Origin of the sequence: Acinetobacter sp. AOR43_HL, from assembly GCF_027854635.1 — a bacterium.
GTDB lineage: Bacteria > Pseudomonadota > Gammaproteobacteria > Pseudomonadales > Moraxellaceae > Acinetobacter > Acinetobacter pittii.
In genome coordinates this window covers 1-93,961 of record NZ_JAKTHX010000010.1, presented here as the reverse complement: position 1 = coordinate 93,961, position 93,961 = coordinate 1, and the positions used below count along the sequence as shown (strand labels likewise).

90 protein-coding genes, 4 tRNA genes, 1 pseudogene and 1 riboswitch are annotated in these 93,961 nt (G+C 39.7%); of the genes and pseudogenes, 39 read left to right on the top strand and 56 right to left on the bottom strand.

All coding sequences use genetic code 11. From position 1 onward, the window contains the following. From tuf to MKL33_RS06135, 19 genes are all read right to left on the bottom strand, one after another. Window positions 1–1,191, bottom strand: a complete 1,191-nt coding sequence (tuf, locus tag MKL33_RS06225; RefSeq protein WP_005065785.1) for an elongation factor Tu — start codon at window positions 1,189–1,191, stop codon at window positions 1–3. A gap of 147 nt (window positions 1,192–1,338) precedes the next feature. Continuing rightward, window positions 1,339–1,413, bottom strand: a tRNA-Thr gene (locus MKL33_RS06220). Window positions 1,414–1,426: 13 nt separating this feature from the next. Further along, window positions 1,427–1,502, bottom strand: a tRNA-Gly gene (locus tag MKL33_RS06215). Window positions 1,503–1,539: 37 nt separating this feature from the next. Next, window positions 1,540–1,623: transfer RNA gene (locus MKL33_RS06210), tRNA-Tyr, on the bottom strand. A 54-nt stretch (window positions 1,624–1,677) separates the two neighbouring features. Further along, window positions 1,678–1,753, bottom strand: a tRNA-Thr gene (locus MKL33_RS06205). 98 nt (window positions 1,754–1,851) lie between these two features. Further along, the gene (gene trpE, locus MKL33_RS06200; protein ID WP_069036354.1) at window positions 1,852–3,345 is read right to left on the bottom strand and encodes an anthranilate synthase component I; all 1,494 of its coding nucleotides are present in this window, start codon (window positions 3,343–3,345) and stop codon (window positions 1,852–1,854) included. Window positions 3,346–3,453: 108 nt separating this feature from the next. After that, window positions 3,454–4,122 carry a phosphoglycolate phosphatase gene (locus MKL33_RS06195; protein ID WP_005079407.1) on the bottom strand — a complete coding sequence of 223 codons (669 nt, stop codon included), beginning with the start codon at window positions 4,120–4,122 and terminating at the stop codon, window positions 3,454–3,456. A 66-nt stretch (window positions 4,123–4,188) separates the two neighbouring features. Then, complete coding sequence (locus MKL33_RS06190) at window positions 4,189–4,815, bottom strand: FHA domain-containing protein (RefSeq protein WP_063097989.1); 627 nt, start codon at window positions 4,813–4,815, stop codon at window positions 4,189–4,191. Between the two features lie 40 nt (window positions 4,816–4,855). Beyond that, window positions 4,856–7,126, bottom strand: a complete 2,271-nt coding sequence (gene gspD, locus MKL33_RS06185; RefSeq protein ID WP_069036353.1) for a type II secretion system secretin GspD — start codon at window positions 7,124–7,126, stop codon at window positions 4,856–4,858. 41 nt (window positions 7,127–7,167) lie between these two features. Next, window positions 7,168–8,004: a type II secretion system protein N gene (locus MKL33_RS06180; protein WP_005079413.1), complete on the bottom strand. Its 837-nt coding sequence runs from the start codon at window positions 8,002–8,004 to the stop codon at window positions 7,168–7,170. Continuing rightward, a complete protein-coding gene (gspN, locus tag MKL33_RS06175) occupies window positions 8,004–8,747 on the bottom strand; it encodes a type II secretion system protein N (protein ID WP_204085767.1) in 744 nt (247 codons plus the stop codon). The genes MKL33_RS06180 and gspN overlap by 1 nt, the downstream gene beginning before the upstream one ends. 334 nt (window positions 8,748–9,081) lie before the next feature. Next, entirely contained in the window at window positions 9,082–9,408 is a 327-nt protein-coding gene (locus MKL33_RS06170) for an H-NS histone family protein (protein WP_000801427.1), read from the bottom strand. 194 nt (window positions 9,409–9,602) lie between these two features. After that, window positions 9,603–10,043, bottom strand: a complete 441-nt coding sequence (locus MKL33_RS06165) for an acyl-CoA thioesterase (RefSeq protein WP_017385884.1) — start codon at window positions 10,041–10,043, stop codon at window positions 9,603–9,605. Between the two features lie 7 nt (window positions 10,044–10,050). Then, on the bottom strand, window positions 10,051–11,244 hold the full coding sequence (locus tag MKL33_RS06160) for a membrane protein (protein ID WP_017385883.1): 1,194 nt from the start codon (window positions 11,242–11,244) through the stop codon (window positions 10,051–10,053). 9 nt (window positions 11,245–11,253) lie between these two features. Next, window positions 11,254–12,096 (bottom strand): hypothetical protein, encoded by an 843-nt coding sequence (locus MKL33_RS06155; RefSeq protein WP_046812213.1) that lies wholly within the window; start codon window positions 12,094–12,096, stop codon window positions 11,254–11,256. An 8-nt stretch (window positions 12,097–12,104) separates the two neighbouring features. Then, window positions 12,105–12,872 (bottom strand): uroporphyrinogen-III synthase, encoded by a 768-nt coding sequence (locus tag MKL33_RS06150; RefSeq protein WP_270906671.1) that lies wholly within the window; start codon window positions 12,870–12,872, stop codon window positions 12,105–12,107. Between the two features lie 3 nt (window positions 12,873–12,875). Then, entirely contained in the window at window positions 12,876–13,793 is a 918-nt protein-coding gene (gene hemC, locus MKL33_RS06145) for a hydroxymethylbilane synthase (RefSeq protein ID WP_270906670.1), read from the bottom strand. A gap of 100 nt (window positions 13,794–13,893) precedes the next feature. Then, entirely contained in the window at window positions 13,894–14,634 is a 741-nt protein-coding gene (locus MKL33_RS06140) for a LytR/AlgR family response regulator transcription factor (protein ID WP_044425059.1), read from the bottom strand. 60 nt (window positions 14,635–14,694) lie between these two features. Next, window positions 14,695–15,834: a sensor histidine kinase gene (locus MKL33_RS06135; RefSeq protein ID WP_270906669.1), complete on the bottom strand. Its 1,140-nt coding sequence runs from the start codon at window positions 15,832–15,834 to the stop codon at window positions 14,695–14,697. On the opposite strand from MKL33_RS06135, the gene argH reads away from it, so the two are divergent. Continuing rightward, window positions 15,825–17,258 carry an argininosuccinate lyase gene (gene argH / locus MKL33_RS06130; RefSeq protein ID WP_002121138.1) on the top strand — a complete coding sequence of 478 codons (1,434 nt, stop codon included), beginning with the start codon at window positions 15,825–15,827 and terminating at the stop codon, window positions 17,256–17,258. The genes MKL33_RS06135 and argH overlap by 10 nt on opposite strands. A 9-nt stretch (window positions 17,259–17,267) precedes the next feature. Further along, window positions 17,268–17,537 (top strand): oxidative damage protection protein, encoded by a 270-nt coding sequence (locus tag MKL33_RS06125; RefSeq protein ID WP_000089995.1) that lies wholly within the window; start codon window positions 17,268–17,270, stop codon window positions 17,535–17,537. Window positions 17,538–17,843: 306 nt separating this feature from the next. On the opposite strand, the gene phoU is transcribed toward MKL33_RS06125, so the two are convergent. The 4 genes from phoU to MKL33_RS06100 all read right to left on the bottom strand — a co-directional run bounded on the left by phoU (window position 17,844) and on the right by MKL33_RS06100 (window position 21,578). Further along, the gene (gene phoU, locus MKL33_RS06120; RefSeq protein WP_000075183.1) at window positions 17,844–18,566 is read right to left on the bottom strand and encodes a phosphate signaling complex protein PhoU; all 723 of its coding nucleotides are present in this window, start codon (window positions 18,564–18,566) and stop codon (window positions 17,844–17,846) included. Between the two features lie 105 nt (window positions 18,567–18,671). Further along, the gene (locus MKL33_RS06115) at window positions 18,672–20,003 is read right to left on the bottom strand and encodes a TolC family outer membrane protein (RefSeq protein WP_270906668.1); all 1,332 of its coding nucleotides are present in this window, start codon (window positions 20,001–20,003) and stop codon (window positions 18,672–18,674) included. A 95-nt stretch (window positions 20,004–20,098) separates the two neighbouring features. Next, window positions 20,099–21,004 (bottom strand): DMT family transporter, encoded by a 906-nt coding sequence (locus MKL33_RS06105; protein WP_270906667.1) that lies wholly within the window; start codon window positions 21,002–21,004, stop codon window positions 20,099–20,101. After that, on the bottom strand, window positions 20,997–21,578 hold the full coding sequence (locus tag MKL33_RS06100) for a TetR/AcrR family transcriptional regulator (RefSeq protein WP_270906666.1): 582 nt from the start codon (window positions 21,576–21,578) through the stop codon (window positions 20,997–20,999). The genes MKL33_RS06105 and MKL33_RS06100 overlap by 8 nt, the downstream gene beginning before the upstream one ends. 107 nt (window positions 21,579–21,685) lie before the next feature. Here MKL33_RS06100 and MKL33_RS06095 point away from each other — a divergent pair, with 107 nt between their 5' ends. The 6 genes from MKL33_RS06095 to gluQRS all read left to right on the top strand — a co-directional run bounded on the left by MKL33_RS06095 (window position 21,686) and on the right by gluQRS (window position 28,156). Next, the gene (locus MKL33_RS06095) at window positions 21,686–22,768 is read left to right on the top strand and encodes a hypothetical protein (RefSeq protein ID WP_270906665.1); all 1,083 of its coding nucleotides are present in this window, start codon (window positions 21,686–21,688) and stop codon (window positions 22,766–22,768) included. Window positions 22,769–22,802: 34 nt separating this feature from the next. After that, window positions 22,803–22,937: riboswitch (TPP riboswitch) on the top strand. Window positions 22,938–23,025: 88 nt separating this feature from the next. Then, window positions 23,026–24,903 carry a phosphomethylpyrimidine synthase ThiC gene (thiC, locus tag MKL33_RS06090; RefSeq protein WP_270906664.1) on the top strand — a complete coding sequence of 626 codons (1,878 nt, stop codon included), beginning with the start codon at window positions 23,026–23,028 and terminating at the stop codon, window positions 24,901–24,903. Between the two features lie 75 nt (window positions 24,904–24,978). Further along, complete coding sequence (locus MKL33_RS06085) at window positions 24,979–25,605, top strand: NUDIX domain-containing protein (RefSeq protein WP_075384037.1); 627 nt, start codon at window positions 24,979–24,981, stop codon at window positions 25,603–25,605. A gap of 4 nt (window positions 25,606–25,609) precedes the next feature. Next, entirely contained in the window at window positions 25,610–26,422 is an 813-nt protein-coding gene (gene cpdA / locus MKL33_RS06080) for a 3',5'-cyclic-AMP phosphodiesterase (protein ID WP_057076922.1), read from the top strand. 211 nt (window positions 26,423–26,633) lie between these two features. Then, window positions 26,634–27,170: an RNA polymerase-binding protein DksA gene (dksA, locus tag MKL33_RS06075; protein WP_002121205.1), complete on the top strand. Its 537-nt coding sequence runs from the start codon at window positions 26,634–26,636 to the stop codon at window positions 27,168–27,170. Window positions 27,171–27,172: 2 nt separating this feature from the next. Beyond that, a complete protein-coding gene (gluQRS, locus tag MKL33_RS06070) occupies window positions 27,173–28,156 on the top strand; it encodes a tRNA glutamyl-Q(34) synthetase GluQRS (protein ID WP_270906663.1) in 984 nt (327 codons plus the stop codon). Window positions 28,157–28,209: 53 nt separating this feature from the next. Here the strand turns inward: gluQRS and ftsW are convergent, their stop codons facing one another. The 5 genes from ftsW to MKL33_RS06045 form a co-directional block, all read right to left on the bottom strand. Beyond that, window positions 28,210–29,406 (bottom strand): putative lipid II flippase FtsW, encoded by a 1,197-nt coding sequence (ftsW, locus tag MKL33_RS06065; protein ID WP_005079447.1) that lies wholly within the window; start codon window positions 29,404–29,406, stop codon window positions 28,210–28,212. Window positions 29,407–29,430: 24 nt separating this feature from the next. Further along, on the bottom strand, window positions 29,431–30,777 hold the full coding sequence (gene murD / locus MKL33_RS06060; RefSeq protein WP_270906662.1) for a UDP-N-acetylmuramoyl-L-alanine--D-glutamate ligase: 1,347 nt from the start codon (window positions 30,775–30,777) through the stop codon (window positions 29,431–29,433). A gap of 160 nt (window positions 30,778–30,937) precedes the next feature. Continuing rightward, the gene (locus MKL33_RS06055) at window positions 30,938–31,189 is read right to left on the bottom strand and encodes a DUF6587 family protein (RefSeq protein WP_014208178.1); all 252 of its coding nucleotides are present in this window, start codon (window positions 31,187–31,189) and stop codon (window positions 30,938–30,940) included. Between the two features lie 20 nt (window positions 31,190–31,209). Continuing rightward, window positions 31,210–33,063 (bottom strand): ferrous iron transporter B, encoded by a 1,854-nt coding sequence (feoB, locus tag MKL33_RS06050; protein ID WP_002121211.1) that lies wholly within the window; start codon window positions 33,061–33,063, stop codon window positions 31,210–31,212. Beyond that, window positions 33,060–33,323: a FeoA family protein gene (locus MKL33_RS06045; RefSeq protein ID WP_002121198.1), complete on the bottom strand. Its 264-nt coding sequence runs from the start codon at window positions 33,321–33,323 to the stop codon at window positions 33,060–33,062. The genes feoB and MKL33_RS06045 overlap by 4 nt, the downstream gene beginning before the upstream one ends. Window positions 33,324–33,466: 143 nt before the next feature. On the opposite strand from MKL33_RS06045, the gene xerD reads away from it, so the two are divergent. The 4 genes from xerD (at window position 33,467) to thrC (ending at window position 38,088) form a co-directional block, all read left to right on the top strand. Then, the gene (gene xerD, locus MKL33_RS06040) at window positions 33,467–34,387 is read left to right on the top strand and encodes a site-specific tyrosine recombinase XerD (protein WP_032042381.1); all 921 of its coding nucleotides are present in this window, start codon (window positions 33,467–33,469) and stop codon (window positions 34,385–34,387) included. Between the two features lie 146 nt (window positions 34,388–34,533). Continuing rightward, window positions 34,534–35,349 carry a DsbC family protein gene (locus tag MKL33_RS06035; protein ID WP_002121175.1) on the top strand — a complete coding sequence of 272 codons (816 nt, stop codon included), beginning with the start codon at window positions 34,534–34,536 and terminating at the stop codon, window positions 35,347–35,349. A gap of 243 nt (window positions 35,350–35,592) precedes the next feature. After that, window positions 35,593–36,894, top strand: coding sequence for a homoserine dehydrogenase (locus tag MKL33_RS06030; RefSeq protein WP_002121263.1), 1,302 nt, complete (start codon window positions 35,593–35,595; stop codon window positions 36,892–36,894). Between the two features lie 54 nt (window positions 36,895–36,948). Continuing rightward, window positions 36,949–38,088 (top strand): threonine synthase, encoded by a 1,140-nt coding sequence (gene thrC, locus MKL33_RS06025; protein ID WP_002048893.1) that lies wholly within the window; start codon window positions 36,949–36,951, stop codon window positions 38,086–38,088. Between the two features lie 126 nt (window positions 38,089–38,214). Here thrC and pbpG read toward each other — a convergent pair whose 3' ends face one another. After that, on the bottom strand, window positions 38,215–39,261 hold the full coding sequence (pbpG, locus tag MKL33_RS06020; RefSeq protein WP_270906661.1) for a D-alanyl-D-alanine endopeptidase PBP7/8: 1,047 nt from the start codon (window positions 39,259–39,261) through the stop codon (window positions 38,215–38,217). Window positions 39,262–39,473: 212 nt separating this feature from the next. Between pbpG and gacA the strand changes: the two genes are divergently transcribed. Genes gacA through MKL33_RS06005 form a run of 3 tightly spaced genes read left to right on the top strand, consistent with a single transcriptional unit; the run spans window position 39,474 to window position 43,125 of the window. Further along, the gene (gene gacA, locus MKL33_RS06015) at window positions 39,474–40,109 is read left to right on the top strand and encodes a response regulator transcription factor GacA (RefSeq protein WP_002121174.1); all 636 of its coding nucleotides are present in this window, start codon (window positions 39,474–39,476) and stop codon (window positions 40,107–40,109) included. A 10-nt stretch (window positions 40,110–40,119) separates the two neighbouring features. Then, entirely contained in the window at window positions 40,120–41,688 is a 1,569-nt protein-coding gene (locus MKL33_RS06010; protein ID WP_270906660.1) for a sensor histidine kinase, read from the top strand. A 24-nt stretch (window positions 41,689–41,712) separates the two neighbouring features. Next, a complete protein-coding gene (locus MKL33_RS06005) occupies window positions 41,713–43,125 on the top strand; it encodes a sigma-54-dependent transcriptional regulator (RefSeq protein ID WP_270906659.1) in 1,413 nt (470 codons plus the stop codon). A 3-nt stretch (window positions 43,126–43,128) separates the two neighbouring features. Here the strand turns inward: MKL33_RS06005 and MKL33_RS06000 are convergent, their stop codons facing one another. The 4 genes from MKL33_RS06000 to lptF form a co-directional block, all read right to left on the bottom strand. Further along, window positions 43,129–44,313: a S41 family peptidase gene (locus MKL33_RS06000; protein WP_270906658.1), complete on the bottom strand. Its 1,185-nt coding sequence runs from the start codon at window positions 44,311–44,313 to the stop codon at window positions 43,129–43,131. A 15-nt stretch (window positions 44,314–44,328) separates the two neighbouring features. Next, window positions 44,329–45,876: a 2,3-bisphosphoglycerate-independent phosphoglycerate mutase gene (gene gpmI / locus MKL33_RS05995; protein WP_270906657.1), complete on the bottom strand. Its 1,548-nt coding sequence runs from the start codon at window positions 45,874–45,876 to the stop codon at window positions 44,329–44,331. Window positions 45,877–46,002: 126 nt separating this feature from the next. Beyond that, window positions 46,003–47,073: an LPS export ABC transporter permease LptG gene (gene lptG / locus MKL33_RS05990; RefSeq protein WP_270906656.1), complete on the bottom strand. Its 1,071-nt coding sequence runs from the start codon at window positions 47,071–47,073 to the stop codon at window positions 46,003–46,005. Then, on the bottom strand, window positions 47,073–48,173 hold the full coding sequence (lptF, locus tag MKL33_RS05985) for an LPS export ABC transporter permease LptF (RefSeq protein WP_002121169.1): 1,101 nt from the start codon (window positions 48,171–48,173) through the stop codon (window positions 47,073–47,075). The genes lptG and lptF overlap by 1 nt, the downstream gene beginning before the upstream one ends. A gap of 143 nt (window positions 48,174–48,316) precedes the next feature. Between lptF and MKL33_RS05980 the strand changes: the two genes are divergently transcribed. The 4 genes from MKL33_RS05980 to MKL33_RS05965 all read left to right on the top strand — a co-directional run bounded on the left by MKL33_RS05980 (window position 48,317) and on the right by MKL33_RS05965 (window position 51,193). Continuing rightward, window positions 48,317–49,765 (top strand): leucyl aminopeptidase, encoded by a 1,449-nt coding sequence (locus MKL33_RS05980; protein WP_002121215.1) that lies wholly within the window; start codon window positions 48,317–48,319, stop codon window positions 49,763–49,765. After that, entirely contained in the window at window positions 49,758–50,165 is a 408-nt protein-coding gene (locus MKL33_RS05975; RefSeq protein ID WP_270906655.1) for a DNA polymerase III subunit chi, read from the top strand. Before MKL33_RS05980 ends, MKL33_RS05975 begins: the two co-directional genes overlap by 8 nt. A 38-nt stretch (window positions 50,166–50,203) precedes the next feature. Further along, window positions 50,204–50,842 carry a cell division protein BlhA gene (gene blhA, locus MKL33_RS05970; RefSeq protein WP_081320294.1) on the top strand — a complete coding sequence of 213 codons (639 nt, stop codon included), beginning with the start codon at window positions 50,204–50,206 and terminating at the stop codon, window positions 50,840–50,842. A 132-nt stretch (window positions 50,843–50,974) separates the two neighbouring features. Then, window positions 50,975–51,193: a hypothetical protein gene (locus MKL33_RS05965; RefSeq protein ID WP_002121224.1), complete on the top strand. Its 219-nt coding sequence runs from the start codon at window positions 50,975–50,977 to the stop codon at window positions 51,191–51,193. 59 nt (window positions 51,194–51,252) lie between these two features. Here MKL33_RS05965 and MKL33_RS05960 read toward each other — a convergent pair whose 3' ends face one another. The 6 genes from MKL33_RS05960 to glnK form a co-directional block, all read right to left on the bottom strand. Beyond that, the gene (locus MKL33_RS05960; protein WP_002121149.1) at window positions 51,253–51,912 is read right to left on the bottom strand and encodes a riboflavin synthase; all 660 of its coding nucleotides are present in this window, start codon (window positions 51,910–51,912) and stop codon (window positions 51,253–51,255) included. A gap of 43 nt (window positions 51,913–51,955) precedes the next feature. Continuing rightward, window positions 51,956–53,248, bottom strand: a complete 1,293-nt coding sequence (locus MKL33_RS05955) for a DNA adenine methylase (RefSeq protein WP_002121221.1) — start codon at window positions 53,246–53,248, stop codon at window positions 51,956–51,958. After that, window positions 53,245–54,330, bottom strand: coding sequence for a bifunctional diaminohydroxyphosphoribosylaminopyrimidine deaminase/5-amino-6-(5-phosphoribosylamino)uracil reductase RibD (gene ribD, locus MKL33_RS05950; RefSeq protein WP_270906654.1), 1,086 nt, complete (start codon window positions 54,328–54,330; stop codon window positions 53,245–53,247). The genes MKL33_RS05955 and ribD overlap by 4 nt, the downstream gene beginning before the upstream one ends. Window positions 54,331–54,345: 15 nt before the next feature. Further along, window positions 54,346–54,804 carry a transcriptional regulator NrdR gene (nrdR, locus tag MKL33_RS05945; protein ID WP_000543541.1) on the bottom strand — a complete coding sequence of 153 codons (459 nt, stop codon included), beginning with the start codon at window positions 54,802–54,804 and terminating at the stop codon, window positions 54,346–54,348. A gap of 123 nt (window positions 54,805–54,927) precedes the next feature. Further along, window positions 54,928–56,325 (bottom strand): ammonium transporter, encoded by a 1,398-nt coding sequence (locus tag MKL33_RS05940; protein WP_060466392.1) that lies wholly within the window; start codon window positions 56,323–56,325, stop codon window positions 54,928–54,930. A gap of 57 nt (window positions 56,326–56,382) precedes the next feature. Then, on the bottom strand, window positions 56,383–56,721 hold the full coding sequence (gene glnK / locus MKL33_RS05935) for a P-II family nitrogen regulator (RefSeq protein ID WP_000780326.1): 339 nt from the start codon (window positions 56,719–56,721) through the stop codon (window positions 56,383–56,385). 278 nt (window positions 56,722–56,999) lie between these two features. Here glnK and MKL33_RS05930 point away from each other — a divergent pair, with 278 nt between their 5' ends. The 3 genes from MKL33_RS05930 to MKL33_RS05920 all read left to right on the top strand — a co-directional run bounded on the left by MKL33_RS05930 (window position 57,000) and on the right by MKL33_RS05920 (window position 59,429). Then, complete coding sequence (locus tag MKL33_RS05930; RefSeq protein WP_002121136.1) at window positions 57,000–57,227, top strand: accessory factor UbiK family protein; 228 nt, start codon at window positions 57,000–57,002, stop codon at window positions 57,225–57,227. A 65-nt stretch (window positions 57,228–57,292) separates the two neighbouring features. Next, window positions 57,293–58,780, top strand: a complete 1,488-nt coding sequence (locus MKL33_RS05925; protein ID WP_069036335.1) for a YifB family Mg chelatase-like AAA ATPase — start codon at window positions 57,293–57,295, stop codon at window positions 58,778–58,780. A gap of 103 nt (window positions 58,781–58,883) precedes the next feature. After that, on the top strand, window positions 58,884–59,429 hold the full coding sequence (locus MKL33_RS05920) for an NADPH-dependent FMN reductase (RefSeq protein WP_069036334.1): 546 nt from the start codon (window positions 58,884–58,886) through the stop codon (window positions 59,427–59,429). 24 nt (window positions 59,430–59,453) lie between these two features. On the opposite strand, the gene pdxR is transcribed toward MKL33_RS05920, so the two are convergent. After that, window positions 59,454–60,887 carry a MocR-like pyridoxine biosynthesis transcription factor PdxR gene (gene pdxR, locus MKL33_RS05915; RefSeq protein ID WP_270906653.1) on the bottom strand — a complete coding sequence of 478 codons (1,434 nt, stop codon included), beginning with the start codon at window positions 60,885–60,887 and terminating at the stop codon, window positions 59,454–59,456. A gap of 111 nt (window positions 60,888–60,998) precedes the next feature. On the opposite strand from pdxR, the gene MKL33_RS05910 reads away from it, so the two are divergent. Together MKL33_RS05910 and MKL33_RS05905 are read left to right on the top strand one after the other, a co-directional pair. Beyond that, entirely contained in the window at window positions 60,999–61,775 is a 777-nt protein-coding gene (locus tag MKL33_RS05910) for an aldolase (protein WP_069036332.1), read from the top strand. A 15-nt stretch (window positions 61,776–61,790) separates the two neighbouring features. Then, entirely contained in the window at window positions 61,791–62,669 is an 879-nt protein-coding gene (locus tag MKL33_RS05905; protein WP_069036331.1) for a dihydrodipicolinate synthase family protein, read from the top strand. A gap of 41 nt (window positions 62,670–62,710) precedes the next feature. On the opposite strand, the gene MKL33_RS05900 is transcribed toward MKL33_RS05905, so the two are convergent. After that, window positions 62,711–63,523: a TorF family putative porin gene (locus tag MKL33_RS05900; RefSeq protein WP_017385855.1), complete on the bottom strand. Its 813-nt coding sequence runs from the start codon at window positions 63,521–63,523 to the stop codon at window positions 62,711–62,713. A 38-nt stretch (window positions 63,524–63,561) separates the two neighbouring features. After that, window positions 63,562–63,750, bottom strand: coding sequence for a hypothetical protein (locus MKL33_RS05895; protein WP_270906652.1), 189 nt, complete (start codon window positions 63,748–63,750; stop codon window positions 63,562–63,564). Between the two features lie 737 nt (window positions 63,751–64,487). On the opposite strand from MKL33_RS05895, the gene MKL33_RS05890 reads away from it, so the two are divergent. Beyond that, complete coding sequence (locus tag MKL33_RS05890) at window positions 64,488–65,765, top strand: OprD family porin (protein ID WP_262468054.1); 1,278 nt, start codon at window positions 64,488–64,490, stop codon at window positions 65,763–65,765. A gap of 105 nt (window positions 65,766–65,870) precedes the next feature. On the opposite strand, the gene ppa is transcribed toward MKL33_RS05890, so the two are convergent. Both ppa and MKL33_RS05880 read right to left on the bottom strand, forming a co-directional pair. Next, window positions 65,871–66,395 carry an inorganic diphosphatase gene (gene ppa / locus MKL33_RS05885; protein WP_002121243.1) on the bottom strand — a complete coding sequence of 175 codons (525 nt, stop codon included), beginning with the start codon at window positions 66,393–66,395 and terminating at the stop codon, window positions 65,871–65,873. Window positions 66,396–66,522: 127 nt separating this feature from the next. Continuing rightward, window positions 66,523–66,921, bottom strand: coding sequence for an MAPEG family protein (locus MKL33_RS05880; RefSeq protein WP_069037021.1), 399 nt, complete (start codon window positions 66,919–66,921; stop codon window positions 66,523–66,525). A gap of 106 nt (window positions 66,922–67,027) precedes the next feature. On the opposite strand from MKL33_RS05880, the gene MKL33_RS05875 reads away from it, so the two are divergent. Further along, window positions 67,028–67,420, top strand: coding sequence for a hypothetical protein (locus tag MKL33_RS05875; protein ID WP_270906651.1), 393 nt, complete (start codon window positions 67,028–67,030; stop codon window positions 67,418–67,420). A 40-nt stretch (window positions 67,421–67,460) separates the two neighbouring features. Here the strand turns inward: MKL33_RS05875 and MKL33_RS05870 are convergent, their stop codons facing one another. The 6 genes from MKL33_RS05870 to MKL33_RS05845 all read right to left on the bottom strand — a co-directional run bounded on the left by MKL33_RS05870 (window position 67,461) and on the right by MKL33_RS05845 (window position 76,028). Next, a complete protein-coding gene (locus MKL33_RS05870; protein WP_044102657.1) occupies window positions 67,461–69,140 on the bottom strand; it encodes a long-chain-fatty-acid--CoA ligase in 1,680 nt (559 codons plus the stop codon). A gap of 297 nt (window positions 69,141–69,437) precedes the next feature. Then, a complete protein-coding gene (gene parC / locus MKL33_RS05865; protein ID WP_086398710.1) occupies window positions 69,438–71,657 on the bottom strand; it encodes a DNA topoisomerase IV subunit A in 2,220 nt (739 codons plus the stop codon). A gap of 151 nt (window positions 71,658–71,808) precedes the next feature. Continuing rightward, a complete protein-coding gene (gene niaP, locus MKL33_RS05860) occupies window positions 71,809–73,128 on the bottom strand; it encodes a niacin transporter NiaP (protein ID WP_068930527.1) in 1,320 nt (439 codons plus the stop codon). A gap of 80 nt (window positions 73,129–73,208) precedes the next feature. Beyond that, window positions 73,209–73,853 carry a trimeric intracellular cation channel family protein gene (locus tag MKL33_RS05855; RefSeq protein WP_002121256.1) on the bottom strand — a complete coding sequence of 215 codons (645 nt, stop codon included), beginning with the start codon at window positions 73,851–73,853 and terminating at the stop codon, window positions 73,209–73,211. Between the two features lie 45 nt (window positions 73,854–73,898). Continuing rightward, window positions 73,899–74,366, bottom strand: a complete 468-nt coding sequence (locus MKL33_RS05850; RefSeq protein WP_270906650.1) for a YchJ family protein — start codon at window positions 74,364–74,366, stop codon at window positions 73,899–73,901. Window positions 74,367–74,438: 72 nt separating this feature from the next. Continuing rightward, window positions 74,439–76,028: a TerC family protein gene (locus MKL33_RS05845; protein ID WP_002121643.1), complete on the bottom strand. Its 1,590-nt coding sequence runs from the start codon at window positions 76,026–76,028 to the stop codon at window positions 74,439–74,441. A 326-nt stretch (window positions 76,029–76,354) separates the two neighbouring features. On the opposite strand from MKL33_RS05845, the gene MKL33_RS05840 reads away from it, so the two are divergent. The 4 genes from MKL33_RS05840 (at window position 76,355) to dinB (ending at window position 80,433) form a co-directional block, all read left to right on the top strand. Then, on the top strand, window positions 76,355–76,978 hold the full coding sequence (locus MKL33_RS05840) for a TIGR00730 family Rossman fold protein (RefSeq protein ID WP_270906649.1): 624 nt from the start codon (window positions 76,355–76,357) through the stop codon (window positions 76,976–76,978). A gap of 171 nt (window positions 76,979–77,149) precedes the next feature. Next, complete coding sequence (gene mdtD, locus MKL33_RS05835) at window positions 77,150–78,541, top strand: multidrug transporter subunit MdtD (protein WP_069122032.1); 1,392 nt, start codon at window positions 77,150–77,152, stop codon at window positions 78,539–78,541. Window positions 78,542–78,617: 76 nt separating this feature from the next. Continuing rightward, window positions 78,618–79,376 (top strand): glycoside hydrolase family 25 protein, encoded by a 759-nt coding sequence (locus tag MKL33_RS05830; RefSeq protein WP_270906648.1) that lies wholly within the window; start codon window positions 78,618–78,620, stop codon window positions 79,374–79,376. Window position 79,377: 1 nt separating this feature from the next. Beyond that, the gene (gene dinB, locus MKL33_RS05825; protein ID WP_057070641.1) at window positions 79,378–80,433 is read left to right on the top strand and encodes a DNA polymerase IV; all 1,056 of its coding nucleotides are present in this window, start codon (window positions 79,378–79,380) and stop codon (window positions 80,431–80,433) included. Between the two features lie 4 nt (window positions 80,434–80,437). Here dinB and MKL33_RS05820 read toward each other — a convergent pair whose 3' ends face one another. Continuing rightward, on the bottom strand, window positions 80,438–80,554 hold the full coding sequence (locus MKL33_RS05820; protein ID WP_002121660.1) for a hypothetical protein: 117 nt from the start codon (window positions 80,552–80,554) through the stop codon (window positions 80,438–80,440). Window positions 80,555–80,731: 177 nt separating this feature from the next. Here MKL33_RS05820 and creB point away from each other — a divergent pair, with 177 nt between their 5' ends. The 5 genes from creB to MKL33_RS05795 all read left to right on the top strand — a co-directional run bounded on the left by creB (window position 80,732) and on the right by MKL33_RS05795 (window position 85,083). Further along, entirely contained in the window at window positions 80,732–81,454 is a 723-nt protein-coding gene (creB, locus tag MKL33_RS05815; RefSeq protein ID WP_270906647.1) for a two-component system response regulator CreB, read from the top strand. 3 nt (window positions 81,455–81,457) lie between these two features. Continuing rightward, window positions 81,458–82,924 carry a two-component system sensor histidine kinase CreC gene (gene creC, locus MKL33_RS05810; protein ID WP_069037027.1) on the top strand — a complete coding sequence of 489 codons (1,467 nt, stop codon included), beginning with the start codon at window positions 81,458–81,460 and terminating at the stop codon, window positions 82,922–82,924. Between the two features lie 75 nt (window positions 82,925–82,999). After that, complete coding sequence (gene creD / locus MKL33_RS05805) at window positions 83,000–84,403, top strand: cell envelope integrity protein CreD (RefSeq protein WP_014208146.1); 1,404 nt, start codon at window positions 83,000–83,002, stop codon at window positions 84,401–84,403. Between the two features lie 47 nt (window positions 84,404–84,450). Next, the gene (locus MKL33_RS05800) at window positions 84,451–84,654 is read left to right on the top strand and encodes a hypothetical protein (protein WP_014208145.1); all 204 of its coding nucleotides are present in this window, start codon (window positions 84,451–84,453) and stop codon (window positions 84,652–84,654) included. A gap of 75 nt (window positions 84,655–84,729) precedes the next feature. Further along, complete coding sequence (locus MKL33_RS05795) at window positions 84,730–85,083, top strand: RidA family protein (RefSeq protein WP_014208144.1); 354 nt, start codon at window positions 84,730–84,732, stop codon at window positions 85,081–85,083. 154 nt (window positions 85,084–85,237) lie between these two features. On the opposite strand, the gene MKL33_RS05790 is transcribed toward MKL33_RS05795, so the two are convergent. The 4 genes from MKL33_RS05790 to MKL33_RS05775 form a co-directional block, all read right to left on the bottom strand. Beyond that, window positions 85,238–85,738, bottom strand: a complete 501-nt coding sequence (locus MKL33_RS05790) for a DUF2726 domain-containing protein (RefSeq protein ID WP_014208143.1) — start codon at window positions 85,736–85,738, stop codon at window positions 85,238–85,240. 314 nt (window positions 85,739–86,052) lie between these two features. After that, window positions 86,053–88,431: a YgiQ family radical SAM protein gene (locus MKL33_RS05785; protein ID WP_270906646.1), complete on the bottom strand. Its 2,379-nt coding sequence runs from the start codon at window positions 88,429–88,431 to the stop codon at window positions 86,053–86,055. A gap of 212 nt (window positions 88,432–88,643) precedes the next feature. Continuing rightward, window positions 88,644–89,903, bottom strand: coding sequence for an esterase-like activity of phytase family protein (locus MKL33_RS05780; protein ID WP_161283097.1), 1,260 nt, complete (start codon window positions 89,901–89,903; stop codon window positions 88,644–88,646). Window positions 89,904–90,053: 150 nt separating this feature from the next. Next, on the bottom strand, window positions 90,054–90,458 hold the full coding sequence (locus tag MKL33_RS05775; protein WP_032005802.1) for a helix-turn-helix domain-containing protein: 405 nt from the start codon (window positions 90,456–90,458) through the stop codon (window positions 90,054–90,056). Between the two features lie 81 nt (window positions 90,459–90,539). On the opposite strand from MKL33_RS05775, the gene MKL33_RS05770 reads away from it, so the two are divergent. From MKL33_RS05770 to MKL33_RS05755, 4 genes and pseudogenes are all read left to right on the top strand, one after another. Next, window positions 90,540–91,025, top strand: a complete 486-nt coding sequence (locus MKL33_RS05770; RefSeq protein ID WP_119685525.1) for a DUF2938 domain-containing protein — start codon at window positions 90,540–90,542, stop codon at window positions 91,023–91,025. Window positions 91,026–91,041: 16 nt separating this feature from the next. After that, window positions 91,042–91,608 carry a flavodoxin family protein gene (locus tag MKL33_RS05765; RefSeq protein ID WP_270906645.1) on the top strand — a complete coding sequence of 189 codons (567 nt, stop codon included), beginning with the start codon at window positions 91,042–91,044 and terminating at the stop codon, window positions 91,606–91,608. Window positions 91,609–91,612: 4 nt separating this feature from the next. Continuing rightward, window positions 91,613–91,847, top strand: a pseudogene (locus MKL33_RS05760) (DUF2798 domain-containing protein). 280 nt (window positions 91,848–92,127) lie between these two features. After that, window positions 92,128–92,736, top strand: a complete 609-nt coding sequence (locus tag MKL33_RS05755) for a lytic transglycosylase domain-containing protein (RefSeq protein WP_199985841.1) — start codon at window positions 92,128–92,130, stop codon at window positions 92,734–92,736. 56 nt (window positions 92,737–92,792) lie between these two features. Here the strand turns inward: MKL33_RS05755 and cysK are convergent, their stop codons facing one another. Continuing rightward, window positions 92,793–93,791, bottom strand: a complete 999-nt coding sequence (gene cysK / locus MKL33_RS05750; RefSeq protein WP_270906644.1) for a cysteine synthase A — start codon at window positions 93,789–93,791, stop codon at window positions 92,793–92,795. Window positions 93,792–93,961: the final 170 nt, after the last annotated feature.

Here is a 93,961-nt window from a genome sequence, read left to right as displayed (position 1 = left end):
TTATGCAGTTACTTTCGCAACAACACCAGCACCTACAGTACGACCACCTTCACGGATCGCAAAACGTAGACCTGGGTCCATTGCGATTGGGTGGATTAATTCTACTGACATTTCAACGTTGTCGCCTGGCATAACCATTTCAACGCCGTCTTGTAATTGGATTGCACCAGTTACGTCAGTTGTACGGAAGTAGAACTGTGGACGGTAACCATTTAAGAATGGAGTGTGACGACCACCTTCTTCTTTAGAAAGTACGTATACTTCTGCGTCGAATTTAGTGTGCGGCTTGATTGTACCTGGTTTAGCAAGTACTTGACCACGTTGTACGTCTTCACGCTTAGTACCACGAAGTAAGATACCACAGTTCTCACCTGCACGGCCTTCGTCAAGAAGTTTACGGAACATTTCTACGCCAGTTACAGTTGTTTTAACTGTATCTTTAATACCAACGATCTCTACTTCTTCACCAACTTTAACGATACCAGCTTCTACACGGCCTGTTACTACAGTACCACGACCAGAAATTGAGAATACGTCTTCGATTGGCATTAAGAATGCTTTGTCGATAGCACGTTCTGGTTCTGGAATGTAAGAGTCAAGCGCTTCAACAAGAGCAAGAACTGAAGACTCACCATATTGACCAGCATCGCCTTCCAACGCTTTAAGCGCAGAACCACGGATAACTGGAGTGTCATCACCAGGGAAGTCATAAGTAGAAAGAAGTTCACGAACTTCCATTTCTACTAATTCAAGTAATTCTTCATCATCAACAAGGTCACACTTGTTCAAGAATACGATGATGTAAGGTACACCAACCTGACGAGAAAGAAGGATGTGTTCACGAGTTTGTGGCATTGGACCGTCAGTCGCAGCACACACAAGGATCGCGCCGTCCATCTGAGCAGCACCAGTAATCATGTTTTTAACGTAATCGGCGTGGCCCGGGCAGTCAACGTGCGCGTAGTGACGAATTGGAGAATCGTATTCTACGTGTGAAGTATTAATTGTAATACCACGTGCTTTTTCTTCAGGTGCTGAGTCGATTTGTGAGTAATCTTTCGCTTCACCGCCGTAAGTTTTTGCACAAATTGTTGCAATCGCAGCAGTTAAAGTTGTTTTACCATGGTCAACGTGACCGATTGTGCCCACGTTTACGTGTGGCTTATTACGTTCAAACTTAGCCTTAGCCATGTTTATAGTCCTCGTTTACGTCGAACACAATTCTGAGCAAAAACTCAGCATCGACATATCGCCTAAAAAATCAAACACCCAATACTTGAAAAGCAGACTAATAAGCCTGCTTTTTAAATCTTTGTAGAAAATCTACTAAACTGTATCTGGAGCTCTTATCGAGATTTGAACTCGAGACCTCTCCCTTACCAAGGGAGTGCTCTACCACTGAGCTATAAGAGCGATTATCCTTCGATGGAGCGGGAGACGAGGATCGAACTCGCGACATGCAGCTTGGAAGGCTGCCGCTCTACCAACTGAGCTACTCCCGCACTGTGTTGGTATATATACCACTTCAATCGAAGTTAATGGTGGTGAGAGAAGGATTCGAACCTTCGAAACTTTCGTAGCGGAGTTACAGTCCGCCCCCTTTGACCGCTCGGGAATCTCACCATATCACACTTATTTCAGTGTTGTTCTTTACTTCACAACTACACACCTTTAAGATGGTGCCGGCACACGGATTCGAACTGTGGACCTACTGATTACAAGTCAGTTGCTCTACCAACTGAGCTATGCCGGCTCTTCTTAGTGTTTCGTACGTTTCGTATCGGAACGGTGTGCAGTTTAGCAAAACTTCCAAACGATGCAAGCGGTTTTTTTAAAAAAACCGCTAAAAACTCATAAAATCAATCCGTTTGATGATAATTCAACCGCTTTGATCACTGCGCGAGCTTTTATTTGCGTTTCATTCCATTCAGATTCAGGATTTGAGTCCGCTACCAAGCCTGCTCCAGCCTGTACATAGACCTTTTTATTTCGAATAACACAAGTACGGATTGCAATCGACATATCCATTTCGCCGTGCCATCCTAAATATCCCACTGCCCCGCCAAAGATACCTCTTTTCACAGGCTCAACTTCATCAATAATTTCCATTGCACGGATTTTTGGTGCACCCGATAAAGTACCTGCAGGGAAAGTTGCTTTGAATACATCTAGTGCATCGATATCATCACGAACTTCACCTTGTACATTTGAGACAATGTGCATGACATGCGAATAGCGCTCAATCACCATTTGATCAGTCACTTGGACCTTACCAATTTTAGAAACTCGCCCAACGTCATTTCGACCAAGGTCAATCAACATTAAATGCTCTGCGATTTCTTTTTCATCAGAAAGTAAGTCTTTTTCTAAAGCAAGGTCTTCTTCTTTAGTTTTTCCACGTGGTCTGGTACCTGCAAGAGGACGCACTGTCGCAATGCCATTTTCTAAACGAGAAAGAATTTCTGGCGATGACCCTACAATATGGAATGGCTTTTTATCAGTAATCGTTTGCCCTTGTACCAAGAATAAATAAGGCGATGGGTTCAAATGACGTAAAGCACGATAAACCTGTAAAGCCTCCCCATCGAAATCAGAAACCATACGCTGTCCCGGAACAACCTGCATCACATCACCAGCACGTATATATTCTTTAACTTTTTCGACTGTCTCTAAGAATTTCGCTTTACCAGTAATTGATTCAAAATGTGGAGGTGTATGCGGCTTAGCTTGCAAACTAACTGGGGTAGCTAACAATTGCTCTAATTGATCTAATTTTTGTTGAGCGTCTTCATAAGCATTACTCTGCTCTGCATCCGCATGAACAATTAAAAATAAAGTATCTTTAAGGTTATCAAAGACAATGACTGTCTTGGATAGCATTAACCATAAATCCGGCAATGTAATTGGGTCAGCTGTAGGAACATTTTTTAAACGTGGTTCTATGTAACGAACAGCATCATAGCCTAAATAACCTACTAATCCACCCGTAAAACTCGGTAAGTTTGGCAAGAGCTCAGCAGATGGCACTTTAAATTGCTTCTGAAATTCACGAATATACTGAAATGGGTCTTGGCAATCTTCTTGTGTAATTGAACCATCAGCATGTTGTATAGACAGAACACCTGCATTACATGAGAAAACCGTCGACTCACCTAAACCAATCATAGAATAGCGCGCCCAATTTTCGCCACCTTCGACTGACTCAAATAAATAAGCTTGCGTGTGGTCTTTAAAACGAGCAAAAACAGATAAAGGAGTTTCTGTGTCTGCTAGGCGTTGGCGATAAACTGGAATCGTGTTGTAACCAGCAGCCTTAAGTTGCTCGAATTGCGCTAATGTTGTCATGAATTTTCTCTAATATGGTTTCGATTTAAAAGTGTGTTTTTCTAGATTCGGTTTAGACACGCCATCGAAAAACCATACGCTTATTCATTCTGATCTCCATTTCATTCATTAGATAATTAACTCAGCAAGACTATCAACAACTTGCTGAGGTTGGCAATCATAGATATTTTCTCCATGATTATAGCCATAGCTAACCACAATACAATCAATTCCAGCACGACGCGCAGCCTCAATATCATTACTTGAATCGCCAATCATTAATGATTGTGAAGCAGATATTTTTAGACTTTGCATGCAATGCAATAATGGCAACGGATGAGGCTTTCTCTCTGGTAAGCTATCCCCACCAAGTACGACCTGAAAATATGGAGAGAGCTGTAAAGCATCAAGCAAACCTTGAGCAAGTTGTACAGGCTTATTGGTAACGCATGCCATTTGTATGTTCAAAGTTTTACAATGTTTTAAAAACTCGGTTACACCAGGATAAATTTGAGTATTTACACAGAGTTCTACACTATATATATCAATAAATTTTTGTAATAAGACTTTGTGCTGTTCAGGATCTAATTTTCCAAAAATATGAAGCAGAACACTTTCACAGAGTTTTGAAGCTCCTTTACCCACCCATTCTCGTATTTGAACTTCTGTTACCAATGGCCAACTTAGCGCCTCTAAACTTAAATTCATAGACCGATACAAATCAGCAGCAGAATCAACCAACGTCCCATCTAGATCAAATAAAATTAAATCGCGCTTACTTAGTTGTGCAACAGACATCTTTTTTCTACTCAAAATTAAAAAGGCATGCGTTTAGCATGCCTTGATTGTAAAAGCAGCAACGGATTATTTAAAGAATAACCATGCCAATACAGCTAAAATTACTAAAATAATAATAGTGATTAAACCAACTGAGGCATTCTTTTGTTGCTCTTTTTCTTCTGCAACACGAGAAACTGGTTCATCAAAAGCGATAGGTGTTTGCTGTTGCGCATTAATATCTACACCCTCTGGAATAGGTGCAGGTTTTGGAATAGAAATATTCTGCGGCATACCATCGCGACGAACTTCTACTTCTGCGGCACGCTCTGCAAGGCTCGGCATTCCTTGATCGCTTAAATCTGGGGAGGATGTCGTATTTACAGGTTTGGCTTCAATTTCAGGTAATTCCGTGATTTTCTGTGCAGGAGCCAATACAGAAAATTTAAAACTAGCAAACTGAACAATATCACCATCATGCAACTGCTTTTCTTGCTCAATACGAATATCGTTTACAAATGTGCCATTCGATGAATTAAGGTCTTGCACCCATAGCGCTTGATCTTTTAGAAGCAATGCAGCATGGCGACGTGAAATTTCAGCAGCTTGTAACAATACATCGGCATCTTGATGACGCCCTACCAACATATCACGATCAACATTAATTTCTTGGCCAGTAATTTCACCAGTAATTGCTTGTAGTTTCCAAGTCATGCGTATGTCCTATTCATTTTTTATCAATCATAACATGCTACTACTGTGCTGTGCTTGGGCGCAGTGTCGTTGTTGTTACTGTATTTTTAGTACGATTAACTTCAGGATCAGGTAACTGTAAAGTTTGCTTTTGCACTGCTGGCTCTACGGCTACAGGTGTAGTTACCGTCGAGGTTTTTCCACCGGAAGGAACTTGTTGATAGTTTTTCGGCTGAGAGGCAATACTAGGTGGTGTCATCTTTTGATTGTAGACATCATCAACCTGCTCAGGCAGTTTTGCAAAATTGCCGTTTTTATCCATAGCCAATTGCAAGCTATAAAGCTGGCTATAGCGCTGCTGAGACAAACGGCGCACATCATTTGCATCACCCACAATTGTTGGGTGGATAAAAACAAGAAGGTTACGCTTCACATTACTTCGAGTATCCGAGCGGAATAATCTACCTAAGTATGGAATACTGCTTAACCCAGGAATACCTTGACGGTTAAATTCAACATCATCAGATACTAAGCCACCTAAGACTACTGTCTGTCCATGCTCAGCCAATACAGCTGTTTTTATAGCACGTTTGTTTGTAATCAAATCGGCAGCCTGCCCCTTACTCGCCTGAACATTTGAAACTTCTTGTTCAATTTCAAGTCGAACTGTGCCATTTTCACCTATGTGAGGTATAACTTTTAATGTCACCCCCACATCTTTACGCTCAACCGTGGTGTATGGGTTGATCCCCGTACTGTTTGTAGTGACCGATCCTGTTACAAATGGAACGTTTTGACCGACAACAATATAAGCTTCTTCATTGTCCATCGTTACAATAGAGGGGGTAGACAATAAATTAGAAGCTGTATTCTCTTTTAAAGCTTGAATTAAAGCTCCATAAAGCTGGCGAGAACCATCCGCACCCTCTTTATACTTCCCTAATGCAATTGAACTACCGGCTCCAATTGCACTTCCCAAACCAGAAGCACCGCCAGTTAAGTAACCTGCTGCCAATGAAGCCAGACTTGAACCTGCATTGGTAAAGTTAATTAGACCAATACCACTATTAATGTCACCAAGTGCCCATTGCACCCCTAATTGATCGGCATCTTTACCTGAAACCTCAATAATCGCAGCTTCAATCAGAACTTGCTGACGACGAACATCAAGCTGCTGAATAGCAGATTCAATTTCGCGCATTAATTGAGGATCTGCCTTAACCACTAACGAGTTTTGGGCATTATCCGCAATAATGCTTACCCCATTTTGGCTAAAGCTAGAGATACTGTTCTGATTATTATTGTTCGAATTACCATTTAAATTAATAGATGGCGTAGAAATTGAACTACCATTTGAACCAGAGGTATTTGAACTGGAATTCTGGTTATTACCCATCAAATTATTGATCGGATTCGATGAATTAGAAGAACTGTTATTACTATTTGACGAAGAAACAGCTTGTCCTGTTACGAGGCCTTGCAAAATCTCAGATAAATTTTTTGCACTTGCATATTTCAATCGAAAAACTTTTAAACCACCTAAACGGTCGGCCGAAGGCACATCCAGCATTTCAATCATGTGGCGAATACGCTTACGCGTTTCAGGATCACCCTTAACTAAAATACGATTGGTTCGATTGTCTGCAATAATACGGATACGTGCACCATTAAAATCTTTAGATGCTCCCGTAGCACTCATCGCCTCAAGTTGAGTAATGATTTCTTCCGCTTGGCTCGATTGGAGGCCTATTGCCTCAATATCATTCTGGCCAGTACCATCTAGATTACGAATAATATTTTCAAGTTGATAAATATTTGCCGCACGGTCCGAAACAATCAGTGCATTAGTCCCTGCAATTGCAGCCATATGTGCAAATTGTGGCATTAAAGGCCGAAGTGCTGGAATTAAATCATTAGGATTGGTATTTTCAAGCCAAATGACTCGGGTAACAATCTGATCACCACGCAATTTATTTCGCGAGTCGTAAGGAATTCCCGAATTTTTAACATTGCTATCCGGAACTAGCTTAATGGTGTTACCCGAAGGAATTGCCACTACCCCATTCACATTTAAGACCCCAAGGAATAGGTCGTAAACTTCATTTTTATTGAGGGGTTTATTCGATATTACTGTGACGTTACCACGCACTCGTGGATCTACTGCAAAGTTTTTACCCGTAATGTCTGCCACTTCATTAATAAAAGCAGTTAAGTCAGCATCACGTAAATTGATCTTCCATGTTTGGGCATAGACGCTGCTGCTCACTGTCGCAATCAATGGGGCTGCTGCAAGTAATGCCCAAAGTGGACGTTGATGATTCAATAAAGCCATAACTTGCGATAATTCCTAACTCTTATGGTGACGTGTTATCACTAAAAATTTTGTTGTATGGTCATCACTTGATCACCACGTTTTATTTCTATTTTCACTTGCCCAGCTCGACGAGCCTGTTCAAGCAACTGCACATCCGTTTGTCCCTGCCCAACCGTTTGACCGTTTAAAGAAACAATCCGATCACCCGGCCTTAAACCTAACTTATTTCGAAGCGCAGTGGGTGTACGTTCTGTAACTTCAAAACCTTCACCAGAGTTCCCACTAACGCCCATGTCACGCAGATATTGTTCACGGTTGCCTTGCATTTGCTGAATAGCCTGCCCTAACGCCTCTTGAGTCGTATTAACAGGTGCCGATGACTGAGGCGCAGTAGCAGTTGGCTGTGAAGCATCTGGCGTCATAGGTTGATATAAACCGTTTGGCAAACCTTTAAATTGGAGTTCACGAGTACTTCCATTACCTTGACGCAATATCACGTGATCCCAATAAACTTCTGCTAACTGATAAGAGGTAGAACCTATTGTTTCTCCTACACGATATCGGTCAGCAATATTATCTAGCTTAATAACAGCCGAAGAAAAACGGTTCGGATAGCCCAGCATTACGCCTTGTAATTCTAGGTTGACATTTTCCTGAGCCGCATTGGCTGAAGGTTCATTAAAAAGCGAAAAAGTACTAATGTTAGGAATTTGCGGCTGCTGTGATCCTAACTCGACTCGATCAAACTGCATCATTTGAGGAGGGGCAATTACCCACCAAAATAATGAAGCTAATTTCCAACACAACCATAAAACCAAAAAGGCAAATACAACTACACTTAACCGATCTAATTTTTGCCACTGTAATTGCTGTAATTTTTCAATCCATACTTTCATTAGTTACCCCCTTGTATTAAGGGTTGACGAGAACTAATGACAAACGTATCTAAACCAGCTTTTCCATCATAAGATGGAATATTAAGTAATAACCTTTGGGTAAGCTGTACATCAAGCATCATGTTGGCATCTAATAAAAGATTCGCCATTTTTTGACTGCGTTGATCACGTATATCAACTTGTAATTGTCCATTTTGATCCGTTAATTGCCCATTTAAAGAAGGCATATTCATACGGTCTTGACGATCACCGATATTATAAATTAAAGCACCACCACCCCAATGTAATTGACCATCAACTGCTGCGAACCCCTGCTCTTTCTTATAATTAAACTCAATATCTTTCAGTTGAATGCTGTTCGCAGGCCATTGCCAATTCACAATTTGTTTTAATGTTTCAGGTGCAATCTGACCATTCATAGCCTTTACAATTACTTTTTTCCCCACACCATAGCCCATTACCCCAGCTAATTGGGTATTTCCACTATGGATATCTACATCAGCAGCGAACCTTAATAAAAACAGGTCTAGAGGTCTAGTTTTCCAATGAATCGAGCCTCTCAAAGTACCACGCCGCCAATCTGCTTGGCCTTGCCAGATATTTCCACTTACATTGTGTAGAGTTTGATTATTCTTTGAAAATTTAGAAATAAGCCACGTCGCCGGGATCTGTAAAATAATAAAAATTAAAAATGCAATGAGGGCAAAAAACCACCACTTCCATTGCTTAGACTTTTTCTTCATTCAGCCTTACCAACATGCAAATTATCGTCCTTATTTTGAGAGTAGCTCCCTAGTCTGACATTATGCATACTTTTTCAACATCGCCAATTCACTTCATATAAAAAAACCAAGCAATCGGGCTTGGCTTCGGTATTAAGACTATAAGTTGAACGTATGACAAAATCATGAAAACTTGACGCTCAATGAACTAAATGCACATTTGATCTCAACAATTCATTTAAAGAGCAATTTAAACACTCAGTTTTTTAAATAATATTTATAGCAAAATTTTGAGATATTTTTATCAATAAAAAAGCCAAGCAAATTTGCTTGGCTTTTAAAAATGGCAATTTGATTAGATTAAGAAATCTTCAAGTTTTGCGCCTTTTTCAATTTCAGCAACTAACCAGCGTGGTTGTTTACCGCGACCAGTCCAAGTCTCTTCAGCATTGTTTTTGTTGCGGTAACGAGGCTCAACAGATTTACGAGTTGTTTTCTTACGTTTTTGAGCACCAAACTCAAGAAGTTGTTCAACACTGAAACCTACATTTTCAGCAATCTCGATAATTTGATTATAAGCATCTTCGATTGCTTGATCTTTTTTACTTGCAATTAAAGCTTCTGCTTCTTCTTGTAAGCGTTTTAACTCTTCAACAGATAATTCACTGATATCCGGTTTCATTAATAAATACTCCAGTCTTACAGACAATTCAAAATAATACAGACAAAATTTAAAAACATAAAATCAAGACCAATATTATTTATAATCTATTCAATAAGCAATAGTTTGAAAGCCGTGTTCATCAGAATAACCAAAAAAATTACCTTTTAATTACATTACCAATTATAAATGAAATATATTTTATTAATATTTATTTAAGATAAATGTATTAAGTCATGCCCAACTGATTTTTCTAGCTCAATAATTTTTTGTTTTATTTCCTGTGGTATTTCACATTTTCGTTCTGTTAATTTATCTACGCATACCATAACAGCTTCACCAGTAGCGACTATTTGTTGTTGGGTTTCACTCCACAATATATAAGCCATACGGAATGCGCTATTACGGAGCTCTTCCACGCGAACACCAACTTTCAATACGTCAGGATAAAAAACAGGCTTTAAATATTTACACTGACTTGAAGCAACAACGGTATATAAATGTGGGGTTAATATATTGATTACTTCCATATATAAAATACGTGAGCTTTCAATATATCGATAATATTGTACATTATTGACATGACCGAAAGCGTCCATATCTCCCCACGCTACTTTCTGTTCATATATTACTGGGTAGACAGACAGTTCTTTCATTTTTACCTCATATTTTAAACTTTAAAAAATTTGCATCATTTTCAAAGATTAGATTTAACTGTTTGATTAACACGTCATCTTCTTTAAGCGTAGACTTAATACGTAAATAGCTCATTAAAATATTATCTGGATATAATGATAATAATGTTTCAGCTTCTGTTTGACGTCCAGTTGCCATATAGACATGCCATTTTGCAAAGGTTAAAACTGGCAAATTCATATATTGATTTTCAAATTGAATAATTTTTTCTTCAACATCGGCATAGTCTGGAACTTGTTTAAGCAACTGCTGCTGAAACCATAGATAAAACACTTCTGGGTCAAACTGCTCTTTTAACAAATGTAGCGTTAAGGCCGCATGCTGCATGCTCATATCTGGCATACGTGCTAATAGTTTTAGCCATAACAACTTACTGCTATAAGGTCGAGTTTGAATTTCAGACTCTAAATCCAAATAACGTTGCTGTAAGGCATGTAAGTCATCGATAGACGCTTGGTCAAATTGCTGAAGAAGCTGCTGTAACCATAAATCACGGTGTTCTGCATCTAGCAAACCGTATTTCATAGAACGTAAATATACCCATGGATGTTGCAGCGCTAATTGCCCCCATAAAGCCGTTAATCTTTGCTGGTAAGCAGTTTCTATTTCTTGTAACCACGGTGATAACTGGTGTTGATATAAAAATTCGAGATGAGTTAATGCACGATCGGCTTCATTTTCGGCTAAAAAGATTTCAATTCGCTGTAACTCTGCCAATTCAAATGCCATCGGTGGTGATTGATCGAGAGCAGCCAATGCTTTTGGATAGTCCCCACTTAAAACCAGAAACTTGGCATCGATAATATTTTTTAAAAGCCCTGATTGAGTAAAAACACGTTCAATAAATACACGTTGATCTTCGGCCGCTTCTAATAACCAAACAATACCTAATTGTTCATAGGGATGAAGGTTTTTAAACTGGAAGATGTTTTCACTTTTTCTTTGTTCACGAGATGAATAACGTTTAATCCACAGCCACAAGAGTTGAGCAATAAAACTCATCACTACAAAAGTAAGAGTTAATCCCCAGACATTTGTTTGCAGCTGCAATTGTCGCCAGTAAATATAGACATACCCCATTCCATAGCCATAACTAAATAAAGCTAGGGCTGCAAAGAGTATTAAGCTGATTACGAAATAAACCCACAGGAGGTGTTTCATATATCCTCCTTATGAGCCGATTAGCCCAAGTGTAGAGAGTTTAGGAACAGGCACGATAGATAAATGTGCCACTTTAGCAATACGTTTTTTTAACTGCTGACTGGTTGCATCAGGCATTTCATCTAACTTTTGCATCACAGATTGCAACTCATTTTGGTACTCAGTCATTTTTCCTTGATTGAGTGCCTGTTCGGCAATTAACAATCTTAATTGCACTTCTTTAAGCACAACGCTTCGACTCATTAAATTAATAGACGGCGTTTCTACTTTTTCTATACGGAACCACTTTTTCCACCAAGACACAGTCTCGGATTGATCCATTTCAAGTTTAGGCTGAGCTAAGGCTTGTTGAATATTCTTATCAATGTTTTGTAATAAATCATCGATTAATTGATGGCGTTGATTTTGAGCCAAAGTAAACTGTTGAACTGCCTGTTTATCCTGCTCGAGCGATTGATTCAAGCTATGCTGCAATGCAGGAGCAATTTCATAGTGTACAAGCGATTGCTGTAACTGATTTAATTGATCAACTGCATAAATCAACTGCTGCTGATCAATCGCAAATTGAATTAAATCTAACTTTTGTTTAATTAAAACTGTAGGTGCAATACCTGTCGGTGGAGCATCTGGTTGAGCTACTGAACTCGTTTTATTCCCTGTACTTACGGGTTGATTCTGCAACTGTCGCTGTAAAGCAACCAATTGATCATTTAAATTGGCATAGTGCTGTTCTGATTGCAGCAGACTTTGTTTAAGCTCGGGAACAGTACGAGAAATTTGCCACATATCGTAACTGAGCTTAGCCAACCAAGCTACGCCCAGTAAAATGATGATAGAAACAAGTTTTCTCATACGAATCCTTATAATGCCTGAATGTGATGAATCATCCCCGAAGGCGATAAATTTTCAAGTTGAATAATGTGAAAATGAGCCTGTTGCTGATCGCGATACTCTTTAATAATTTGAAAAAGACGAGGTCCTAAAACCAGATATACACCATCAGGTTGTACATTATTTTTTGAACAAAGCTCTAACCAATATTTCCAGCTCGCTTCACTAGTAATTAAGACGAGCCATTTATTTAAATTATAATTTGAATTCTGTGTCAGATGTTTGAATGTAGAATATGAAGCTTCTGGGCACTGCCGATGATATAGAACAAAATTTAAAATCTGAATTCCTTGTTGTTGCAAGGTCTCCATCATAAATTGGCGTCCGCCCTCTCCCCGCCAGAAAGCCACACTCCCCGACTGTTGCATATTGTGCAGAATAGGTAGGTTCAACATCCCCTCAGAAGTTTCAACATCGGGAATATGTGCTTCTATTCCATATTCGTTTAGACAATTGGCTGTTGCTTGCCCTACCGCAATCCACTGAATATGTTTTAAGTCGCTAATTTTTAAACCGATTTTTACCAAATACTCCATACCCACTTCAACAGCGGTTGGGCTGACGACAACAATAGCTTGCGCCTTAACTAATTGTTGGTAAAGCTGAAGTAAGTGTTCGGAAAAGGGGGTAGCAACGAGCTCTAAAAGAGGTAAAGACTCAACCTGATAACCTTCATTTTGCAAAGCTTCTGTTAATTCAGCTGCACGCGAATCAGGTCGAGTATTAATAAACAGCATGGTTTAGTAGAGGGCCTTTAATAGCTCGCCAGCACCTTGATCAAGTAAGTTTCGAGCAAGGTTTTCACCCAATTGCTGAGCATTATTGGCTTCATCTGTTAGTTCAGCACATAATAATGTTTGGCCATCAGGGCTTCCAACACGACCTTCGATATGGATTTGACCATTTTGCAGTGTGGCATAACCCGCAATTGGGACCTGACAACCGCCTTCAAGATAGGCATTAAATGCACGTTCAGCACGTACACAAACATCTGTTTCTTCGTGTAATAAAGGTTGAATTAAAGCCAATACATCTTGGTCAGCTGCACGGCACTCTAAACCCAATGCACCTTGTCCCACAGCAGGCAAACTAATATCTGGTGTTAAACAATGACGGATACGTTCCGACAACCCTAAACGCTTCAAACCGGCACTGGCCAGAATAATCGCATCGTATTGACCTTCATCTAGCTTCGCCAAACGTGTGCCAACATTTCCACGCAAGTCAATAATTTGCAAATCAGGACGTTGTTTTAAAATCTGAGATTTTCGACGCAAGCTTGATGTACCGACTTTTGCACCTTGTGGTAAATCAGCGAATTTTTCAAACTGATTTGAAACGAAAGCATCTAATGGATCTTCACGTTCACAAATTACTGCCAAGGTTAGACCTTCTGGCAAAGCCATCGGGACATCTTTCATTGAATGTACGGCTAAGTCTGCACGCCCATCTAGAAGTGCTGCTTCTAACTCTTTAACAAACAGCCCTTTCCCACCAATTTTTGCTAAAGGCGTATCTAAGATCTTATCGCCCTGCGTGACAAATTTAACCAGTTCCACCGTTAAATCAGGGTGAAGCTCCTGTAAACGGGCACGAATATGTTCTGCCTGCCAAAGAGCAAGTGGGCTTTGTCGTGTAGCAATTTTCAAGGTTTTCATAAATTCAAGCATGGGCTGGTCAAACAATACACCCTAAACTTAACTTGATCCCTTAAAATTGCAAGTAAAATCTCGCAAGCCCAAGATAACTCTTTTAAATTTAGAGCTGATGAATTCGCTCTCTAAGCGTAGACAAATGTCGACGGCTCACTGAAAGTCGCTCATCAAGGCCTCGCAATCTAACCTGATATTGCCCCGAACTGATCAGCTCCAACCCATCTAAATATGCGACTGCAACCAACGCATTTCGATGAATACGAATGAACTGATCTGCGAATTCGGTTTCAAGCTCTTTTAATGTTTCATCTATTAATACACTGCCATTTTTATGTCTCACAGTGACATATTTCTGATCTGCTAAAAAGTAATAGATATTTTCAACAGGGATCAGCTCAACACCACGATAGGTTTTTGCGGCAATTTGATGACGCTGTGTTTTTAAATCTTGTAAAAGCTCAGAATTCGGTAATGCATTGAGCTGTGCTTGAGTAAGTTGAGTTAGCTGAGTTAAAGCTTGCTCAAGTTCAACCGGATCAATCGGTTTAAGAAGATATGCTTGAGCCTGAGCTTTAAAAGCTTCCAATGCATGCTGATCGTAGGCGGTACAAAATACAATCGCAGGTCGAGGATTGAGCTGACTTAACTGTTCTGCACAGACAAGCCCATTCATACCTGGCATTTGAATATCAAGTAAGATTACATCCGGTTGATGAAGCCGTGCCTGTTCCAAGGCCTCCTGTCCATGATGAGCCGTTGATACAACCTCATGTCCCATCTTTGAAACTAAACGTGATAAACGCTCCACTGCAAGTGGTTCATCATCACAAATTAGCACCTTCATTCATCCTCCTTGTCACCGTTAACTTGGTCCATTTTTTTATGGTTAACTCTGACTGACTTATTATTTTGTTTGATATTGATAGCTCATAATAGTGGTATATAAAGCTTCACCTTTATAAACCTGAAATCTAACGGTGTTCCCATAATACGCTTTCAGGCGCTGCTTAACATTTTCAAGAGCGATTCCATGCCCTTTCCGTGAATTTATTGTATCGTCTGTATATGGGTTGGTAATGACTATACTGACCTGATTTTGCAATATTTCAACCAATACCCCTATGGTTGCTTTGCCCATCATTGGTTCTACCCCATGAAAAATACTATTCTCTAACAAAGGTTGTAATGTCAATAAAGGAATAGTGATCTGTTTTAATTGCACAGGTGAAAGCTCGATCTTCCAATCAACTTTTAAACGCTCACCTAAACGAACCTGCTCAATCATTAAATATTGTTTACTCAGCTCGATTTCTTCATGCAGACTCACCAATTTTAATTCTTGGAAGCTCGCTCGAAATAAACGCGACAAACTAATTAGCATGCTTTCTGCTTTATCTGGATCTATCGCAATTAAACTCACCACATTATTTAAACTATTAAATAAGAAGTGAGGATGAATTCGTGCTTGCATGGCCTGAATACGGGCATTTAACTCGGCATATTGCTGATGCAACCATTGTTCCCTGACATATAAATAACGTAAGCAGAAAGCCCCGAGTAATATTCCATAGCTTAGATATAAAGGTACATTGGTAAAATAAACACTCCAGCCCTGCGTTAAAGAAGCATGTTTATTTAAAAGACCAAACTGAAAAAAATTACTGATTAAAGTGGTCAAAACAACAATACTTTGCAGCATGATAAAACCAATAGCCAAAGCAAATTCTTGACGCAAGCTGCTAAAAAAACCTTGAAAGTGTTCAACCAATGCAAAAAAGGACAATATTACCCAGTTAATAAAAATGATGTATTGAAAAAGCCTTCCCCCGCTTAAGGCTTGCCAAGACTGCGCTTCAGCCAATGCCAAGACCAGTGCCAAAACATTACTTGCGATAATTAATTCGAATAAGTGTTGCCAACGCCCGCTTTTCGTAAAAAAATAGGAGGAATTTTGATTTCGGTATGCTGTAGGAAACAACTTTGTTTGTTGAGCTTCGGCAAGTGATATACTCTTTTTTATTTTACTGAGCCACCATGACCACATCTTCAAATCCCCCTAATTCAGTAACCCCAGACCAAACCTCAGGTATGTGGGGTGGTCGTTTTTCTGAAGCGACGGACGCTTTTGTAGCCGAATTTACCGCCTCTGTTCAGTTTGACCAACGTTTTTATAAACAAGACATCGCTGGTTCGATTGCGCATGCTACCATGCTTGCGAAAGTTGGCGTACTCACAGAAGCAGAACGCGATGACATTATTGAAGGTTTAAGCACCATTCGCTCAGAAATTGAGGCTGGAAACTTTGAGTGGCGCATCGATCTTGAAGATGTTCACATGAACATTGAATCACGTTTGACTCAACGTATTGGCATTACAGGTAAAAAATTACATACAGGTCGTAGCCGTAACGATCAGGTTGCAACTGATATTCGTCTTTACCTACGCGACGAAATTGATGATATTTTAAAATTATTAGAACGTTTACAAAAAGGTTTGTTAGGCTTGGCTGCCAAAAATGTAAATACGATTATGCCGGGCTTTACACACCTACAAACAGCTCAACCAGTAACTTTTGGTCATCACTTGTTAGCATGGTTTGAAATGTTAGTGCGTGACACTGAACGTCTTCAAGACTGCCGTAAACGTGTTAACCGTATGCCACTTGGATCTGCCGCTCTTGCTGGTACTACTTATCCGATTGACCGCGCATATACAGCAGAACTTTTAGGGTTTGAAGCTGTATCTGAAAACTCTCTTGATGCTGTATCTGACCGTGACTTTGCCATTGAATTTAATGCAGCTGCTGCACTTATTATGATGCACTTATCACGTATGTCAGAAGAGCTCATTCTTTGGACTTCTGCACAGTTCAAATTTGTGAATATTCCTGACCGCTTCTGTACTGGTTCTTCAATCATGCCACAGAAGAAAAATCCGGATGTTCCAGAACTTATTCGCGGTAAATCTGGCCGTGTATTTGGTGACTTAATTAGCTTACTTACGCTCATGAAAGGTCAACCATTGGCGTACAACAAAGATAACCAAGAAGACAAAGAACCTTTATTTGATGCAATCGATACAGTTCGTGGTTCACTCATGGCATTTGCAGACATGATTCCTGCATTGGTTCCAAATATTGAAATCATGCGTGAAGCTGCTCTTCGTGGATTCTCGACTGCAACCGATCTTGCAGACTACCTAGTGAAAAAAGGCGTTGCTTTCCGTGATGCTCATGAAATTGTAGGTAAAGCAGTTGCATTAGGTGTTGCTGAAGAAAAAGACTTATCTGAACTCACACTTGAGCAATTACAGCAATTCTCTGACTTAATTACAGCAGATGTGTTTGACAAAGCCTTAACTCTAGAAGCTTCTGTAAATGCTCGTGATCATATTGGTGGAACTTCTCCAAAACAGGTTGAAGCTGCAATTGCGCGTGCCCACACACGTTTAGAACAGTTATACGCTTAAGGATAAAACATGAGTCGCCAAGTATTTTGCCGTAAATATCAAAAGGAAATGGAAGGTTTAGACTTCGCTCCTTTCCCAGGTGCTAAAGGCCAAGATTTTTTTGAAAATGTTTCTAAACAAGCATGGCAAGAATGGTTACAGCATCAAACTACGCTCATTAATGAAAAGCGTTTAAACGTGTTTGAACCAGAAGCTAAAAAGTTTCTGGAAGAACAACGTGAGAAATTTTTCAATAATGATGAAAGCGTAGAAAAAGCTGAAGGCTGGAAACCAGAATAATCGGTTTGTTTTAGCTTACTCATCATTAAAAAGGCGGGTCTATATACATAGATCCGCCTTTTTTTACGTGAAACTTACACAAACATAAAAAGCCTTACATAGAGCGCACAGGACTCTACATGACATCAAAAGGTGAAGAACTTAATATCAGTCTATAGCAAGAAGAACACGATCCCTGTCGTGTTTATGCACTTGATTTTCTGTCCTGAACTTCCCCCCAAAGTTCGGGACATTTTTTTATCTATTATTTTTTAAAAACAAAAAAGCCTTGTTTTAAACAAGGCCTTTAAATATTTCAGCTCAAGATTACTTTTCGTGGACTTTGGCTTCAATTTCTTCAATTTTGGTATGACGAGCATCAAAGCCTTTCGCCATATAAATCACTTGCTCAGCAATGTTACGTGCATGATCGCCAATACGCTCTAATGAACGTAAAACCCACATGACATTAATCACACGAGCAATATGGCGCGGGTCTTCAATCATATAGGTCATTAATGTACGTGTTGCTGATTGATATTCACGGTCAATGTCAGCATCCGCTAAAAGTACACGTAAAGCTTGATCTGCATCTAAACGTGCAAAAGCGTCAAGTGCATCATGAATCATGACACGAACTTGGTTACCAATATGACGTGTTTCCATGTAGCCACGCGGTGACCCGCCCTCTTCACACAGGTTTTGTGCAATACGGGCAATTTTCGCTGCTTCATCACCAATACGCTCAAGGTCAGTATTGGCTTTGCTCATGGCAATAACCATACGCAAATCAATCGCTGCCGGATGACGACGCGCCAAAATCAACGTTAAGCCTTCATCAATATCACGTTCATATTGATTGACTGCATTATCTTTAAATTGAACATCAATCGCTAAATTTGCGTCGGTATCAAGTAAAGAATGGATTGCATTTGCAACCTGCTGTTCGACCAAGCCACCCATGGTCATAAACTTTGTGTTTACATCTTGCAAATCTTCATTAAATTGAGAAGAAATATGATGGCTTAACACCGGATTACTCGGACTCAAGGGAAGCCTCCAACATGATGGCGCGGGAATAAAATGATTGAGCATTAAAACACAGCAATCATTAAGTTTTTATGACAAAATTAAATTTCAGATAAAAGCATTTAATTACTGATAAATTAACCAGCTATTAAGCTCAACCAGATCTTTTTCACCTAACTGGCCTACCGCAGCTTTTAAACGAAGCACATTCAATAAATAGTCATACTGAGCATTAAGATAATCCTGTTTTGCAGAAAAAGCATTACGCTGCGCCAATAAAACATCAACCATACTTTTTAAGCCTTCGTTATAACTCGCTTTTGAAGCTTGAGAAACTAAAGAAGATGAATCCATTGCTGCCTTTCTTGCTTCAAGTTTGGCTTGATCTGTATCGACCTGCATAAACGCACTTTTCACATCGACATTGGCACGGCGAATGGCTGCATCAAGTTGTGCCTGCGCTTTACTGGCTTCTACAGTGGCTTTTTTAATTGATGTTCGAGTGCGCCCACCATTAAATAAATTCCAGTTCATTTCTACCCCGACCTGATCAAATTTTCCGTCAGTCGAAATGAGTGTCTCTGGTGTTTGTTTAGTATAGCCATAACTTGCTACGGCATCTATTTGAGGATAAAGCGCTGCCTTTTCGACACGGCGCTGATCTTCACTATATTTTTGCTGTAAACGGGCTTGCTGGATCTTTAAGTTTTTTTGCTGGGCTAAAGAAAGCCAGTCATTAAGTTCTGCCGGATAAGGCTTTTGAAAATTAAAATCACTGCGCAGTACAGCGAGTTTATCTTGATAAGAACCAATATATTCAGAAAGCTGCTCTTGGGCTAAAAGTAATTGAACATTGGTTGAAATACGATTGGCTCTGGCATTTTGATATTGAGCATTTGCTTCACTTACATCACTACGTGCCACCAACCCTTCTTTGAGTTTGGCATTCATCATATTAAGCTGCTCAAACAAAGCTTTTTCTTCTTGTAAGTATGCAACACTCAGTGCCTGCTGACGCAACACATTAAAATAGGCTTCTGCCACATTTAAAACATGATCTTGTTTTTGCAGCATTAAGGTAATTTCACTTAAGGCAACCGAGGTTTTAACTTGCTTATAACCTTCCCAAGCATCCATTCGAAATAATGGCTGACGTGCAGTGAGAGTGGCTTGCCGAGTCGTTGAGGTATTACTCACCAAAGCATCAGAAAGTCCTTCTTGGTCAACCCCTGGAAAGTTTGAACGCTTTACAGTTTGTCGATTACGCGTAATGTTTCCAGACAGTGTAACGGTGGGTAATAACGCTCCTGTTGCCAAGCCTAAATTAAGTTGATCTGCTTCAAATTGTTGTTGATTGGCTTGCCATGTCGGATCATTTTGTTTTGCGCGCTCATAAGCTTCAACCAAATCTAGAGCAAAACTCGAAGATGCAAAACTCCAAAGGCCAACAGCGACCATTAATTTTATTTTCATTGTTCAAATCAACGATAAAACTTGCCTTTAAGACTAAGAAAAATTCAAATCAAACTCAAGCCATTAAAAGTTTTAGTTTTTTAAGCGTTCTTAGTTTTTGACAATATTAAAATACAAATAAAAATCAAAAACATGCCTACCCAACCTACCCATGAAACATGCTCGCCAACCAAAACAATCGCAAAAATCGCAGCCACTAAAGGTTCAAATAAAGTTAAGGTTGTCGCTTTGCTGGCATTTACTGTTTTTAGACCAAATCCAAAAAGTAAATAACCCAAAAACATAGGAATCAGCATCATATAGCCAGCCACAAGTAGATTGGTTGAGCTTTGTAGTAACCCTCCACCTGTAATCAACAAAGTAGGCAGTAAAATAACCGCTCCACCGCCCATAATCATACCCATTGCAGCTTTAGCAGCAACACCCCGATCTATTAATCTTTTTGCAGCCCATGAATAAAGTGAATAAGTTGTAGCAGCGACCAGCCCAAGAAAAATACCGAAGAATTTATTCCATTGATTTGTACTCTCTTGGACCGCATGACTTTCGCCCATCGATAACATACTTACACCAAGCACACCGCACACAAAACTTAGAAACCAAATAGCAGATAAAGCTTTGCGATCAAAGAATCGTTCTAAAATTGCTGCGATTAGTGGAGCAGTACCAATTGAAACCACGGTGCCAATCGTAATGCCTGCATAATGCATTGAAGAATAAAAAGCCAAGGGATAAATACCCACCGCCGCTATGCCTAAAAGCAGTATTGAAATATTTTCCCTTATAAACTGGCGGTTGTCGCGTATTGCTCGTGATGCAACCAAAGCTTGTAAAAGGCCTCCACCGCCCATCGCTACAGCGCCAATAGCAAGTGGGCCAAGTGTCGGTGCAAATGCTGCCGCCGTACCTGTTGTTCCCCACAAAACAGAAGCAACTAAAATTGCAATTGTGCCTCCATAGCTACTATTTTTAATGAGGCTAATCATGTGGGCATTCTCTATTTAAAATATCTTCTGCCATTTGTTTTGCTAACAGGAGTTGTCGGCTGTTGCCTTCTAAGCCTGCTCGTGCCATAGAACCTTCTAAAAGAAAAGAAAGCTGGGTGGCCACATAGTTAACGCGCTGTGACTCTGGGATTAATTTTTTTAAATGCTCAGCAACAATAGCTTCTACTTCTTCTTTATGCTGCCTTACAGAACTACGCCCTGTACTATTGGCCGGAAACTCAGCCGCAGCATTCAATAAACCACAACCTCGAAAGCCTTTTTCGTAGGCAAATTCCGCATGGTCTTGATAGGCATCAAACACGGCCAAAATGGCTTCTTTAGCTGTTTTTGTTTTTTCTAAACGCTTTTGATAGAGGTCGAGCCACTCTTGATGGCGTGCAGCAATATAGGCATCAACAAGATCTCCTTTTGAAGAAAAATTATTATAAAGCGACATCTTCGCGACATCTGCTTTAGCCGTAACTGTGTTGATTCCTGTTGCCGTAATGCCATCGTTATAAAACAAGGTTGCTGCTGCATCGAGAATTTTCTGTCTTGCTGTTTTATCATTCATAGTTTTTAATTAAGTAGACCGACCTACCTAATAATAAAGATTTCTAACAATGATGCAATCGTTTTAAGCGTTATAATTTGAGCAATATTAATTTCTATAAAAGTAAAATGATGAAAAAAGTTCTAATAATGAGTATGTGCAGTGCACTACTTTTAGCTGGATGTAGTAAAACATCAGAGCAAGATCAGGCTGTATCTAAAGAGCAAAAACCAACTGAGCAAAAGGCCACTCAAAAACAAGACAGTAGCTGCTTACAAATTATGGTAGCTATGCACACGATTAATCAAAACAGCAGAATAGAAGACTTAAATCAAATTAATGAAAAGCTTAAAACCTGTGTTCCTTCTTTAAAAAATCATGAGCAGCTTAAGCTGATTGATGCATCAACTACCATGTATCAACGTTTTCTAAAACAAGACTACACTGAAAAAACAGGTAGAGCTTTTGAAGCATTTGGCTATGCCGTTTTAGAACAGAAACAAGACCTTAAAAAGGTTATTCAAAGTCAGAAAAAGCTCTTCACCCAACTGAGCCCGCGTGATCAATATTTACTTCAACATGAAGGCCAAGCCTACATTGAACTTCTCTATCAAGGTGAAGGCATGTTTACCTATCGACGCCAACCAAGCTATTTAGTTGATGTTTTTTCTAAGTCCTTACCCGCGGACCAAAAAGAGTTCTTAATGCGTATGGCGAAAGACAATCAAAATATTTTTTATAACGATGGTGCTTTGGCTATTTCATGGAAAGAGCTCACTGAACGCGCATTATTTTGGGAAAAGTTTATTCAGAAATATTCAAAGAGCCACTTTATTAATGATGCAAAACTACTATTTAATGAATATCGCTATTTTATTTTCTTTGGCTTAGACAATACGCCCGTGTCAGATGAATATGCGCCGAACACATGGTTTGATAAAGATGCTCTTCAACAAATTCGGTTTTTGTCTACACAAAGCCAATCGAGTCTAGCGAAACCCGCTCAACTGTTTCTTAAATTTATTGCTACGCCTATCGATGAGCGTAATAAGCAATTTAAAATAGATTTAACTGATAAAAATGGTGATAAAAAATCAAATTATCAGATGACTCATGAACAACTTGAGCAGCTATTAAAATTTGATTCGCCATGGAACACGGAAGTCTATCGTGACTGCCATATGGATGCGGTTTGTATAGATACAAATTGACAATGCCAGCCAACCTAAAACATGTTAGTCTGTAAATCGCTTGACGGAGCGCGAGTAATAGCTCGCTGAGATTGTGTAAATTCCGTGTTGTCGCAACACAAGTTTGATCACAAGTACCGTTGAACCTGATCAGGTTAAGACCTGCGTAGGAATCAAGCCATCTGAAAACTTAAGCCTTAAATTTATCTAGCAAAGATAAATCCGCCATCGTTTTTGGTCGTGCTTGATTCGTTGATGTTATTCATAAGGATCATGTGATGAACCAGTTAACGAATCTTTCTTCTGCTGAAATTTCAGCACAACATGAACAAGATGCAAAAGATTTAACTCGCATCTTACCCGCTTCTAAAAAAGTTTATATTGAAGGCTCTCGCCCTGACATTCAGGTTCCAATGCGGGAAATTTCTTTAACCGACACCCCTACCGGTCTTGGCGGTGAACATAACCCTCCTGTTATGGTATATGACACTTCAGGTGTTTATACCGACCCAAATGTTCAAATTGATTTAGACAAAGGTTTACCTTCAGTTCGCCAAAACTGGATTGAAGAACGTAACGATACTGAAGTACTTTCTGGCTTGACTTCAAAATTTGGTCAAGAACGTTTAAAAGACATTCGCACCGCTGACATTCGTTTTGCACACATTCAAAATCCGCGCCGTGCCAAAGCTGGTAAAAATGTCACTCAAATGCACTATGCCAAGCAAGGTATTATCACACCTGAAATGGAATATATTGCAATTCGTGAAAATCAACGCCAGCGTGAAGGTGTTGATATGCGTCAGCATGCTGGACAGAATTTTGGTGCAAAAAACTTAAAAGAAATTACACCTGAATTTGTTCGCCAAGAAGTTGCTGAAGGTCGTGCGATCATTCCTGCAAACATTAACCACCCAGAACTTGAGCCAATGATTATTGGTCGTAATTTCTTGGTTAAAATTAATGCCAATATTGGTAACTCAGCGCTTGGCTCTTCAATTGACGAAGAAGTTGCGAAAATGACTTGGGCAACCCGTTGGGGTGCCGACACCATTATGGACTTGTCTACAGGTAAAAATATCCATGAAACACGTGAATGGATTATCCGTAACTCACCTGTTCCAATCGGCACAGTACCGATTTATCAAGCACTTGAAAAAGTTGATGGTGTTGCAGAGGACCTGACTTGGGAAATCTTCAAAGACACACTAATTGAACAAGCTGAACAAGGTGTTGACTACTTCACCATTCACGCAGGTGTATTACTTCGCTATGTGCCACTTACAGCAAACCGTTTAACAGGTATTGTGTCGCGTGGTGGTTCAATCATGGCGCAGTGGTGTCTAGCGCATCATGAAGAAAACTTCTTATACACTCATTTCGATGAAATCTGTGAAATCATGAAAGCTTATGACGTTTCATTTAGCTTAGGTGATGGCTTACGTCCGGGTTGTATTCAAGATGCAAATGACGAAGCACAGTTCAGCGAACTTAAAACATTAGGCGAACTGACTCACCGTGCATGGGAACATGATGTTCAAGTCATGATTGAAGGCCCAGGTCACGTACCAATGCACATGATCAAAGAAAACATGGACCTTCAACTAGAAGTGTGTAAAGAAGCGCCATTCTATACACTTGGGCCATTAACAACAGATATCGCTCCGGGTTATGACCACATTACCTCTGCAATTGGTGCAGCCATGATTGGTTGGTACGGCACAGCAATGCTTTGCTATGTCACACCGAAAGAGCATTTGGGTCTACCAAACAAAAAAGATGTTAAAGACGGGATTATTACCTACAAGCTTGCAGCACATGCCGCCGATCTTGCGAAAGGACATCCGGGTGCACAGGTGCGTGATAATGCCTTATCAAAAGCACGCTTTGAGTTCCGTTGGGATGATCAGTTCAACCTAAGTTTAGACCCTGATACAGCACGTAGTATGCACGATGAAACCTTACCAAAAGAGGCTCATAAATCTGCTCACTTCTGCTCAATGTGTGGTCCAAAATTCTGTTCAATGAAAATCACTCAGAATGTACGTGACTATGCCAACAACCTCACCAATAACGATTCAGAGGTTGAAGAAGGCCTCAAAGCGATGAAAGAGGTTTATCAGGAACAAGGTCAAAAACTGTATCATAAAGTGTAAATATTCAAAAAAAACACTTGCCTAGCCCTGATTCTCGGTTAGGATGAAATAAATAGATTTCGTCCTGACCGAATCATGAGTATTGTTGAACGTCCAAGTTATACATCTAAAGATGTCGAAGTAACATCACGTGAATCTCTATTCCGTGGTTTTATTCAAGTTGAAAAAGTCAGCCTTCGACATCGTCTATTTAATCAATCTGAATATACTCATGTATTGCAGCGTGAACTCGTTCATCGGCCTGAAGCAGCTGGCGTACTACTCTACAACGATCAAAAACAACAGTTTGCACTGATTGAACAGTTCCGTGTTGGGGCTTTAGACGATCCTCAATCACCGTGGCAGCTGGAAATAATTGCAGGCGTGTTAGATGGTGATGAATCACCAGAAAGTTGTATTCGACGCGAAAGCCTTGAAGAATCAGGTTGCGAAGTTCAAGATTTAGAGCATCTATTTAGCTTTTACCCGTCAGCTGGTGCTTGCTCAGAGTTATTCCATCTCTATGTTGCTGAAACTGCATTACCCGCTGAAGGGGGTGTATTTGGCGTAGATGATGAGGGGGAAAATATTCAACTGCACTTATTTAATTATTGTGAAATCCAGACTCTACTCGACAGCGGACGTTTAAGAAATGCTCCTGTCATTATGGCATTACAATGGCTGGCCCAACACAGCAAAACGATAATAAACCCGAAGAGGTAGGACGGTGACTTTTCAAGTCTCAACACTTTCACAAAAAGACCATGTCATTATACAAATTACCGATACCCACCTATTGGAGTATCCGCATTTAGAATTTGTGGGTATGAATCCTGAAGAAAGCTTTCATGCCATAATTCAACAGATACTTAATAAACATCCTGAAATTGATGCAATTATCCATACTGGGGACCTAGCTCAGGCACCAACGCCTATTACCTACAACCGTTATATTCAATATATGCAAACGCTTGGTCTCCCCTTTTTTCAGACCTTAGGTAATCATGACAATGTTGACCATTTCCCATTGCATAAAGAGAATCATCAGGAACCTGTAGTTATTTGCTTAGGGAACTGGCGGGTTATTTTATTAAATAGTGCGGTAAAAGGTCATATTGATGGACATCTATCAGCAGAACAGCTAGACAGCTTAACGAATTTACTTGAAGAGTATGCAGATAACCCGATTTTGTTGGCTTGTCATCACCATCCTTTTGCCATGAAGTCAAAATGGATTGATCATCACAAGTTACAAAATTCTAATGCCTTACTTACTACCTTGGCTCCATTTAAAAATGTAAAAGCTTTAGTCTGCGGGCATGTTCATCAGGACTCAATAAACACTTGGCAAGGGATCGAATTTTTCTCTACACCCTCAACAAGTGTGCAGTTTAAACCCTTTAGCAATGATTTTGCTTTAGATCAAAATGCTCCCGGCTATCGTTACATTCGTCTAAAAAACGATGGTAGTTTTGAAACCGAAGTCTTCCGTCTTGAAAATTTTCAAGGCCATATAAACACTGATATTTCAGGCTATTAGCCCTATTTCTTATATGCTTATATATAATTATGACTGGGGTAAACACGTTTTGAAAATATTTACGGGTCGGAATGACTATCATCTTGCAGGAAAAATCTATATGATGACGACCCGATGGGAAAATCCCATCGATGGTTTTCTATAAAAACACTTGCATATCACCATATTTTTTGCGTATAGATAATACGTGTATGATGAGGAATGCCCTATTATGGCGAATGACAACCACAACCAAGTTTTGGATGAACATACAGAAGTTGTAGTGGAAGGTGACAAAGCTTCTGCAAAACGTGCACGTAAAGTGAAACCTAAAACTTCTGACATAGGCACAACTGCAAGTTTATTTGGTATTGCACCTTATCAACCTAAGAAAAATGAAGAGTACATGTCTGAAGGACAGCTCGAGCATTTCCGACAAATTCTGCAAGCATGGAAAGCTGAATTAATGTCTGAAGTTGATCGTACTTTAAATACGATGCAAGACGAATCAACTGCACTGCCAGATGTAAACGACCGTGCTACCCAAGAAGAAGAATTTGCAATTGAATTACGTACACGTGACCGTGAACGTAAGTTAATTCGTAAAATCGAACAATCTATGGAAGCTATTAAGAATGAAGACTACGGTTTCTGTGAAACTTGTGGTATTGAAATCGGCTTACGTCGTTTAGAAGCACGTCCAACTGCAACTTTATGTATTGATTGCAAAACTTTGGCAGAAATCAAAGAGAAGCAAAATAACGGTTAATTGTGACTGTTGATAATTCTCCAGCCGAGCACAACTCGGCTCTTGCGCAGCAGTTAAAACGCCTGCCAGAAAAGCATAGCTTTTCTCTTGCGCAGCGGCGGAACAATGTTCCGCTTAATCGCTGCTCATACTCAGGTCGGTTTGCGCCATCGCCAACCGGCCCTTTGCATTTTGGATCACTCATTACTGCTGTTGCCAGCTATTGCGATGCAAAAGCCCATCAAGGCAAATGGCTCGTTCGTGTCGAAGATACAGATATCCCTCGTATTTATCCCGGCAGTGAAGAGCATATTCTCACATCACTTGAAGCCTTCCAGTTCGAACCCGATGTAGAGATCATCTTTCAAAAAAATCGTTTAGACATTTATGAAAGCGTATTAGACCAGCTCAAAAAAGAAGGTCTTATCTATGCATGTCAATGTACCCGCAAAATGCTTGGTTCAAATGCAATCTATGCAGGTACTTGCCGCGATCTCAATCTTGATTTTCAAGGTCAAGCGATTCGGGTAAAAGTTCAAGATCAGCAGATCTGTTTTGATGACCGATTACAAGGACATCATTGCTCCAATCTACAACACGATCTTGGAGATTTTGTTCTTAAGCGCCGTGATGGGATTATTAACTATCAACTTGCGGTCGTCGTAGATGATTATCTACAAGGTATTACCCATGTCGTTCGAGGCGCAGATTTATTAGATAACACTGAACGTCAGATTTGGCTAGGTCAGCTTCTAAGTTATCCTCAACTAAGCTATATGCACCTTCCCCTTGCCATGAATGACCAAGGACAAAAGCTCTCTAAACAAAATCTAGCTCAAGCACTCGACTTATCAAAAGCGCCTGAATTACTTCAAAAAGCGATACTGGCCTTGGGACAACCCAACGTTGATTTAGATCAACCTAGACTGATGCTCAAACAGGCTGTAGAACAGTGGAATGTTGATTTGATTCCCCATGGGCAAGAGCTCAGCGGAACATATCTATAAATAATAAAAAAGCCCGATATCAAATCGGGCTTTTTAAACTTCTAAATACTCAATTAGAAGTTCGACTCTTCTCGTTCTGGATTGACTTCTTGTGTTGATGCATCAATCTTTAAGATTAAGCTAATCATCGCAGCACACATCATTAAAGACGTACCACCATAACTAATGAATGGCAAAGTCAAACCTTTCGTCGGCATTAAGCCCATATTCATGCCCGCATTTACCAAAATCTGGAGCAAGAAAATAATACTAATGCCGTAAGCTAAATAGCCTGCGCGAAGGTAATGATGTTTCAAAGCACGGTGACCAATTTTGATACAACATGCCAGCATCAAGAAAGACAAGCCAATAACAATAGAAATACCCACAAAACCAAACTCTTCACCTAGCACTGCCAACATAAAGTCAGTATGTGCTTCAGGTAAATAAGATAGTTTTTGTACACTATGCCCTAAGCCTGTACCAAACCATTCACCACGGCCAAAAGCCATTAATGCATTTGATAACTGATAACCCACACCCAACGGGTCTGCCCATGGGTCAGTAAATGAAATCAAACGTTGGAAACGGTAGGGTTCAAATAAGATCAAAAACACAATACCTGTGACAATCGCACCAAGCATGATTAAGAACTGAGTTGGTGGCGCGCCCGCTAAAAAGAACACACCAACCATCATCATGACAATAACGACTGTTGCCCCTAAGTCAGGCTCAGCAATAATTAAACCGACCGTGATTGCCATAACCCCGCTTAAACGCAATAAGCCTTTCCAATGAGTACGAACCTCTTTGGCACGGCGCACAACGTAGTCTGCGGTAAAGATTGCCATCATGACTTTGGCAACCTCGGTTGGCTGCAATGTAAAGCCACCGATCTTAATCCAACGTGTAGAACCGTTAACTTCCGAACCCACCACCAAAGCAGCAAGCAACAGAACCATGGTTAATAACCACAGCGGGAAGGTATTTTTAAACCACGTATTCAGTGATATTCGATAGGTCAAATAAGCCACTACACCCGCAGCGACAATCGAAATACCATGACGAATCACATAGTGAAACGGGTTTTCATGCATATATTCAGCATAGGGCATCGAAGCAGATGCAACCATCACGGAACCGATACACAATAATGCAACGACACAGAAAATCAGGACATTACGTGGCGTCACTTCCGCTGGCCATTTAGGCAATATCCGTTCATACCAATGATTGATTTTCTGGATTGTGGTCTGAGCTAAGCCTGCCATACTACATTCCTAATCATGTTTTCTTTAAACCAACGAATTGACGCAGGCAACAAACTGCTGACCACGGTCATTGTAACTTTTAAACATATCAAAACTTGCACATGCTGGTGATAACAACACCACATCTTCAGCTTGTGTTTCACGCTGAGACAGCTCTACAGCTTCTTTAAGCGTTGCCGCATGTAAAATTTTGGTTGCACCTTGAATGGCTTGTTCAATCACCGGAGCATCCTCACCAATCAATACCACAACTTTGGCATATTTTTCGATAGAAGAACGTAATGGGCCAAAATCCTGACCTTTACCTTGCCCACCTAAAATCAAGGCAACCTTACCTTTTTTAACCTCAATTGCAGCGCCTAAACCATCAATCGCTGCAAGCGTAGCGCCAACATTGGTGCCTTTGGAATCATTGTAATAACGTACATCATGCACAGTCTTTACATATTCACAGCGATGCTCTAATCCTTTAAATTGTTTTAATGTTTCAAGCATAGATTCCATAGGCAGGCCTATTGCCTCACCTAATGCGAGACAAGCTAAAGCATTCGCTACGTTATGCATGCCTTGAATATATAAATCTGAGCTTTTAATTAAACGCTGTAAACCACGAGCAAGCCAAAGCGTACCATCACCATCTCTTAAAACACCATATTGATTTAAATCTGGTGCATTTAAACCAAAGCTTTGCATTGGCGTGGTATCTGGAACAAGAGGACGACTTAAAGCGTCATCACGGTTAAATACTACTTTTTTAACACCTTGGAAAATACGGTGTTTTGCTTGATGGTAACCCAACATATTGCCATGACGGTCTAAGTGGTCTTCACTCATATTGAGAACCACCGCAACTTCAGCATTTAAGTGAGACGTGGTTTCTAGCTGAAAACTTGATAGCTCAAGTACAATTAATTCAGGTTGATCTTTTAATAAATCTAGAGCTGGGCGTCCAAGATTGCCACCCACAGCAACTTTCTTACCCGCATCTTTAGCCATTAAGCCAATTAAAGTCGTTACTGTACTTTTCGCATTAGAGCCAGTAATAGCCACAATAGGCACATCAGTTGCACGGCGTAATAATTGGATATCACCTACCACAGAAATACCTTTAGCAATAGCTGCCTGAATTTCCGGTAATTGCGGTGCAAGGCCTGGGCTTAAAATAATTTCTTCTGCTTGTAATAATAATTCTTGGTCAAGTTGACCGAAACTAGTTTTAACACCAGCTGGAATTTGATCATGCCCTAGTGGCGTGGGACGAGAATCTGTTACTGCAACTTGGTAGCCTTGTTCATGCAGGAAATTTACAGCAGAAACGCCTGATATTCCCAAGCCTGCTACAACTTTTAACCCACCACGTTGTATTAACATTTTTGCCCCACAATTTATCAATCGACAGAATGGCAAAAATGTTAGCACTTTGCTGTTTTGAATGCTTTTTCAGTTTGAACTTTATTCATCTTTTTTTGTGTCAGTGCGTAAAAAAGCCATCAATATGATGGCTTTTTAAACGAAACAAGAAATACTAAATTTATTGCCATTTAATCGGCTTAATTTCTTGAACTGTATTGGTAGGTTTATCTTCGCTTGAACAGCCACAACCGCCAGCACAACCAAGGGCCATTTTCGGTTTAAGCCATTTTGCCAAAGTTACCCAACCTTGCTTTTCGCAAAATGCAGAAAGTGAAGAAAAGACTGAATTTGCTGTTTTTGGAAATACTTTCTTAAAAACAACGACAGCACTCCAAATCACTAAAACCGCAATAATCAGATATTGAACCATATACAACCTCCTTTATTGCTTTAGCCCCAATAATGGGAAGCAATTTGATAGGTAACAAACGATGCAAAATAAGCTAAACCAAACAGATATGCAGTCATAGCTGCAACATGTTTCCATGAACCTGTTTCGCGACGTACCGTTGCCAGTGTTGCCAAACAATGTGGAGCATAAATGAACCACACTAAAAGTGATAAACCTGTTGCCAAAGACCACCCCGTTCCATCTGCACTAATCAGATGTGACAAACCTTGTGCCACAGCATCATCATCTGTTGCAGACAAGGCATAAACTGTACCTAATGCCGCGACAACCACTTCACGAGCAGCCATAGCTGGAATTAAAGCGATACAGATTTGCCAATTAAAACCAACTGGAGCAAATAAAGGTTGGATAAGATGCCCGAGCATACCTGCAAAGCTATAATCTATGGCAGGTAATGTCGCCCCTTCTGGTGGCTGCGGGAAAGTACACAAGAACCAAAGTAAAATAGAGAGGGCAAAAATGATTCCGCCGACGCGTTTCAAGAAGATCTTTGCACGATCCAATAAACCGATTCCCACACTTTTTAAATCAGGGAAACGATAACTTGGTAGCTCTAGCAGTAAAGCATGCTGTGACTTATCTTTTTGCAAAAACTTCATTAAAAATGAAACGCAAAGCGCACTCACAATACCAGCCATATACAGACCGAAAAGCACTAAACCTTGTAGGTTAAAAATACCCCAGACCATTTTCTCTGGAATGAAGGCAGCAATCAGTAAGGCATAGACGGGTAAACGTGCCGAACAAGTCATTAAAGGCGCAACCATAATGGTCGTAAAACGATCACGAGGGTCACTAATACTACGCGTTGCCATAATTCCCGGTACTGCACAAGCAAAGCTCGAAAGTAAAGGAATAAAGGCACGGCCACTTAAGCCAGCTTGGAACATTAATTTATCAAGCAAGAATGCTGCACGCGGTAAATAGCCTGATTCTTCGAGTACTAAAATGAAGAAGAACAAGATCAAAATTTGTGGCAAGAACACAACTACGCCACCCGCGCCTGCAATAATTCCGTCAACAACCAAACTATGCAGTAGTGGTTGGGTAATCACAGTTCCCACTACCTCACCAAGCCAGCCGAAGAAGCCTTCAATACCATCCATGAATGGAGCTGCCCATGCAAACACTGCTTGGAACACAATAAACATCATGATGGCAAGGCTAAGTAGGCCTAAAACCGGATGTAAGAAAATTCGATCTAGAAAATCAGTACGCTTATCTCCATGATCAACATAATGAACCACGTCTTTAAAAATCATATCGATTTTTTGGTGATGAGTTCCAGTTAAACCACTCAGTTCGGTTTGTGGCACACTGTATTTTTCTTGATCAAGGGCATGTAATAAATTTTCAATACCCGCATTACGGACGGCAACTGTTTCAACAACTGGTACACCCAAACGTTGAGACAACTTTTGAGTATTAATTTGGATGCCACGACGACGCGCTTCATCCATCATATTCAGTACAAGTAAAATCGGACGACCCAACTCGATCATTTCGAGCACTAGCCCTAAATGCAATTTTAAGTTAGTGGCATCAACCACACATAAAAAGGCATCTTGCTGCCCTTCTTCTGCAATCTTACCCAAACAAACGTCACGGGTAATCACTTCATCAGGACTGGTGGCATTAAGACTATATGTACCCGGTAAATCGAGTACACGCACAGCTCGACCTGAAGGCAACTGAAAATGACCAACCTTACGCTCGACCGTTACGCCCGCATAGTTTGCAACTTTTTGTCGAGTTCCAGTTAAATGGTTAAAAAGAGAGGTTTTACCACAGTTAGGGTTTCCCACAAGGGCAATACGTAACGCATCACTCATGCGGGTACTCCTTCTTCTACTTGAATTTCAATTTTTTCCGCTTCTGCTTTACGTAAAGCGAAACGAGTAAAGCCAATTTGGATTAAGATCGGATCACCACCAAAAATACCTTTGGTAATCACTTCCACTCGTGTGCCCGGTACAAAGCCCAGACTTTCCAAACGAATTGCGACCAAATCTTGCTGCTCGGACTCTAGTTCTATCCGATTCACTTTGGTGATGGTCGCCGCTTGCTTCACTTTTAAAGCTGATAAACGCACCGCATCCGATCCTAAACCTTTTTTAATAGTATACATATAAATGAGAATAATTACCAAATAAGGTTAAATTTCACTTCTTATTCAGTTTAATCGACAAACCTTAAAGTTTCTTTTACAGTACAGAGGTTTAGAGGATCTAGTGTATGTTGAATAAAAAACCGCGTATTCCAAGCCCTGTTCAAATTCCTGAACATTTGAGCTTTTTACAAGGTTTTCGTGACTATCTCGTTGCTCAGACGGTAAGTCCACATACACGTAATGCTTATTTATCCGACCTTATTCAATGCAGTGAACTTCATAAAAAATTAGCTCTTCCGGAGTGGACAAGTGATGATATCGCTGATGTTTTGATTGAGTTGACTAAAGCTGGAAAAAGCCCACGCTCGATTGCCCGCTGCTTATCTGCCCTACGCCAGTTTTACAAATTTTTACGTGAACAGAAATTACGAAGCGATAATCCTGTAGCAACCCATCATTCTCCAAAAATTGGCAGAGCCTTACCCAAAGATCTATCTGAAGAAGATGTCGAAGCACTGATTCAGGCTCCTGATATTGATACGGCACTTGGTTTACGTGATCGGGCAATGTTTGAAGTTCTTTACGCATGTGGTTTACGTGTTTCAGAACTGCTGAACTTGCGCCTAGAACTTATTAACTTAAAACAAGGCTATTTAAGAATTACGGGTAAAGGTAATAAAGAGCGTTTGGTCCCGCTAGGGCAATTTGCTTGTGAATGGGTAGAACGCTACTTGCAGGATGCTCGGCCTCAACTCTATAAAAGCTCTACTGACTATCTCTTTTTAACTCAGCATGGCGGGATTATGAGCCGTCAGAACTTCTGGTATGCCATTAAGCGTTACGCGCTTCAAGCCAATATTCAAGCTGAACTATCACCTCACACCTTACGTCACGCCTTTGCAACACACCTGCTTAATCACGGCGCCGATTTACGCGTAGTACAAATGTTACTGGGCCATAGTGACCTATCAACTACTCAAATTTATACACATGTAGCACAAGTAAGAATGCAACAATTACATGAAAAACATCATCCTAGAGGTTAAAAAATTTAAAACTTATTATTTGAAACACACCCAACAATCAATTGATTTCGTTCACAAAGGTTAAGAAAGTTTTAACAATACACACTAGATTTTTTGTTATGCTTAGCAGCTTCTGACTATAAATACTGATGAAATAAGGGTTATCTATGTCTTTTACCCGATCTCAACTTTTTCTTGCCTGTGCTTTGGCTTCTAGCCTGTTATTCAGTGCTTGTTCTAAAGAAAACAAACCACAAAAAGAAGATGCGCTCACTGCGACCGCACCTGCTACTGGGGAAGCTTCAACCATCATTGAACGCAATGCTAAACAGCGTTTAATTGAAACTTTGCAAAAACAATTTAAGAATGCAAATATCAACGCCAAAATTTTAGATATCAAGCCTACTGAAGTTCCTAACTTATATTGGGTAAATCTCGAAGGAATGACGTCGATTTATACAACCAGTGATGGTAAATACCTGATTCAAGGTGATGTCATCCGTTTAGGCGGTAAAGAACTGCATAATATTGGCGATAATCTTCAAGCTTCAGAAAACAAGAAGCATCTGGCTGCTTTAAAAAATGAAGATTTGATCGTTTACCCAGCTAAAGGTGGTAAGGCTAAACATGTGATTTATGTGTTTACCGATGCAAGCTGTCCTTATTGCCACAAATTACATGAGCATTTACCTGAAATTAATGAAAAAGGTATTGAGGTACGCTATATCGCTTGGCCACGCGGTGAACAATTTATGCCGACCATGGAAGCTGTATGGTGTAGCGCAGACCGTAAAGCTGCCTTTAACCAAGCAGTACAAGGTATTAATATCCCACCTGCTCAATGTAAAAACCCTGTGCGTGAACAATATCAACTTGGTTTAAACATGGGTGTAAATGGAACACCAGCTATTTACAATGTTGATGGCGAGTACTTAGGTGGATACCTAACACCAGATGAATTAATTAAACGTCTGGATAAATAACACCCTTTAAGCTGATGAATGATTAATCATCTATCTCTTTTAAAAAGCGCTGCTCTGATTGCAGCGCTTTGTTTTTTCAACAATTAATATTTAAACAACCTCTGTTTAAAGACTGATCTACTCTTCTTTTCCAAACATCGCACTCTAATTCATTGAACAAGCACTAAAAGCGCTAGAGTCTGGCGTTTTTTTTAGCTATGATCTAGCTTCAACTAAATGATTAAATGATGAATGGAGTGTGACGTGAAACCAGTTCGCCTGGCAATACTCGGTCTAGGAACCGTAGGTGGAGGAGCCCTTAAACTACTACAAGAAAATGCCGCTGAAATTAAACGTCGCACCGGTCGAGAAATTCAAATTACCCACGTTGGAACACGCCGCCCTCGTCCAGATCTTGAATTGGAAGGGATTAAACAAAGCGCCGATTTACTTGACATCGTTCGTCAACCAGACGTTGATGTAGTTGTAGAAGTTATGGGTGGGATCCACCCTGCTTACGAAGTTATCATGGAAGCGATCAAACACGGCAAACAAGTCGTGACTGCAAACAAAGCGTTACTCGCTGAACATGGCAATGAATTATTTAAAGCAGCAGAAGACAATGCTGTGCAAATTGCTTATGAAGCAGCAGTTGCTGGCGGTATTCCAATTATTAAAGTGATCCGTGAAGGTCTTGCTGCAAACCATATCGAATGGTTGGCAGGTATTATTAATGGTACAGGTAACTTTATTCTGACTGAAATGCGTGAGAAAGGTCGTGCATTTGATGATGTATTAAAAGAAGCTCAAGAACTCGGTTATGCAGAAGCAGATCCAACGTTTGACGTAGAAGGTATTGATGCTGCGCATAAACTTACCATTTTAGCGTCTTGTGCGTTTGGTATTCCTCTTCAATTTGATAAGGTTTATACCGAAGGTATCAGCAAAATCACTGCGCAAGATGTGAAATATGCCGAAGATCTTGGTTTCCGCATTAAACATCTTGGTATTGCACGTCGTGCTGAAAAAGGTATTGAATTACGTGTTCACCCAACACTTATTCCAGATGAACAGCTGATTGCGAATGTAAACGGTGTTAAAAATGCTGTTTTAGTTCAAGCTAATGCCGTAGGTCCAACACTCTATTACGGCGCGGGTGCAGGCGCAGGTCCTACAGCTTCTGCAGTTGTTGCCGACGTTATTGATATTGTTCGTGACATCTCTTATACCGAAGATGGCGCAGGAACAATTCCTCAGTTGGCTTTTGAAGCATTAACAAATGTGCCAATTTTAAGCCGTGAAGAAATGACCACAGGTTATTACATTCGCTTAAATGCAGAAGACCAAACTGGCGTACTTGCAGATGTGACGACCATCTTAAGTCGCGCTGGAATTAGTATTGATGCAATCATGCAACAATCTCGTTTAAAAGACCTTATTCCAATCGTGATTCTGACCGATCCAATCGTTGAATCTAAAATGGATGATGCTCTTGCACAAATTCAAGCATTACCTGCAATTCGTGGCGAAATCGTAAGAATTCGTTTAGAATCGCTCGATAGTTAATCAGGTTGAGGGAAAGATTCCCTCTCCCGCTTCACCTCTAATTGGAACACCATCATGTCTAATGCCAATCGTTATACTGGTCTTGTAGATCGTTATCGTGACCGTTTGCCAGTTTCGGCAACTACTCGTGCTATCTCTTTGGGTGAAGGCAACACCCCACTCATTAAACTTGAGAATATTCCACGTATTATTGGCAAAGATGTTGAAATTTATGTGAAATATGAGGGTTTAAACCCAACTGGTTCATTTAAAGACCGTGGTATGACCATGGCTGTAACCAAAGCGGTTGAAGAAGGCTCTAAAGCGATTATCTGTGCATCTACTGGTAACACTTCTGCTGCTGCTGCTGCCTATGCTGCACGTGCAGGTATCAAAGCATTTGTTTTGATTCCAGAAGGCAAAATTGCGATGGGTAAAATGGCACAAGCGATGATGTATGGTGCGATTACTATGCAAATTCGTGGTAACTTCGATGATGGTATGCGTCTTGTAAAAGAAGTCGCTGATCAAGCGCCTGTAACGATTGTAAACTCAATCAACCCTTACCGTTTGCAAGGTCAAAAGACGATTGCTTATGAAATCGTTGAAGCTTTAGGCCGTGCACCTGATTACCATTGCTTACCTGTAGGTAACGCAGGCAACATCACCGCTCACTGGATGGGTTATACCGAAGCTGTAGCAAACCAACCTGCTGATCAGTTTGAACAAGTGATTTATGATGCTGCGACTGATCAATTCACTGGTCCAAAACCAGAAGGTTTACCGACTATGGTGGGTTACCAAGCTTCTGGCGCAGCTCCATTCTTACGTGGCGCTCCAGTTGAAAGCCCTGAAACTGTTGCAACTGCAATCCGTATTGGTAATCCACAAAGCTGGAACCATGCAAAAGCTGTAGTACGTGACTCTAAAGGCTGGTTTGATGAACTTCAAGACAGCGAAATTTTAGAAGCTCAACGCTTACTTTCTATGTATGAAGGCGTATTTGTTGAGCCAGCGTCTGCTGCTTCTATCGGCGGTGCGATCCGTGATATTAAAGCGGGTAAAATTGCTGAAGGTTCTGTAATTGTATGTACAGTAACTGGTAATGGCTTGAAAGATCCTGACACTGCAATCAAACAATGTGCTGATGCAGTGATGTTGTCAATTGATGCAACAATGGACCAAGTAAAAGATTCGATTTTATCTAATATGTAAGATCTAATTTTTCAAAAACGGCTGTTTAATACAGCCGTTTTTTTATGTCTTTTTTATGTCTTTTTTATGGCTATAAAAAAGACATAAAAAACGCTTCTATCAAGAAGCGTTTTTAGAATATTGAACTTAAATACGTTTTGGTAAATTACTTAACCAACCCAATAAGTTAGTTGCATCATTATTACGTGCCTGTGTACTTGGTTCACCCAGTAATACAATGACTGCTGGACGTGAATTTACAGTCGTGTGCATCACAACACAGCGACCCGCTTCATTAATATATCCAGTTTTAGACAAGTTAATATTCCAACCACCATTGCGCACTAGAGCATTGGTATTGTTAGATTTCAACACGCGATAACCTAAGTTAAAGTCATAAGTTGGTGTAGTTGAGAATTGACGAATCAAGCCATATTGAGAAGCTGTACTTGCCAAAATCCCTAAGTCACGCGCAGAAGATACATTACGCGGATCTAAACCAGTTGACTCATAATAGTGGGTTGCGTTCATACCTAAAGCACGTGCTTTAGAATTCATTGCAGCGACGAATGCTGGACGACCACCCGGATAAGTACGTGCTAAAGCCGCCGCTGCTGGGTTTTCTGATTTCATTAGAGCAAACAGAAGAACTTCTGCACGGTTCATCTTGTCGCCAACACGTAAGGTTGAACTTGAGTTTTTACCATTTGCACCAGCAAAATCGATTTGCTCAAGTGTAATTTCTTCTGACATGTTTAAACGGGCATCTGCCGTTACAACTGCTGTCATCAACTTAGTAATAGAGGCAATTGGCACAGAAGCGTTGGTATTTTTACTGTAGAGCACTTCACCAGTTTGCGCGTCCATCACAAGTGCAGCTCGAGCGCTTACACTCGGCTGGGCATTGTAACCAGCCGTATCACGGATTGGAGCAATCTTCGGTGCAGATGCTACAATTTTCGGTACACTACCACCACGCAAAGTTGTGGTTACCGATGTTGAACCTTGCGGAGTAGGTTCGTCATCTTCATCATTTAAAAATTGGCTAGCATCAGCTGAAGACCAATTTAAGCTTGCAGTACCACTATTCCCTGAGGACGGGTTATTGACGAGTTCTGCAAAGCTTGTTGAACTCAAACTAAGCAAAATAGACATGCTTAGCACATGCATTAAAGACTTTTTAGAATTTTTCACGGCACAATACTCGACTCAGGGTGATACACATTTGCGCTTACTATAATTATGCCTTACATTTGAGGTATAAGGTATAACGCTTTTACCGACACAATTGTGCACAACTATTCGCTCACTATATAAGAATAGGATTGCTAATTTTGTCATTCCATTGCAAGCTAATTTTGCTTTATGTAACAAAAAACTTGTTTTTTGAAAGAAAGGAGGTCTTCTTGATTACAGTTTTAGTTGTGGATGACCATGAACTTGTACGTACAGGTATCTGCCGTATGTTAGAAGATCATGCCGATGTAGAGGTCATTGGACAAGCCGAATCGGGTGAAGAAGCAATTGCTATTGTTCGTCAGAAACATCCTCAAGTTGTGCTACTTGATGTCAATATGCCTGGCATCGGCGGCGTAGAAACAACACGTCGTTTACTGCAAACCGCACCAGATACAAAAGTGATTGCAGTCAGTGGCTTAGCAGAAGAACCTTACCCTTCTCTTTTGCTTAAAGCAGGAGCTAAAGGTTACATCACCAAAGGTGCTCCAATTACCGAAATGGTTCGGGCTATTAATAAAGTGATGCAAGGCGGCAAATACTTTAGTGCCGATATTGCTGAGCAATTAGCAAGTTCTTATTTATCCGATACGCAGCAATCGCCATTTGATTCTCTCTCTGAACGAGAAATGCAAGTTGCAATGATGGTTGTAAATTGTATTAGCGCTCAAGAAATTGCAGACAAACTTTTTGTAAGTGTTAAAACAGTGAATACTTACCGCTACCGTATTTTTGAAAAGCTAGCCATTGATAGTGATGTTAAACTAACTCATCTCGCGATTCGTTACGGTCTGATCAAGCCTTAATCAGACTTACATGCAATTTCCCGTAAACTCATCCTTGTCCCATACGATATTTCGTTTGGGCACGTGGTATGGTTTATATCGCCTTATTATTGCGGTTAGCCTGAATATTATTTTGGTTTTAACCGATGCTCAAATCGACAATAGTCTGCAACAACCCACTCTATATTCTTACACACTACTCGGCTATTCGCTTTTAAGCCTTCTTCAACTTTTATGCTTTAAGTTTATTGCCACTCAGGCCACAAGGCAGCTCATTTTATTTTTTGTAGTTGATATTATCTGTCTGAGTTTACTTACATTTTCTGTAGGTGAACCCAATCTTCAACTCAGCTTGCTCTATGTGATTGCCATATTTACTTCGGCCATTTTACTTAGCGCAAGAATGTCGTTGCTCATTACATTACTTGCAGTCATTGCCGTTATTTACCAACGCTTCGTTGGCAGTTTATTTGACTACAATAATTTAAATACGATCAGTAATAGCGCCTTATTGGCCTTCTTGTTTTTTGTAGTACATGGAATCGGACAAATTGCGGTCCAGCGCTTTAAATTACTTGAAGCGCTAACTTTCCATCAATCAATAGAACTCTATCAACTACAAAATATTAACCGCTATATCTTGGAACAAATTGAAGAGGGCTATTTAGTTCTAGATGAAAACTACGACATTGTTTTAAGTAACCCAGCCGCCTGCTCTCTTTTAGGAATTCCACCTCAATTTGCCAGTGAAAAATATTCCTTAGCAAAATGGCATGCTGACTTATTTGAAATTCTTAAGTTTGATAATTTAAAAGAAGGTGATCGATTTATTTTTGAGTCCCGACTGTCGGCTTATTCTATTAATATTAAAGTGCAACATCTTTTGGTGCCACAGCAAACATTAACACTACTCATCTTACAAGATGCGCAGCAGATTAATCAGCAAGCTCAACAACTCAAACTTGCCGCTTTAGGACAACTCTCAGCAAGTATTGCCCATGAGATCCGTAATCCTCTTGCGGCCATTGTTCAAGCAAATGAATTACTCAAAGATAGTAATGCGGAACAGCAAAACACTTTGCGCAATATGATTGGTAAGCAAACGAAACGCATTGATAGTATTGTTCAAGACACCTTAGGACTTGCCCGCAGTGAAAGAACGCACCCAATCCAGATCGAATTAAATGACTTCATAAAAACGTTATTAGATGAAGATTTATCTGATGTTAAACATACGATCCAGCTTAAAAGTTCTGATTTATCCTTAAAGCTATTGTTTGATGAAAAGCAACTCAGACAAGTCCTCATAAACCTTGTTAGGAATGCTCTACGCCACAATGCACCCGACTCTCCCTATGTTCTGATCAATATCCATTCACAAACAAATAAAATTTATATTGATGTGATCGATTACGGTGAAGGTGTTTCAAAACGTGATATATCTCAATTATTTAAACCATTTTTTAGTACCGAAATTAATGGAACTGGTTTAGGATTATATTTGTCTCATAGTTTTTGTGAGGCAAACCATGCAAAGCTCACTTATGTAGAGCAAAAACAAGGGGCATGCTTCAGAATAGAATGCCCAATAATATATTGATTTTTTTATTAGGTTTTTGGGGAAATGGCAGAACAGCAACCACTCGTTTTGCTTGTAGACGATGAAGAAGATTTGTGCCTGTTAATGCAAATGACTCTTGCACGAATGGGGATTAAGACACATCTTGCTTATCGGGTTGAACAGGCCAAACAGCTCTTTACTCAGTTTCATTACGATGCATGCTTGACCGATTTAAATCTACCTGACGGTAGTGGCTTAGAATTGGTTCAACATGTTTCTCAAACTTACCCACACACACCCATTGCAGTCTTAACTGCATACGGCAATATGGATATTGCAATTGCAGCATTAAAAGCGGGAGCTTTTGATTTTGTCAGCAAACCGATTAACCAAATTCATTTAGATCAGTTGTTAAAAAAAGCGCTTAACCAGCCAAAACAAGAGCATGAGTTCGGTGAAACAACATTAGAAAATGACTTATTAATTGGGCGTTCGCCACCTATACAAAACTTACGGACAGCTATAAAAAAAATAGCCCGCTCCCAAGCTCCTGTATTTGTTACAGGCGAGTCTGGTACGGGTAAAGAAGTTGTTGCGAATCTGATTCACCGCTTAAGCAACCGCAGTGAAGGACCATTTATTGCAATTAACTGTGGAGCAATCCCAACTGAACTCATGGAAAGTGAACTTTTTGGGCATAAAAAAGGGAGCTTTACTGGTGCGACTCAAGACAAACAAGGTCTGATTTTATCGGCACATGGCGGCAGTTTATTTTTAGATGAGATTGCCGAATTGCCTTTAAGTATGCAAGTTAAATTGCTTCGCGCAGTACAAGAGAAAAAGATTCGCCCAGTAGGTTCAGATCAGGAAATTGATGTTGATTTTCGAGTAATCAGTGCGAGTCACCAAGATTTAGATTTGTTAGTACAACAAGGTAAATTCCGTCAGGACTTATTTTTCCGTATTCATGTTATGGATATTATGTTGCCGCCACTACGTGACCGTGGTGGAGATATTTTGCTATTGGCCAATCATTTTATTCAAAAGGTTTGTACAGAATGGGGAATTTCAAGCAAGCAATTAACGGCGAGCGCTGAAACTTACTTATTGCAGCAAGACTTCCCGGGTAATGTTCGTGAATTAAGAAATATGATTGAACGAGCTATTACTTTAAGTGATGATGAGTCCATTGATTTAACACACTTAGCTCCTCCTCTTAGAGGTAGTAGTGTGAGCCCGCAAATCGTAACGAAACAACTAAATCAAACACCGACTGTTCAGACTCACCCAAAATTTCCAATGGAAGGTTTAGAACGCTACTTAGAAAATATCGAAAAAGATATTTTACTGAATGCGCTAAATATGACTCATTGGAATCGAACTTTAGCAGCTAAAAAGCTAGGAATGACATTCCGTTCTTTGCGCTATCGACTCAAAAAGTTTGGCTTAGATACTGAAATGGGAGAGGAAGTATAAAAATTACTTCCTCTTTAGAAATAAATCTGCAACGCGCTCTAAATATACGTCTTCTTTCATTTCTGCTGGCAATGGATAGGTCTGATTAGGCTGAATACCCTGCCCTTCAATCATATTGCCATTTGGCGTGTAGTAATGTGAGACCGTCATCTGTAGAGCCGCCCCACTTGGCAAAGGAAATAGCTTTTGCACTACACCTTTTCCATAACTTTTTTCACCCATCACCCAAGCACGCTGGTGTTCTTTCATGGCCGCAGTAAAAACTTCTGCCGCAGAAGCAGAACGGTGATTAATTAATATACCTAGTTTTATATTCTGAAATTCATTACCGGGCAAAGCCTGAAACTGCTGATTACCTTCCGAACGGCTTTTGGTCGAAACAATAATTCCGTTATTTAAAAATAAATCTGCTGACTCAACTGCTGCCGATAACAACCCACCCGGATTGTTTCGCAAATCGATTAAAACAGCTTTTAAACGTGGAGAACTGTTTTCTTCAATTAATCTTTTAATTTCATTAGCAGTGTCTTGTTGGAATACTCTAATTTTGAGTACAAGCACCTGATTATGTAGCATTACAGGTTCTATATCGGTTTCTATTTTTTTATTACGGACTAAGTTGATATTTCCACTTAGCTCTTCTGCTTGTACTTGAAGTGTACTTCCTATAGAACCGTAAAGTAGTCCAAGCACCTGATCTTGGTTTAAATTTTTTAAATCTTGGTTATCAATTTTGAGAATCGTCTGACCATTTCTCAAACCTAATTTATAGGAATCAGAACCGGTTTTAAGATCACGAATCATCCATTTATGAGCATGTGATTCAGGGCTTAATGCAAAATCAACTGATGCAAGATCACCCTCTGTGTATTGAATCAGTTGGCGGTATTCTTCTGCCGATAAATAACGCGAATAACGATCTAACCCACTCACTAACCCTTTTATGGCTTGTTGAAACAAGGCATCGTCAGATTTCACATCAACGTAGTTATCTCGAACAATTCCATAGATTTGCACAAACTGTTGAATCGACTCGATCGGCACCTCTGCATAGCTATGTTCCGGTTCTTCCGAATCCGAATGCAAAGGTGACATTTTTTCTTTTACAACTGGCGCTGCAAAGGTAAATTGGCTGCAACACAGCAACATACTTACAATAAGTTTTTTATATTTAATGTGTTGCAGCATCCAATCACCTTTAACTTATGCAGATAGTGTAATCAGATTACGTCCTTGCATTTCGGCAGGAACAGGAATCTTCATTAAATTGAGAATTGTCGGTGCTACGTCTGCAAGCACACCACCTTCTGCAATTGTTGCGTGTGTTGGACCAACATAGATAAATGGCACAAGCTCGGTTGTATGTTGAGTATGCACTTGCCCACTTTCGTAGTCTTGCATTTGTTCAACGTTACCATGGTCAGCAGTAATGAGCATATGGCCTTTTTTCGCCATAACTGCCTCATAGACACGACCTAAACAAGTATCAACCGCTTCAACTGCTTTAACCGCAGCATCAAATACACCTGTATGCCCGACCATATCACCATTTGCGTAGTTCACAACTAATAAGTCGTACTCACCTGAATTAATTGCCTTAACCAACTCATCAGTGACTTCATAAGCACTCATTTCAGGCTTAAGATCGTATGTCGCAACATTTGGAGATGGAATTAAAATACGTTTCTCACCCGGATATTCATCTTCACGTCCACCACTAAAGAAGAATGTTACATGAGCATATTTTTCAGTTTCGGCAATACGTAACTGAGTCTTTCCAAGTGAAGATAAATATTCACCCAATGAATTTTTGAGAGCTTCTGGCATGTATGCAACTGGCGCATCAATGCTAGCCTGATAACGTGTAAGCATCACAAATTTAGAAAGATTTGGAACAACTTTACGCTCAAAGCCAGCAAAATCTTTCTCTACAAATGCACGAGTAATTTCACGAGCTCGGTCAGCACGGAAATTCATAAATACAACGCTATCACCATCTTGAACTTTAGCAATATCACCAATACGAGTCGCTTTTACAAACTCATCATTTTCATTGGCTGCATAAGCTAATTCCAACCCTTCAACCGCTGTTTGCGCAGTACGAAGTGCTTCACCTTCGGTCAACAAGCGATAAGCTTGCTCAACACGATCCCAACGGTTGTCACGGTCCATTGCAAAGTAGCGACCAATTATGGTTGCGATACGGCCTTGGCCCGGATATTGAGCAAATAATGCATCTAATTTTTCTAAAGACGGCTGAGCACTACGTGGAGGTGTATCACGACCATCAAGGAAAGCGTGCAAATAAACTTTTGCACCGCGTTTTAATGCAAGTTCACACATCGCCACAATATGATCTTCATGTGAATGAACACCACCTTCTGAAAGTAGCCCCATAATATGGACAGCACCGCCAGCAGCTTTGGCTTTTTCAACAGCGTCGATCAACACTTCATGTTTAAAAAAGTCACCAGTACGGATATCTTTAGTAATACGGGTAAAGTCTTGATATAACACACGGCCAGCGCCAAGATTCATATGGCCAACTTCAGAGTTCCCCATTTGCCCATCAGGCAATCCAACATCTTCACCTGAACCAGAAATTAGACTATTCGGATGCTTGGCTTTCATTGCCGCCAAATTTGGTGTTTTTGCTGCAAGAAAAGCATTATCTTCAATCGCTTCACGGTGTCCAACACCATCCATAATGACCAGAACGTGAGGGATCTTGCCAGCAGTTGCATCCGTCATAATCAATTTCTCTTTTGTCTACAATTTCGTCACAATATCTTACCGAATTTTCGGTCAAGACTCTATTTATTCCTATGGCTTTCACCAATATCCGCGATTGATGAAAACCATAAATATCACTTATTTCTAGCGAGCGCGGTAAAGCAAATAACTTCCGGCACCAAACATTAGCAAGATAGGCACAAGTACGAACCATGCTGGAGATGGAGAATAAACCAAGCTTGCATAGCCCAAGAAATCTTGCAAATAATAGAAACTCAAACCAATAAACAATGCGATCACCAAACGAAAACCCATTGATTGTTGGCGTAACGGTCCAAAAATAAAAGAACACGCCACGAGAACTAATGCGATGAGTGAAAATGGCGAAGCAACTTTTTGCCAGAAAGCCAATTGGTACGTTTTTGGTACCTGGCTATATTCATCCATATAACGCATAAAGCTAATCAGTTGGCTTGGCGATAAATCTTCAGGATCTAAAGTCACCATATGCACATATTTAGGCTGTAATGCTAAAGCAAGCGATTGTTCTTCATGGTCAGTTTTGATGGCATTGCCTGCCGCCAAAATGTCCATTTGTTCAGCTTTTTTCAAAGCCCATTGACCATTTTTAATAAACTGTCCTTGCTGAGCATTAATTAATGATTGCAAGTAATAGTTCTGGTCAAAGTCGACCACTTGAATGTCTCTTAAATTGCCCTGAGAGTTAGCGTAGTCGATATAGATAAATCGCTGCCCTTCACGTGACCAATAGCCTTTAACTTCACCTAAAGCAGCTACTGAAGGATGGCTTTTAACACTTTGTGCTTTTTCATTCGTGTAAGGGATAACCCACTCACTTAAAGCAAATGACAAAATAATAAGTAGTAAAGCTGAGCGCATAACCCAACCAACAATACGCCATAAGCTAACACCCACTGAACGCATAACAATGAGCTCACTACTCGTTGCCAATGAGCCCAGTCCAATCACGGCACCAATCAAGGCAGAGATAGGTAAAATTTCATAGAGATAGCGAGGAGCTCCCCACAAAACATAAACGAGAGCTTGCCATGCGTTATAGTCTGGTTTGAGCTCACCCAACTCGCCAAGATATGTAAATAAGACCTGAAGAATGGACAAAACAACTGTGGTGCCAAACATCGCAAGCGCAGTGGTTTTCGTCACATATTTGGCGACTATTCGACGTGCTAACATTATAATTTCACTCGCTTGATCTGTTTCTTGATTTTTGGTCCTAACTTCTGCTTACGTGAGAATAAGGCGGCAGCAACGCCATACACAACTAACACGGCAGGATAAGCCCAAATATCGAGTTCTTCTTTACTAATACGAGTCTTGATTGCAATCATTAATACGATCAGACTGGAAAAAATAAAAATCGCCGGAATAAGACGGTAATAACGGCCTTGTCGTGGACTCACCTCAGACAATGCCACTGAGAGCATTAACGCAATAACAATCGTGAATGGCCCAAATAAACGCCATCCCAACTCACTTCTGATGACTGGATCATTCGTTTTTGAAAAGAGTTTTGTTGTTGATAGTGCTTCTACATCGCCACTCTCAAACTTAACATCTTTGTCATTTTCTAAACGTAGACGATAAGACTGAAACTCTGCTTGTGTATATTTTGGTTGTCCCGGGAATATTTCATAGCGACGACCTTGTACCAGATCAACGACATTGGCGGTGTCATTTGCAACTTCTACACGAGTCGCTTCCTTGGCCAAAATCATAACATCAGGCTTATCTTCTTTAGCAGCGCGTTGATAAAAGAAAATATCCTTCAAATTCTTTCGGTCTTCTGACAATGAACCTGCATAGATCGTATATGGCCCAGAAGAAATGAACTCTCTTGGTCGAACCAAATCAAAACCTGTCCGAACAGCTTGTGTCGTTGTCAGTTTTTCAAACTCACGTAGTCCCCACGGCGTCATCCAGAGCATAAGCACAGACTGAAACACCATATAAACAAGTGTCATTGGAATGAGTAATCGTGCTAATTGATGACGGCTTACACCACTACCATTCAATACAGCCATTTCATGGTCAACATATAAACGACCAAACACCAACATTAAACCAATGAAAAAACCCAATGGTAAAATGAGTGTTAGAAATTCAGGTAAACGATATCCAATGATGCTAAACAAGATACTGGCATCTAAACGCCCCTGCGCCGCCACACCAAAGTATTTGATCAGACGACCACCCATCATGATTAAGGTCAGTAAAGAAATGACCACCAATGAGGTAGAGACAACTTGCTTGACGAGATAACGCCGAATAATCAAAGTAATACTTCCAAAAGGCTAATCGGGACGTGTGCTAGTTTACCCGAATGTTAAAAATATAAAACCGCACATTGCAACGCTATGCTTGAAAGTGTTTCAATGTTTTAATCCAACATAACTTTCTATAGGCAATCACGGCAGCCATGAAATTTACAACTTATACAACTTTTCCCGAACAGACATCTAATGAATCTTTGTGGGTTTTAGTTGATTCAGAACAGCTACAAAGCAACATCAACACATATCAAATCAATAACCTAGAAAGCGTTCTTACTGCCACCCAATTCAAAGGCAACTTCAATGAAACTCTGCCTTTATTCGGTCAGGTTTCAAATCAACCTCATAGCCAATTACTTGGCTTAGGAAAAACAGCTGAACTTCAGGCGGTTAAGCTCGCTAAACTTGCCCAAACCATTATCAAATCGACACAAAATAAATTTAAGCATATCGCGATTGATATTGCTGCGTTACCTGTCGAATACCATTATTTATTCGCTTTAAGCTTAACTCAAGCAGCTTATGGTTATGATGAGTTTAAATCGAAAAAAAATGAATTTGTGTTACAACAGGTTGATTTAATTAGTTCAACGACGAGCCTCGATGAAAAACAACTGGCTTTAGTGCATGCCGTACAGTCTGGTCAGTCGTATGCACGTGACCTTGGAAACCGTCCAGGTAACATTTGTTTCCCTGAGTATTTGGCAGAACAAGCATTAGCTTTAGCTGCAGAATTCCCTGACTTACTCAAAGTAACTGTCTTAAATGAACAGCAAATGGCTGATTTAGGCATGTATGCTTTTCTTGCTGTCAGCAAAGGGTCTGAACGTCCGGGTCGTATCGTAACACTCGAATACCAAGCTGGAATCGATCAAGCGCCTGTTGTGCTTGTTGGTAAAGGCGTTACTTTTGATACAGGCGGTATTTCTTTAAAACCAGGCCTAGGCATGGATGAAATGAAGTTCGATATGTGTGGTGCAGCCTCTGTACTAGGGACTATTCGTGCGTTATGCGAAGCAAAACTCCCTATTCATGTCGTTGGAGCAATTGCAGCCGCAGAAAACATGCCTTCAGGTAAAGCAACTCGCCCAGGCGATATTGTGACAACCATGAGCGGACAAACAGTTGAAATCTTAAATACCGATGCAGAAGGTCGTCTTGTTCTGTGCGATACATTGACCTATATCAAACGTTTCAATCCAGCAGTTGTGGTTGATATCGCAACATTAACTGGTGCATGCGTAGTTGCTTTAGGTAAAGTACTGAGTGGTTTGTTCTCACCAGATGATGCTTTAGCAGCTGAACTTCAACAAGCGGGTGAGCAATCATTTGACCGTGTATGGCGTATGCCAGTGATTGAGGATTATCAAGAATTACTTGATTCACCATTTGCTGATATTGCAAATATTGGCGGTCCATACGGCGGTGCGATTACGGCAGCATGTTTCCTTGAACGCTTTACACGTGAGTACCGTTGGGCTCATTTAGATGTAGCAGGAACAGCGTGGTTATCTGGTCCAGCTAAAGGTGCAACAGGTCGTCCAGTACCATTACTCATGCAATTTTTAGCGAATCGTGTAAATACGAATGGCTAAAGTTAGTTTTTATCTGTTTGAAACCAGTGAAGAACGGCAAGTCGATAGTGCTTGCCGTTTATGCCGAAAGATTTTACAGAAGCATCCTAAAATCTGGTGGTATTGCCCAGATGTGCAGCTACAACAAACTCTTGATGAAAGATTATGGGATTTCGACCCTGTAAGTTTCATTGCACATGGGATTGATCAAGCTGAAGCTGCTGTATGTATTTCGGCTAAACAACCGCTTGAACAAGGCTTGTTAGTATTTAATTTTAACAATCATGCACTTGAACAAGTTGATCATTTTAGCCACATTATAGAAATTGTTGAAAATAATGAAACAGCCAAGCAAATTGGTCGAGAAAAATTTAAAATGTATCGCCGTTTGGGTTTAGAACCGCGGACCTTTAAATTATAACGCGCTAAAATGTAAATACTGTTGAACAAAGGAGAAGCATGGTGGCATTAAATGTCGGGCAAGATTTTAAAAAAAGATGGTTAAATGCGCCTGAAGCTGTCCGTCATGCCTATCAACAGGATCTGGCACGTATTTGCGACCTATTAGAACCCCAAACCCCTATTCAGCTTTGGGTTTTAAATGACGAAAAAGCGCAGTTAGAATCGCAGCAAAAAATTGAACAAGCTTACGCGGACCTTAAGGCAGAGCTTATTGAGCAAGCACGTATCCGTCGTCAGCTCGCTTTAGAAAAAGCACTTGCTGACAAACGTGCATCAGAAGCTGCTTATGCTGCGGAGTTGCAAGCAGACGAAGTTCGCAAGTTTAATGAACAGACTGAAACATTACAGATATTACGTAGTCATTTAGAACAAGAAGTTGCAGAACAAACTGCACGTTATCAGAAAAACCCTGAAACACCAGCAGTCAATTACTCTGCTGGCGTAAAACTTAGTATTACCGATGATCAAATCTTATCTGAGCTTGAAAGTTTACGCATTCGTTTAGAACTTGAAGCTGAAAACCTAATTGAAGAGTCTGTAACGGCTTTCCGAGCCAAACTACATTCGGCAGCTCAAGAAGAAATTGAATACATTTTAAAGAACTCTAAGTTTTCTGATGAAAAAATAGAGAAGTAAAGTTTTTAAAACTTCTTCTGTCATAAAACTGACACCTATATGTCACAAAATAGACATAAATATTATTCTTGTAGATCAATTGATTATGAGAATAGAAAGTAGCGATTTTAAGATAATTAATGAGGGTAAGAAATGGACATTCCACATCAGATTTCAAAGCAACTTGAGCAGCTTAATCAGGGTGAGCAATGGACATTTTCAGCACAAGAACTTTATATGAGTCATAACGACTTTAATTCGCTTTCAATTTTGCTGACACGAGCGTCGGAAAAAGGTGAGTTTTCAATTACACGTACTCAGCATACTAAACCATGGGTCGGCACACATTCGGTTACTCTGACTAAGCATTAATTTTTAAAAATAAAAAAACCGGAACATATGTCCGGTTTTTTATTTTGATGATCTGGCTTTTATTTTAAAAAACCATTTTCAGCTAAAAAAGCCATACTAATATTTGACTCAGTTTTTTGCTCAGCTGCTTTATCACCTAGCAATAAACGCTCGATATAACGCGCCAACACGTCGACTTCAAGGTTGACCTTACTGCCTACTTGCCACGTTCCAATATTGGTACGTTCTGCAGTATGCGGAATCAAATTCAAGCTTAAAATATTTCCACGCAAGTGGTTAATCGTTAAGCTAATTCCGTCAACGGTTACAGAGCCTTTTTCCGCCAAATATTTAGCAAGTTCTGTCGGTGCTGTAACTTCATAATAGATTGAACGAGCATCTTCACGCACTACGGTAATTTCACCTACGCCATCAACGTGACCACTTACAATGTGCCCACCAAAGCGCGTTGTCGGTAACATTGCCTTTTCAACATTGACACGTTGCCCAACTTTCCAGTTACCTAAAGTCGTTCGATTTAAACTTTCACGAGAAACATCTGCCGCGTACCAGTTATCGCCCCATTCAATCACTGTAAGACAAATACCATTGGTTGCAATCGAATCACCCAAATGTACATCAGACATATCCAGATCAGTCTGAATACGTAGACGTACATCACCACCTACACTTTGCAGGCTTTCAACTTTACCTAAACTTTCAATAATGCCTGTAAACATGGCTCAATCTCCAAATCTTTTTACACTGCTTAAATTGCAGCGCTTACCAAAGTGCGAGCTGTGTACTATTGCCTGAGGTATCTACACCACCTAGCTCGGCGAAGTGGTAAAGCTGGCCTAATAACTGACGTAATGGTGGTCCTGACTTAGCATGAGTATCAGTAATCACAATAAACTCAAGCACGCGTGCACGTTCAGACTGTCGTTGTTTACTCACTCGATAACGCGGAACATCTTGTGTTAACAAGGTCACTTTGCCTCGTTCCAGATTGGCCATAAGTAAATCTTTCGGTTCGATATTACCATCAGTTGAATAGCTGGTCAGAATATAGCGCGCATTGATCGTTGAGAGTAATTTCTCATATGCATCTTTTGCATGTTTAGAAGAGTTATATGGACTCGGACGCTCTTTACGCCATGCTCTATCAATACCACTCTTATAACCTTTCGTATCTGGTGAAGGTAAATCCACCTGATCCCATAAAGTTAATGCATTTAAAACGTGGTAATTACTACTATATGCGTGCTGATTATATGGTGGATCAAGATAGGCAACATCAACCTCAAAACCACTCATTTGATTTGCTAGATGTTGTGAATCTACACACCACATTTCAGCAGCCGGACGTTTGCGATCACCAATCTCACAAAAACGGCTCGGTGTTAACCAAAGTAATGATTCAATTCGTTCTAACGCAGTTTGAGTACGTCCGCCCCACCCTTGGTGGAAGCTTTTAAATACACCACTCGTGTTACTGACAAAACTAGCTGAATAGAGCAATGGCGCAAGTAAAGCACTCATCTCTACATCATTAATTGCACCTTGTGCCTGCCATGTTGCAATCTGCTGACGAATTGCATCGATACGCATACCGTTACGACGTTTAAAGAATAAACGGTCACGAGTTGGATCGTATACATCATCGTTACGTGGGCAAAGGTTATGCGTTACCCAACCTTTAACTTCAGGTAAGCGATTTAAATAATCGATTGCCTTTTGATAGCCACCTAATTCTTTAAAAGCAGGTGCATCTACACAGGCTAAAATCGCATGATTTAAAGCATGACTATAAGGTTCCCAGTCATTCGCAATCACACGATAACCATTTTGACGTGCTAAACGAGATACGACGCCACTGCCGGCAAAGAAATCGGCAAAAATCGGTGGATTCTTTTTCTTGCTATTCAGTGTCCCTGTAATTTCAAGGGCTTCTAAAATTAGATGGAGCAATCGGCGCTTGTTACCCAAGTACGGCACAAGCTGATGGAAAAGATATTCGTCTGTCGTACGGGCTGCATGACGACGTTTGTGATAAACCGAAGGCTCTGAATTCATACTTTCTCTTGCGTAGGGATTAACCTTAAGCGTATATCTTGATCAATTTGTGTCACATCAAGAAGTGTAAAACGAAGTTGCTCTGCCATATATTCAAACTCTGCATTGAACATGGCCCTTGCACTTTTCCCCAATAAGGTCGGGGCAATATAACTGATCAATTCGTCCACCAAACCTTCTTGCAAAAAGGCAGTAGACAATGTTGCGCCAGCTTCAACCAACACATCATAAATTTGATGTTGCTTAGATAGGGTCTGTAACAGCATTTTTAAAGGCTGAATTTCTAATTGTATCACGCCTAAATCAGCAAGTTCTTGACGATACGGCCCCATTACCATCACAGTTTCAGGATTCTCTAAGATCTTAGCGTTAAATGGTAAACGTCCTTGGCGATCTAAAACAACACGTTTTGGCTGAGCAACTGTCTCGATATCAAAATTATTGAGTGAACGCACATTAAGCTGACAATCATCTGCAATCACAGTTTCAATACCTGTAATCACTGCTCCAGAAATGGCACGCCAATGTTGTACATCTTGGCGCGCAGCCGAACCGGTAATCCACTTCGACTCACCTGATGCCATTGCAGTACGCCCATCTAAACTTGAGGCTACCTTTAAACGTACATAAGGCAAGCCTGTAGACATTGCCTTTAAAAAACCTTGATTAAGTTTTGATGCTAAATCTTCGCAAATGCCAACTTCTACTTCAATTCCGGCATTTTTCAAAATCTGAACACCCTTACCCGCCACCAATGGATTTGGATCAGGACAAGCAACCACTACTTTTTTAACTTGAGCTTTCACCAATGCTTCGGCACAAGGAGGGGTTCTGCCATAATGCGCACATGGTTCAAGTGTGACATAAGCCGTTGCACCTTCTGCATGTTCACCCGCCTCACGTAAGGCAAAAACTTCAGCGTGTGGCTGACCTGCTTTAGGATGAAAGCCTTGTCCAATTAACTGATCATCTTTGACAATCACACAACCAACATTTGGATTAGGCTTTGTCGAATATAGTCCTCGTTTGGCGAGTTCAATAGCTTGCTGCATCCAATACTGGTCTTGTTTCAACTCAGACATAAAAATCTCAAATGATTAGTGTTCACGTTGTTGCATTTGCTCAATTTGACGGCGAAACGCTTCAACATCCTGAAAATCTTGATAGACAGAAGCAAATCGGACGTAAGCAACATGGTCAAGGGCAAATAAAGATTGCATGACAATTTCGCCAATTGTTCTAGATTTCACATCACGCTCACCTAAACGGCGAATCTGCAACTGAATATCACTTAAAACTGTTTCGATCTGCTCTTGTGTGACCGGACGTTTTTGCAAAGCATGCATTAACGAACGACGCAATTTGGCCTCATCGAAAGGTTCATTTTTTCCATTCGATTTGATCACACGGGGCATTACCACTTCATAGCTTTCAAAAGTGGTAAAACGTTCACCGCAACTTACACACTCACGACGTCGACGAATCTGACAGCCTTCGGCGGCTAAACGTGAATCGATGACTTTACTATCTGCGGCGTTGCAAAATGGACAATGCATAGCGGATTTATAGGGTCGATTACTTTGACCTAGTGTAGCAAAATTTCTACACTTACAGAACCAGCATTCTATAAGACAAAAAAACAGTCCGAAGACTGTTTTTTGATTGGAATATATTACGAATTATTCGATACGTTCGCCATGTTGGCTTAAATCCAGACCCATGCGTTCATCATCAGCATTCACACGAATACCAATCACAAGATCAATCACTTTAAGAATAATGAAAGTCGCGATACCGCTGTAAACCATGGTTGCCAATACGCCTTCAACTTGTACCCATAATTGGCCAGCGAATGTTGGAGCTAATGCAACGTTGGCTGCTTTAATAATTTCGTCACTGTAGAATACGCCAGTTAAAATCGCACCGACAATACCACCTACCGCATGCAAACCAAACGCATCCAAAGCATCATCGGCTTTAAGTAAGCGTTTAAGTGCTGTAATACCCCAGAAGCACACTACGCCACCAATAAGGCCCATCACTAAAGCACCGCCTACCCCAACAAAACCTGCTGCTGGTGTAATCACAACTAAGCCAGCTACCGCACCAGAAGCACCACCTAATACAGATGCTTTACCACGGATCATACGTTCAACAACTAACCAAGAGAATGCAGCAGCGGCAGCAGCAACTTGAGTCACTAAAATTGCCATACTTGCACGAGCACCAGCGCCTAGAGCACTACCACCGTTAAAGCCGAACCAACCCACCCAAAGTAAGCTTGCACCCACTACAGTTAAAGTCAGGTTATGCGGAGCCATAGATTCGCGGCCAAGGCCAATACGTTTTCCAAGCATGTAAGCAGCAACTAGACCTGCAACACCTGAGTTGATATGTACAACTGTACCACCAGCAAAATCTAATGCGCCTGCTTTAAATAACCAGCCATCTGCAGCCCACACCCAGTGGGTAATTGGTGCGTAAACAACGAGCACCCAAACTGCAATAAACACCATGAAAGCTGAATATTTCATACGGTCTGCAATAGAACCGCTAAGGATCGCCACTGTAATAATGGCAAAAGTCATTTGGAAAATAACAAAGAGACTTTCAGGAATTGTCCCACTTAATGCATCAAACGCTACCCCGTTTAGCATTGCTTTAGACAAATCACCAAAAAATGCACCTGTGCCAGAGAACGCGATTGAGTAACCAGCAATCACCCACAGCAAACTTACCAAGATTGCAGCTGAAAGGCTGAACATCATCGTACTGAGTACATTTTTTTTACGTACCATACCGCCGTAGAATAATGCCAATCCCGGAATGGTCATTAATAGAACCAATGCGGTTGAAACTAAAATCCAAGAGGTATCACCCGTATCAAGCGTAGGTGTCGGTGCTGGAGCTGCTGGAGTTTCAGCAACTGGTGCTTCTGCAGTAGTAGTTGCAGTAGCTGGAGATGTTGATGCAGCCGCAACTTCCGATGTTGGCGTTGTTACAGCTTCTTCTGCCCAAACGGCAGTACCACCCAAAAGAGCGCCTGATAGACTGAGCGCCATAAGCATTTTTTTCATTCGTGTCCCCCAACCTCATTTGCGAGTTATTTTCTACTCAGCAAGCTTTGTGCCAATTTAGACAGCATCCGGTCCAGTTTCACCCGTACGGATACGGATTACTTGTTCCAGGTTAGTCACAAAAATCTTACCATCGCCGATTTTTCCAGTGCTTGCGACACGTGTAATTGATTCAATTACTGCGTCGACCATTTCATCACTAATCGCAATCTCGATTTTTACTTTAGGTAAGAAATCAACCACATACTCCGCGCCACGGTAGAGTTCAGTATGCCCTTTTTGACGACCAAAACCTTTAACTTCAGTTACGGTAATCCCTTGTACACCAATGTCAGAGAGTGCTTCACGCACGTCATCCAATTTAAACGGTTTTACAATTGCAGTTACAAGCTTCATGTTTGTTTCCTTCGGCTTCTTTTCACCAGTAAGGTTTTATGTTCAATTTTCATGCCAATATTTCAAAGGTTGAGGGAAATGAATCTTTTGCATGAACTTTCTTTATAACCTATTTAGTGAGCAAGATGTAGATGAGCTATCAAAAATAAAATGAATTTTCAGTAGTGTTATATGCTGATTTAATGATCTATTTGCACTAAAAAAATTGAAACCTATATCCAGCGCTTAAGCAGTGTTAAACTGTAAAGCATAAGGTAATACAACACTTTGGATATTTCATGCTAGAAACTTTGCTACAGGCCATTCTGGAACAAATTGATGAGCCTAAAAAAGATTTGGAAAAAAATTTACGTGCATTATTAAATGAAGCGGTCGAAAAGTTGGATCTTGTTTCCAAACAAGAGATCGACCGTCAAAAGACTGCACTTCAGTCAGCCAATCAACGTTTAGAAGAGCTACAAAAACAAGTAAGTTTGTTAGAAGAAACTTTAAAGAATAAAAAATAAGCACCAACGTAGCGCATTTATACTTTACAACGATTAAAAATGAAGCACCATAATGGAACAATAAGATGTCTTTTTCTAAAATTTATACACGGGGACTTTTAGGTTTACATGCACCTCTGATTGAGGTTGAGGTACATGTGAGTCAAGGCTTACCTTCTCTTACTATTGTCGGCCTAGCAGAGGCAGCGGTAAGAGAAAGTAAAGACCGGGTTCGCTCAGCCATTATTAACAGTGGATTTCAATTTCCAACAAAACGGCTGACCATTAATCTTGCACCAGCAGATTTGCCCAAAGATGGTTCACGTCTAGATTTACCTATTGCTATAGGTATTTTAATTGCATCTGGCCAGCTCCCAGAAAACTGTGCCGAAGATTTTGAATTAATTGGTGAATTAGCTTTAGATGGCCATGTAAGACCAGTGTCAGGTACTTTAACTTTGGCAATGGCGTGTCAACAGGCCAAGCATAAAATGCTTTTACCTCTCGATAATAGTCAGGATATTAGCCATTTACCGAATCTTGAATGTTATCCAGTGAGCCATTTAAAAGAAGTCTGTGATCACTTCTTGGGCATGAAATCACTATCTTCGATTGAACCTGCAACTACCTCAAACCAAATGCCTTATAAATTTGATCTGGCAGATGTCAAAGGTCAGCTACGTCCACGTCGCGCACTAGAAATTGCCGCCGCAGGCGGGCACTCGCTGCTCTTTAAAGGACCACCAGGTACAGGTAAGACTTTACTTGCTTCACGTCTTCCTTCAATTTTGCCACCGCTTTCTAATCAGGAAACGCTTGAAGTCGCGAGTATTTATTCTATTTCAAATACACCGCATACCTTTGGTCAGCGTCCATTTCGCGCGCCCCACCATACAGCATCAGCCATTGCACTAGTTGGGGGCGGTTCCCATCCTAAACCAGGTGAAATTACCTTATCTCATTTAGGCGTTTTGTTTTTAGATGAACTCCCCGAGTTTGACAGAAAAGTTCTAGAAGTCTTACGTCAGCCGCTTGAGTCAAAAGAAATCATTATTTCACGTGCAGCTCGGCAAATTACTTATCCTGCAAACTTTCAGCTCATTGCAGCAATGAACCCTTGTCCATGTGGTTATGCGTTTAATCAAGACAGCCGTTGCCAATGTTCGCCAGAGAGTATCAAGCGCTATCAAAACCGTATATCGGGACCATTACTTGACCGTATCGATTTACATATTGATGTACCGCCTTTAAAAGCTCAAGAACTGCAAGATCCAACGCCTGCTGAAGACTCTACGGCTGTAAGACAGCGTGTGATTTATGCTTATGAACAACAAATGCAAAGACAAGATTGTTTAAATCAAGCACTTTCACCGAAACAACTTGAGCAATATGCTGTACTTGATAGTACTTCTCAACGAATGATTGAAATGGCTCAACAACGTTTGAATCTGTCGGCTCGTGCTTATCATCGTGTTTTACGGGTTGCTCGTACCATTGCCGATTTGGCGCAAAGTGAGATGATCCAAAGTCCTCATCTTACAGAAGCGCTCTCTTATCGAGGCAATCATTCTTAAAATAAAAACAGCGGATTATGAGTCCGCTTTTTTAATATTTATAGAAGTTATTAATAAGAGAATTTATTACTCCCTATGTATTAATAGAAGTAAAGAGGATGCTATGAAAATTTTGGCTATCTCAGGTAGTGCAAGAAAAGAATTTACAAATACTGCTCTATTAAGAGCAATGAAGGATATAGCACCGTCCGACATTGAATTGACAGTTTTTGATCATATTAATAATCTGCCTGTCTTTTCTCCAGATAATGAAGGAGAAAAAACGCCTACTGTAGTGGAAGATTTCATCAAATCTGTTTCTGATGCAGATGGCATTATCATCTCAAGTCCAGAATATATCCGTTGTATTCCAGGTGGTCTCAAGAATGCAATTGATTGGATGGTTTCCCGTACCGAAATTATAGATATACCTATTGTCCTGGTTCATGCATCTAGCCGCGGCGACGACATGCTAGTTTCTTTAAGAAGAGTATTGTCGACTGTTAGTAGCAATTTCTTTGAAGATTTATTTTTAAGGATTTCTCTCATCGGCAAATCTCCTGAACAAATTAGCGAGATGCTACAAACCGAAAAATATAAGTCACAAATTACTCCCTTTCTGCTTACCTTTGTCTCAGAGATTCAAAAATGTAGAAATGAATTAGAGTGAACTTTCTTAAAATAAAACAGCGGATTATGAGTCCGCTGTTTTTTTATTAAGAGCTTCATTTAAAGTCTCAATTAAGCAAGTAATTTCTTTCTCTGATAAAGCCGCAAAGCCAAACCGGATACAATGATTAGTACATTCTTCCTGTTTAAACTTATGCTCTGTATCAATGTTAAGTTCTTTTAATTTTATAAGCTGATCTTGAGTAAATGCTTTCTGGAATTTCACCCACAAAGCCATTCCCCCAGCGGGTGGCTGTATATGAACACTCTCTGCAAAAATTCGATGGAACTCAGTTAATGCATGGTCTCGGCGTAGCTGATATATCTTTTTCATTTTGCGGATATGCCGCTTGATTTCCCCTCGCTGCATTAAATCTGCTAAAGCAAGTTCCGTAATGTTATTGCCTTGCCGATCAATCAATAGAATATCTTCTGTAATCGATTGAATGATTATTGACGATGCCACGACGTATCCCAAGCGAATACCGGGTGCAAAGACCTTTGATAATGAGCCCACATGAATGACTAACTCAGAATGAGGCAAACTTGCTAAGGGTGGCATAGGCCGACTGTCATAGTGGAATTCGTGGTCATAGTCGTCTTCAATAATATAAACCCCCCATTTTTTTGAAAACTCCAAGAGTTGAAGACGACGACTCATTGGCATCGTTACAGTTGTAGGATATTGATGATGCGGAGTTGTATAAATGGCAGCTACAGAATGCTCTTGTAAAATCCGTTCTAAATCTTCAATGACAATACCTTGTTCATCTAATTTGACAGAAACCACTTGAAAGCCATTTGATTGAAATGCTTTAAAAGCAGATGGATAATACAATTCCTCAATAACGATAACACCCTGCCGATTGGGTAATGCTCGAGAGGCAAGAAAAATTCCCATCTGGCTACCACGTACAATACAAATCTCATCTTCAGCAACATTCATAAAACGTTCCATTGACAACATTTGTTGTAAAGCCTGTCTTAGCTCAACCATACCTCGTGGGTCACCATATCCCATGTACTGGTTTTGCGTAATTTTAATCAGTGCATGCCGATATGCCCGCGAAAATAGTTCGTAGGGAATAAGCCGTGGATCTGGCACACCATCGTTATGTGGGCGTTGGATCACTTCTTGAGTGATTGGTTTATCATTAACTGTTCGCTCAGATACTGGCTCTATTTGAAGCTGTTTTTCCGGCAAAACATCCGCCACAAATGTGCCTTTTCGGGGACGGGTCACAAGCCATCCTTGTGCCTCTAACTCTTCATATACTGCTTGTACAGTTTTTCGATTAATTCCTAGTTCTTTTGACAGGCTACGAGACCCCGGCAGCATCGTCCCCTGCACTAAACGGCCACATAAAATTTCCTGACTAATCAAGTTAGTCAGTTTTAGAAAAACCGTTTTTTCTTCTCTTTCATCGATACGAAAATTTACTTGCCAAGGTCTTAGCATATTCGCCCCATCTGGACCATATAACTTATAAAAACTGGATGTATTGATTCATCCAGCTATTTTCTATTCTGCCTTCACCTACTTAATTTGGTCAACTGGACTGGAGAAGAGATGAAGACTGCTACTGTAAACAAACAAGACCTGATGCAACATGCACAGCAAGACATGCAAAAGTGGATTAGCGACTCAGATTTAACTGATCGTCAAAAGCTTGCACTCACTTGTCGTATTTTATTTGACCATGGCCATGATGCTGGTTTAGCAGGCCAAATTACCTGCCGTAGTGAAAATAAAGAGTCCTTTATTACCCAACGTTTTGGTTTAGGTTTTGATGAAATTACTGCCTCAAACTTACTTGAGGTGAGTCAAGATTTAGAACCCATCAATCAAGAAGGAATGGCAAACCCAGCCAATCGTTTTCACACATGGATTTATAAAGAACATCCAGAAGTGAACTGCATTATCCATACTCATCCTACCTATGTAGCAGCCCTATCGATGCTACAGGTTCCACTTATGATTTCCCAAATGGACGTTTGTGCACTTTACGAAGACTGCTCATTTGTAGGTCATTGGCCGGGTGTTCCTGTAGGCAACGAAGAAGGTATTTTGATTTCTTCTGCGCTTGGTAAAAACCGCGCTGTTTTGCTGTCTCATCATGGTCAATTGGTCACAGGAAAAACCATTGAAGAAGCATGTAACTTGGCGCTTTTAATTGAACGAGCAGCTCAACTGCAACTGCTAGCCATGTCTGCCGGACAAATTCAGCCGATCCCACATGATTTAGCCACAGAAGCTCATGATTGGGTATCTACCGATAAACGCAACAAAGTGAACTTTGCCTACTACGCACGTAAAGCTTTGAAAAAACATTCTGACTGTATTTAAAAAGAGACTTCCACCATGAAACTAAACGGCATTATTGGCTACCCTGTTACCCCATTTTCTGATGACAACACCATTAATCTTCCTGTTTTGAAACAAATGCTGGATATGCTTATTGAAAACGGCTGCGATGCGATTGCGCCTTTAGGCAGTACAGGTGAAAGCGCTTATCTTGAATGGGATGAATGGTGCTTAGTCGCGAAAACTTCAATTGAAAGTATTAATAAACGCGTGCCCGTCATTATTGGAATTTCAGAACTCACGACGGATCAAGCCATCAAAAAGGCGCAAATCGCGCAAAGCTACGGTGCAGATGCACTCATGGTGATTCCTATATCTTATTGGAAGCTAAGAGACCAAGAGATTTTTGAATATTATCAAGCAATTGCCAAAGAAACCACACTACCAATTATGATTTATAACAACCCCGCGACTAGCGGTGTTGATATGTCTCCAGAGTTAATTGTGCGTATGTTTAATAGCATTGCAAATATTACGATGGTGAAAGAAAGTAGCGGTGATATTCAGCGCATGCATAAGATTTATGAGCTATCAAAAGGAGAACTCCCATTTTATAACGGGTGTAACCCTCTAGCTTTAGAGGCTTTATGTGCTGGAGCAAGCGGTTGGTGTACAGCAGCACCAAACCTATTAGGTCAACGACCTCAACAGCTTATTGAACATATAAAAAATGGTGAGTTAGAACAAGCCCAAAATTCATTTTATCAGCAACTTCCTTTACTACGCTTTATTGTAAATGGTGGTTTACCTAAAACGATTAAAGCTGGTTTACAACTAAAAGGTGTCTCTGCGGGCTTACCACGCAAGCCATTATCTAAAGCTACGGATATTGAGCTTAACCAGTTAAAACAGCTACTTTCTGAAATAGAAAACTAATAAAAAAGCGGGTTACTCACCCGCTTTTTTAAAACTCAAACTTAGAATGTTTTAGTTAAACTAAACACCAAGCCCGTGTCATAAGGTTTCTTACCAGCATCAGTCATACCAGAAGTACTAATGTCTGTACCAACAACATCTAGCTCAGCAACAATACCCAAGATGTTATAGTTGACGCCAACTTTATAATCGATATAGCTATCGTCTTCACCTGGCCCACCCGCAACTACAAGTAAAGAATCTTTGTTTTTGAGTTTGTTATAACCAACTGAAGCAAGTCCAGTAAATCCTGTGTCTGCAATTGGTGCTGAATAACCGACGTTGAAATACCAGAACTCATCAGAGTGGCCCCAGTAATCATCTGAATAGCTTACGCCCACACTAAGTGCATCACCTTTAAATAAAGAGTCTGCAAACGTTAATTTTCCGTAAAATTCGGTGAAGTCGAAGCCAGTATCACCATTGTATGGGTTAGTAAATTTTGAGTCAGAACCAATGTATCCATAATGAATTACACCCACATCATAAGTTGGTGCAAGCGTATCAGACAATTTTAACGTATTTGTATAACCTAAAGAGATATCGGTTTCAGTTGAAACGCCAGGTGTATTAAAGTCTACGCTTGACCCCCAAAGCGCAACATAAGCACCTGACTTATGAGAAAAAGTGAACCCACCTTGAATAGCTGGGTTATTTGACGATTGGGTAACACCACGGAAACGGTAGTCTGTGGTCGCTGCCACACTACCTGTTGCCGTGATTCCATAAAAAGATGGAGCATCTTCAGCCATAGCCATAGTTGACCCTGCTGCAAAGATACCAAGAGTTACTGCCTTAAGTGCAAATTTCATCATTTTGATCTCCCCCACAATGAACGCACGATTTATAGGAATTAAACAAATTGTGTTACTTGAGCTTTAGCAATTGCTGTGCCAAGTACAAATTTGCTATCAGTGCTCTTCATTAATTTTGAGATCAAACTCACTTTATTATAAAATTGCTGTGTAATTTTTATAAAAATATATCTATATAAAACATAGTGATAAAATAAAATTCTTATGCGATAAAAAATACTAAACATACGAGAACCCCTTATCGGAAATTAATGAGCGAGGCGTGAAGTATTCATTTGTTGCACATAAATTTTCTATTTAAACTTAGAAGCGAGATATAAAAAGTATGTAAATTTCTGGAGGACAGTGCTTGTAATGATCTGTGATTGCGCATTTCTACTCATTGGATTTGTTTATTTATTCCTTGTTTAAAGTAGATGTACTATTTTGGATCTTTTTTAAGCAATAATATGGATAAAAAGAGTAGTGCACAAAATATAAGCAAGTTATTGCACTAAATTTGATCAACCTAAACATATTTTGTTAACCGCCTGTAGTGATCTATTTTTGTACATTCCATTTTTTAAAATAACGTTATATAGTAACAATTTAAAGGGTATAAAAATAAAAGTGATGAAAAAAGAAACTTAAAATAAGATTAAAAAGTAAACATATCCAACAAAAAAGAGTAAAAAATGAACACAAGAATCAACTATTTTTTTAACTTTAAATACAAAATAAATGGTAAAAATCCACTAAAAATTAAATTACTTTTTTTATTTTAAACAATAAATTAAGTATAAAAGACGAATTATAAATTTATTAAATAACCCCTACCACATTAATCAAATCCTGCATAGCATATATAAAATAAAATGAACAAAAATATATCTTTTTTACAGATTACTTATACAATTGATGGAAATCCTAGGCCCTGAACAATAACAAGGCACAGGATTTATCGTTTTTATGAGGTTCTTTAAATATGCTAAAAGCACAAAAACTTACATTAGCAGTTCTCATTTCTGCGGCAATAATTTCCTCAGCTCAGGCAAGTGAGCAAAGTGAGGCAAAAGGATTTGTTGAAGATGCGAACGGTTCTATTCTCTTCCGTACAGGTTACATCAGCCGTGACAAAAAAAATGGCGTAGATGACACCAGTTCATTTGCTCAAACAGCAATCGTAAATATTGATTCTGGCTTTACCCCTGGTATTGTTGGCTTCGGTGTAGGCGTTGTTGGTGATGGTTCATTTAAAATCGGCGAAAATAATAACGCTGGTAATAACATGATTCCAAAACACAACGATGGTTCAGCTTATGACCATTGGGCTCGTGGTGGTGGTAACGTAAAAGCGCGTTTCTCGAACACAACAGTACGTTACGGTACTCAAGTACTCGACCTACCTGTTCTTGCAAGTAACACAGCACGTTTAGTACCTGAATACTTTACTGGTACATTATTAACCAGCCATGAAATTAAAGATTTAGAAGTGATTGCTGGTAAATTCACTAAAAACCAATATTCGGACCAAGTGAACACAGATGGCCGTAATCTTGATCGTGCAATTGTTTGGGGTGCTAAATACAAGTTTGATGATAATTTAAATGCATCTTACTATGGTTTAGATAGTAAAGATAAACTTGAACGTCACTACGTTAATGTAAACTATAAACAACCATTGGCTAATGACAGCTCATTAACTTACGATTTCAGTGGTTATCATACTAAGTTTGATGAAGGTGCTTCTACTTATTCACAAACTACTGATGACCTATCTAATCGTAAAAACAATATTTGGGCAATATCTACAGCCTATAATACTGGTCCACATAACATCATGGTTGCTTACCAACAAAACAGTGGTAATGTCGGTTATGACTATGGTGAAAATGCTGACGGCGGTCAAAGTATTTATTTGCCAAACTCTTACCTGTCTGATTTCATCGGTAACGATGAAAAATCTGCTCAAATTCAGTACAGTCTTGACTTTGGTAAATTAGGTGTATTACCTGGTCTGAACTGGACAACTGCATTTGTATATGGTTGGGACATCAAAGTTAAAGGCTTAACTGATGATGCTGAGGAACGTGAGTTCTTTAACCAAGTGAAATATACAGTTCAAAGTGGTTTTGCTAAAGATACAAGCCTTCGTATTCGTAACTCATACTACCGTGCAAGCGATGCTTATCAAACCAATGCTTACATCGGTGATACGAACGAATGGCGTATCTTCCTTGATATTCCTGTGAAATTATTCTAATTCACAAATCTATCAAGCATAAAAAACCTACGTCTGGCAACAGATGTAGGTTTTTTATTAAGCTCAAAATATCAATTCAGATATTCTAAGCTTATCAATTAAAGCTTATTTAGCAGCTTCAATTGCTTTTAATACTTCTGCTTTAGCAACATCAGCACCTTCCCAACCACTGATTTTTACCCACTTACCTGGTTCTAAATCTTTATAGTGACTGAAGAAATGCTCAACTTGGCTAATCAATAACGGAGGAAGATCTGTATATTCCTTCACGTCTTTGTAAAGTGGAGATAATTTTTCGTGTGGAACAGCGATTAATTTCGCATCAATACCACCGTCATCTTCCATGTTTAATTTGCCCACTGGACGGCAACGAATTACAGAACCAGCAGCAACAGGATGTGGAGTTACAACAAGTACGTCTAATGGGTCGCCATCTTCAGACAAAGTATTTGGAACATAGCCATAGTTCGCTGGATAGAACATTGCTGTACCCATGAAACGGTCTACAAACAATGCATCAGAATCTTTATCGATTTCATATTTAATTGGTGCTGCATTTGCAGGAATTTCAATGATGACATAGATGTCATTTGGCGCATCTTTACCTGCTGGGATATTGCTGTAACTCATATCAATACTCTTTCGTTATGAAGTCAGATGTAAAATCCACTCGATTATAGCGTGGATATCATCAAAATGATGCCGATTATACAATGGGCACACGCGAAAGTTGATATGAATGATGACAGAATGACACTCAAGTCAGTTTAATCGTGACCACTAATAGAAAGATTGGACACAATATCGATAAGAACCAAACAATCGAGCGTAAAGTTGCCCAGTTAGTTAAATAGCAAATGCCATAAATAACTCTTAAAATAATATATGCCCAGCCTAATCTCAGAATAAAATATTCCGGAACAACCATATACTCAGCCATTAAAATAGCAGTTAAGAATAAAGGTAGGCTTTCAAAGCTATTTTGTTGTACGGCATTAGCGCGAGCAGCAAGGCCTGTTGTTTTGGCCAAAAAAGCTCTCGGATTTTGATTATCGACGGGCTGAAAACCACCTGTAAATTTTGCAATTACGGTAAATGCGTATGGCAGCAAACATGCCACTAAAATAATATAGATAATGCCGCTGATGCCCTGCATAGTGCCATCCATCACTGAAAATACTGTTGATCATGCTATCATAACATTGCGTTTTTACCTGAAATTTTATGCAATCACTTGTCATCACTGATTAATAGGGCCATGTATGCAACAACCTGATCAAAAAGAATTGTTTGACGTCTTAGAGAAGCAAAAACAAAATCAACTTCAGGTAGACCGTATATTAAAAATCGTACTTCCTATTGTGGCTTTTTTATTGAGTGTGATTTGTGCAAATCTAAATTGGCAATCGACACTGGGCACCTTTGTTATTTTAACAATTACTTTTATTGCAGTCGGTATTAAACGGCTTCCTTTATGGCATTGGTTAATTGTGATTACCCTATATTGCCTAGCAGATAATTATTTAAGTTATGGTCAGCTCGATTTAACTCATTTGCGTTTGCAATTGGGCACAATGCTAGTTTTTGTTGGGATGGTAGGAATTGGTCGTCCTTACATAGACCGCTGGTTTATGAAGAGCCACAACAAAGTGTAAAAACAAAAAAAGCGCCCTAAGGCGCTTTTTTATTAACTTTTTAGGCTGGCTTACGTAAGTCCTTACGTAAGATTTTGCCTACGTTTGATTTAGGTAATTCATCCATAAACTCAACATAACGAGGGCGTTTATAACCTGTTAAGTTTTCTTTAGCAAAGTTCAAAATTTCTTCAGTCGTTAAGCTTTGATCTTTTTTCACGATAAAGAGTTTTGGCACTTCACCTGATTTTTCATCAGGAACACCAATTGCTGCAACTTCCAATACTTTTGGATGTTTAGCAATAACTTCTTCGATTTCGCTTGGATAAACGTTAAAGCCAGAAACCAAAATCATATCTTTTTTACGGTCTACAATTTTAGTATATCCACGGCTATCCATAACACCGATATCACCCGTACGGAAGAAACCGTCTGCAGTCATGACTTTCGCAGTCTCATCAGGACGCTTCCAATAGCCTTTCATGACTTGAGGACCACGAATAGAGATTTCACCTTGCTCACCTAAGGCAACTTCTTTACCGTCATCATCTAAAATAGCAACTTCTGTTAAAGGTAATGGAATACCAATTGTGCCGCTAAATTCAGTAGATGCAGGAGGATTTGCAGTCGCTACAGGAGAAGTCTCAGACAAACCATAACCTTCAATAATGGTTGTACCAGTAATCTTCTTCCACGCTTCTGCTGTAGAAGGTAGAACTGCCATACCACCGCCCATCGCCATTTTTAAATTGCTATGGTCAAGTTGTTTAAATTCTTCATTGTTTACTAAAGCATTAAATAATGTATTTACTGCTGGGAAGAATGATGGCTGATATTTACGTAATTCATTAATTACCGCTGGTAAATCACGTGGGTTCGGAATCAAGATATTTGCCTGACCTTTATACATACCGTACATCGCGCAAACCATGAACGCAAAAATATGATAAAGCGGTAATGCGCAAACAATACGGTCGCCTTTAGCACCATCATTTGCACCAAATTTACTTTGGAAGATACCATCACACTGTAAAAGGTTAGCAACCAAATTAAGATGTGTTAATTCCGCACCTTTTGAAACACCTGTAGTACCACCCGTATATTGAAGCACGGCAGTATCACTTAAAGTTAAATTTGGACGCTTATAATTACTCGGACTTACTTTATTTAATGCTGTATTAAATTTAACGTACCCAGGAATATTCCAAGCAGGAATTTGCTTACGTACTTTACGTAATACAAAATTTACTAATGTACCTTTAAGCGTACCAAGCATATCTCCTACTGTTGCAACTACAACATGCTTCACAGGAGTTTTACCTAAAATGCTTTGGTAAACACTGGCAAAGTTTTCGATAATCACGAGTACTTCTGCACCTGAGTCATTTAATTGATGCTCAAGCTCACGCGCAGTATAAAGTGGGTTTACATTCACCAACACTAAGCCTGCACGTAACACAGCTAATGCAACTACAGGATATTGCAATACGTTCGGCATCATCACTGCCACACGAGTTCCCTTTGCTAACCCCAAATTTTGCAAATAGGTCGCGAACTTACGGCTTGCAAGTTCCAACTCGTTAAATGACATCGCTTTATCCATAAAGATAAAGGCATCACGAGAACCAAATTTTTGGAAATTACTCTCAAAAATATCAACAAGAGAGGTATTTTCCGCAGGCAATGCTACTGTTTCTGGAATCCCTGTTTTTTGGTATTCTGCAAACCAAATCTTTTCCATAATGCCATTATCTCCGATTCGTAATCCTTAGTAATAACTGTTATTCAATGCCCCAGCTATTCTTTAGCTTCTTGGTGCCAGAACATATTTAAAACTTATTGGCACATTCATGACACTTTCGAACAAGATTATGAGACAGAAGTTTTGACAATTTGACCCTGCCAAATTTTTTGCATGGAGTACAAATTGCGTACTCCAAATTGCTGCCCTTTTAATCGTTATTCAATACCAATAAGTTCAGTTCATTGCTTGAACTTATTGCCATATATAGCGTATTTATGTTGCCCGACGCTAGCTTTATCTCTGAATCAACAGTTTATTTGCTTTTTGATATCCACGTGGTAAGAGGTGACCTTTTGAAGCTCGTTTACCCATGTATTTTTGTAGATCTTCACCTTTTAATTTTAGATGTTGTTGACCTGCAACCACCTGAATTATTTCATCTAAGTTCAGGGTTGTCATGGATAAAATCTGCTCTTTCGCTTCAAGTTGTATCAACTTATTACCTTTACCCTTATTTAAATTTGGCAGTTCTGATAAATCAATAATCAAGAGTCGACCTGCTGAGCTGAGTACAGCCAAATGTGTCATGTTTTGGGCAGATATTAACGGTAGTGCTTTTGACTTTTCAGGTACCGACAAGAAGCTTTTTCCTGCCTTGGCATTGGTATCTAGCTGTTTGACTTGAGTTTTAAAGCCATAACCTGATGAGCTAGCAGCAATAAGTTCTGACTCGTCATCATCTAAATAGACCTGAATAAATGCGACTCCACTTGCAGGAGCAAGCTTCGAACTTAATGGCTCTCCTAAACCTCTTGCTGATGGCAAACTGCTAATAGGCAAGGCATAACTACGCCCTGTCTCATCAAGGAAATAAATTCGTTGATTGGTTTTACCCACCGCATGACTTAAATATTGGTCACCAGCACGATAGTTTAAATTCTCTGCATCAACATCCGCACCTTTTGCAGCACGAATCCATCCCGCCTCAGATAAAACTACCGTTACTGCTTCAGCCGGCATTAAATCTTGTTCTCTAATCTGAACAGCTTCAGCACGTGCAACAATTGGAGAACGGCGTTCGTCACCAAACTTTTTCGCGTCTTCTTTGAGTTCACCAATAATCAGATTTTTTAAAGATTCTGGGTTTTCTAATTGTTCACGAATAATCGCTGCTTTTGCTGAGAGTTCATCCTGTTCTTGACGGATTTCCATCTCTTCAAGTTTTGCTAAATGGCGTAACTTGAGTTCTAAAATTGCTTCTGCTTGTATCTCATCAATTTTGAAATGATCCATCAATACAGGTTTAGGCTGATCTTCTTCACGAATAATACGGATAACCGTATCAATATCGAGATAAGCAATTAAAAGGCCTGCCAAAATATGTAGACGTTTTTCAATTCGGTTTAAATGATATTCCAAACGGCGAGTAACCGTTTTTTTACGGATCTCAATCCACTCAAGCAAGATACGTCTAATCGACTTAACCTGAGGACGACCATCCTCACCAATCATGTTTAAATTAACGCGGTAGCTTGATTCTAAATCGGTAGTAGCAAATAAGTGGCTCATCACCGCTTCAGCATCAATACGGTTAGAACGAAGTACAATCACGAGTCGTGTTGGGTTTTCATGATCCGACTCGTCACGCACATCCACCACTAATGGTAGCTTTTTGGCCTGCATTTGGTCGGCAATTTGAGTGATCACCTTAGAACCCGATACTTGATACGGCAATTCGGTAATCACGATTTCATTTTTTTCGATGGTATAAACCGCTCGCATGCGGTAACTACCACGTCCAGTCGTCTGGATTTTGAGTAATTCTTCAGGCGGAGTAATAATTTCAGCTTTGGTTGGTAAATCTGGCGCTGGAATATATTCAGCCAATTTCTCGTCTGATGTTTGCGGATTACGAATTAAGGCAATTGTTCCTTTAATCACTTCACGCAAATTATGTGGCGGAATATCAGTCGCCATACCAACCGCAATACCAGTTGTACCATTCAGCAGAATATTAGGAACTCGTGCTGGCAAAGTAATCGGTTCTTTTAATGAACCATCAAAGTTATCTTGCCATTCACTCGTGCCTTGTCCTAACTCACTTAGTAATAACTCACTGTAGGCAGAAAGTTTTGCCTCGGTATAACGCATCGCAGCAAACGATTTAGGATCATCTGGTGAACCCCAGTTCCCTTGACCTTCAATCAAAGGATAGCGATAACTAAACGGCTGAGCCATCAACACCATGGCTTCATAACATGCCGAATCACCATGCGGATGATATTTACCTAGTACGTCACCTACAGTACGGGCCGATTTTTTTGGCTTACCACTGCTTTTTAAGCCCAACTCGCTCATGGCGTAGACAATACGGCGCTGTACAGGTTTTAAGCCATCACTGATATGTGGCAATGCACGGTCCATAATGACGTACATGGCATAATTCAGGTAAGCCTGTTCAGTAAATTCGGCTACAGAGCGGTTTTCTGTCGCTTGATGCGCAAGGCTGGTCATAGTCAGCTTATCTTCCAAATCAGTCGTTATTTTAAGTGAGTCTTATGCTAAGTGGGCTATGTTACAGACACAAGAGGGACTCTGTCACCTGAGCGTCAAATTATGTCTCATCTCTCTATATTTTTAGTTACTTGCTATAAAGTTAGGCAAACTAGAGACCTATCGACTCTAGTCTTTTACCTTGTGTTTCTTCACCTAATATTAAAATTACAGCTGCAACCAAAAGTAAAACAATAGTAAACATCATAAAAACATGGCTAAACCCATTTTTGGAAACCATCATATGAGTGACGACTATCGGCGCCAAAATTCCACCTAAACGGCCCATTGCCGATGCCCAGCCCGAACCAAAAGCCCGAATGTTGGCTGGATATTGCTCTGGTGTATAGGTATATAACACTCCCCATGCACCCAAATTAAAGAAGGACATAAGACAACCCCAAAACATAATGCTATTTACACTATCGGCTTGTCCAAAGAAATATGCAGATAAGGCACAAAACCCGATAAATGCAGCAAGTGTAATTTTTCTACCCAATCGTTCTACAAACCATGCCGCTGCCAAGTAGCCTGGTAGCTGCGCCAAAATCATAAGCAAAACATATTCAAAAGATTTAACAATGTCATAGCCCTGTTTCACTAATAAACTTGGCAGCCACGTAAAGATACCGTAGTAGGAATACACAATTCCAAACCAGATGAGCCAAAGCATTAAGCTTCTGCGAGCGAATTGACCACTCCAAAGTTGTTTAAAAGAGACTTTTTGTCGCATGGCTACAGGCACGACTTCAATATGGTGAACAATTTGAACGCCTGCTTGAGCTTCTAATTTTTGAACCAATGCATGTGCTTCTTCAACACGTCCACGGTTAATCAGGTAAGGTATGGATTCAGGGAGTTTTTTCCAAATTACTAAAATATAAATCAGTGGGAGGCCACCCATAAGAAATGCAATGTGCCAACCAAATTTAGGAATAATAAAATAAGAAATGAGTGCAGCAACTAACCAGCCCAAACCCCAAAAACTTTCGAGTAGGACGATAAAACGACCACGTACATGGGCAGGTATATATTCACTCACCAATGTCACTGCAACGGGTAACTGTCCACCAAGTCCAAGGCCAACAATAAAACGGAAAATTAATAACCACTTTAAGTCTGGAGCAAAGGCACATAAGGCAGTCGCAATACTATAGATGGCCATGGTAACTGCAAATATTGTCTTGCGGCCAAAGCGGTCTGCTAAAGCTCCTGAGCAAACAGCTCCAATAGCCATTCCTACAAAACCGATACTCACAATCCAACCGCTTTCTGCTGGCGTTAATACCCAGTCTTTAACAAGCGTTGTCATGATAAAAGCAATGATACCGGTGTCCATCGCATCAAACATCCAACCTAAACCAACCACCCACAGTAATGTGTAGTGAAATTTGCCAATTGGAAGATTTTGTATACGTGAAACCAGATCCATAGGAAAACTCTACTGGAAAAATAAGTGAGCAAGACAATATATTTTATTGTTATAGCATGCTCACATCGAATTCTGCATGATTAATGTTCGTCAGTTGAAGAAGCCGATTCTGCATCGTCATCTTTATAAATAAATTTAGGCATTTCTAAGCCAAAATAGATTGCAATCAGACGTAAGGTAAAGCCAAAAATTAAAGTTGAAATAACGGTTAACTCTAGGCTTAATCCTAAATCCTGACAAACCCAGTAACAGATGACTGCCACAAAAGAGATACTCGCATAGAGTTCACGACGGAAAACGAACGGGACATCGTTACATAAAATATCACGTAAAATACCGCCAGATACTCCAGTCAACACCCCAGCTACTGCTGATACGACAAAACCATGCCCCATTTGTAAAGCAATCTGGCAACCAATAATTGTAAAACCAATCAAGCCTAAAGCATCGAGCACCAAAAAGATGTTATGTAAATGACGCATCCATTTGGCAATAATAATTGTGACAAATGCAGCACAGCAGGTCAGAACCAAGTACTCAGGATGTTTTACCCAAGTTAAAGGATAGTGACCAAGCAATACATCTCGCACCGAACCACCACCTAAAGCAGTCACACAGGCAATCAGTACGACACCGAACCAGTCCATACTCCGTCGACCAGCAGACAATGCTCCTGTCATGGCTTCCGCAGTAATCGCAATAATATAAATAACGGTGAGTAACATCGCCCTTTCCCTCAGGCCAAACAGTGGGCGTATTTTAAGATAAACTTACAGAAATTGTGCACAGCATTGCTTAAATTTTTTTCCTGAACCACATATACAAGGTTGTTTCATCGTGACCTTCATATCGACCGTTGGGTCGAGGAAAAACCATTTTTGCTGGTGATAAACAAAATGTGAAACCTCATGATGAATTTGGGCTTTTTGTCTATCATGATAGTGAGCCTTGAACTCAACCTGTGCATGGGTTTTATCTAACTTTTCGTTGGAGTTAACTACATCTAAACCCAACCATTGATTTTGTTTGCTCCACTCTGCGATGGCATCTTTATCTAGTGCTGTTTGCTGACCTAAAGCAGTCGTTTGCACAATATAATCAATTTGCTGTAATGCAAAAGCGCTATAACGTGAACGCATAAGCTGCTCTGCCGTTAGTGCTTTGGCTGTGCCTAAATGTAAAGGCTCACAACATTCTATATAGCTGCCTTTTCCACATGGACAAGTTTGTTGGGTCATTTAGTGCTTCTCAAATAAAAAAATAGCTCAGAGTTGAGCTATTTTATGATGTTTCTAGACTTAAAACGTCATTTAATCTTTTGATTCATCTTGCTCGATAGAAACAATATGAACTTTCTCAATTTTATGACCTTCCATCGTAATCACTTCAAAGCGATAACCGTCTGCCTCAACAGCTTCGCCATTTTCCGGTAAACGGCCTAAATGGAATAACAAGTAGCCCGATAAAGTTGAATACTGTTCACTTTCGTCAACGAGATCACGACCTAATAAAAGTGATACATGGCGAATATCAGTTGAACCTTCAAGCATTAATGAACCATCTGCCAAGCTTTCAGCAGCAGCGTCTAACTCATCTTCATCAGGGAATTCGCCAGCAATTGCTTCTAAGATATCAATTGGTGTTGCGATACCTTCGATGGAACCATATTCATTTAATACGATCGCCATTTGTAAAGGTGCTTGACGCAATTGCTCCATCACCATAAGCACTTGAGCATTTTCATGCACAATCACAGGTTCACGTAGATGCTTTTGGAAATCAATTACACCTGTCTCAATAAAGTTATTTAAAACTTTATGCGTAAGCGCAATACCTTCAATATTATCAAGCTCACCACGTGCAACGATCAAACGAGAATGTGTCATCGACATTAAACGTTCTTTTAAAACTTCAGGTTCATCGTCTAAGTCAATCCACTCAAGTTCAGGGCGTGGAGTCATAACAGATTTTACAGGACGCTCTGATAAACCAAGCACACCTTGTACAAGCACACTGTGATAAGCACCATTTTCTTCGTCAAAAACTTCATCAGCAAAAGCTTGCGTCGCTAATACATCTTCTTTATCAGAAGATTGAGTATCTGAAGAACTACTATTTTTACTGCCTAACATACGTAAAACCGCAGAGGCAGTGCGATAACGCAAGTCTGTAGTGGTAACTAGCTTTTCCTGATTGCGACGCATGCTCTGATTGATAACTTCTACCAAAACCGAGAAGCCAATTGCAGCATATAAATAGCCCTTCGGAATATGGAAACCAAAGCCTTCCACCACCAAAGAGAAACCGATCATCATCAAGAAGCCAAGACACAGAATGACAACTGTTGGATGTTTATTGACGAAGTCCATGAGTGGTTTTGATGCCCACAACATGATTCCGACAGCTATAACAACCGCAACCATCATGACTGACAGCTCTTTCACCATACCTACAGCTGTAATCACACTGTCTAACGAGAATACAGCATCAAGCACAACAATCTGGACAATAACCATCCAGAATGCAGCATGAACAGGATTATCTTCTTTATGAAGTTGTTTCCCTTCCATCCGTTCATGCAATTCCATGGTGCCTTTAAATAATAAGAACACACCACCGAATAACAAAATCAAATCACGACCAGAGAATGGATGATCAAAAATATGGAAGAGTGGCTCAGTCAGTGTCACGACCCAAGCAATCGAGGCTAAGAGTACAAGGCGCATTCCTAATGCGAGTACCAAACCGACTATACGTGCTTTAGCTCGTTGCTCTGGCGGCAATTTCTCAGCCAAAATCGCGATAAAAACGAGGTTATCGATCCCCAATACAATTTCAAGAACGATTAAAGTTGCTAAACCCACCCAAGCAGAGGGATCAGACATCCATTCAAAGATCATTGATCCTGCTCCTGTGTTGTTTGAATTTTATCTTTATTTGGCAACACAACAGGCGCGCCTATACAAAGGGGGGAAAATGTTTTTTTAAGACAAGAAATTAAAACGGAGCGACTACAACCACTACCCATATTTGTTCATATGTTGTTAAACGATTTTTTAGTATAGGCAAGATTTAACATAAATTCATCATTTTTATTTGTACATAACCAGCATTCACCAAACCCATACAAAACATGAATCTTTCTTATAAATCTGCTTATAAAGTTGTCATATCTTTTGCTTACTGTAGACAAGAAATATGAACGTGATAAGGTAAAAATAAAACAATGAATAGCGTATTAACAATGGCAGTAAATGATTCACCAATAACAGCTGTAAAAACAAAACAACCTCTTATTGCATTATATTGTGGTTCACGTGCAGGAAATAACCCAATCTACCGAGAAAAAGCAATTGAACTTGCTCATGGAATCGCTGAACAAGGCTTTGGATTAGTCTATGGCGGTGCCAGTATCGGTTTAATGGGACAAGTCGCAGAGAGCGTTCTTGCAAACGGCGGAGAAGCTGTGGGTGTGATCCCTGAATTTATGCTTGATTATGAAGTCGCACATGCAGGCCTAACTGAATTACATGTCGTAGAAACCATGCATGAACGTAAAGCCATGATGGCAGAACGTGCAAGTGCATTTATTGCGTTGCCGGGTGGTTTAGGAACATTTGAAGAAATATTGGAAATAGCCACTTGGGGCCAACTCAACCAACATCAAAAGCCCATGATTTTATATAACGTAAATGACTTTTATAACGCACTTATTGCCCAATTAGACCATGCAGTTCAAGAAGGTTTCCTTCCCCTTCAACATCGAGCTAAATTAATTGTATGTGATGATGTTGATCAAATTTATAACGTCATTAAAAACTTAAAAATGCCAAAAAGATTTGTTGTCTAGTTGTCCACCTATTCTATTTAAAAAAGCGGTTCTGCCGCTTTTTTTGTTTTAACTATTTTCACCTCTACCTTCAAAAGAACTCAGATTTAGTAAAGGGGTATTCAACATTGGCTTACTTCTTTTAAATTCAATTTGTTTTACACTAGACCAAAACGTTAATTTTCAAATGTTATGAATGCCACGCCGACTCACCAAGCCTTGCAACCCGAATATCGCTTACTCGTTCTTTTGGTTTCTATTGGCTTTTTTATGCAGGCCTTGGACACAACCATTGTAAATACTGCTATTCCTGCGATGGCTCATCATCTAAATGAAGATCCTTTACGCATGCACAGTGTAGTGGTGGCCTATGTATTATCGGTTGCTGCCTGTATTCCTTTAAGTGGCTGGTTAGCAGACCGCTTTGGTGTTAGAAATATTTTCTTGTCGGCAATCGTAATTTTTACTCTGGCTTCTTTAGGTTGTGGTCTTTCTCAGAGTCTCAATGAGCTGTTATTTTTCCGAGTCATCCAAGGCATAGGCGGCGCCTTACTACTTCCTGTTGGCCGATTATCACTTTTAAAAATTATTCCTCGAACTCAGTTCTTAGCTGCGATGAGCTTAATGAGCCTTGCAGGTTTACTCGGACCTTTGGCTGGTCCAACTTTGGGCGGATGGTTAGTTGAAGTTGCAACTTGGCACTGGATTTTTCTGATTAATATTCCTATGGGCATACTTGGCATATTAATGACACTAAAAGTCATGCCGAATGTAAAAGAACCCTCGGTCAAAACATTTGATTTGGGTGGCTTCATCTTATTAGTCGTGGCCATGATTGGCTGGTCTTTAGGGATTGAACATCTAGCCTCACCTGAATATTCAAAATGGTTTAGTATTTCACTGTTAGTCGTCGGAATAATCGCAACGCTTTGGTATGCCTATCATTCACATACTCATCAAAATGCATTATTTCGTAGCCGACTCTTTAGAAACAAAATTTATGCGATTGGTATTTTAGGTAATTTCTTTGCTCGCTTTGGTGGTAATGCTTTGCCTTTTGTTTTACCACTCATGCTACAAGTTGCTTTTGGTTTTGAACCTTTCATTGCTGGTTTAATGATGATTCCATTAGTCTTGGGCTCATTATTTTCAAAGCCAATTGTCAGGCCTATTATTCAAAAAATTGGCTACCGACGTTTTTTACTCATTAACACAACATTAGTTGGGCTATGTATTGCCTCTTTTGCAATCATGACCGTCGATACTCCAACTTGGTTTAGAGCCTTGCACTTTTTCTTGTTTGGCACATTAAATTCACTGCAATTTGTTGGCATGAATACATTAACCTTGAAAGACTTGCCTCAACAAGATGCGAGTAGCGGTAATAGTTTCTTGTCGATGATCATGATGCTATCAATGAGTATTGGTGTTGCACTGGCAGGTACCCTCATTAACGTATTTACCAATTATTATGGCCCAGCTCATGTAACCACTGCATTCCATGTCACTCTCATTTGTCTCGGTTGTATCAATGTCATTACTGCATTTATTTTCTGGCAAATTCCAAAGGATACGTCTGTATAAGCGGTTGCATTTTTAGCATGGTTTCTCACTCGCGAATCACGCTATGATGTCGACTTCAAATTTTAACGAGTTTTGAATGAGCAAACTGGCTAAAACTTTTTTCACATCACGGCACAATACTCTAATCGGAATTGGCTTAGCTTGTGTTATGGGAGTCTTAGCTTATTTTGGCTTGTTCTATCAACAAAAAGCTATTGCGCAGGATTACCCAGTCCAAGGGTTCGATGTTTCTCATCATCAAGGTGATATTAACTGGAAAAAATTATCACCGGAAAAATTCCAATTCGTCTATTTAAAAGCGACCGAAGGCGGCGATTACAAAGATCCAAAATTTCAGGAAAATTGGCTCAAGGCACGTGAACATGGGTTTCATGTAGGCGCTTATCACTTTTATCGTCTATGCCGTGATGGTAAAACGCAAGCAGATAACTTTATTTCGGCTGTACCCAACAAAGCCGATGCCCTTCCTCCTGTTGTCGATCTAGAATATGACGGAAACTGTATTAATGCGCACACCAAAGAACAATTACTTAAAGAAATAGGCATCATGCATGACCGCCTAAAACAGCATTATGGCAAACAGCCTATCTTTTATATTTCCAAAACTTTTTACCACATTGTATTAATAGGAAGTTTCCCTGATACACCGCTTTGGGTCAGAGATTACGAAGGGAAACCTGAGCTAAAAGACAAAAGAAAATGGCTCTTTTGGCAGCATAGTAATCAAGGTAAAATTGAAGGCATGACAAAACCAGTAGACTTAAATGTTTATGAGGGTTCAGTCAAAGAATGGCATCATTTTTTACAGCAGCAAGGCATCGTGAAAGCACAATAATATGCGCAAAATCATTCATATCGATATGGATGCCTTCTATGCATCGGTCGAATTACGAGAGCGTCCTGATCTAAAGCATCTTCCCGTCGTTATTTCTTCGCATCACCCGCGAGCTGTGATTGCTGCTGCCTCCTACCCTGCCCGTGAATTTGGTTTGCGTTCTGCCATGTCGATGAGTCAGGCAAGAAAACTATGTCCTCAAGTTGTCATTATTGAACCAAATTTTGAAAAATACCGTACGGTCTCCGCTCAAATTCACTCGATCTTTCAGCAATATACGCTACTTATTGAGCCTTTATCTTTGGATGAAGCTTATTTGGATGTCACTGAAAATTTAAAACAAATTGCGAGTGCAACTGAAGTTGCTATGCACATTCGAGAAGATATTTTTAGATTAACTGGGCTTACTGCATCGGCTGGTGTAGCACCAAATAAGTTTTTGGCAAAAATTGCTTCCGACTGGAACAAACCTAATGGTTTATGTGTAATCAAACCTTCGCAAGTTGCTACTTTTATTCAAGACCTTCCGCTTAAAAAGATTCCAGGCGTGGGTAAAGTCACTCAGGAAAAATTACAACAGCTTCAGCTACATACCTTAGGTGATTTACAGAAAATTGAAGAAGCTGTTTTGGTTCACCACTTTGGTAAATACGGACAACAACTCTATCTATATGCTCAGGGCATTGACCATAGACCCGTTCAAGCTGAAAGAGCTCGCCAACAAATTTCGAAAGAAACAACTTTTGATAGTGATTTTACTTTGGCTCAATGCCAGCCCTATTGGCATGGATTAGCTGAAAAAGTCTGGCAAACACTAGAGAAAAAAAAACTCAATGCACGTGGTGTAAATATCAAACTTAAACTCAAGAATTTTCAGACTCTACAACATAGTAAAAGCTTTAAAAGACCGATCCAGTCGCTACAGGACTTAATCCAAGTTTTATTTTTATTGTTAAATGAAATGCAGATACCCGAACATTTCCAGTTTCGCTTGATTGGTATAGGCGTTTATCAATTACAAACGCAAGCTGATGACTTCCAGCTTAACCTCTGGTAATTGACTACTTTTCACTCAAAAGAGCAACTTTTAAACAAAATAGACTCCCTTTTACTGAAACTTTAGAGTAACCTAATCCACGCATATTCATTACCCATGTATTTGCAACATGCCAAAGCAACCTTTACTTTCGGCATATCGTCCTGTGATTGGCGTGACGACCAAATCCGAATATTGCAGGGCACAAATGTGCCCTTTATCTTATAAAGAATTATAAAAAATTAATATTACAGCATTTCTCTACCGTATCTTCCGTTAAACTAACTCAATAAAATTACAACATATTAATTAGTTAACCATGATGAGTCCTAAACAAATTTTATGTATTGAAGATGAAGCTGCGATTATTCTTCCTCTACGTTATGCGCTTGAACGTGAAGGCTGGAATGTCAGTTGGGCAAATACGGGGACTCAAGCATTACAATATCTTTCAGAACAAGCTTTTGATTTTATTATTTTAGATATCGGTTTACCTGATCTTAACGGCTTTGAAGTCTGCAAACAACTACGCCAAAAATCTCAAACACCTTTATTATTTCTTACGGCACGAGATGATGAAATTGATAGAGTTGTCGGTTTGGAAATTGGCGCAGATGATTATTGTACAAAGCCTTTTAGTGCAAGGGAAATTGTGGCTAGAATTAAAGCCATTTGGCGTAGAATGGAAGTACAAATACAAAGTAATTCAAGTCAAAATCCAATCTCTCAGGCTGCAATAATTGCTCCATGCTCGATATGGTCATGCAAACCACAATCTTTGCAAATTCAATATTTTGGAAAATCATTACAACTGACACGTTATGAATATCGATTATTATTTTTGTTGATTCAACCTCCTGAACAAGTCTTTAGCCGTCAGCAATTAATGGATCATATTTGGGAACATCCTGAGCATAGCTTAGAACGCACAGTCGATACACATATCAAAAGTTTAAGGCAAAAACTAAAACAAATTACCCCTGATAATGATCCTATTCGGACGCATCGAGGGTTCGGATACAGTCTAGTGAAGTTAGGTTAATCAATGTCCATCTTTATCCGCATTTGGTTTTTCTTTAGCTTAGTGGTGGTACTGAGCCTAAGCTTTATTGCTTATACATTAAACCAACAGGTCAAACCAAATGTCCGCCAAGTGGTCGAAGATACACTTGCTGAAAATGCCAATATTATTGCCCAACTGATTGCAGAAGATGTAGCACAAAAACAAGTTAGTACGCCCGAATTTGATCAAAAAATTCAAGCAGCATTATCTCGCCAACTGAATGCTACAATTTGGCAGCATAAAAAAGATGAAATTAATCAACAACTTTATATAACAGATCAGCACGGCATAGTAATCTACGACTCAGAAGATCAAGCCATTGGGCAAGATTATTCAAAATGGAATGATGTTTATTTAACCCTACAAGGTAAGTACGGTGCTCGTTCTACTGCAACCACACCTTATGACCGAAACAGCAGTGTAATGTATATCGCTGCGCCGATTATCTACAAACACCAATTAATAGGTGTGGTCAGTATTGGTAAGCCAAATCAATCCGTGCAACCTTATATTACACGTGCAGAACGTCAACTGATTTATCAAGCGCTGTGGATCGCTGCACTCAGCTTATTACTTGCAAGCATGGTGGCATATTGGTTAAGACACAGTATTGATAAAGTACGTCGTTATGCTCAAGCACTAGCACCTGTCAATCAAGCTCCATTTTTCTATTCTGCAAAAGAGCTGAACCAAGTGACTCAAGCGCTCAGTGAAATGCGAGAGAAACTAGAAGATCGTGCTTATGTCGAAAATTATGTAAATACTCTGACCCATGAATTGAAAAGTCCACTCACAGCGATTCAAGCCAGTGCAGAACTATTACAAGATGATCTACCCTTAGAAGATCAACAACAATTTGCTGCACATATTGTTGAGCAAAGTCATCGCTTGCAATCTCTCATTGAACGAATGCTGTTGCTGACACGCCTAGAGAAGAATCAGCATGTTTTAGAATTCCAAAATGTTGATTTATTAAAACTAATTCGAGATTGTTTGACTCAACAACACAGTATTTTTCAAATTAAACAAATTCAAATAAAGCTGAATCTTCCTGAAGATTGTACAATTTATGCTGATCTATTTTGGCTTAAACAAGCCATCAATAATCTATTAGATAATGCAAGAGACTTTTGTTCTGAGTATGGCCTTATCGCCATTCAACTCAGGAAAAATACCGCCACTGATGGAATTGAAATTCTGTTATTCAATGAAGGTGAAGCCATTCCTGAATATGCCTTAAATCGTGTCTTTGAAACCTATTTTTCATTACCACGTCCGCATAACCAGCAAAGAAGTACAGGTATCGGACTAAGTATCGTGCAGCAGATTATCCAACAGCATCAAGGTCATATCACTATTCAAAATATCCCTGAAAATTATTTGGATTTTTTAAAGCAACACAAATCGGGAGTATTGGTAAAAATTTTACTTCATCAAAACTTCACATAAGCTTCAACTGCAACTCATTTAAAACGCATATCGATTCGAGACACTGGTCATATCAGAATGACAATGGAATCCACTATGCGTAGAAACTTTATCAATCTTAAAATAGGAGCGGTTTTATTCCTAATTTTGATTTTTTATATTGGCCTGTTTTTTATTTCAAACTTGGTAGATGAACGCCAAAGCTATCAACAACAAGTAATTCAAGACATTGCAAAAGAACAAATTCGTCCCCAACAAGTGATCGCACCATATTTAAAAATCCCTTATCAAGTTCAAACCATATGTACTGATGAGCAAAAGAAAACTTACGCTTGTATACAAACATTATTTGTCTCCCTAGGGGCAGAATCAACGGACTGGAAAGCTCAGTTTAAAGTTTCTGATAGCACTTACAAACGCAATATGTATAAAGCAATTAGTTATCAAAATCACATGTTAGGTAAAGGTGTATTTAAAGGCACAATGCTTGAATCACAACGCAACTATCTTTGGGATCAAGCTGAAATCATTTTTCCTATCCAAGATGCTCGCGGTCTAAACGCCAAGCCAACATTTAATATTGATGGAAAAAATTATAAATTTGACTTTTCTGCGCAAAGCCAAGGTCAACATGGCTTTGATCTTCTTCATATCACCAGCAAGCAATATCCTGAACTGATCCTAAAATTGCAAAAAGGTTTTAGCTTTAGTCTGCAATTTGATTTAGAAGGTTTAAGCGAATTTGCCTTTATTCCAACCAGTTACGAGATGACCTATCAAGCTAAAGGCAATTGGGGAGATGTCAAATACGATGGTCAAAGTTTGCCTTTTAAGAAACTGAGCAAAAAACAATTCTTTGAAGCTGACTGGAAAAATATTGCTTTAGGTAAACGTAATTTAGATCGTCTCTCAACCTGTGCAAATAGTCAGTGTTTTTACCAAGCTGTAAATACTCAAAGCAATCTGATCAGTGATGTTGAAGCTGCTTATGCTGCTTCAGATACATCTTCAAACAACATTTCTGGTATTTCAACGCAGTTTTTAGAACCCGTTAATATTTATACCCAAACTGATCGTGCCATCAAATATGGCATTATGGTGATCATTATTACCTTTGGTTGCTTCTTCTTATTTGAAGTTTTGAAAAGTCTTAAAATTCATCCTGTTCAGTACGCTCTGGTGGCTATGGCACAAGGTGTATTCTTTGTTTTGCTTCTATCTATAAGTGAATATTATGCTTTTGGCCTAGCCTACCTCGTTGCGGCAGTTGCATGTATTGGCTTGATTACTTGGTATTTATACTTCGTCGTTCAAGGTTTTAAAGCCGCCATACTCCTCGGTGTTTTGCTCAGTGCTTTATACGGCATGATGTATCTATTACTACAATCCAGCGGCAAGACCTTCCTTTTTGGCTCTATTCTCTCGTTCATACTAATTGCATGTGTCATGTACATCACACGCCATGTTAATTGGTATCAGTCCGAACAACAGCGCATCTAAATCTATCAGACGAAGTTAAATTTTTATATTAAAATTAGGATTTTACGATGTATCAAACGACCAAATCAGCTTTAAATCAACTCAAACAATTGTGTCCAAATCAAAGCTCCGTTGCAGCTTGCTTGAATCAGCTTCGGCGCGCCAAAATCCAATTTTTAAATTTAGGTAATATTATTGTTTGCCCACAATACCGCTCTATTCTTATTTTCAAACAGCGTAAATTAATGGAAATAGAAACTTTTTCAGCCTAATTTAAAGAAATTTACACTGCATTAGAATTGTATCAAGTACAATCTTTTCTATCGTTTTTATATCAGGTAAAACTTATGTCTGTGCAGCGTTTACACGTTACTTCACGCTACTGCGAAGTTGCGATTTCAGGTAATTTGGTACACCTAGCTGGGCAACTCGCCGATGATACAAGCGCAGATGTCACAGGGCAGACTCAACAAACTTTAGATAATATTGACCGTCTATTGGCAGAAGCTGGAACAGATAAAACCCATATCCTTTCTGTCATGATTTTCTTAAAAGATATTGAAAAAGATTATGCAGCTATGAATGCAGTTTGGGATGCATGGATTAGCGAAGGGCACCCACCAGCACGTACATGTGTAGAATCAAAACTCTATGCGCCAGACGTGCTTGTAGAAATGACGGTTGTTGCGGTCCTTCCATAATTTTCATTGATTTTAATCAATAAAAAACTGAGCAATATTGATTAGGATAGTGCTCAGTTTTTTTATGATTTTAGAAGTTTTAATTTCAGCATTTTATTCAAATCTTCTTTAATGAGTCCTAAAATTAAATTGCTATGACATCTGGGTATAGCGTCTAAGACTTCACAAAAGCGTTTGACATTCTTTCTAGCTGCGGTGTCGCATGTAAAGTTGCCAACTCTGATTCAGGACTCAATAAATCTCTTCTTAAGTCATGATAATCAGGCACGCCGCTATAATGTAACACACGATAGCCAGCCAGTTGTAATAGACGACGTTCATATTGTTGATGCGCTCGGCGTAAACCATTTTCCCCCAGAACAACGACTACAACCACCTGATAATTTTGATCAAGCACAACAAAATCAGCTGACATATTCTGATATTTACGGCGTGTATGCGCGTATTTTGTAGTTAAAAGTGCATCAAAAGACACATGAGCCAATACTGTAAATTTGGGCAAAACTGTTTGTAGTCTGGTTAAGGTCATTTGCTCATGACTAGTTAAAACTGCACGGCGCTTCAAGGCACTATCATGTTGATGCCTTCGTGACAGACTTTTCACTGCCATAACAACAACCAAAAATAATAATAAGATCGTGATTAAATAATACATGGGCCTAATCCTTTAAGTTTTTTATAATGATTTTGCTAGATCACACTTTGTTTTAATTGATAACGACACAGCCGTTTTTTAAAAGGTTCACTTAGTAATTTCACTTGTAGTTATCAAGCTTGGCTTAAATTTAGCCACCCTCACATTATTTATAATCATAGAATCAATAACAATCAAGTGCAGCTCGTCAGATTTTGACTATTTATCATTATTCGTTACGTTTTTTGTACTTTAAATCCTAAAAAATCTCATTATACGATTTAAATAGAGTCATAAAAAACAAAACAGGCTCTATTTAAGAGCCTGTTTTATCATTATCCACGAACTTTAGATTTAGGTTTACTTTTCCCGCCAAACGGTCTTTTTTCTCCTGTTTCACGAGGAGGTAAACCATTATGTTGCGTTAGAACCTGTCCTTTTTGTGGACGCTTCTGATTCGAATGATTATTCGTTTGCTGATTATTACGTTTAACCGAATCACCTGCTGTAGACGAATTTTTCTTACGAGCAGACTTATATTCCCCTTCTGTGCCTTTTGGCTGATAAGTCGGAATTAAATGCTGCTTCGAATTACCAATTAAATCTGCGCGACCCATCTCTTTTAGGGCCTCACGAAGTAATGGCCAGTTGTTTGGATCATGATAACGCAAGAATGCTTTATGCAGACGACGGCGTTTTTCACCTTTTACAATATCAACTTTTTCAGTATAGCGAGCGACTTTAGCAAGCGGGTTTTTGCCCGAATAATACATGGTTGTTGCAGTTGCCATTGGCGAGGGATAGAACGTCTGTACTTGATCGGCACGGAAACCATTCTTTTTCAACCAAATTGCAAGGTGCATCATGTCATAATCTGAAGTACCCGGATGCGCAGCAATAAAGTAAGGAATTAAATATTGCTCTTTTCCTGCTTCTTTACTAAAACGGTCAAACATTTGTTTGAAACGATCATACGTACCAATACCCGGTTTCATCATCTTAGATAACGGACCTTGTTCGGTATGTTCAGGAGCAATTTTTAAATAACCACCAACATGGTGTTGTACTAGTTCTTTTACATATTCAGGGTTGAGTACCGCAAGGTCATAACGTAAACCAGAACCAATCAGAATTTTCTTCACACCTTTAATAGCGCGCGCTTTACGGTAAAGCTGTACTAAAGGTGCATGATCCGTATGCAAGTTTTGACAAACACCCGGATAAACACAAGAAGGTTTACGACAGTTCTTCTCAATTTCAGGATCTTTACAGTGCAAACGGTACATGTTTGCTGTTGGGCCACCTAAATCTGAAATAATACCGGTGAAGTTTGGTGCCGTATCACGGATTTTTTCAATCTCACGTAAGATCGAATCTTCCGAACGGTTTTGAATAATACGCCCTTCATGTTCTGTAATTGAACAGAATGTACAGCCGCCAAAACAGCCACGCATAATGTTGACCGAGAATTTGATCATATCAAATGCAGGGAAACGAGCATCACCATAAGTAGGATGTGGCAAACGTGCATATGGAAGATCAAACACATAGTCCATTTCCTCTGTAGTTAGAGGAATTGGAGGCGGGTTAATCCACACATCTCGTTCACCATGGCGTTGAACGAGTGCACGAGCATTACCCGGATTAGTTTCAAGGTGCAAAATACGGTTTGCATGCGCATAAAGCACTTGATCATTTGCCACTTCTTCAAAAGAAGGCAAGCGAATAACCGCCAACTCTCGTGGTGGTAATTTGTGTTTAATTGCTTTTGATGGTGCTGGCTTTAATTGAACGATTTGAGTGTCGTCATCGAGTTTGTCGCCTTCACGCACAATCGGGTTTGCAACAATCTCTTTTTGGAAGTTTTGATACTGAGCTAAAGAGTTACCCTTTTCTTTTTCAACCTCACAGCCGTCAATATCTTCTGTCATGACATATGGGTTAATAATTGGATCAACACGCCCAACCGTATCTACATCATTACTCGCAACTTCAACAAACTTTGCTTTTGATGCTTTATTATGTTTATTAATAATAAATGCAGTACCACGAACATCTGTAATCTCGTGGATTTTCTCACCTTTAGCCAAACGATGCATTACATCAATAATGGCACGCTCACCATTACCGTACATGAGCAAATCGGCTTTTGAGTCCATCAAAATCGAACGACGGACTTTATCTGACCAATAATCGTAGTGTGCGATACGGCGTAAACTGCCTTCAATACCACCCAATAACACAGGTACATCAGGGAATGCTTCTCGACACCGTTGGCAATAAACTGTTGCTGCGCGGTCAGGACGTTTATTCGGTTCATTGTTTGGAGAATATGCATCATCAGAACGGATTTTACGATCTGCCGTATAACGGTTAATCATCGAATCCATATTACCTGCGGTTACACCCCAAGCAATCGTTGGCTTACCTAAAACGCGGAAGCTTTCAACATTGGTCCAGTCTGGCTGCGCAATAATTCCGACACGGAAACCTTGTGCTTCAAGTACACGTCCAATCACACCCGATACAAACGATGGATGGTCGATATAAGCATCGCCACAAACCAAAATAAAGTCACATGCATCCCAGCCGAGTTGGTCCATTTCTTCTCGTGACATCAGCAAAAATGGTGCGGGTTCAAAACACGACGCCCAATATTTGTCGTAATCAAACAGCGCTTTGGGCGCAGTCTGCATGGTGTAGGCAGTAGACATGGCTTGCGAATCTCGGCTAGCAGATGGAGGAGAGACATCTAAAGATGAAAGCCGATCATTTTAACATGAATTCCATTCATTTTCCCTGTTTATAAAACATGCGAAAACAACAATATAGAAATTAATTTGATTAAACTTTACTCAATATTTTATTCTTAGAATAAATACGGCGGAACAAAATCCGCCGCAGTTTTAATTTTTATTTATAGAGCTTAAAACAAAGCTTTTGGCAAACGAATCTGAATAATCTCGTTATCGTCAGCCAGTTTTGCGTTACGTCCTGTCGAACCAGGGAAGTTATTATCATTGAAAACCGTCAGCGTGGTGCCATTTTCAATAATTACATCTTCAATGGTTTCAAATGGAAAAGCAAAAACCTGTCCCGTACCAATATCCCCTGCTCTAGCTGTGCTATACAGCATATTCGGGTTTGCAATTTTAATTAAATCAACCAAATCTTCACGGCTGACTAGCTGGCCTGACTCATTTAATTTGATACGAATTAATTTTTTATATCCGCCTAAATTATTCTGTGTTGCATCACGTTCAATAATAATGCCTTCTTTATCATTAAAGAGTTGGAAGTCACCAATATTGGTTGCCTTACTGTCTAACTGGAACCAATAATATTTCCCTGTATACGCTTTTTTCTTCAGGTCGAATTGCGAAATCAGCAACTGTCTTTCTGTTTCCCGAATTGATTTAATTGGCTTTTCTATAAGAGGGTAAAGATACTGCCCATCTGGCGAAATCGCCATTCCTTCAAAACCACCACTTTGTTGAACTAGAGGTTCTACAAAATTAATTTGTGCTTTATTAAACTGATTTTGTGGTGAACGTAATTCTTGAGTGGGATTTAACGGATTTGGCAGAGCAATCGGCGCATCTAATAACACGCCATCTGCTGAAAAATGAAGTAAATAAGGTCCAAACTCATCTCCAATCCAATAAGTCCCATCACTAGTGCGTTGCATTGACTCTGGATCAAAATCAGCGCCCGTTAATAAACGCTCAGCTGTATCACCATTGACGATATTAAATGGAATTAATTTATTCGGATCACGCAGTTGGATAAAGCTTTGTACAGTAACTTGGCTCGTGCCTTTAGCTTTAGTTTTGAAATCAGGCTTTATTTTATAAATACGAAGTAAAAAGTCTGCTGAATTATCTTGAGTTCCAAAACCATTATCGGCCATTGCCATATAACTGCCATCTTCATTTTTTAATGCAGCAGAAAACCCCTGTACAGGCTGACCTTTAAATGGAGGATAAATTCCATTTGCACCTTTTACATAGGCACCAGAGTCTGGACCAGCAGCATAAGTTTCTACAGGTAACTTAGCAAAAGAAATTAAGGTTGGTTCAGTAACGTTTTCAGAGGGTGAAGTTTGTTCTTGGTCGTTATCATCATTACATGCTGCCAATCCTAAACTGGCGCAGCATAATAATACCGCTAATGTTTTTTTGCTCATGGTTTTATACAGTTGGTAAAAAATTAAGCAAATTTAATCAAGCTTATATGAAGTTTTTACTTCAAAAAGATGAAATCTTTATGGCGAAAATATGACAAGACTAACTATTTAATACAACCTCAAAAATTCGACCTCTTCGCTAAGAACTGATTAAAGTTTTGTTGGCTGATATTCTCCAGCAATTGCTGCTTTTAAAAATTTTTGGAAAGTTGGACATTCCATATGATTTTCAGCAGGACATACAGCAGCATGTTCTAATCCTTGGCTGATAAAATGCAATCGTTTTGCCATTTGCTCTAATTGTTCAGCTTTATCTTTTAATTTTTGCCGATCAAGTTCAGGCTTACCATCTTGTCCAAACATTGCAGCAATCTCATTTAAAGAAAAACCCGCAGCACGACCTAAAGAGATTAATGCCAATTGATCAATGACCTGCTTGCCATATTGTCGACGTAAGCCTTGCCGCCCTATCGATTTAATTAATCCCTTCTCTTCATAAAAACGTAGTGTAGCCGTTGTGACTTTTGCCTTTTTAGCAACTTCACCAATATCCATAATAACCTCTTGACTTCAAGTAAACTTGAACTTGCACAATAAATTTATCACGTTTCATACGTATAAAAGCAAGGTGTAAAAATGAATACCTCTACATTGTTTTTTCAAGCTTTATATCTTGGTATTGGGGCCACTATATTTATGGATATTTGGCTATTAATATTAAAGATATTCAAAATTCCGACCTTAAATTTTGCCTTCCTCGGCCGCTGGGTTGGTTGGATATTTCAAGGGAAACTCATCCATCAATCTATTGCAAAAAGCTCTCGAATTAAGGGTGAATATTTATTGGGCTGGGTTGCTCACTATAGTGTTGGGATTATCTTTGCATTGAGTTTTCTTTTCATTATTGGTTCAACTTGGCTTAGCCAACCTCAGTTTTATTCAGCACTTCTATTTGGTGTAGTCACCGTCCTCATTCCATTTTTTATTATGCAACCTGCGATGGGTAGTGGCTTTGCTTCATCAAAAAAACCTCATCCTTTTTTAAACTGTCTAAAAAGTTTGATGAACCATAGTGTTTTTGGTTGTGGCTTATATCTCACTGCAAAACTATTTCAAATTTAAAGAAAAAGGACTGCTCATGAAGACTGTTGCCATCATTTACCATAGCCGCCAAGGTCACACCCAATTTATTGCTCAGCAAATTCAAACTGGTATTTTGAGCCATAAAAATATGAAAGCAGATTTACTCAATACTGAATATATTATCAACAGCCCAGAAATTCTCATCCAATATGACGGCTTAATTTGGGGATCCCCCACTTATTTAGGTGGTGTGTCTTCGAAGTTAAAACAACTCATGGACGCAACTGGTCCATTATGGAAAAAACAAAGTTTTAAAGGAAAATTAGCGGCTGGATTTACCGTTTCATCTCTTCCTGCTGGTGATAAACAATCCACGCTAATTTCGATTTTCACCTTTTGTATGCAACACGGCATGTTATGGGTCGGTAATCCAATCATGCCTGAACAGCACCAAGGCATTCCTTATACGCAAGCAGCCAATCGTCTCGGTTCATGGTCAGGCTTAATGGCTCAGACTGAACATGGCAGTAATGCAGATGGTTTTGATGAAGGAGATATTAAAACTGCTCAACAATTTGGAGAAAATTTTGCATTGACCTTAAATGCTTATCAAGGAATATAAGGCCATGAAAGCACAGAAACTTTTATTCCTCTTAATTTTATCAGGAATGATGTCTTTTATAGTTTTCAGGTATTTCAACTTTCAAGGCTGTAGGGCTAAATCATCACTTCGTTTCATTATGGGTATCAGCTTGGATTATTGCATGGATATTAGCTTTTCCAAGTGTATTGATTTGTGCTCCTATAGCCCAGAAATTAGTCGACATCATATTTAAGAAAGTTGAAAAAATACGCCTGTAAGTTAAAACGTACAAAAATTGCGGTGATTTGCGGATATTCGGCTTTAGTGTTTTTTCATAGTATATAAATCATAGAGAGACAGGATGTCTCATTGAAGAAGAATAAGAACGCAGGAAGCGGTAGTTGACAGGAGTTAGCTACATAAAGCTGAATACGATGAAACCTCGACAGGATGTCGGGGTTTTTTCATTTCAATTATACAAAACTCTTACTTTATGGATGCGCTGAGCAACAGAACTTATATTGATCCGATAAGTACGGCTGAATACCATCATTTCATTTGAAATTTGATTATTGGTTTTGTATTTTGCTTACCTCATCTTTAGCTCAAGATCATTTTGAGCCATCAGAATTACACCGCTTTAGCCTCAAATTTTTTATTATTGTATTGATGACAATAATGACAGGGTGTACAAGCTTAGGACCTAACAGTGGCTCATTTTCTTGGCGCTCCAATAAACTCTCGTCTGGCTTACAAAAAGCTTATTCTGTTCCAGCGAGTACAGCCAATCGGCTATCTCCAATGATTATTCAAAGTGCTGACCAATATAATGTCCCCCCTCTTTTACTCGCAGCAGTCATCAGGCAAGAGTCTAGTTACAATAGTAATGCTCGCTCTCCTACTGGTGCTGTCGGTTTAACTCAAATTATTCCGAGTTATTGGCAACAAACTTGTGCTGGGAATTTGTATGATGAAACTACTAATATTCAATGTGGTGCTTATATCTTAAATCACTATTATCAGTCAGCTGATAGTTGGTTCAAGGCAACAGCTTATTATAATGTGGGACCAACTGGATATGAGCGAAGCTTCTGGACACGACACAAAGCAAAAAAATATGCTCGATCTGTGAAACGTCATCAGAAAACTTTAAAAAGTGCATTATAAATTCAGATCAAATAAAAAAAGCCCATCTATTAATGGGCTTTTTTACATAGTTAATTTTATTCGTCAAATAAACCTTCAAATAAAACAGAAGATAAATAACGTTCTCCGCTATCAGGAAGAATAACAACTATTGTTTTACCAGCATTTTCAGGACGCTCTGCAATTTTAGCTGCAGCAGCCAAGGCAGCTCCACTTGAGATACCTACCAAAATACCTTCTTGAGTTGCACAGTTTCTCGCCCATTGAATTGCTTCTCCACTACTCACTGGTAAGACTTCATCAACCAAATCCAAATCAAGATTTTTTGGAATAAAGTTTGCACCAATCCCCTGAATTTTATGAGGTGCAGGCGTAATACTTTCACCATTTTTAGTTTGAGTAATAATTGGAGACTCAGCAGGTTCAACTGCTACTGAGTACAATGGCTTATTTTGGACCTGTTCAAAATAACGAGAAATACCCGTTATCGTACCTCCAGTACCTACGCCAGCAACTAAAATATCAATCTGCCCACCTGTTGCTTGCCAAATTTCTGGGCCAGTTGTGTCCACATGAATTTGTGGATTGGCTGGATTTTCAAATTGTTGTGGCAAAAAATAAACATCTGGCTGTTCAGTTGCTAATCGTACCGCTTCATCAACCGCCCCTTTCATCCCTTTCGCCGGTTCAGTTAGAACTAAATTAGCACCTAAAGCTTTTAACACTTTTCTACGTTCAAGACTCATGCTGGCTGGCATAGTCAAAGTAATTGCATAACCCTTCGCTGCCGCAACAAAAGCCAATGCAATCCCTGTATTACCACTAGTTGGTTCAACTATATGCATGCCTTCTTTCAACACACCTCTTTTTTCTGCATCTGCAATAAGTGCAGCCCCAATACGGCATTTCACAGAAAAGGCAGGATTACGACTTTCTACTTTCGCTAATACAGTTGCACCAGTTTTAATTAAACGGTTGATGCGAACTAAAGGAGTATTACCAATAGCTTCTGCATTATTTGTATAAACTGCAATACCTAAATTATTGGGTGTTGGGAATTGTTGATCGGTAGACATGTTATATCCTTATTAGACTTGATATGAATTTCTTCCATTATAATCATATAAAGAATTGACGATACAAATTCCCCTAATAAAAAAACACCCCCATTCGTTAGAACGGGGGTGTTTAGAATAATGAGCTGGCGATGACTTACTCTCACATGGGTAACCCCACACTACCATCA

Excerpts from the sequence above, each read along its gene's own strand:
- tuf (WP_005065785.1), bottom strand. The coding sequence starts at position 1,191 with ATGGCTAAGGCTAAGTTTGAACGTAATAAGCCACACGTAAACGTGGGC.
- trpE (WP_069036354.1), bottom strand. The coding sequence starts at position 3,345 with ATGACAACATTAGCGCAATTCGAGCAACTTAAGGCTGCTGGTTACAAC.
- MKL33_RS06195 (WP_005079407.1), bottom strand. The coding sequence starts at position 4,122 with ATGTCTGTTGCACAACTAAGTAAGCGCGATTTAATTTTATTTGATCTA.
- MKL33_RS06190 (WP_063097989.1), bottom strand. The coding sequence starts at position 4,815 with ATGACTTGGAAACTACAAGCAATTACTGGTGAAATTACTGGCCAAGAA.
- gspD (WP_069036353.1), bottom strand. The coding sequence starts at position 7,126 with ATGGCTTTATTGAATCATCAACGTCCACTTTGGGCATTACTTGCAGCA.
- MKL33_RS06180 (WP_005079413.1), bottom strand. The coding sequence starts at position 8,004 with ATGAAAGTATGGATTGAAAAATTACAGCAATTACAGTGGCAAAAATTA.
- gspN (WP_204085767.1), bottom strand. The coding sequence starts at position 8,747 with ATGAAGAAAAAGTCTAAGCAATGGAAGTGGTGGTTTTTTGCCCTCATT.
- MKL33_RS06170 (WP_000801427.1), bottom strand. The coding sequence starts at position 9,408 with ATGAAACCGGATATCAGTGAATTATCTGTTGAAGAGTTAAAACGCTTA.
- MKL33_RS06165 (WP_017385884.1), bottom strand. The coding sequence starts at position 10,043 with ATGAAAGAACTGTCTGTCTACCCAGTAATATATGAACAGAAAGTAGCG.
- MKL33_RS06160 (WP_017385883.1), bottom strand. The coding sequence starts at position 11,244 with ATGAAACACCTCCTGTGGGTTTATTTCGTAATCAGCTTAATACTCTTT.
- MKL33_RS06155 (WP_046812213.1), bottom strand. The coding sequence starts at position 12,096 with ATGAGAAAACTTGTTTCTATCATCATTTTACTGGGCGTAGCTTGGTTG.
- MKL33_RS06150 (WP_270906671.1), bottom strand. The coding sequence starts at position 12,872 with ATGCTGTTTATTAATACTCGACCTGATTCGCGTGCAGCTGAATTAACA.
- hemC (WP_270906670.1), bottom strand. The coding sequence starts at position 13,793 with ATGAAAACCTTGAAAATTGCTACACGACAAAGCCCACTTGCTCTTTGG.
- MKL33_RS06140 (WP_044425059.1), bottom strand. The coding sequence starts at position 14,634 with ATGAAGGTGCTAATTTGTGATGATGAACCACTTGCAGTGGAGCGTTTA.
- argH (WP_002121138.1), top strand. The coding sequence starts at position 15,825 with ATGACCACATCTTCAAATCCCCCTAATTCAGTAACCCCAGACCAAACC.
- MKL33_RS06135 (WP_270906669.1), bottom strand. The coding sequence starts at position 15,834 with ATGTGGTCATGGTGGCTCAGTAAAATAAAAAAGAGTATATCACTTGCC.
- MKL33_RS06125 (WP_000089995.1), top strand. The coding sequence starts at position 17,268 with ATGAGTCGCCAAGTATTTTGCCGTAAATATCAAAAGGAAATGGAAGGT.
- MKL33_RS06115 (WP_270906668.1), bottom strand. The coding sequence starts at position 20,003 with ATGGTCGCTGTTGGCCTTTGGAGTTTTGCATCTTCGAGTTTTGCTCTA.
- MKL33_RS06105 (WP_270906667.1), bottom strand. The coding sequence starts at position 21,004 with ATGATTAGCCTCATTAAAAATAGTAGCTATGGAGGCACAATTGCAATT.
- MKL33_RS06100 (WP_270906666.1), bottom strand. The coding sequence starts at position 21,578 with ATGAATGATAAAACAGCAAGACAGAAAATTCTCGATGCAGCAGCAACC.
- MKL33_RS06095 (WP_270906665.1), top strand. The coding sequence starts at position 21,686 with ATGATGAAAAAAGTTCTAATAATGAGTATGTGCAGTGCACTACTTTTA.
- thiC (WP_270906664.1), top strand. The coding sequence starts at position 23,026 with ATGAACCAGTTAACGAATCTTTCTTCTGCTGAAATTTCAGCACAACAT.
- MKL33_RS06085 (WP_075384037.1), top strand. The coding sequence starts at position 24,979 with ATGAGTATTGTTGAACGTCCAAGTTATACATCTAAAGATGTCGAAGTA.
- dksA (WP_002121205.1), top strand. The coding sequence starts at position 26,634 with ATGGCGAATGACAACCACAACCAAGTTTTGGATGAACATACAGAAGTT.
- ftsW (WP_005079447.1), bottom strand. The coding sequence starts at position 29,406 with ATGGCAGGCTTAGCTCAGACCACAATCCAGAAAATCAATCATTGGTAT.
- murD (WP_270906662.1), bottom strand. The coding sequence starts at position 30,777 with ATGTTAATACAACGTGGTGGGTTAAAAGTTGTAGCAGGCTTGGGAATA.
- MKL33_RS06055 (WP_014208178.1), bottom strand. The coding sequence starts at position 31,189 with ATGGTTCAATATCTGATTATTGCGGTTTTAGTGATTTGGAGTGCTGTC.
- feoB (WP_002121211.1), bottom strand. The coding sequence starts at position 33,063 with ATGAGTGATGCGTTACGTATTGCCCTTGTGGGAAACCCTAACTGTGGT.
- xerD (WP_032042381.1), top strand. The coding sequence starts at position 33,467 with ATGTTGAATAAAAAACCGCGTATTCCAAGCCCTGTTCAAATTCCTGAA.
- MKL33_RS06035 (WP_002121175.1), top strand. The coding sequence starts at position 34,534 with ATGTCTTTTACCCGATCTCAACTTTTTCTTGCCTGTGCTTTGGCTTCT.
- thrC (WP_002048893.1), top strand. The coding sequence starts at position 36,949 with ATGTCTAATGCCAATCGTTATACTGGTCTTGTAGATCGTTATCGTGAC.
- MKL33_RS06010 (WP_270906660.1), top strand. The coding sequence starts at position 40,120 with ATGCAATTTCCCGTAAACTCATCCTTGTCCCATACGATATTTCGTTTG.
- MKL33_RS06005 (WP_270906659.1), top strand. The coding sequence starts at position 41,713 with ATGGCAGAACAGCAACCACTCGTTTTGCTTGTAGACGATGAAGAAGAT.
- MKL33_RS06000 (WP_270906658.1), bottom strand. The coding sequence starts at position 44,313 with ATGCTGCAACACATTAAATATAAAAAACTTATTGTAAGTATGTTGCTG.
- gpmI (WP_270906657.1), bottom strand. The coding sequence starts at position 45,876 with ATGACGGATGCAACTGCTGGCAAGATCCCTCACGTTCTGGTCATTATG.
- lptG (WP_270906656.1), bottom strand. The coding sequence starts at position 47,073 with ATGTTAGCACGTCGAATAGTCGCCAAATATGTGACGAAAACCACTGCG.
- MKL33_RS05980 (WP_002121215.1), top strand. The coding sequence starts at position 48,317 with ATGAAATTTACAACTTATACAACTTTTCCCGAACAGACATCTAATGAA.
- MKL33_RS05975 (WP_270906655.1), top strand. The coding sequence starts at position 49,758 with ATGGCTAAAGTTAGTTTTTATCTGTTTGAAACCAGTGAAGAACGGCAA.
- blhA (WP_081320294.1), top strand. The coding sequence starts at position 50,204 with ATGGTGGCATTAAATGTCGGGCAAGATTTTAAAAAAAGATGGTTAAAT.
- MKL33_RS05965 (WP_002121224.1), top strand. The coding sequence starts at position 50,975 with ATGGACATTCCACATCAGATTTCAAAGCAACTTGAGCAGCTTAATCAG.
- MKL33_RS05960 (WP_002121149.1), bottom strand. The coding sequence starts at position 51,912 with ATGTTTACAGGCATTATTGAAAGTTTAGGTAAAGTTGAAAGCCTGCAA.
- MKL33_RS05955 (WP_002121221.1), bottom strand. The coding sequence starts at position 53,248 with ATGAATTCAGAGCCTTCGGTTTATCACAAACGTCGTCATGCAGCCCGT.
- ribD (WP_270906654.1), bottom strand. The coding sequence starts at position 54,330 with ATGTCTGAGTTGAAACAAGACCAGTATTGGATGCAGCAAGCTATTGAA.
- nrdR (WP_000543541.1), bottom strand. The coding sequence starts at position 54,804 with ATGCATTGTCCATTTTGCAACGCCGCAGATAGTAAAGTCATCGATTCA.
- MKL33_RS05940 (WP_060466392.1), bottom strand. The coding sequence starts at position 56,325 with ATGAAAAAAATGCTTATGGCGCTCAGTCTATCAGGCGCTCTTTTGGGT.
- glnK (WP_000780326.1), bottom strand. The coding sequence starts at position 56,721 with ATGAAGCTTGTAACTGCAATTGTAAAACCGTTTAAATTGGATGACGTG.
- MKL33_RS05930 (WP_002121136.1), top strand. The coding sequence starts at position 57,000 with ATGCTAGAAACTTTGCTACAGGCCATTCTGGAACAAATTGATGAGCCT.
- MKL33_RS05925 (WP_069036335.1), top strand. The coding sequence starts at position 57,293 with ATGTCTTTTTCTAAAATTTATACACGGGGACTTTTAGGTTTACATGCA.
- MKL33_RS05920 (WP_069036334.1), top strand. The coding sequence starts at position 58,884 with ATGAAAATTTTGGCTATCTCAGGTAGTGCAAGAAAAGAATTTACAAAT.
- pdxR (WP_270906653.1), bottom strand. The coding sequence starts at position 60,887 with ATGCTAAGACCTTGGCAAGTAAATTTTCGTATCGATGAAAGAGAAGAA.
- MKL33_RS05910 (WP_069036332.1), top strand. The coding sequence starts at position 60,999 with ATGAAGACTGCTACTGTAAACAAACAAGACCTGATGCAACATGCACAG.
- MKL33_RS05905 (WP_069036331.1), top strand. The coding sequence starts at position 61,791 with ATGAAACTAAACGGCATTATTGGCTACCCTGTTACCCCATTTTCTGAT.
- MKL33_RS05900 (WP_017385855.1), bottom strand. The coding sequence starts at position 63,523 with ATGATGAAATTTGCACTTAAGGCAGTAACTCTTGGTATCTTTGCAGCA.
- MKL33_RS05895 (WP_270906652.1), bottom strand. The coding sequence starts at position 63,750 with ATGTTTAGTATTTTTTATCGCATAAGAATTTTATTTTATCACTATGTT.
- MKL33_RS05890 (WP_262468054.1), top strand. The coding sequence starts at position 64,488 with ATGCTAAAAGCACAAAAACTTACATTAGCAGTTCTCATTTCTGCGGCA.
- ppa (WP_002121243.1), bottom strand. The coding sequence starts at position 66,395 with ATGAGTTACAGCAATATCCCAGCAGGTAAAGATGCGCCAAATGACATC.
- MKL33_RS05880 (WP_069037021.1), bottom strand. The coding sequence starts at position 66,921 with ATGCAGGGCATCAGCGGCATTATCTATATTATTTTAGTGGCATGTTTG.
- MKL33_RS05875 (WP_270906651.1), top strand. The coding sequence starts at position 67,028 with ATGCAACAACCTGATCAAAAAGAATTGTTTGACGTCTTAGAGAAGCAA.
- MKL33_RS05870 (WP_044102657.1), bottom strand. The coding sequence starts at position 69,140 with ATGGAAAAGATTTGGTTTGCAGAATACCAAAAAACAGGGATTCCAGAA.
- parC (WP_086398710.1), bottom strand. The coding sequence starts at position 71,657 with ATGACCAGCCTTGCGCATCAAGCGACAGAAAACCGCTCTGTAGCCGAA.
- niaP (WP_068930527.1), bottom strand. The coding sequence starts at position 73,128 with ATGGATCTGGTTTCACGTATACAAAATCTTCCAATTGGCAAATTTCAC.
- MKL33_RS05855 (WP_002121256.1), bottom strand. The coding sequence starts at position 73,853 with ATGTTACTCACCGTTATTTATATTATTGCGATTACTGCGGAAGCCATG.
- MKL33_RS05850 (WP_270906650.1), bottom strand. The coding sequence starts at position 74,366 with ATGACCCAACAAACTTGTCCATGTGGAAAAGGCAGCTATATAGAATGT.
- MKL33_RS05845 (WP_002121643.1), bottom strand. The coding sequence starts at position 76,028 with ATGATCTTTGAATGGATGTCTGATCCCTCTGCTTGGGTGGGTTTAGCA.
- MKL33_RS05840 (WP_270906649.1), top strand. The coding sequence starts at position 76,355 with ATGAATAGCGTATTAACAATGGCAGTAAATGATTCACCAATAACAGCT.
- mdtD (WP_069122032.1), top strand. The coding sequence starts at position 77,150 with ATGAATGCCACGCCGACTCACCAAGCCTTGCAACCCGAATATCGCTTA.
- MKL33_RS05830 (WP_270906648.1), top strand. The coding sequence starts at position 78,618 with ATGAGCAAACTGGCTAAAACTTTTTTCACATCACGGCACAATACTCTA.
- dinB (WP_057070641.1), top strand. The coding sequence starts at position 79,378 with ATGCGCAAAATCATTCATATCGATATGGATGCCTTCTATGCATCGGTC.
- creB (WP_270906647.1), top strand. The coding sequence starts at position 80,732 with ATGATGAGTCCTAAACAAATTTTATGTATTGAAGATGAAGCTGCGATT.
- creC (WP_069037027.1), top strand. The coding sequence starts at position 81,458 with ATGTCCATCTTTATCCGCATTTGGTTTTTCTTTAGCTTAGTGGTGGTA.
- creD (WP_014208146.1), top strand. The coding sequence starts at position 83,000 with ATGCGTAGAAACTTTATCAATCTTAAAATAGGAGCGGTTTTATTCCTA.
- MKL33_RS05800 (WP_014208145.1), top strand. The coding sequence starts at position 84,451 with ATGTATCAAACGACCAAATCAGCTTTAAATCAACTCAAACAATTGTGT.
- MKL33_RS05795 (WP_014208144.1), top strand. The coding sequence starts at position 84,730 with ATGTCTGTGCAGCGTTTACACGTTACTTCACGCTACTGCGAAGTTGCG.
- MKL33_RS05790 (WP_014208143.1), bottom strand. The coding sequence starts at position 85,738 with ATGTATTATTTAATCACGATCTTATTATTATTTTTGGTTGTTGTTATG.
- MKL33_RS05785 (WP_270906646.1), bottom strand. The coding sequence starts at position 88,431 with ATGTCTACTGCCTACACCATGCAGACTGCGCCCAAAGCGCTGTTTGAT.
- MKL33_RS05780 (WP_161283097.1), bottom strand. The coding sequence starts at position 89,903 with ATGAGCAAAAAAACATTAGCGGTATTATTATGCTGCGCCAGTTTAGGA.
- MKL33_RS05775 (WP_032005802.1), bottom strand. The coding sequence starts at position 90,458 with ATGGATATTGGTGAAGTTGCTAAAAAGGCAAAAGTCACAACGGCTACA.
- MKL33_RS05770 (WP_119685525.1), top strand. The coding sequence starts at position 90,540 with ATGAATACCTCTACATTGTTTTTTCAAGCTTTATATCTTGGTATTGGG.
- MKL33_RS05765 (WP_270906645.1), top strand. The coding sequence starts at position 91,042 with ATGAAGACTGTTGCCATCATTTACCATAGCCGCCAAGGTCACACCCAA.
- cysK (WP_270906644.1), bottom strand. The coding sequence starts at position 93,791 with ATGTCTACCGATCAACAATTCCCAACACCCAATAATTTAGGTATTGCA.